General features: G+C 56.3%; 123 protein-coding genes and 1 pseudogene (2 of these 124 cut by a window edge). 33 read left to right on the forward strand and 91 right to left on the reverse strand.

The annotated features are described in order from the left end of the window. Together trkA and mscL are read left to right on the forward strand one after the other, a co-directional pair. Positions 1-597: the 3' portion of a Trk system potassium transporter TrkA gene (gene trkA / locus SPE70_RS23840; protein ID WP_008807055.1), read on the forward strand. The gene continues 780 nt to the left of window position 1, outside the view; the window shows 597 of its 1,377 coding nt (coding positions 781-1,377); the start codon falls outside the window, past its left edge; it ends in the stop codon at positions 595-597. A 140-nt stretch (positions 598-737) separates the two neighbouring features. Then, complete coding sequence (gene mscL / locus SPE70_RS23845; protein WP_004145325.1) at positions 738-1,151, forward strand: large-conductance mechanosensitive channel protein MscL; 414 nt, start codon at positions 738-740, stop codon at positions 1,149-1,151. On the opposite strand, the gene SPE70_RS23850 is transcribed toward mscL, so the two are convergent. The 32 genes from SPE70_RS23850 to SPE70_RS24005 all read right to left on the reverse strand — a co-directional run bounded on the left by SPE70_RS23850 (position 1,087) and on the right by SPE70_RS24005 (position 16,353). Further along, a complete protein-coding gene (locus tag SPE70_RS23850; protein WP_008807054.1) occupies positions 1,087-1,365 on the reverse strand; it encodes an alternative ribosome-rescue factor A in 279 nt (92 codons plus the stop codon). The two genes, mscL and SPE70_RS23850, sit on opposite strands and share 65 nt — an antisense overlap. A 57-nt stretch (positions 1,366-1,422) precedes the next feature. Continuing rightward, positions 1,423-1,848 (reverse strand): Zn(2+)-responsive transcriptional regulator, encoded by a 426-nt coding sequence (zntR, locus tag SPE70_RS23855; RefSeq protein ID WP_008807053.1) that lies wholly within the window; start codon positions 1,846-1,848, stop codon positions 1,423-1,425. 2 nt (positions 1,849-1,850) lie between these two features. After that, positions 1,851-2,219, reverse strand: coding sequence for a DnaJ family domain-containing protein (locus SPE70_RS23860; protein WP_008807052.1), 369 nt, complete (start codon positions 2,217-2,219; stop codon positions 1,851-1,853). A 108-nt stretch (positions 2,220-2,327) separates the two neighbouring features. Beyond that, positions 2,328-2,714, reverse strand: coding sequence for a 50S ribosomal protein L17 (gene rplQ / locus SPE70_RS23865; RefSeq protein ID WP_002919206.1), 387 nt, complete (start codon positions 2,712-2,714; stop codon positions 2,328-2,330). Positions 2,715-2,754: 40 nt separating this feature from the next. Beyond that, positions 2,755-3,744, reverse strand: coding sequence for a DNA-directed RNA polymerase subunit alpha (locus SPE70_RS23870; protein ID WP_002919219.1), 990 nt, complete (start codon positions 3,742-3,744; stop codon positions 2,755-2,757). 25 nt (positions 3,745-3,769) lie between these two features. Beyond that, positions 3,770-4,390: a 30S ribosomal protein S4 gene (gene rpsD / locus SPE70_RS23875; RefSeq protein WP_002919224.1), complete on the reverse strand. Its 621-nt coding sequence runs from the start codon at positions 4,388-4,390 to the stop codon at positions 3,770-3,772. A gap of 33 nt (positions 4,391-4,423) precedes the next feature. Continuing rightward, entirely contained in the window at positions 4,424-4,813 is a 390-nt protein-coding gene (gene rpsK / locus SPE70_RS23880; RefSeq protein WP_004388621.1) for a 30S ribosomal protein S11, read from the reverse strand. Positions 4,814-4,829: 16 nt separating this feature from the next. Further along, the gene (gene rpsM, locus SPE70_RS23885) at positions 4,830-5,186 is read right to left on the reverse strand and encodes a 30S ribosomal protein S13 (protein WP_002919259.1); all 357 of its coding nucleotides are present in this window, start codon (positions 5,184-5,186) and stop codon (positions 4,830-4,832) included. A 146-nt stretch (positions 5,187-5,332) separates the two neighbouring features. Beyond that, positions 5,333-5,449, reverse strand: coding sequence for a 50S ribosomal protein L36 (gene rpmJ / locus SPE70_RS23890; protein ID WP_000868187.1), 117 nt, complete (start codon positions 5,447-5,449; stop codon positions 5,333-5,335). Between the two features lie 33 nt (positions 5,450-5,482). Beyond that, positions 5,483-6,814: a preprotein translocase subunit SecY gene (secY, locus tag SPE70_RS23895; protein ID WP_008807050.1), complete on the reverse strand. Its 1,332-nt coding sequence runs from the start codon at positions 6,812-6,814 to the stop codon at positions 5,483-5,485. Between the two features lie 7 nt (positions 6,815-6,821). Beyond that, on the reverse strand, positions 6,822-7,256 hold the full coding sequence (gene rplO / locus SPE70_RS23900; protein WP_002919516.1) for a 50S ribosomal protein L15: 435 nt from the start codon (positions 7,254-7,256) through the stop codon (positions 6,822-6,824). Between the two features lie 3 nt (positions 7,257-7,259). Beyond that, positions 7,260-7,439: a 50S ribosomal protein L30 gene (gene rpmD, locus SPE70_RS23905; RefSeq protein ID WP_001140434.1), complete on the reverse strand. Its 180-nt coding sequence runs from the start codon at positions 7,437-7,439 to the stop codon at positions 7,260-7,262. A 3-nt stretch (positions 7,440-7,442) separates the two neighbouring features. Next, positions 7,443-7,946, reverse strand: a complete 504-nt coding sequence (rpsE, locus tag SPE70_RS23910) for a 30S ribosomal protein S5 (protein ID WP_000940121.1) — start codon at positions 7,944-7,946, stop codon at positions 7,443-7,445. 14 nt (positions 7,947-7,960) lie between these two features. Next, positions 7,961-8,314, reverse strand: a complete 354-nt coding sequence (rplR, locus tag SPE70_RS23915; protein WP_006817270.1) for a 50S ribosomal protein L18 — start codon at positions 8,312-8,314, stop codon at positions 7,961-7,963. A gap of 9 nt (positions 8,315-8,323) precedes the next feature. After that, positions 8,324-8,857, reverse strand: a complete 534-nt coding sequence (gene rplF / locus SPE70_RS23920) for a 50S ribosomal protein L6 (protein ID WP_008807049.1) — start codon at positions 8,855-8,857, stop codon at positions 8,324-8,326. 12 nt (positions 8,858-8,869) lie between these two features. Next, on the reverse strand, positions 8,870-9,262 hold the full coding sequence (gene rpsH, locus SPE70_RS23925; protein ID WP_008807048.1) for a 30S ribosomal protein S8: 393 nt from the start codon (positions 9,260-9,262) through the stop codon (positions 8,870-8,872). 33 nt (positions 9,263-9,295) lie between these two features. Further along, complete coding sequence (gene rpsN, locus SPE70_RS23930; protein ID WP_002919667.1) at positions 9,296-9,601, reverse strand: 30S ribosomal protein S14; 306 nt, start codon at positions 9,599-9,601, stop codon at positions 9,296-9,298. Positions 9,602-9,615: 14 nt separating this feature from the next. Continuing rightward, positions 9,616-10,155 (reverse strand): 50S ribosomal protein L5, encoded by a 540-nt coding sequence (gene rplE, locus SPE70_RS23935; protein ID WP_003031123.1) that lies wholly within the window; start codon positions 10,153-10,155, stop codon positions 9,616-9,618. Between the two features lie 14 nt (positions 10,156-10,169). Continuing rightward, positions 10,170-10,484 (reverse strand): 50S ribosomal protein L24, encoded by a 315-nt coding sequence (gene rplX / locus SPE70_RS23940; RefSeq protein ID WP_003031122.1) that lies wholly within the window; start codon positions 10,482-10,484, stop codon positions 10,170-10,172. 10 nt (positions 10,485-10,494) lie between these two features. Further along, positions 10,495-10,866, reverse strand: a complete 372-nt coding sequence (gene rplN / locus SPE70_RS23945; protein ID WP_002919748.1) for a 50S ribosomal protein L14 — start codon at positions 10,864-10,866, stop codon at positions 10,495-10,497. 165 nt (positions 10,867-11,031) lie between these two features. Further along, entirely contained in the window at positions 11,032-11,286 is a 255-nt protein-coding gene (rpsQ, locus tag SPE70_RS23950) for a 30S ribosomal protein S17 (RefSeq protein WP_004106347.1), read from the reverse strand. After that, positions 11,286-11,477, reverse strand: coding sequence for a 50S ribosomal protein L29 (gene rpmC, locus SPE70_RS23955; RefSeq protein WP_002919754.1), 192 nt, complete (start codon positions 11,475-11,477; stop codon positions 11,286-11,288). Before rpmC ends, rpsQ begins: the two co-directional genes overlap by 1 nt. After that, positions 11,477-11,887 carry a 50S ribosomal protein L16 gene (rplP, locus tag SPE70_RS23960; protein WP_002919759.1) on the reverse strand — a complete coding sequence of 137 codons (411 nt, stop codon included), beginning with the start codon at positions 11,885-11,887 and terminating at the stop codon, positions 11,477-11,479. The genes rpmC and rplP overlap by 1 nt, the downstream gene beginning before the upstream one ends. Before the next feature lie 12 nt (positions 11,888-11,899). Further along, positions 11,900-12,598 (reverse strand): 30S ribosomal protein S3, encoded by a 699-nt coding sequence (gene rpsC, locus SPE70_RS23965; protein WP_002919766.1) that lies wholly within the window; start codon positions 12,596-12,598, stop codon positions 11,900-11,902. A gap of 17 nt (positions 12,599-12,615) precedes the next feature. Continuing rightward, entirely contained in the window at positions 12,616-12,948 is a 333-nt protein-coding gene (rplV, locus tag SPE70_RS23970) for a 50S ribosomal protein L22 (RefSeq protein WP_002919773.1), read from the reverse strand. A gap of 14 nt (positions 12,949-12,962) precedes the next feature. After that, the gene (gene rpsS / locus SPE70_RS23975; RefSeq protein WP_001138115.1) at positions 12,963-13,241 is read right to left on the reverse strand and encodes a 30S ribosomal protein S19; all 279 of its coding nucleotides are present in this window, start codon (positions 13,239-13,241) and stop codon (positions 12,963-12,965) included. A gap of 16 nt (positions 13,242-13,257) precedes the next feature. Then, positions 13,258-14,079, reverse strand: coding sequence for a 50S ribosomal protein L2 (gene rplB, locus SPE70_RS23980; RefSeq protein ID WP_002919786.1), 822 nt, complete (start codon positions 14,077-14,079; stop codon positions 13,258-13,260). A 17-nt stretch (positions 14,080-14,096) separates the two neighbouring features. Continuing rightward, a complete protein-coding gene (gene rplW / locus SPE70_RS23985) occupies positions 14,097-14,399 on the reverse strand; it encodes a 50S ribosomal protein L23 (RefSeq protein WP_000617546.1) in 303 nt (100 codons plus the stop codon). Further along, complete coding sequence (rplD, locus tag SPE70_RS23990; RefSeq protein ID WP_002919794.1) at positions 14,396-15,001, reverse strand: 50S ribosomal protein L4; 606 nt, start codon at positions 14,999-15,001, stop codon at positions 14,396-14,398. Before rplD ends, rplW begins: the two co-directional genes overlap by 4 nt. A 10-nt stretch (positions 15,002-15,011) precedes the next feature. Next, complete coding sequence (gene rplC, locus SPE70_RS23995; RefSeq protein WP_002919796.1) at positions 15,012-15,641, reverse strand: 50S ribosomal protein L3; 630 nt, start codon at positions 15,639-15,641, stop codon at positions 15,012-15,014. 32 nt (positions 15,642-15,673) lie between these two features. Further along, on the reverse strand, positions 15,674-15,985 hold the full coding sequence (rpsJ, locus tag SPE70_RS24000) for a 30S ribosomal protein S10 (RefSeq protein ID WP_001181005.1): 312 nt from the start codon (positions 15,983-15,985) through the stop codon (positions 15,674-15,676). A gap of 209 nt (positions 15,986-16,194) precedes the next feature. After that, complete coding sequence (locus SPE70_RS24005; RefSeq protein ID WP_153242722.1) at positions 16,195-16,353, reverse strand: hypothetical protein; 159 nt, start codon at positions 16,351-16,353, stop codon at positions 16,195-16,197. Positions 16,354-16,366: 13 nt separating this feature from the next. Between SPE70_RS24005 and SPE70_RS24010 the strand changes: the two genes are divergently transcribed. Next, on the forward strand, positions 16,367-16,852 hold the full coding sequence (locus SPE70_RS24010; RefSeq protein WP_008807047.1) for a prepilin peptidase: 486 nt from the start codon (positions 16,367-16,369) through the stop codon (positions 16,850-16,852). Here the strand turns inward: SPE70_RS24010 and bfr are convergent. From bfr to fkpA, 11 genes are all read right to left on the reverse strand, one after another. Next, entirely contained in the window at positions 16,836-17,312 is a 477-nt protein-coding gene (gene bfr / locus SPE70_RS24015; protein WP_004206792.1) for a bacterioferritin, read from the reverse strand. The genes SPE70_RS24010 and bfr overlap by 17 nt on opposite strands. 73 nt (positions 17,313-17,385) lie before the next feature. Then, a complete protein-coding gene (gene bfd, locus SPE70_RS24020; RefSeq protein ID WP_004152415.1) occupies positions 17,386-17,580 on the reverse strand; it encodes a bacterioferritin-associated ferredoxin in 195 nt (64 codons plus the stop codon). 179 nt (positions 17,581-17,759) lie between these two features. After that, entirely contained in the window at positions 17,760-18,944 is a 1,185-nt protein-coding gene (tuf, locus tag SPE70_RS24025) for an elongation factor Tu (protein ID WP_012540432.1), read from the reverse strand. Positions 18,945-19,013: 69 nt separating this feature from the next. Then, on the reverse strand, positions 19,014-21,128 hold the full coding sequence (gene fusA, locus SPE70_RS24030) for an elongation factor G (protein ID WP_008807045.1): 2,115 nt from the start codon (positions 21,126-21,128) through the stop codon (positions 19,014-19,016). 96 nt (positions 21,129-21,224) lie between these two features. Beyond that, the gene (gene rpsG / locus SPE70_RS24035) at positions 21,225-21,695 is read right to left on the reverse strand and encodes a 30S ribosomal protein S7 (protein ID WP_008807044.1); all 471 of its coding nucleotides are present in this window, start codon (positions 21,693-21,695) and stop codon (positions 21,225-21,227) included. Positions 21,696-21,791: 96 nt separating this feature from the next. Further along, the gene (gene rpsL / locus SPE70_RS24040) at positions 21,792-22,166 is read right to left on the reverse strand and encodes a 30S ribosomal protein S12 (protein ID WP_002920115.1); all 375 of its coding nucleotides are present in this window, start codon (positions 22,164-22,166) and stop codon (positions 21,792-21,794) included. Between the two features lie 124 nt (positions 22,167-22,290). Continuing rightward, entirely contained in the window at positions 22,291-22,578 is a 288-nt protein-coding gene (tusB, locus tag SPE70_RS24045) for a sulfurtransferase complex subunit TusB (protein WP_008807043.1), read from the reverse strand. Between the two features lie 7 nt (positions 22,579-22,585). Beyond that, entirely contained in the window at positions 22,586-22,945 is a 360-nt protein-coding gene (tusC, locus tag SPE70_RS24050; RefSeq protein ID WP_012540431.1) for a sulfurtransferase complex subunit TusC, read from the reverse strand. After that, positions 22,945-23,331, reverse strand: a complete 387-nt coding sequence (tusD, locus tag SPE70_RS24055) for a sulfurtransferase complex subunit TusD (protein ID WP_008807041.1) — start codon at positions 23,329-23,331, stop codon at positions 22,945-22,947. The genes tusC and tusD overlap by 1 nt, the downstream gene beginning before the upstream one ends. After that, positions 23,331-24,053, reverse strand: coding sequence for a helix-turn-helix transcriptional regulator (locus SPE70_RS24060; RefSeq protein WP_002920130.1), 723 nt, complete (start codon positions 24,051-24,053; stop codon positions 23,331-23,333). The genes tusD and SPE70_RS24060 overlap by 1 nt, the downstream gene beginning before the upstream one ends. Before the next feature lie 168 nt (positions 24,054-24,221). Continuing rightward, the gene (gene fkpA / locus SPE70_RS24065) at positions 24,222-25,052 is read right to left on the reverse strand and encodes an FKBP-type peptidyl-prolyl cis-trans isomerase (protein WP_012540430.1); all 831 of its coding nucleotides are present in this window, start codon (positions 25,050-25,052) and stop codon (positions 24,222-24,224) included. A 222-nt stretch (positions 25,053-25,274) separates the two neighbouring features. Between fkpA and SPE70_RS24070 the strand changes: the two genes are divergently transcribed. Continuing rightward, entirely contained in the window at positions 25,275-25,493 is a 219-nt protein-coding gene (locus SPE70_RS24070; RefSeq protein WP_002920136.1) for a protein SlyX, read from the forward strand. Positions 25,494-25,551: 58 nt separating this feature from the next. Here the strand turns inward: SPE70_RS24070 and slyD are convergent, their stop codons facing one another. The 4 genes from slyD to kefG form a co-directional block, all read right to left on the reverse strand. Further along, positions 25,552-26,142 carry a peptidylprolyl isomerase gene (gene slyD / locus SPE70_RS24075; RefSeq protein WP_008807039.1) on the reverse strand — a complete coding sequence of 197 codons (591 nt, stop codon included), beginning with the start codon at positions 26,140-26,142 and terminating at the stop codon, positions 25,552-25,554. A 93-nt stretch (positions 26,143-26,235) separates the two neighbouring features. Beyond that, a complete protein-coding gene (locus SPE70_RS24080; protein ID WP_002920143.1) occupies positions 26,236-26,436 on the reverse strand; it encodes a YheV family putative zinc ribbon protein in 201 nt (66 codons plus the stop codon). Between the two features lie 11 nt (positions 26,437-26,447). Further along, positions 26,448-28,253: a glutathione-regulated potassium-efflux system protein KefB gene (gene kefB / locus SPE70_RS24085; RefSeq protein WP_008807038.1), complete on the reverse strand. Its 1,806-nt coding sequence runs from the start codon at positions 28,251-28,253 to the stop codon at positions 26,448-26,450. Then, positions 28,240-28,803 carry a glutathione-regulated potassium-efflux system ancillary protein KefG gene (gene kefG / locus SPE70_RS24090; RefSeq protein WP_008807037.1) on the reverse strand — a complete coding sequence of 188 codons (564 nt, stop codon included), beginning with the start codon at positions 28,801-28,803 and terminating at the stop codon, positions 28,240-28,242. Before kefG ends, kefB begins: the two co-directional genes overlap by 14 nt. A 173-nt stretch (positions 28,804-28,976) precedes the next feature. Here kefG and SPE70_RS24095 point away from each other — a divergent pair, with 173 nt between their 5' ends. From SPE70_RS24095 to SPE70_RS24110, 4 genes are all read left to right on the forward strand, one after another. Further along, positions 28,977-30,881, forward strand: coding sequence for an ABC transporter ATP-binding protein (locus SPE70_RS24095; RefSeq protein ID WP_008807036.1), 1,905 nt, complete (start codon positions 28,977-28,979; stop codon positions 30,879-30,881). A gap of 264 nt (positions 30,882-31,145) precedes the next feature. Beyond that, a complete protein-coding gene (locus SPE70_RS24100) occupies positions 31,146-32,105 on the forward strand; it encodes a hydrolase (RefSeq protein ID WP_230138755.1) in 960 nt (319 codons plus the stop codon). Next, on the forward strand, positions 32,102-32,320 hold the full coding sequence (locus SPE70_RS24105; RefSeq protein WP_002920151.1) for a YheU family protein: 219 nt from the start codon (positions 32,102-32,104) through the stop codon (positions 32,318-32,320). Before SPE70_RS24100 ends, SPE70_RS24105 begins: the two co-directional genes overlap by 4 nt. Before the next feature lie 36 nt (positions 32,321-32,356). After that, positions 32,357-33,226, forward strand: a complete 870-nt coding sequence (locus SPE70_RS24110) for a phosphoribulokinase (protein ID WP_008807033.1) — start codon at positions 32,357-32,359, stop codon at positions 33,224-33,226. A 55-nt stretch (positions 33,227-33,281) separates the two neighbouring features. Here the strand turns inward: SPE70_RS24110 and SPE70_RS24115 are convergent, their stop codons facing one another. Then, positions 33,282-33,686, reverse strand: coding sequence for an OsmC family protein (locus SPE70_RS24115; protein ID WP_004202200.1), 405 nt, complete (start codon positions 33,684-33,686; stop codon positions 33,282-33,284). 306 nt (positions 33,687-33,992) lie between these two features. On the opposite strand from SPE70_RS24115, the gene crp reads away from it, so the two are divergent. Then, complete coding sequence (gene crp / locus SPE70_RS24120; RefSeq protein ID WP_000242758.1) at positions 33,993-34,625, forward strand: cAMP-activated global transcriptional regulator CRP; 633 nt, start codon at positions 33,993-33,995, stop codon at positions 34,623-34,625. A 51-nt stretch (positions 34,626-34,676) separates the two neighbouring features. Next, a complete protein-coding gene (locus tag SPE70_RS24125) occupies positions 34,677-36,755 on the forward strand; it encodes a YccS/YhfK family putative transporter (protein WP_061153122.1) in 2,079 nt (692 codons plus the stop codon). On the opposite strand, the gene argD is transcribed toward SPE70_RS24125, so the two are convergent. From argD to ppiA, 5 genes are all read right to left on the reverse strand, one after another. Next, a complete protein-coding gene (gene argD / locus SPE70_RS24130) occupies positions 36,745-37,965 on the reverse strand; it encodes a bifunctional acetylornithine/succinyldiaminopimelate transaminase (RefSeq protein WP_008807030.1) in 1,221 nt (406 codons plus the stop codon). The genes SPE70_RS24125 and argD overlap by 11 nt on opposite strands. A gap of 90 nt (positions 37,966-38,055) precedes the next feature. Then, positions 38,056-38,619 (reverse strand): aminodeoxychorismate synthase component 2, encoded by a 564-nt coding sequence (gene pabA / locus SPE70_RS24135; protein WP_032731331.1) that lies wholly within the window; start codon positions 38,617-38,619, stop codon positions 38,056-38,058. A 32-nt stretch (positions 38,620-38,651) separates the two neighbouring features. After that, positions 38,652-39,254, reverse strand: a complete 603-nt coding sequence (locus SPE70_RS24140; protein WP_008807028.1) for a putative adenosine monophosphate-protein transferase Fic — start codon at positions 39,252-39,254, stop codon at positions 38,652-38,654. Continuing rightward, complete coding sequence (locus SPE70_RS24145) at positions 39,244-39,411, reverse strand: YhfG family protein (RefSeq protein ID WP_012540423.1); 168 nt, start codon at positions 39,409-39,411, stop codon at positions 39,244-39,246. Before SPE70_RS24145 ends, SPE70_RS24140 begins: the two co-directional genes overlap by 11 nt. Before the next feature lie 106 nt (positions 39,412-39,517). Continuing rightward, positions 39,518-40,087 carry a peptidylprolyl isomerase A gene (gene ppiA, locus SPE70_RS24150; protein WP_002920238.1) on the reverse strand — a complete coding sequence of 190 codons (570 nt, stop codon included), beginning with the start codon at positions 40,085-40,087 and terminating at the stop codon, positions 39,518-39,520. A gap of 277 nt (positions 40,088-40,364) precedes the next feature. On the opposite strand from ppiA, the gene tsgA reads away from it, so the two are divergent. Next, entirely contained in the window at positions 40,365-41,552 is a 1,188-nt protein-coding gene (tsgA, locus tag SPE70_RS24155) for an MFS transporter TsgA (RefSeq protein ID WP_002920240.1), read from the forward strand. Here tsgA and SPE70_RS24160 read toward each other — a convergent pair. Beyond that, positions 41,549-42,871, reverse strand: coding sequence for a cytosine deaminase (locus SPE70_RS24160; RefSeq protein ID WP_012540421.1), 1,323 nt, complete (start codon positions 42,869-42,871; stop codon positions 41,549-41,551). The genes tsgA and SPE70_RS24160 overlap by 4 nt on opposite strands. A 238-nt stretch (positions 42,872-43,109) precedes the next feature. Here SPE70_RS24160 and nirB point away from each other — a divergent pair, with 238 nt between their 5' ends. From nirB to cysG, 3 genes are all read left to right on the forward strand, one after another. After that, positions 43,110-45,653 (forward strand): nitrite reductase large subunit NirB, encoded by a 2,544-nt coding sequence (gene nirB, locus SPE70_RS24165; protein ID WP_324726417.1) that lies wholly within the window; start codon positions 43,110-43,112, stop codon positions 45,651-45,653. Then, complete coding sequence (gene nirD, locus SPE70_RS24170) at positions 45,650-45,976, forward strand: nitrite reductase small subunit NirD (protein WP_022065526.1); 327 nt, start codon at positions 45,650-45,652, stop codon at positions 45,974-45,976. The genes nirB and nirD overlap by 4 nt, the downstream gene beginning before the upstream one ends. Positions 45,977-46,128: 152 nt before the next feature. Next, a complete protein-coding gene (cysG, locus tag SPE70_RS24175) occupies positions 46,129-47,502 on the forward strand; it encodes a siroheme synthase CysG (RefSeq protein ID WP_012967144.1) in 1,374 nt (457 codons plus the stop codon). A 75-nt stretch (positions 47,503-47,577) separates the two neighbouring features. Here cysG and trpS read toward each other — a convergent pair whose 3' ends face one another. From trpS to SPE70_RS24235, 12 genes are all read right to left on the reverse strand, one after another. Then, on the reverse strand, positions 47,578-48,582 hold the full coding sequence (trpS, locus tag SPE70_RS24180) for a tryptophan--tRNA ligase (protein WP_008807022.1): 1,005 nt from the start codon (positions 48,580-48,582) through the stop codon (positions 47,578-47,580). Then, positions 48,575-49,336 carry a phosphoglycolate phosphatase gene (gene gph, locus SPE70_RS24185; RefSeq protein WP_012540418.1) on the reverse strand — a complete coding sequence of 254 codons (762 nt, stop codon included), beginning with the start codon at positions 49,334-49,336 and terminating at the stop codon, positions 48,575-48,577. Before gph ends, trpS begins: the two co-directional genes overlap by 8 nt. Continuing rightward, positions 49,329-50,006 carry a ribulose-phosphate 3-epimerase gene (gene rpe, locus SPE70_RS24190; RefSeq protein WP_008807020.1) on the reverse strand — a complete coding sequence of 226 codons (678 nt, stop codon included), beginning with the start codon at positions 50,004-50,006 and terminating at the stop codon, positions 49,329-49,331. Before rpe ends, gph begins: the two co-directional genes overlap by 8 nt. A gap of 17 nt (positions 50,007-50,023) precedes the next feature. Further along, positions 50,024-50,851, reverse strand: a complete 828-nt coding sequence (gene dam / locus SPE70_RS24195) for an adenine-specific DNA-methyltransferase (protein ID WP_008807019.1) — start codon at positions 50,849-50,851, stop codon at positions 50,024-50,026. Positions 50,852-50,929: 78 nt separating this feature from the next. After that, positions 50,930-52,219 (reverse strand): cell division protein DamX, encoded by a 1,290-nt coding sequence (gene damX / locus SPE70_RS24200; protein WP_043875344.1) that lies wholly within the window; start codon positions 52,217-52,219, stop codon positions 50,930-50,932. 84 nt (positions 52,220-52,303) lie between these two features. Further along, entirely contained in the window at positions 52,304-53,398 is a 1,095-nt protein-coding gene (aroB, locus tag SPE70_RS24205) for a 3-dehydroquinate synthase (protein ID WP_008807017.1), read from the reverse strand. A 55-nt stretch (positions 53,399-53,453) separates the two neighbouring features. Continuing rightward, entirely contained in the window at positions 53,454-53,975 is a 522-nt protein-coding gene (gene aroK, locus SPE70_RS24210) for a shikimate kinase AroK (protein ID WP_002920267.1), read from the reverse strand. Between the two features lie 270 nt (positions 53,976-54,245). Continuing rightward, positions 54,246-55,487 carry a DNA uptake porin HofQ gene (gene hofQ, locus SPE70_RS24215; protein ID WP_032691266.1) on the reverse strand — a complete coding sequence of 414 codons (1,242 nt, stop codon included), beginning with the start codon at positions 55,485-55,487 and terminating at the stop codon, positions 54,246-54,248. Next, entirely contained in the window at positions 55,423-55,803 is a 381-nt protein-coding gene (locus SPE70_RS24220; protein WP_064170661.1) for a HofP DNA utilization family protein, read from the reverse strand. The genes hofQ and SPE70_RS24220 overlap by 65 nt, the downstream gene beginning before the upstream one ends. Continuing rightward, positions 55,793-56,221 carry a HofO family protein gene (locus tag SPE70_RS24225; RefSeq protein ID WP_038421865.1) on the reverse strand — a complete coding sequence of 143 codons (429 nt, stop codon included), beginning with the start codon at positions 56,219-56,221 and terminating at the stop codon, positions 55,793-55,795. The genes SPE70_RS24220 and SPE70_RS24225 overlap by 11 nt, the downstream gene beginning before the upstream one ends. Continuing rightward, positions 56,211-56,744, reverse strand: a complete 534-nt coding sequence (locus SPE70_RS24230; RefSeq protein WP_012540413.1) for a PilN domain-containing protein — start codon at positions 56,742-56,744, stop codon at positions 56,211-56,213. Before SPE70_RS24230 ends, SPE70_RS24225 begins: the two co-directional genes overlap by 11 nt. Further along, positions 56,728-57,528: a type IV pilus biogenesis protein PilM gene (locus SPE70_RS24235; protein ID WP_038421867.1), complete on the reverse strand. Its 801-nt coding sequence runs from the start codon at positions 57,526-57,528 to the stop codon at positions 56,728-56,730. The genes SPE70_RS24230 and SPE70_RS24235 overlap by 17 nt, the downstream gene beginning before the upstream one ends. A 118-nt stretch (positions 57,529-57,646) precedes the next feature. Between SPE70_RS24235 and mrcA the strand changes: the two genes are divergently transcribed. Further along, complete coding sequence (mrcA, locus tag SPE70_RS24240; protein ID WP_064170660.1) at positions 57,647-60,205, forward strand: peptidoglycan glycosyltransferase/peptidoglycan DD-transpeptidase MrcA; 2,559 nt, start codon at positions 57,647-57,649, stop codon at positions 60,203-60,205. 53 nt (positions 60,206-60,258) lie between these two features. Here mrcA and nudE read toward each other — a convergent pair whose 3' ends face one another. Further along, positions 60,259-60,819 (reverse strand): ADP compounds hydrolase NudE, encoded by a 561-nt coding sequence (gene nudE, locus SPE70_RS24245; RefSeq protein WP_064170659.1) that lies wholly within the window; start codon positions 60,817-60,819, stop codon positions 60,259-60,261. 319 nt (positions 60,820-61,138) lie between these two features. On the opposite strand from nudE, the gene SPE70_RS24250 reads away from it, so the two are divergent. From SPE70_RS24250 to pckA, 5 genes are all read left to right on the forward strand, one after another. Next, on the forward strand, positions 61,139-63,268 hold the full coding sequence (locus SPE70_RS24250) for an intracellular growth attenuator family protein (RefSeq protein ID WP_016161902.1): 2,130 nt from the start codon (positions 61,139-61,141) through the stop codon (positions 63,266-63,268). Positions 63,269-63,328: 60 nt separating this feature from the next. Next, positions 63,329-64,012: a GMP/IMP nucleotidase gene (gene yrfG, locus SPE70_RS24255; RefSeq protein WP_004181456.1), complete on the forward strand. Its 684-nt coding sequence runs from the start codon at positions 63,329-63,331 to the stop codon at positions 64,010-64,012. After that, the gene (gene hslR, locus SPE70_RS24260; protein WP_008807008.1) at positions 64,009-64,410 is read left to right on the forward strand and encodes a ribosome-associated heat shock protein Hsp15; all 402 of its coding nucleotides are present in this window, start codon (positions 64,009-64,011) and stop codon (positions 64,408-64,410) included. Before yrfG ends, hslR begins: the two co-directional genes overlap by 4 nt. An 18-nt stretch (positions 64,411-64,428) precedes the next feature. Next, the gene (hslO, locus tag SPE70_RS24265; protein ID WP_008807007.1) at positions 64,429-65,313 is read left to right on the forward strand and encodes an Hsp33 family molecular chaperone HslO; all 885 of its coding nucleotides are present in this window, start codon (positions 64,429-64,431) and stop codon (positions 65,311-65,313) included. Positions 65,314-65,672: 359 nt separating this feature from the next. Then, positions 65,673-67,295 carry a phosphoenolpyruvate carboxykinase (ATP) gene (pckA, locus tag SPE70_RS24270; protein ID WP_016161903.1) on the forward strand — a complete coding sequence of 541 codons (1,623 nt, stop codon included), beginning with the start codon at positions 65,673-65,675 and terminating at the stop codon, positions 67,293-67,295. A gap of 77 nt (positions 67,296-67,372) precedes the next feature. On the opposite strand, the gene envZ is transcribed toward pckA, so the two are convergent. Both envZ and ompR read right to left on the reverse strand, forming a co-directional pair. Beyond that, positions 67,373-68,728, reverse strand: a complete 1,356-nt coding sequence (gene envZ / locus SPE70_RS24275; protein ID WP_012540408.1) for a two-component system sensor histidine kinase EnvZ — start codon at positions 68,726-68,728, stop codon at positions 67,373-67,375. After that, positions 68,725-69,444 carry an osmolarity response regulator transcription factor OmpR gene (gene ompR, locus SPE70_RS24280; RefSeq protein ID WP_001157751.1) on the reverse strand — a complete coding sequence of 240 codons (720 nt, stop codon included), beginning with the start codon at positions 69,442-69,444 and terminating at the stop codon, positions 68,725-68,727. The genes envZ and ompR overlap by 4 nt, the downstream gene beginning before the upstream one ends. A 227-nt stretch (positions 69,445-69,671) precedes the next feature. Here ompR and greB point away from each other — a divergent pair, with 227 nt between their 5' ends. The 5 genes from greB (at position 69,672) to feoC (ending at position 75,820) form a co-directional block, all read left to right on the forward strand. Further along, complete coding sequence (greB, locus tag SPE70_RS24285; protein WP_008807004.1) at positions 69,672-70,145, forward strand: transcription elongation factor GreB; 474 nt, start codon at positions 69,672-69,674, stop codon at positions 70,143-70,145. 100 nt (positions 70,146-70,245) lie between these two features. Then, positions 70,246-72,576 (forward strand): Tex family protein, encoded by a 2,331-nt coding sequence (locus tag SPE70_RS24290; RefSeq protein WP_064170658.1) that lies wholly within the window; start codon positions 70,246-70,248, stop codon positions 72,574-72,576. Positions 72,577-72,996: 420 nt separating this feature from the next. After that, positions 72,997-73,224 carry a ferrous iron transporter A gene (gene feoA / locus SPE70_RS24295; RefSeq protein ID WP_002920506.1) on the forward strand — a complete coding sequence of 76 codons (228 nt, stop codon included), beginning with the start codon at positions 72,997-72,999 and terminating at the stop codon, positions 73,222-73,224. A gap of 28 nt (positions 73,225-73,252) precedes the next feature. Then, positions 73,253-75,571, forward strand: coding sequence for a Fe(2+) transporter permease subunit FeoB (gene feoB, locus SPE70_RS24300; RefSeq protein ID WP_012540404.1), 2,319 nt, complete (start codon positions 73,253-73,255; stop codon positions 75,569-75,571). 9 nt (positions 75,572-75,580) lie between these two features. Further along, positions 75,581-75,820 carry a [Fe-S]-dependent transcriptional repressor FeoC gene (gene feoC / locus SPE70_RS24305; protein ID WP_004202151.1) on the forward strand — a complete coding sequence of 80 codons (240 nt, stop codon included), beginning with the start codon at positions 75,581-75,583 and terminating at the stop codon, positions 75,818-75,820. Between the two features lie 86 nt (positions 75,821-75,906). Here the strand turns inward: feoC and SPE70_RS24310 are convergent, their stop codons facing one another. Beyond that, positions 75,907-76,176, reverse strand: coding sequence for a YdgH/BhsA/McbA-like domain containing protein (locus SPE70_RS24310; RefSeq protein ID WP_002920510.1), 270 nt, complete (start codon positions 76,174-76,176; stop codon positions 75,907-75,909). 120 nt (positions 76,177-76,296) lie between these two features. Next, on the reverse strand, positions 76,297-77,070 hold the full coding sequence (bioH, locus tag SPE70_RS24315; protein ID WP_022065518.1) for a pimeloyl-ACP methyl ester esterase BioH: 774 nt from the start codon (positions 77,068-77,070) through the stop codon (positions 76,297-76,299). A 39-nt stretch (positions 77,071-77,109) separates the two neighbouring features. On the opposite strand from bioH, the gene gntX reads away from it, so the two are divergent. The 3 genes from gntX (at position 77,110) to gntT (ending at position 80,071) form a co-directional block, all read left to right on the forward strand. Beyond that, complete coding sequence (gene gntX / locus SPE70_RS24320; protein WP_022065517.1) at positions 77,110-77,784, forward strand: DNA utilization protein GntX; 675 nt, start codon at positions 77,110-77,112, stop codon at positions 77,782-77,784. Between the two features lie 58 nt (positions 77,785-77,842). After that, entirely contained in the window at positions 77,843-78,418 is a 576-nt protein-coding gene (nfuA, locus tag SPE70_RS24325; RefSeq protein ID WP_002920540.1) for a Fe-S biogenesis protein NfuA, read from the forward strand. Positions 78,419-78,754: 336 nt separating this feature from the next. Beyond that, complete coding sequence (gene gntT / locus SPE70_RS24330; protein ID WP_008806999.1) at positions 78,755-80,071, forward strand: gluconate transporter; 1,317 nt, start codon at positions 78,755-78,757, stop codon at positions 80,069-80,071. Positions 80,072-80,169: 98 nt separating this feature from the next. Here gntT and malQ read toward each other — a convergent pair whose 3' ends face one another. From malQ to SPE70_RS24345, 3 genes are all read right to left on the reverse strand, one after another. Beyond that, a complete protein-coding gene (gene malQ, locus SPE70_RS24335) occupies positions 80,170-82,266 on the reverse strand; it encodes a 4-alpha-glucanotransferase (protein ID WP_064141767.1) in 2,097 nt (698 codons plus the stop codon). 10 nt (positions 82,267-82,276) lie between these two features. Then, the gene (gene malP / locus SPE70_RS24340; RefSeq protein WP_012540401.1) at positions 82,277-84,667 is read right to left on the reverse strand and encodes a maltodextrin phosphorylase; all 2,391 of its coding nucleotides are present in this window, start codon (positions 84,665-84,667) and stop codon (positions 82,277-82,279) included. Positions 84,668-85,010: 343 nt separating this feature from the next. Next, positions 85,011-85,160: a hypothetical protein gene (locus SPE70_RS24345; protein ID WP_012540400.1), complete on the reverse strand. Its 150-nt coding sequence runs from the start codon at positions 85,158-85,160 to the stop codon at positions 85,011-85,013. 131 nt (positions 85,161-85,291) lie between these two features. On the opposite strand from SPE70_RS24345, the gene malT reads away from it, so the two are divergent. Further along, entirely contained in the window at positions 85,292-87,997 is a 2,706-nt protein-coding gene (gene malT / locus SPE70_RS24350; protein ID WP_008806996.1) for an HTH-type transcriptional regulator MalT, read from the forward strand. A gap of 15 nt (positions 87,998-88,012) precedes the next feature. On the opposite strand, the gene SPE70_RS24355 is transcribed toward malT, so the two are convergent. From SPE70_RS24355 to glpE, 3 genes are read right to left on the reverse strand one after another with little or no spacing between them, the layout of a single operon-like run. Next, positions 88,013-88,771, reverse strand: coding sequence for a DeoR/GlpR family transcriptional regulator (locus tag SPE70_RS24355; RefSeq protein ID WP_008806995.1), 759 nt, complete (start codon positions 88,769-88,771; stop codon positions 88,013-88,015). 49 nt (positions 88,772-88,820) lie between these two features. Further along, entirely contained in the window at positions 88,821-89,651 is an 831-nt protein-coding gene (gene glpG / locus SPE70_RS24360) for a rhomboid family intramembrane serine protease GlpG (RefSeq protein WP_008806994.1), read from the reverse strand. 50 nt (positions 89,652-89,701) lie between these two features. Then, positions 89,702-90,031, reverse strand: coding sequence for a thiosulfate sulfurtransferase GlpE (gene glpE, locus SPE70_RS24365; protein ID WP_004202138.1), 330 nt, complete (start codon positions 90,029-90,031; stop codon positions 89,702-89,704). 204 nt (positions 90,032-90,235) lie between these two features. On the opposite strand from glpE, the gene glpD reads away from it, so the two are divergent. Beyond that, positions 90,236-91,744, forward strand: a complete 1,509-nt coding sequence (gene glpD, locus SPE70_RS24370) for a glycerol-3-phosphate dehydrogenase (RefSeq protein ID WP_008806993.1) — start codon at positions 90,236-90,238, stop codon at positions 91,742-91,744. Positions 91,745-91,806: 62 nt separating this feature from the next. Here the strand turns inward: glpD and SPE70_RS24375 are convergent, their stop codons facing one another. The 8 genes from SPE70_RS24375 to asd form a co-directional block, all read right to left on the reverse strand. Further along, positions 91,807-92,106, reverse strand: coding sequence for a helix-turn-helix domain-containing protein (locus tag SPE70_RS24375; protein ID WP_008806992.1), 300 nt, complete (start codon positions 92,104-92,106; stop codon positions 91,807-91,809). Continuing rightward, entirely contained in the window at positions 92,106-92,453 is a 348-nt protein-coding gene (locus SPE70_RS24380; RefSeq protein ID WP_004174016.1) for a type II toxin-antitoxin system RelE/ParE family toxin, read from the reverse strand. The genes SPE70_RS24375 and SPE70_RS24380 overlap by 1 nt, the downstream gene beginning before the upstream one ends. A gap of 214 nt (positions 92,454-92,667) precedes the next feature. Then, the gene (gene glgP, locus SPE70_RS24385; RefSeq protein WP_008806990.1) at positions 92,668-95,115 is read right to left on the reverse strand and encodes a glycogen phosphorylase; all 2,448 of its coding nucleotides are present in this window, start codon (positions 95,113-95,115) and stop codon (positions 92,668-92,670) included. Between the two features lie 17 nt (positions 95,116-95,132). Beyond that, complete coding sequence (gene glgA, locus SPE70_RS24390) at positions 95,133-96,566, reverse strand: glycogen synthase GlgA (protein WP_004202133.1); 1,434 nt, start codon at positions 96,564-96,566, stop codon at positions 95,133-95,135. After that, on the reverse strand, positions 96,566-97,861 hold the full coding sequence (glgC, locus tag SPE70_RS24395) for a glucose-1-phosphate adenylyltransferase (protein WP_008806989.1): 1,296 nt from the start codon (positions 97,859-97,861) through the stop codon (positions 96,566-96,568). The genes glgA and glgC overlap by 1 nt, the downstream gene beginning before the upstream one ends. Positions 97,862-97,941: 80 nt before the next feature. Continuing rightward, the gene (gene glgX / locus SPE70_RS24400) at positions 97,942-99,918 is read right to left on the reverse strand and encodes a glycogen debranching protein GlgX (RefSeq protein ID WP_022066279.1); all 1,977 of its coding nucleotides are present in this window, start codon (positions 99,916-99,918) and stop codon (positions 97,942-97,944) included. Continuing rightward, positions 99,915-102,101, reverse strand: coding sequence for a 1,4-alpha-glucan branching enzyme (gene glgB / locus SPE70_RS24405; protein ID WP_008806987.1), 2,187 nt, complete (start codon positions 102,099-102,101; stop codon positions 99,915-99,917). Before glgB ends, glgX begins: the two co-directional genes overlap by 4 nt. A gap of 239 nt (positions 102,102-102,340) precedes the next feature. Continuing rightward, the gene (gene asd, locus SPE70_RS24410; RefSeq protein ID WP_012540397.1) at positions 102,341-103,447 is read right to left on the reverse strand and encodes an aspartate-semialdehyde dehydrogenase; all 1,107 of its coding nucleotides are present in this window, start codon (positions 103,445-103,447) and stop codon (positions 102,341-102,343) included. Between the two features lie 103 nt (positions 103,448-103,550). Between asd and SPE70_RS24415 the strand changes: the two are divergent. Continuing rightward, a pseudogene (locus SPE70_RS24415) lies at positions 103,551-103,913 on the forward strand (hypothetical protein). Here SPE70_RS24415 and gntU read toward each other — a convergent pair. The 5 genes from gntU to SPE70_RS24440 form a co-directional block, all read right to left on the reverse strand. Next, positions 103,910-105,250 (reverse strand): gluconate transporter, encoded by a 1,341-nt coding sequence (gene gntU, locus SPE70_RS24420; RefSeq protein WP_064170657.1) that lies wholly within the window; start codon positions 105,248-105,250, stop codon positions 103,910-103,912. The pseudogene SPE70_RS24415 and the gene gntU overlap by 4 nt on opposite strands. Next, positions 105,250-105,780: a gluconokinase gene (gene gntK / locus SPE70_RS24425; RefSeq protein ID WP_012540395.1), complete on the reverse strand. Its 531-nt coding sequence runs from the start codon at positions 105,778-105,780 to the stop codon at positions 105,250-105,252. Before gntK ends, gntU begins: the two co-directional genes overlap by 1 nt. Before the next feature lie 180 nt (positions 105,781-105,960). Then, entirely contained in the window at positions 105,961-106,956 is a 996-nt protein-coding gene (gntR, locus tag SPE70_RS24430; RefSeq protein ID WP_002920777.1) for a gluconate operon transcriptional repressor GntR, read from the reverse strand. Between the two features lie 114 nt (positions 106,957-107,070). Beyond that, complete coding sequence (locus SPE70_RS24435; protein ID WP_002920779.1) at positions 107,071-107,766, reverse strand: pirin family protein; 696 nt, start codon at positions 107,764-107,766, stop codon at positions 107,071-107,073. A gap of 121 nt (positions 107,767-107,887) precedes the next feature. Then, entirely contained in the window at positions 107,888-108,925 is a 1,038-nt protein-coding gene (locus SPE70_RS24440; protein WP_032755938.1) for an oxidoreductase, read from the reverse strand. Between the two features lie 264 nt (positions 108,926-109,189). Here SPE70_RS24440 and SPE70_RS24445 point away from each other — a divergent pair, with 264 nt between their 5' ends. Together SPE70_RS24445 and yhhY are read left to right on the forward strand one after the other, a co-directional pair. Further along, complete coding sequence (locus tag SPE70_RS24445) at positions 109,190-109,843, forward strand: bactofilin family protein (protein WP_136047521.1); 654 nt, start codon at positions 109,190-109,192, stop codon at positions 109,841-109,843. 227 nt (positions 109,844-110,070) lie between these two features. Beyond that, positions 110,071-110,559 carry an N-acetyltransferase gene (gene yhhY, locus SPE70_RS24450; protein WP_012967123.1) on the forward strand — a complete coding sequence of 163 codons (489 nt, stop codon included), beginning with the start codon at positions 110,071-110,073 and terminating at the stop codon, positions 110,557-110,559. Positions 110,560-110,767: 208 nt separating this feature from the next. On the opposite strand, the gene ggt is transcribed toward yhhY, so the two are convergent. Beyond that, positions 110,768-111,851, reverse strand: the 3' portion of a protein-coding gene (gene ggt, locus SPE70_RS24455) for a gamma-glutamyltransferase (protein WP_032740286.1). Its footprint extends 662 nt past the window's final position; 1,084 of the gene's 1,746 nt are visible here — the last part of the coding sequence; the start codon falls outside the window, past its right edge; the stop codon is at positions 110,768-110,770.

Raw genomic sequence — 111,851 nt, forward strand, 5'->3', positions numbered from 1 at the left:
GAACGTAATCAGCAGCGAGCCGCTGAGCTTGCGGAAAAGCTGCAGCATACAATCGTCTTCTACGGTGATGCATCGGACCAGGAGCTGCTGGCTGAAGAGCATATTGATCAGGTGGACCTGTTTATTGCCGTCACTAACGACGATGAAGCAAACATTATGTCGGCGATGCTGGCGAAGCGAATGGGCGCGAAAAAAGTGATGGTGCTGATCCAGCGCAGAGCCTACGTGGATCTGGTCCAGGGCAGTGTCATTGATATCGCGATATCACCTCAACAGGCCACAATTTCCGCACTCCTCAGCCATGTTCGTAAAGCCGATATTGTCGGCGTCTCCTCCCTTCGCCGCGGTGTTGCCGAAGCGATTGAGGCCGTGGCGCACGGTGATGAGAGCACCTCCCGGGTGGTCGGGCGTTCGATCGATGAGATCAAGCTGCCGCCAGGTACGATCATCGGCGCCGTTGTGCGGGGCAACGACGTAATGATCGCGAATAATAATCTGCGGATCGAGCAGGGCGATCATGTGATCATGTTTTTGACCGATAAGAAGTTTATTTCCGATGTAGAAAGGCTGTTCCAGCCAAGTCCTTTCTTCCTGTAATTCCCAGGGCGCCGAACAGGCGCCTTTTTATTATCCCTTATTATTCAAAGGTTAATATTTTGCGGTAACTATCTACTGGGAATGGCAAATGAAAATACATTTGTTAAACTTACAACGTCAGCTGGCACAAGGAGAATAAAATGAGTTTTTTAAAAGAGTTTCGCGAATTCGCGATGCGCGGGAACGTTGTCGATTTGGCAGTGGGTGTGATCATCGGTGCAGCATTCGGTAAAATTGTTTCATCGCTGGTCGCAGATATTATTATGCCACCACTCGGCCTGTTGATTGGCGGGATCGATTTTAAACAGTTTGCCGTCACGCTACGTGATGCCCAGGGCGATGTCCCGGCTGTCGTGATGCATTATGGGGTATTCATTCAGAACGTTTTCGATTTCATCATCGTCGCGTTTGCCATCTTCATGGCGATTAAACTGATGAATAAGTTAAATCGTAAGAAAGAAGAGGCTCCGGCGGCGCCGCCAGCTCCTTCTAAAGAAGAAGTCCTGCTGAGCGAAATTCGCGATCTGCTGAAAGAGCAAAACAACCGTTCTTAATCAGCACCGAAAGCAGAAGGCCAGTGGTAAAAAAGCGATTCGCTTGCTTGCCACTGGCCTCCCGGTCAATCCTTCCTGCATGTTTATCTTTACGTTGATAGCTTCCTTTCCCTTTCTTGTTTTTCTCTACACGCTGCCTGAATAACGGATCGTGGAGAAGTGCCTCAATGGCGTTATCTTTAATTTGCCCTTTAGTATGCTGATAGCGACTCATATAAACTCCAGTGCATGTGTGAATTCCGCGCGAGTGTAGATCCGCGCGATGAAAAAATCAACGTCCCGTACCGCCATTGCTGGCGCCTTGTTCAAGGGCCTCAAGAATCGAACAATAAACACTACTGTGCGCAGTCCCACAGCAGGCATCATTAAGCCGCTGCAAAGAGCGACGCATCGTCTGTAACTCTTTGATCCGCGCCTCGACTTCGCTTAATCGCGCCTGAACGATCCCTTTCGATTCCTGGCAGGTATGGTGCTCCGGATCGATACGGATCGACAATAATTCGCGGATCGCTTCCAGAGTGAAGCCCAGCTGACGGGCATAGCGAATAAAGCGTAGCCGCTGAAGATCGTTATCCGAGTAAAGACGAAATCCCCCCTCGGTGCGCACGTCATGATCCATCATTTGCTGTTTCTCATAATAACGGATGGTATCTGGCGTGACGTCAGCCAGCTTAGCCAGCTCACCAATACGATACATATTTACTCCTGATTCATTCTTTGTAGCAAAGCCTCGGCATACTCACCGCGTAAAAAGTCGGTACTCAGGCCAGCCTGACGAAGCTTCAGTTCGAGCAAGGCAAGCCGTTTGCTCAGTTCAGCATGACGCGGATCGTCCTGGCGGACGCCCTTCAGTAAATCAGCCAGTGCCACCGCTTCTCTTCGCTGCTCCAGCTCCGGGGGAAGGCATCCAGCATTCTTCAGAAGGCGATAACCTGCCCGCAGCTCCGCCGGCACATGCGAATCGTCATCGAGAGTCAGCGGCTCGCCGCTGCCGGGTAAGTTATCGAACTCACCTTTAGTTTGGGCATCGAGGATATGGCGTTCCGCCCACTGATCCAGTAACCACATTCTACGGCTCCGGGGGATGAACAAAAAGAGTACAGATAGTGTAGTGAAGTGGGGATGCGGTAGATATAAAAAAACCCGCCGGGGCGGGTTTTTTTACGTTACTACAGATTACTCTGCAGCAGCTTCTGCTTTCGGCTCAGCACGATCAACCAGCTCGATGTATGCCATCGGCGCGTTGTCGCCTGCACGGAAGCCACACTTCAGAATGCGAGTGTAACCACCGGCGCGGCTCGCGAAACGCGGGCCCAGCTCGTTAAACAGTTTTGCCACGATCTCGTTATCACGAGTGCGGGCGAATGCCAGACGACGATTAGCAACGCTATCAGTCTTGGCAAGAGTAATCAGCGGCTCAACTACGCGACGCAGTTCTTTCGCTTTCGGCAGGGTCGTCTTGATGATTTCATGACGAACCAGCGAACCTGCCATGTTACGGAACATAGCCTGGCGATGGCTGCTGTTGCGGTTCAGTTGACGACCACTCTTACGATGGCGCATGACCTTATCCTTCTCAGTAAAACCTTAACCTGTGATCCGGTTACTCGTCAGCAATGCTTGCTGGTGGCCAGTTTTCCAGGCGCATGCCCAGAGACAGTCCACGGGAAGCCAGCACGTCTTTAATCTCAGTAAGAGATTTTTTACCCAGGTTCGGCGTTTTCAGCAACTCAACCTCGGTACGCTGTACCAGATCACCGATATAGTGGATAGCTTCTGCCTTGAGGCAGTTAGCAGAGCGGACAGTCAATTCCAGATCGTCAACAGGGCGCAGCAGGATCGGATCGAACTCTGGTTTCTCTTCTTTCACTTCTGGCTGACGTACATCACGTAAGTCAACAAAAGCTTCCAGTTGTTCAGCCAGAATGGTTGCCGCACGACGAATCGCCTCTTCAGGATCGATTGTGCCGTTGGTTTCCATTTCGATGACCAGCTTGTCCAGGTCGGTACGCTGTTCTACACGCGCAGCTTCAACATTGTAGGCAATACGCTCTACAGGGCTGTAGCAGGCGTCGACCAGCAGACGGCCGATTGGGCGCTCATCTTCTTCCGAATGAATTCGGGCAGAAGCCGGCACATAACCGCGACCGCGCTGAACTTTGATACGCATGCTAATAGCAGCGTTCTCATCAGTCAGGTGGCAAATCACGTGCTGCGGCTTGACGATTTCGACATCACCGTCGTGGGTAATGTCGGCTGCAGTCACAGGGCCAATGCCAGATTTATTCAAAGTAAGGATGACTTCATCTTTACCCTGAACTCTCACCGCCAGCCCTTTCAGGTTGAGCAGGATTTCAAGGATGTCTTCCTGAACGCCTTCTTTGGTGCTGTACTCGTGCAGTACACCATCAATCTCAACCTCGGTCACCGCGCAACCCGGCATCGATGAGAGCAGAATACGGCGCAGTGCGTTACCCAGAGTATGGCCGAAGCCACGCTCTAAAGGCTCAAGGGTCACCTTGGCGTGCGTCGAACTCACTTGCTCGATATCGACCAGGCGCGGTTTTAGAAACTCTGTCACAGAACCCTGCATTGTGTCCTCTCTTTGGTACTAAGCTTTACTTGGAGTAAAGCTCGACGATCAGGTGTTCGTTAATGTCCGCAGACAGATCAGAACGCTCCGGCTGACGCTTGAACGTACCTTCCATCTTGCCAGCATCAACTTCCAGCCAGGTTGGCTTTTCACGCTGCTCAGCCAGCTCCAGAGCGGCTTTCACGCGAGATTGCTTTTTCGCTTTCTCACGAATGCTGACAACGTCATTCGCTTTAACCTGATAAGAAGCGATGTTAACAACACGACCGTTTACCATAATCGCTTTGTGGCTAACCAGCTGGCGTGCTTCAGCACGAGTGGCGCCGAAGCCCATACGGTATACAACGTTGTCCAGACGACCTTCCAGCAGAGCCAACAGGTTTTCACCGGTGTTGCCTTTCAGACGTGCTGCTTCTTTATAGTAGTTACGGAACTGACGCTCCAGCACACCGTACATACGGCGAACTTTTTGCTTTTCACGCAACTGCACACCATAGTCAGACAGACGCGGTTTACGCGCACCGTGCTGGCCAGGAGCTTGTTCAATTTTACACTTGGTATCGATCGCGCGAACGCCAGACTTAAGGAATAAGTCGGTGCCCTCACGACGGCTCAGCTTGAGCTTAGGACCCAAATATCTTGCCATTTTCTTTCTCCAACTAACCTGGAAAACGTAGCGTTATACGCGACGTTTTTTCGGCGGACGACAACCGTTATGAGGGATCGGAGTCACATCAGTAATATTAGTGATGCGGAAACCAGCGGCGTTCAGTGCACGAATGGTAGATTCGCGACCCGGACCCGGACCTTTGACCATAACTTCCAGATTCTTGATGCCGTATTCTTTTACGGCTTCTGCGCAACGCTCTGCTGCAACCTGAGCTGCAAACGGAGTGGATTTGCGAGAACCACGGAAACCGGAACCACCGGCTGTTGCCCAACCCAGTGCGTTACCCTGACGATCAGTGATAGTAACGATGGTGTTGTTAAAAGAAGCATGGATATGAGCCACGCCATCAGAGACTTGTTTTCTTACACGCTTACGTGCACGAACTGGTGCCTTTGCCATTATTCAATCACCCCGATTATTTCTTGATCGGTTTACGCGGACCCTTACGGGTACGTGCGTTGGTCTTGGTACGCTGACCGCGAACCGGAAGACCACGACGATGGCGTAAACCACGGTAGCAACCAAGGTCCATCAGACGCTTGATGCTCAGGGTGATTTCACGGCGCAGATCACCTTCAACGACAAATTTACCTACTGCTTCACGCAGAATATCAATTTGTTCTTCAGACAGCTCACTGATCTTAACATTTTCAGCGATGCCCGTTTCAGCGCAGATAGCTTTAGAACGGGTTTTGCCGATACCGAAAATAGCGGTTAAAGCGATTACGGTATGTTTGTGATCAGGAATGTTAATGCCTGCTATACGGGCCACTATGCACTCCTACTATTTAATATGTACGTACCATGCTGAAAAGCCCGTTTTCAGGATACTCAAATGGAAACGTACAGACATACAAAAGATTGGCTGGCTAATCTAGCCAGCTCAATCCAACTTTGCAAGAAAAATATGCGAATAAATCAGCCTTGGCGCTGTTTATGCTTCGGCTCGGCACTGCAAATCACACGGATGACGCCATCACGCTTAACGATTTTGCAGTTACGGCATAATTTCTTGACGGAAGCACGAACTTTCATTTTTACTCTCCGTAACTTCTCGGGCGACCAGTTTTAACGGCCGTAGCCTTTCAGGTTCGCCTTCTTCAATGCAGACTCATACTGACTGGACATCATCAGAGTTTGCACTTGAGCCATAAAGTCCATAATCACGACAACAACGATAAGCAGCGATGTCCCACCGAAGTAGAACGGCACTTTCATCGCGTCACGCATGAACTCCGGGATCAGGCAGATAAAAGTAATATACAACGCACCAACCAGAGTCAGGCGAGTCATCACTTTATCGATATACTTCGCCGTTTGCTCTCCCGGACGAATTCCTGGTACAAATGCACCGGACTTCTTCAGGTTATCTGCTGTTTCACGCGGGTTGAAAACCAACGCCGTGTAGAAGAAACAGAAGAAGATGATTGCAGACGCATAGAGTAACACATAAAGCGGTTGCCCAGGCTGCAAATACAGCGAAATTGTTGTCAGCCAGTTCCAACCAGTACCACCCCCGAACCATGACGTGATGGTTGCCGGGAACAGTATAATACTGGAAGCGAAGATTGCCGGGATTACCCCCGCCATATTCACTTTCAGCGGTAAATGTGTGCTCTGTGCAGCATAGACACGACGACCCTGCTGCCGTTTCGCGTAGTTTACCACAATGCGGCGTTGACCACGTTCAACGAATACAACAAAGAAGGTCACTGCAAATACTAATACTGCAACCAACAGCAACAGGAGGAAGTGCAGGTCGCCTTGACGCGCTTGCTCGATAGTATGGGCGATGGCCGGCGGGAGTCCCGCAACGATCCCGGCGAAGATCAGGATCGAGATACCGTTACCGATACCGCGTTCAGTGATCTGTTCGCCGAGCCACATCAGGAACATAGTCCCTGTGACCAGACTTACAACAGCGGTGAAATAGAACGCAAAGCCTGGATTAATCACCAGGCCCTGCATACCAGGCATATTCGGCAGACCGGTAGCAATACCGATCGACTGGAATATCGCCAGCACCAGAGTACCGTAGCGGGTGTACTGGCTGATCTTACGACGACCAGACTCCCCTTCTTTCTTCAGCTCTGCCAGCGGTTGGTAAACCACCGTCAGCAGCTGCACGATGATAGATGCCGAGATATACGGCATAATCCCCAGTGCAAAGATAGAAGCACGGCTGAGAGCACCACCAGAGAACATGTTGAACATTTCAATGATGGTGCCTCGCTGTTGCTCAAGCAGTTTGGCAAGTACAGCGGCATCAATACCAGGGATCGGAATAAAAGAGCCAATACGGAACACTATCAGCGCACCGACCACAAACAGAAGTCTGCGTTTCAGTTCGCCAAGGCCACCTTTGGCACTTTGAAAATCTAATCCCGGTTGTTTAGCCATCTGCTACTTATTCCTCAATTTTACCGCCAGCAGCTTCGATAGCAGCACGAGCACCTTTAGTCACACGCAGGCCACGAACAGTTACCGGACGAGTTACCTCACCAGACAGGATCACTTTCGCGAACTCGATCTGGACACCGATAATGTTTGCCGCTTTCAGCGCGTTCAGGTCTACTACATCGCCTTCTACGTGAGCCAGATCGGAGAGACGGATCTCTGCGGTGATCATCGCTTTACGAGAAGTGAAGCCGAATTTCGGCAGACGACGGTACAGAGGCATCTGACCACCCTCGAAACCGCGACGTACGCCACCGCCAGAACGAGACTTCTGACCTTTGTGACCACGACCACCGGTTTTACCGAGGCCAGAACCGATACCACGACCCAGGCGTTTACCCGCCTTTTTGGAGCCTTCGGCCGGAGACAGAGTATTTAAACGCATCTCTTACTCCTCAACTTTAACCATGAAGGAAACCGCGTTGACCATACCACGAACAGCAGGAGTATCCTCGCGCTCTACGGTGTGACCAATACGACGCAGACCCAGGCCAAGCAGTGTTGCCTTGTGTTTCGGCAGACGACCGATTGCACTGCGGGTTTGAGTAATTTTAATAGTCTTTGCCATGGTTTATTTCCCCAGAATTTCTTCAACGGATTTACCACGCTTGGCAGCGACCATTTCTGGAGAATTCATATTTTCCAGGCCATCAATAGTTGCACGAACCACGTTGATCGGGTTGGTGGAACCGTATGCTTTAGCCAGAACGTTATGAACCCCAGCAACTTCCAGAACGGCGCGCATTGCACCACCGGCGATGATACCGGTACCTTCGGAAGCTGGCTGCATGAATACACGAGAACCCGTGTGAACACCTTTAACCGGGTGTTGCAGGGTGCCGTTGTTCAGCGCGACGTTAATCATGTTGCGACGGGCTTTTTCCATCGCTTTCTGGATCGCTGCTGGAACTTCACGCGCTTTACCGTAACCAAAACCAACGCGACCGTTACCATCACCAACTACAGTCAGAGCTGTGAAGGAGAAAATACGACCACCTTTAACGGTTTTAGATACGCGGTTTACCGCGATCAGCTTTTCCTGCAGTTCGCCAGCTTGTTTTTCGATGTGAGCCATCTTACACCTCTACCTTAGAACTGAAGGCCAGCTTCACGGGCAGCATCTGCCAGTGCCTGGACACGACCATGATATTGGAACCCGGAACGGTCAAAGGAAACATCTTTGATGCCTTTTTCCAGAGCGCGTTCAGCAACAGCTTTACCCACAGCTGCAGCCGCGTCTTTGTTACCGGTGTACTTCAGTTGTTCAGAGATAGCTTTTTCTACAGTAGAAGCAGCTACCAGAACTTCAGAACCATTCGGAGCAATTACCTGTGCGTAAATATGACGCGGGGTACGATGTACCACCAGGCGAGTTGCACCCAGCTCCTGGAGCTTGCGGCGTGCGCGGGTCGCACGACGGATACGAGCAGATTTCTTATCCATAGTGTTACCTTACTTCTTCTTAGCCTCTTTGGTACGCACGACTTCGTCGGCGTAACGAACACCCTTGCCTTTATAAGGCTCAGGACGACGGTAGGCGCGCAGATCTGCTGCAACCTGGCCGATCACCTGCTTATCAGCGCCTTTCAGCACGATTTCAGTTTGAGTCGGACATTCTGCAGTGATACCGGCCGGCAGCTTATGTTCAACAGGATGAGAGAAACCTAAAGCCAGGTTTACTACATCCCCTTTAACCGCTGCACGATAGCCTACACCAACCAGCTGAAGCTTTTTAGTGAAGCCTTCGGTAACACCGATAACCATTGAGTTCAGCAGGGCACGCGCGGTACCAGCCTGAGCCCATCCGTCTACGTAACCATCACGCGGACCGAAGGTCAGAGCATTATCTGCATGTTTAACTTCAACAGCATCGTTGAGAGTACGAGTCAGCTCGCCATTTTTACCTTTGATCGTAATAACCTGACCGTTGACTTTAACATCAACGCCGGCAGGAACAACGACCGGTGCTTTAGCAACACGAGACATTTTTTCCTCCGATTAGGCTACGTAGCAGATAATTTCGCCACCAAGACCAGCCTGGCGCGCTGCACGATCAGTCATAACACCTTTAGAGGTAGAAACAACTGCGATACCCAGACCCGCCATAACTTTCGGCAGCTCATCTTTACGTTTGTAGATGCGCAGACCTGGGCGGCTGACACGCTGAATGCTTTCTACAACAGCTTTACCCTGGAAATACTTAAGAGTCAGTTCCAGTTCCGGCTTGATGTCGCCTTCAACTTTAAAATCTTCAATAAAGCCTTCTTCCTTCAGCACGTTGGCAATTGCCACTTTCAGCTTGGAGGAAGGCATGGTGACCGCAGCTTTATTCGCGGCCTGACCGTTACGGATACGGGTCAGCATATCCGCGATCGGATCTTGCATGCTCATCTGTCTTTACTCCCGTGATTCAATTGGTGACAATTACCAGCTAGCCTTTTTCAGACCCGGGATTTCACCGCGCATAGCGGCTTCACGGACCTTAATACGGCTCAACCCGAACTTCCGCAGGAAACCATGCGGACGACCTGTTTGACGGCAGCGATTACGCTGACGAGACGGGCTGGAATCACGCGGCAGAGTCTGCAGCTTGAGAACAGCGTTCCAACGATCTTCGTCGGTTGCGTTCACATCAGAGATGATAGCTTTCAGTTCAGCGCGTTTAGCGAAGAATTTATCAGCTAAAGCCACGCGCTTTACTTCGCGTGCTTTCATTGATTGCTTAGCCATTAAGTAACCCTACCTTACTTGCGGAACGGGAAGTCAAAGGCAGCCAGCAGAGCGCGGCCTTCTTCATCAGATTTCGCAGTAGTGGTAATGGTAATATCCAAACCACGAACGCGGTCGACTTTATCGTAGTCGATTTCTGGGAAGATGATCTGCTCACGGACACCCATGCTGTAGTTACCACGGCCGTCGAAAGACTTAGCGGACAAGCCACGGAAGTCACGGATACGCGGTACAGCAATAGTGATCAGGCGCTCAAAGAACTCCCACATGCGCTCGCCGCGCAGAGTTACTTTACAGCCGATCGGATAGCCCTGACGGATTTTGAAGCCTGCAACTGATTTGCGTGCTTTGGTGATCAGCGGTTTTTGACCGGAGATTGCTGTCAGGTCAGCTGCTGCGTTATCCAGCAGTTTCTTGTCAGCGATCGCTTCACCAACACCCATGTTCAGGGTGATCTTCTCGACCCGAGGGACTTGCATGACAGAATTGTAGTTAAACTCAGTCATGAGTTTAGCGACTACTTCGTCTTTGTAGTAATCATGCAGTTTCGCCATCGTACTACTCCAAATTACTTGATAGTTTCGCTGTTAGACTTGAAGAAACGGACTTTTTTGCCGTCTTCGAATCTAAAGCCTACACGGTCAGCCTTGCCGGTTGCCGCGTTGAAGATAGCAAGGTTAGAGATCTGAATAGCTGCTTCTTTCTCTACGATGCCGCCTGGTTGGTTCAGGGCCGGAACCGGCTTCTGATGTTTCTTAACCAGGTTGATACCTTCAACAATGACCTTGCCGGAAGACAGGACATTTTTTACTTTACCGCGTTTACCTTTATCTTTACCGGTTAACACGATAACTTCGTCATCACGACGGATTTTAGCTGCCATGATTCGCTCCTTAGAGTACTTCTGGTGCCAGAGAGATAATTTTCATGAACTTCTCGGTACGAAGTTCACGAGTTACCGGCCCAAAAATACGCGTACCGATAGGCTGCTCGCTGTTATTGTTCAGAATAACGCATGCATTACCATCGAAGCGAATGACAGAACCGTCCGGGCGACGAACACCCTTCTTGGTGCGCACCACTACCGCCTTCAGCACATCACCTTTTTTGACCTTACCACGCGGAATTGCTTCCTTGATGGTGATCTTGATGATGTCGCCTACGCCTGCGTAGCGACGGTGCGAGCCACCCAGAACCTTGATACACATTACGCGACGTGCACCGGAGTTGTCGGCGACGTTCAGCATAGTCTGTTCTTGGATCATTTTAGTGCTCCGCTAATGTCAACTACTACTGAGACCCGAAAATTAGGGTCGTTAAAAAGCCCCATATCGAGGGCGCGGCATTATAACACCACAAACCAGATATGGGTAGAAAAAATAAACGGCTCATCGCTGAGCCGTTTATCCGTATCGAGAATGCGTACTCTATTACAGAACCGCTTTCTCTACAACGCGAACCAGCGTCCAGGACTTAGTCTTGGACAGCGGACGGCATTCGCGGATTTCAACCACGTCACCGATACCGCATTCGTTGTTCTCGTCATGTACGTGCAGTTTGGTCGTACGTTTGATGAATTTGCCGTATACCGGGTGTTTCACCATACGTTCGATAGCAACAACAATGGATTTCTCCATTTTGTCGCTAACTACGCGACCTTGCAGAGTACGGATTTTATCGGTCATTACGCACCCGCCTTCTGAGTCAGTAAAGTCTTAACGCGTGCAACATCACGACGCACTTGCTTCAGCAGATGAGTCTGTTGCAGCTGGCCACTTGCAGCCTGCATACGCAGGTTGAACTGCTCACGCAGCAGGTTCAGCAGCTCAGCGTTCAGCTCTTCAACGCTTTTTTCACGCAGCTCTTTTGCTTTCATTACATCACCGTCTTAGTTACAAAGGTGGTTTTGATCGGCAGTTTCGCTGCTGCCAGGCCGAATGCTTCACGGGCCAGCTCTTCCGGTACACCGTCCATTTCATACAGGACTTTACCCGGCTGAATCAAGGCAACCCAGTACTCCACGTTACCTTTACCTTTACCCATACGAACTTCCAGCGGCTTCTCGGTGATCGGTTTGTCCGGGAATACACGGATCCAGATCTTACCTTGACGCTTAACTGCACGGGTCATAGCACGACGTGCTGCTTCGATCTGACGGGCAGTCAGACGACCACGGCCAACAGCTTTCAGACCGAAAGTGCCGAAGCTAACATCCGTACCCTGCGCCAGACCACGGTTGCGGCCTTTGTGCACTTTACGGAATTTTGTACGCTTTGGTTGTAACATCAGCGACGCTCCTTATTTACGGCCTTTACGCTGCTGCTTTTTAGGTTGAGCAGCCGGTTCCGGTTGTTCAACAGCAGCCATACCACCCAGGATCTCACCTTTGAAGATCCATACCTTAACGCCGATTACACCGTAAGTGGTGTGCGCTTCAGAGGTGTTGTAGTCGATGTCAGCACGCAGAGTGTGCAGCGGTACGCGACCTTCACGGTACCATTCGGTACGTGCGATTTCCGCGCCGCCCAGACGGCCGCTAACTTCAACTTTGATACCTTTAGCGCCCAGACGCATTGCGTTCTGTACAGCACGCTTCATCGCACGACGGAACATAACGCGACGTTCCAGCTGAGAAGTGATGCTGTCAGCAACCAATTTAGCGTCCAGTTCAGGCTTACGAACTTCGGCAATATTGATCTGTGCAGGTACGCCAGCGATATCCGCTACGACCTTGCGCAGTTTTTCTACGTCTTCGCCTTTCTTACCGATAACGATACCCGGGCGAGCAGTGTGAATGGTCACACGGATGCTCTTAGCCGGACGCTCGATAACGATGCGAGATACAGACGCTTTAGCCAGTTCTTTTGTCAGGAACTGACGTACTTTAAAATCGCTGTCCAGGTTGTCAGCGAATTCTTTGGTGTTCGCGAACCAGGTAGAGTTCCATGGTTTGACAATACCCAGGCGAATACCATTAGGATGTACTTTCTGACCCATTGCTAGTCTCCAGAGTCTCAGCGATCGGACACAACCACAGTGATGTGGCTGGTGCGCTTCAGGATGCGATCTGCACGACCTTTAGCACGCGGCATAATGCGCTTCATGCTCGGGCCTTCGTCTACGAAAATTTTCGCAACTTTCAGATCATCAATGTCAGCGCCATCGTTGTGTTCAGCGTTAGCAATGGCAGATTCCAGTACCTTCTTGACCAGTACAGCAGCTTTTTTGTTGGTGTAGGTCAGAATATCCAGGGCCTGCGACACTTTCTTACCGCGAATCAGGTCAGCTACGAGGCGAACCTTCTGAGCAGAAGAACGAGCATGGCGATGTTGAGCTAAAGTTTCCATCTCTTCCTCCTACCTTATTTCTTCTTCGCTTTTTTATCAGCAGCGTGGCCGCGATAAGTACGAGTCGGTGCGAATTCACCCAGTTTGTGACCAACCATTTCGTCGGAAACAAAGACTGGAACGTGCTGACGACCATTATGGACAGCGATGGTCAAACCGATCATGTTAGGAAAGATCGTTGAACGACGGGACCAAGTGCGCAGGGGCTTCTTGTCTCCGCTTTCCACCGCTTTCTCTACCTTCTTCAGCAAGTGCAGGTCAATAAAAGGACCTTTCTTGAGAGAACGTGGCATGGCTTATCCTCTAAAATTATTTGCTACGGCGACGTACGATGAATTTATCAGTACGCTTGTTGCTGCGGGTCTTCTTACCTTTGGTCTGCAGGCCCCACGGGGATACCGGGTGCTTACCAAAGTTACGACCTTCACCACCACCATGTGGGTGGTCTACTGGGTTCATCGCAGTACCGCGAACGGTAGGACGAACACCACGCCAGCGTGCAGCACCTGCTTTACCCAGAACGCGCAGCATATGCTCAGCATTGCCAACTTCGCCCAGAGTAGCGCGGCAGTCTGCTTCGACTTTACGCATTTCACCAGAACGCAGACGCAGGGTGACATAAGCACCATCACGAGCAACGATCTGAACGTAAGTACCAGCGGAACGTGCCAGCTGACCGCCTTTACCTGGTTTCATTTCTACGTTATGAACGGTAGAACCAACCGGGATATTGCGCATCGGCAGGGTGTTGCCTGCTTTGATTGCAGCATCAACGCCAGACTGAATCTGGTCACCAGCTTTCAGGCCTTTCGGGGCCAGGATGTAACGGCGCTCGCCGTCTTTGTACAGAACCAGCGCGATGTTCGCGGAGCGGTTCGGATCGTACTCAAGACGTTCAACAACTGCCGGGATACCATCTTTGTTGCGTTTGAAGTCAACAATACGGTAAGCCTGCTTGTGGCCACCACCGATATGACGGGTGGTGATACGGCCATTGTTGTTACGACCACCGGATTTGCTGTTTTTTTCCAGCAACGGAGCAAAAGGTTTGCCCTTGTGCAGCTCTGGGTTAACCACTTTAACGACGTGGCGACGACCCGGAGATGTCGGTTTACATTTAACAACTGCCATTGTATTACTCCTCCGACTTACTCAGCGCCGCCAACGAAGTCCAGATTCTGGCCTTCCTTCAGGGTGACGTAAGCTTTTTTCCAGTCGCTACGACGACCGATACGCTGTCCGTGACGTTTAACTTTCCCTTTAACTACCAGGGTGTTAACGACTTCGACTTCGACTTCAAACAGTTTCTGCACAGCAGCTTTGATTTCTGCTTTGGTCGCGTCTTTAGCAACTTTGAGAACGATGGTGTTTGTTTTTTCCATCGCAGTAGACGCTTTTTCAGAAACGTGCGGTGCGCGCAGCACCTTCAGCAGACGTTCTTCACGAATCATGCCAGCATCTCCTCAACTTGCTTAACAGCATCAGCAGTCATTACGACTTTGTCGAAGGCGATCAGGCTAACCGGGTCGATACCGTTCGCATCACGTACGTCAACCTTGTGCAGGTTACGTGCGGCCAGGAACAGGTTCTCGTCCAGCTCACCGGTGATGATCAGCACATCTTCCAGAGCCATGTCTTTCAGTTTCTGTGCCAGCAGCTTAGTTTTCGGCGCTTCAACAGAGAACTTCTCGACAACGATCAGACGATCCTGACGTACCAGTTCGGACAGAATGCTTTTCAGCGCGCCGCGGTACATCTTCTTGTTAACTTTTTGACTGTGGTCCTGCGGACGAGCAGCGAAGGTCACGCCACCGGAACGCCAGATCGGGCTCTTGATAGAACCAGAACGCGCACGGCCGGTACCTTTCTGGCGCCACGGTTTTTTACCGGAGCCAGTGATTTCAGCACGAGTCTTCTGAGCACGAGTGCCCTGACGCGCACCAGCTGCATAAGCAACAACAACCTGGTGAACCAGCGCTTCGTTGAAATCACGACCGAAGGTAGTTTCGGAAACAGTCAGCGCGCTCTGCGCGTCTTTCAATACTAATTCCATTGCTATCTCCTCACGCCTTCACAGCTGGTTTAACGATCAGGTCGCTACCGGTAGCACCCGGGACAGCACCTTTAACCAGCAGCAGGTTGCGCTCAGCGTCAACACGTACTACGTCCAGGCTCTGAACGGTTACACGCTCATTACCCAGCTGACCTGCCATTTTCTTGCCTTTGAACACTTTGCCCGGAGTCTGGTTCTGACCGATAGAACCCGGAACGCGGTGAGACAAGGAGTTACCGTGAGTAGCGTCCTGGGTACGGAAGTTCCAGCGCTTAACGGTACCAGCAAAACCTTTACCTTTAGAGGTACCGGTTACGTCAACTTTTTTAACGTCAGCAAACAGTTCAACGCTAATGTTCTGACCTACGGTGAATTCTTCGCCGTCAGCAAGACGGAATTCCCACAGACCACGGCCAGCTTCAACGCCAGCTTTAGCGAAGTGACCCGCTTCCGGCTTGGTTACACGGTTAGCTTTTTTAGCACCGGTGGTAACCTGGATTGCGCGGTAGCCATCGTTAGCCAGGTCTTTAACCTGAGTAACGCGGTTTGCTTCAACTTCGATTACGGTTACTGGGATAGATACGCCATCTTCAGTGAAGATGCGGGTCATGCCCACTTTTTTACCGACTAAACCAATCATTGTTTCAACCTCTCAATCGCTCGATGACCTGATTAACCCAGGCTGATCTGCACGTCTACACCGGCAGCCAGATCCAGACGCATCAGAGCATCAACGGTTTTTTCAGTTGGCTCAACGATGTCAACCAGACGCTTGTGAGTGCGAATCTCGTACTGATCACGCGCGTCTTTGTTGACGTGCGGGGAGATCAGAACGGTAAAGCGCTCTTTGCGGGTCGGCAGCGGGATCGGACCACGGACTTGCGCACCAGTGCGCTTAGCAGTCTCGACGATTTCCGCGGTTGATTGATCGATCAGACGATGATCAAACGCTTTAAGGCGGATACGGATTCTTTGGTTCTGCATGAGACCAGAGCTCCAATTATTTTATAGACGAAATGATTACTCCTCATACCCATTACGATTGATGGGAGAGTGTAACCGTTCTTACATAGTCCCCCGATTGGGGACATTGTTTGATAGCAAAAAGCACTATCAGGGTTCATATCGAACCGGCTGTCAACTTTGACAGGCCCGCGCATTATACGCAAATTCTGGCACGACGCAAGCGCTGTTTAGAAAATCATCACCGGGATTTGCGCGTCTTCGCGATAGTGCGCTGTGCAAGCGCCGTAACGCTGCCAATAAATCCGCAAAGCGCCATCCACTCTCGAAAATTGCATTTTGCCCTGCGCCGAGCCGATAAGCATAGTGAGGCCATGTTCATTGCTCATCACGGGGTAACCTATGCTCGCCGCCCTCCCCTTCTTACTGTGCTATAGCGGATTGACGCTAGCATTATGTCAGCAGGACCTGCGTTACGGCTTGCTGCCAGACCGTTTCACCTGTCCCCTGCTATGGAGCGGCTTGCTTTTTTATCTCTGTCTGGCGCCGCATCAGCTCAACGAGGCTGTCTGGGGAGCACTAGCCGGCTATCTCTCGTTTGCCGCCCTTTATTGGCTATACCGCAGGGTCCGTGGGCATGAAGGATTAGGCTATGGCGATATAAAATATCTCGCCGCCCTTGGGGCCTGGCATGGCTGGCGAATGCTGCCGCAGCTGGTGCTGGTAGCGTCATTGCTCGCTGGCATGACGTGGGTGATATTGGGACTGTCCGCCAGGTGCGGCGGCAACAGAAAATGGGAAAAGAATAACCCGCTGCCATTTGGGCCATTTCTGGCGGCAGCAGGTTTCTGGTGCGGGTGGCAAACGCTGGCTAATCTGACACTTTGATCTGCGACTGCAGGTAATTTTGCAGGCCAATTTTGCCAATGAGATCGAGTTCGGTTTCCAGCCAGTCGATATGGCCTTCTTCATCCGCCAGGATCTCAATCATCATATCGCGGCTGACATAGTCATGTACGCTGTCGGCATAGGCGATCGCTTCACGCAGGTTTTGCGCGCCTTCCAGCTCCAGGCGTAAATCTGACTGCAGCATCTCTTCCACATCTTCACCGATGCCAAGTTTGCCGAGATCCTGCAGATTAGGAATGCCTTCGAGGAAAAGAATACGCTCGATGTACTTATCGGCGTGCTTCATTTCATCAATTGATTCGTGGTACTCAATATCGTTGAGGCGCATCAGACCCCAGTTTTTGAACATTCTCGCATGGAGAAAGTACTGATTGATTGCGACCAGCTCATTTCCCAATAATTTATTGAGATAACTTATGATTTTGACATCACCTTTCATTATATAGTCCCTCCGCTTCCACTTATTGAAGCGTAGTCCGGCCTATAGGGATGTCAAAAGAGAAGCGCGGACTTCAGGCGATTTCTTTGAATTCCGGCATGGTGGTTAATTCATCTTCCATCACTTCACGTGCAGCTCGAACACACTTACCGCATTGATTTCCAACGGGAACAAACTTACGTAATTGCTGAAAAGATTGCGGTTGAAACTGGCGAACAACCTGGCGAATTTTTTTATCGCTAACGCCATTGCACAAACAAACGTACATATAAACTCCCGTTCAATTTATGCACAAATATTAAATGAGAATAGTTATGATTACAATAGACCATTTGCGCATTATCCGCCGCAGCGCACGTTATGAATGGTGTGTTGTACACGTTATTTCGCGGAACTGCGCGCAGCAAAAAGGGCGCCGAAGCGCCCTTTTTATTCGAAGCTAACGAATTAGCCCAGAACTTTAGCTACAACGCCCGCGCCAACGGTACGGCCGCCTTCACGGATTGCGAAACGCAGACCGTCGTCCATCGCGATCGGGTGGATCAGGGTAACAACCATTTTGATGTTGTCGCCCGGCATAACCATCTCTACGCCTTCCGGCAGTTCGATGGTGCCAGTCACGTCAGTAGTACGGAAGTAGAACTGCGGACGGTAGCCTTTGAAGAACGGAGTATGACGGCCGCCTTCGTCTTTGGACAGGATGTACACTTCAGATTCGAACTTGGTGTGCGGCTTGATGCTGCCCGGCTTAGCCAGTACCTGACCACGTTCGATTTCTTCACGTTTGATACCACGCAGCAGAACACCAACGTTCTCACCAGCACGGCCTTCGTCCAGCAGTTTGCGGAACATTTCAACGCCAGTACAGGTGGTTTTCGCGGTGTCTTTGATACCAACGATTTCAACTTCTTCACCGACTTTGATGATACCGCGCTCTACACGACCGGTAACAACGGTACCACGACCGGAGATGGAGAATACGTCTTCGATCGGCAGCAGGAACGGCTTGTCAATCGCACGCTCTGGTTCCGGGATATAGGTATCCAGGTGGCCAGCCAGTTCGATGATTTTCGCTTCCCACTCTGCGTCGCCTTCCAGCGCTTTCAGAGCAGAACCACGAACGATCGGAGTGTCGTCGCCCGGGAAATCGTACTGAGACAGCAGTTCACGAACTTCCATCTCAACCAGTTCCAGCAGCTCTTCGTCATCAACCATGTCGCATTTGTTCAGGAACACGATGATGTACGGAACGCCTACCTGACGACCCAGCAGGATGTGCTCACGAGTCTGCGGCATCGGGCCGTCAGTCGCAGCAACAACCAGGATCGCGCCGTCCATCTGCGCAGCACCGGTGATCATGTTTTTAACATAGTCGGCGTGGCCCGGGCAGTCTACGTGCGCGTAGTGGCGAGTCGGGGTGTCATATTCAACGTGAGAGGTGTTGATGGTGATACCACGAGCTTTTTCTTCCGGTGCGTTATCGATCTGGTCGAATGCACGAGCAGAACCACCGTAGGTTTTAGCCAGAACGGTAGTGATGGCAGCAGTCAGGGTAGTTTTACCATGGTCAACGTGGCCGATAGTACCAACGTTGACGTGCGGTTTTGTACGTTCAAATTTTTCTTTAGACACGGCTATATTCCTTACTATAGTGCTCTCCCCTTCGGAGAGAGCACGGGACTTAGGTTTTAATCCTGTGGATTATTTACCACGGGCTTCAATAACGGCCTGAGCAACGTTGTTCGGCGCATCATCATACTTCAGGAATTCCATGGTGTATGATGCACGACCTTTGGTCAGAGAACGCAGCTGAGTTGCATAACCGAACATTTCGGACAGCGGTACTTCAGCGTGGATCTTAACGCCGGTTACTTCGGATTCCTGACCGCGCAGCATACCGCGACGACGGCTCAAGTCACCGATAACATCACCAGTGTTCTCTTCCGGAGTTTCTACTTCAACCTTCATGATCGGCTCAAGCAGAACTGGTTTTGCTTTCTTAAAGCCTTCTTTAAAGGCAATAGACGCAGCCAGTTTAAACGCCAGCTCAGAGGAGTCAACGTCGTGGTAAGAACCGAAGTGCAGACGGATACCCATATCAACTACCGGGTAACCTGCCAGCGGACCAGCTTTCAGCTGTTCCTGGATGCCTTTATCAACGGCCGGGATGTATTCGCCAGGAATTACACCACCTTTGATGTCGTTGATGAACTCGTAACCTTTCGGGTTAGAGCCCGGCTCCAGCGGGTACATGTCGATCACAACGTGACCGTACTGACCACGACCACCAGACTGCTTGGCGTGTTTACCTTCGATATCGGTAACTTTCGCGCGAATCGCTTCACGGTAAGCAACCTGAGGTTTACCGACGTTCGCTTCAACGTTGAATTCACGCTTCATACGGTCAACGATGATGTCGAGGTGCAGCTCACCCATACCGGCGATGATGGTCTGGTTAGACTCTTCGTCAGTCCATACGCGGAATGACGGGTCTTCTTTAGCCAGACGACCCAGAGCCAGACCCATTTTTTCCTGGTCAGCTTTGGTTTTCGGCTCAACGGCGATGGAGATTACCGGCTCAGGGAATTCCATACGCTCCAGAATGATCGGCGCATCCGGGTCACACAGGGTGTCACCAGTGGTTACGTCTTTCAGACCGATAGCAGCAGCGATGTCGCCCGCGCGAACTTCTTTGATCTCTTCACGTTTGTTAGCGTGCATCTGTACGATACGACCGAAACGCTCACGTGCAGCTTTCACGGAGTTCAGTACGGTATCACCAGAGTTAACCACACCGGAGTACACACGGAAGAAGGTCAGGTTACCAACAAACGGGTCGGTAGCGATTTTGAACGCCAGTGCAGAGAACGGCTCTTCGTCACTTGCGTGACGCTCAGCCGGGGTATCTTTACCGTCGTCCAGAATACCGTTGATTGCCGGAACATCAACCGGGGATGGCAGGTAATCAATTACCGCATCCAGCATCGCCTGAACACCTTTGTTCTTGAACGCAGAACCGCAGGTTACCAGGATGATTTCGTTGTTCAGAACACGCTGACGCAGAGCTTTTTTGATCTCTTCTTCAGTCAGTTCTTCACCACCCAGGTATTTCTCCATCAGCTCTTCGGAAGCTTCCGCAGCGGACTCGATCAGGTTCTGGTGCCATTCGTCAGCCAGGTCCTGCATGTCAGCCGGGATATCTTCGTATTCGAAGGTAACGCCCTGGTCTGCATCGTTCCAGTTGATGGCTTTCATTTTCACCAGGTCAACAACACCGGTGAAACCTTCTTCAGCACCAATCGCCAGCTGCAGCGGAACCGGGTTCGCGCCCAGACGGGTTTTGATCTGACCAACAACTTTCAGGAAGTTCGCACCCATGCGGTCCATTTTGTTAACGAACGCAATGCGCGGAACTTTATATTTGTTTGCCTGACGCCATACGGTTTCAGACTGTGGCTGAACACCACCAACTGCGCAGTAAACCATTACCGCACCATCAAGAACACGCATGGAACGTTCTACTTCGATAGTGAAGTCAACGTGCCCCGGGGTGTCGATGATGTTTACACGGTGCGGTTCATACTGCTTAGCCATACCAGACCAGAATGCAGTAGTCGCAGCGGAAGTGATGGTGATACCACGTTCCTGCTCCTGCTCCATCCAGTCCATGGTAGCGGCGCCGTCATGAACTTCACCGATTTTGTGGTTTACACCGGTGTAGAACAGAATACGTTCGGTAGTAGTGGTTTTACCGGCGTCGATGTGCGCACTGATACCGATGTTACGGTAGCGTGCGATGGGTGTTGTACGAGCCATTTGATTCCTCGTTTATTTCTTTAGGCGTTCAGTTAAGTTATCCAGAGCGGGCGACTCATCTGAAGCGCCCGCCTGGTGACTATGACTCCGAAGGGATTACCAACGGTAGTGTGCGAACGCCTTGTTGGCTTCGGCCATACGGTGAACGTCTTCACGTTTCTTAACTGCAGTACCTTTGTTGTCTGCAGCATCAGTGAGTTCGTTCGCCAGGCGCAGAGCCATGGATTTATCACCGCGTTTACGAGCAGCTTCAACGATCCAACGCATTGCCAGAGCATTACGACGAACCGGACGAACTTCAACTGGAACCTGATAAGTAGAACCACCAACGCGGCGAGACTTAACTTCTACAGTCGGGCGCACGTTGTCGAGAGCGACTTCGAAAGCTTCCAGTTCATTTTTACCAGAGCGCTGAGCCAGGGTCTCCAGCGCGCTGTATACGATTGCTTCTGCAGTAGATTTTTTACCATCTACCATCAGGATATTGACAAATTTAGCCAGCAGTTCTGATCCGAACTTCGGATCCGGCAGAATTTTACGCTGACCAATGACGCGACGACGTGGCATGGAAATACTCCGTTGTTAATTCAGGATTGTCCAAAACTCTAAGAGTTTAGTATGACATTAAGGTAAATCAGTTTGGCCTTACTTAACGGAGAACCATTAAGCCTTAGGACGCTTCACGCCGTACTTGGAGCGAGCCTGCTTACGGTCTTTAACGCCGGAGCAGTCAAGCGCACCACGAACGGTGTGGTAACGAACACCCGGAAGGTCTTTAACACGACCGCCACGGATCAGGATCACGGAGTGCTCCTGCAGGTTGTGACCTTCACCACCGATGTAGGAGGTGACTTCGAAACCGTTAGTCAGACGCACACGGCAAACTTTACGCAGTGCGGAGTTCGGTTTCTTAGGAGTGGTGGTATATACGCGAGTACATACGCCACGTTTCTGCGGGCAGGCTTCCAGCGCAGGCACGTTGCTCTTTGCAACTTTGCGTGCGCGTGGTTTGCGTACCAGCTGGTTAATTGTTGCCATTAAATAGCTCCTGGTTTTAGCTTTTGCTTCGTAAACACGTAATAAATCGCCTCATATAATATGAGGACGCAGAATTTTAGGGCGGTGCCGAAAAGGTGTCAAGAAATATACAACGATCCCGCCATCACCAGGCCAGCTGACCGGCATGTTTTACCGTGAGTCTGACGAAATCAGTATAGCTAACCCTACCGACACTGTCCGCAATTTGACCAGCCAGCCCGCGGGCGTCAACGTCGTCTTGCAGCACATAGAGGGTTATGGGGGCGGATTGCAGGATCTCAAGGAAGCGACCGCCGGCGATGGCCGCCGTGACGCCATCAGACAGCAATAACAGATCGTCGCCGTGATCCATCACTCGAAGCATTGCTGCGATATCGGCATGCCAGGGAGAAACACTGAGCGTATGGAGCATGGGGACCTCAGAAACGCAAAATCACATCAAATTCATGCAGACGGGCGCGCAGGGCATCCGGCGCCAGGCATTCGACATCCACCACCCACGGAGTAGCGGGGTCCAGACCGCGCTCCCGCGCGGAGTCGGCACACAGCCAGCACTGATCGATATCATACAGTGACAGCAGTTTAAAGGTGGCTATGTAGTCGCGAGCCAGCACTGCACCCGGCCGTTGATCGGGCAGCAGTTGAAAAACGCCGTCGCCTACAAAGAACACGCCAATCTCGTCGGTGAGCGCGGAGGTTGCTAATAAGGCATCGAGCCCTTCCCTGCCGGCGGCGCTGCCGTGCGGCGCGGAGGAAAAAATAAAAGCCACACGTTTCATCAGAACTGCACCATCCGATCGCAAGTGAGCGCGGCTTCCGCCAGCGCGCCGAGCCCGCTCAGCGTGAAGCCGGGTTGCAAATTGTGGCTGGCCAGCGCGAGCTGTTGCGCTTCACGTTCGTCCGTTACGCCTCGACGTAAGGCTGCCGCCACGCAGATGTGCAATGCCACACCTTGTTCATCGTGCAGTGACTGCCATGCGCGCACCAGATCGAACTCATCGCTGGCGGGCGCCGTCAGCTGATTAGCGTTGAGTACGCCTTCGCGATAGAAAAAAACACATGCCAGTTCATGACCTTCCTGCAATACGGCCTGGGCAAACTGCCAGGCGCTGCTCGCCTGCTGGGTCCCATAGGCAGGGCCAGTCACCGTGAGGGCAAAACGCATTACTTATCCAGCCCCTGGAAATCGCCGCTCTTGAACTGGCGGATATAGAGGTAGACGGTATGCTTGGAGATATTCAGACGATCGGCCACCTGGTTAATGGCGTCTTTGATATCGAAGATCCCTTTTTCGTAGAGATTCAGCACGATTTGGCGGTTTTTCGCATTATTAGACACGCTGCGATCGGCGTTCACCTCTTCAATGGTGAATTCCAGCGTCTGCGCGACCAGATCGTCAACCGAGGAAGCAAAGTTCACCGGTGAGTTGACCTCCGGCGTTTCTGGCGGAATAAAGGTGCTCATGATCTGTGAAAAAGGCACATCCAGATTCATGTTGATGCACAGCAGACCGATCACCCGATGATCGCGATTGCGAATGGCTATCGTCACCGACTTCATCAGTACGCCGCTTTTGGCACGGGTGAAGTAGCATTTGGAAACGCTGCTATCGGCGCCCGTCATATCGTGCAGCATGCGCAGCGCAAGATCGGTAATCGGTGAACCGATTTGGCGGCCGGTATGTTCACCATTGGCGATACGGATGGCAGAGCATTTAAGATCCTGCAAAGAATGCAGCACGATTTCACAGTGCGAACCGATGAGCATCGCTAACCCGTCCACCACCGCTTCATAAGATTTAAGAATATCGAAATCGGTCTGGTCAAAGGGACGTTGATCCAGCAGGTCAAGCTCGCTGGTTTCGTTGGTTAAAAGCGACCTGGACATGAAAAAAAGCACTCCTTTTCAGGAGCCTGTCGTTATTGTCAGGGCAGGCTCATCATCATTATTAAGCTATCTAAAGTAATACAGCGCCTGAGGATCTTTCCAGTTTTAATTATATCTGCGCTCAATAAAAAAGCCGCCGCCTCTGACGAGACGGCGGCCTGAACCCGATTACTTCTTAGCGTCAGCGTTCGCGTCTGCGGCTTTCGCGTCGCCAGCGGCTTCCGGCTGTGCATCCGCCTTCGGCGCCGGTTTGATATCCAGCAGTTCTACGTCAAAGACCAGCGTAGAGTTGGCCGGGATCCCCGGAACGCCGGTTTTGCCGTAAGCCAGATCCGGTGGAATGACCAGCTTGATTTTACCGCCTTTCTTGATGTTCTTCAGGCCTTCCGTCCAGCCCGGGATCACGCCGTCCAGGCGGAAAGAGAGCGGCTCACCGCGGGTATAAGAGTTATCAAACTCTTTACCGTCGATCAGGGTGCCTTTGTAGTTAACCACCACGGTGTCGCTGTCTTTCGGCGCATCACCAGTGCCTTCTTTCTCGACTTTATACAGCAGGCCAGTTTTCGATGTTTTCACGCCCTTCTCTTTAGCAAAGCTATCGCGGAAGGTTTTGCCTTTGGCTTCGTTCTCAGTCGCGTCTTTTTCCATTTTCTGCTGAGCCGCGGTCTTCACGCGCGTTTCAAAGGCCTGCAGAGTCTGTTCGATCTCCTGGTCGGACAGCTTGCTCTTATCGGCAAACGCGTCCTGTACGCCGGCGATCAACTGGGCTTTGTCCAGCTTAATGCCCAGCTTTTCTTGTTCTTTCAGGGAGTTTTCCATGTAACGCCCGAGAGACGCGCCCAGTGCATAGGCGGATTTCTGATCGTCATTTTTAAATGCCGATTTACTCTCAGCCGCTGGGGCTGCCTTCGCCGCCGCATCTGCAGCAAAGGTCAGCGGTGCATTCAGGGCGACGGCCATTGTGGTCGCCAGCAGCGTTACTTTAAACAGTGATTTCATCCATTTCTCCAGGGCCGGGGCCTCTCACCCCAGGGTTATCGTAAAAAGCAAAAAACGTACTATAGAACGTTGCCGTTAAAATCTACATACGGACGTTCCTGAATATCGCCTCTTTTAGGACTATTTTTGTATGAATAAGTTTCCTGTCAGACGCAGTGATGCTGCGCGAAAAGAGAAACTTAAGTAGAATCCGCTCGCAGGATCAGACTAAAGAGGTTACCCATGCACGATAGCACATTAGAAACGCGCCTTGCAGAGCTGGAAAGCCGGCTGGCGTTTCAGGAAATCACCATCGAAGACCTCAATAAAACCGTGACCGCCCACGAGATAGAGATGGCGAAGATGCGGGAGCATATGCGTCTGATGATCGAGAAACTGAAGGCGACCCAACCGTCCCATATCGCCTCTCAGGCAGAAGAGACGCCGCCTCCCCATTATTGAGACGTAAAAAAAGCGGGTTTCCCCGCTTTTTTTGGCTATCCGCGCGAACGCGACGCCATTAGTGGCAACCGCAACCGCCGTTACCGCAACCACCTTTGCCGTGTTCATGGTCGTGACCATGATCGTGGCCGTGGCCGCCGCAGCAACCGTCATGACCATGGTCATGATCGTGATCGTGGCCATGAGCGCCATGCACGTGACCATGCTCCAGCTCTTCAGCCGTTGCTTCACGAATAGCGACAACTTCCACATTGAACTTCAGGTTCTGGCCAGCCAGCATGTGGTTGCCATCAACCACAACGTGGTCGTCTTCAACTTCAGTGATTTCTACCGGTACTGGACCCTGATCGGTTTCCGCCAGGAAGCGCATACCAACCTGCAGTTCATCAACGCCCATAAAGACGTCTTTCGGTACACGCTGCACCAAGTTTTCGTCATACTGGCCGTAAGCGTCGTTAGCGCCGACAGCTACGTCAAATTTGTCGCCCACTTCGTGGCCATCCAGCGCGTTTTCCAGGCCGGAAATCAGGGAGCCGTGACCGTGCAGGTAATCCAGCGGCGCGCTTACCGGAGACTCATCAACCAACACACCGTCTTCTGTACGTACCTGATAGGCCAGGCTGACCACCAGGTCTTTTGCTACTTTCATGATATCTCCTGAGATGGGAAGAATAGTGGCGCAGATTGTAGCGGAATTCTGCAGCCGTGTACCCTCTAGCTTAAAAAAAGCCGACGGATAACGCTAGTCGGGATGAAAAATGCCAATCACCTGCTCCTCTTTGCGTACATGCTCACGGGCCTCTTTATCCGCCTCACGCATCTGATGACCGCACTTAACGCATTCAACGACATCGACATTATTCTCACGCCACATCGCCAGCGAATCCTGCGCCTGGCACGCCGGACATTTCGCCCCGGCAATAAAACGTTTACGCACTGCCATATGATTTACCTTTATTCAAACTCGTCCCAGCCGTCCAGCTGCCGGCTTTCTTTCTGCATTTCACGCTGAAAAATCTCTTCCAGTTCGCGTCGGGCTTCCCGCACGCGAGATACCTGTACCGTATCAGTATGCACTGGCATTAACTCGCGCAGCATTCGCATATCGAGCCGTCGGAAGTGCAGTTGCGCGCGCTGGGCCTGGTGAGGATGCATCCCCAGGGTGATGAGCGCTTTGCGCCCCAGTTCCAGTGCACTGGAAAAGGTTTCACGAGAAAACTGCGTCACACCGGCCTGCAGCAGCTCATGCGCCTCAACGCGACCGCGAGCGCGGGCCAGAATATGCAGATGTGGAAAGTGTTGTTGACACATTTCCACCAGCCGCATGGTGTCTTCTGGCTCATTACAGGTGATGACGATCGACTGCGCCTCTTCCGCTCCCGCCGAGCGCAGCAGCTCCAGCTGGGTGGCATCGCCAAAATAGACTTTATAGCCATAGTTACGCATCAGATTCACCGCGCTGATGTCCCGCTCCAGCACCGTAATACGCATCTTATTGGCCATCAGCAGGCGACCGATAACCTGACCAAAGCGACCAAACCCGACAATAATCACCTGCGGCTTGTCATCCTCCACCCACGGCGCCTCATCGGTATCATCTGCCGGATTCAGCCGTCGCGACAATAGCTTATCTATCCCCTTCATCAGCAGCGGCGTCGTCATCATCGACAACGTCACCGCCACCAGCAGCAGCGCCATCTGGTCATGCTGGAACAACCGCTGAGAGGCGGGCAGCGAAAAGAGGACAAAGGCGAACTCACCGCCCTGGCTTAATACGCCCGCAAACTGCATCCGCTCTGAACTTCGCAGGCCATAGAGACGGGCCAGCAGATAGAGCACCAGCATTTTTACCGCCACCAGCACCGCCACACTCACCGCCACCCACAGCAGATGGGTATACAGCACGCCAAGGTTCAGCGCCATGCCGACGGAGATAAAGAACAGCCCAAGCAGCAGCCCCTTGAACGGATCGATAGCGATTTCCAGTTCGTGGCGATACTCGCTTTCCGCCAGCAGCACGCCGGCGATAAAGGTACCCAGCGCCATCGACAACCCCAGCGCCTCCATAAACAGCGCCGACCCAAGGACCAGCAGTAGCGTGGCGGCAGTAAACACTTCCCTGACCCCTGAGCTGGCGATGAAACGGAACACCGGCCGCAGCAGATAGCGTCCGCCAATCAGCATCCCGGCAAAGGCCAGGACCTTCATACCGACCGTCAGCCAGTTAACATGCTCATCCGCGGAACCGGCCAGCAGGGGAACCAGCGCCAGCGCCGGGATCACCGCCAGATCCTGAAACAGCAGGACCGAAAAGCCTAACTGCCCCGATTCGCTGCGGCTCATTCCCTTCTCACGCATCAGCTGCAGCGCCATGGCGGTGGAAGACATCGCCAGGCCGATCCCGCCGACCACCGCCGCCTGCCATGAAAACCCGGTCGTCATCAGCAGACCGCCAAGGATCGCCGCGCTGAGCATCACCTGCGCCGCGCCGACGCCGAAGATGGAGCTCCGCAGCCGCCATAGCTTGGCCGGATTAAGCTCCAGGCCGATGATAAACATCAGAAACACTACGCCGAGCTCAGAGAAATGGAGAATTTCATCCACATCGCTGATAAACCCAAGTCCCCACGGGCCAATCGCAATCCCGGCCAGCAGATAGCCCAGCACCGCGCCAATACCCAATCTTGAGGCCAGAGGTACGGCAATAACGGCGGCGAACAAAAAAAGAACGCCCGCCAGCAGCAAATCAGATCCCGCCATGTATACCTCCGGCGGTAAGGGGATTGGCCAGCCAGTCCCGGTAGGCCCGAGCGCGGCTACGCAATTCCTCTGGCTGTTGCCGCCGTGCCCAGTAGACAATAATGGGGCTCATCCAGTGCATACGGCACATGCCGGCGGTCAGTTCAAAAGGACGTAAAATATCGTTCATCGGATAGCGATTGGCATCGCGACGGTAGGCGCTCTCAGGTTCGCCGGTGGTGATCACACTACGCCAGTACTTTCCCGCCAGTTCGTTTCCTCCGGCACCGCTGGCGAAGCCGCGGCTTAACACACGATCCAGCCACTCCTTGAGCAGCGCCGGACAGCTCCAGGTATATAAAGGATGCTGGAAAACAATCACCTCATGCTGGCGCAGCAGGTCCTGTTCATGAGCGATATCGATAAAAAAATCCGGATAGTGCGCGTAAAGATCGTGCACGGTGACGTTCGGCAACTGTAAGGCCGGCTCTAATAAAACCCGGTTGGCCACGGAATCATGAGATTCTGGGTGGGCATACAGCAGCAACACTTTCGCTGTCTGAGACATCATTCCCCTCCCGTAGGTCTTCTGGCGGCCTGCGCAGCCCCGGTGTTCTGACACCGCCAGAATGACTTTGTGTATCGTCTTCGTTTTGGGCTACCATGGCGGCCCGGTGAAGCGATTCGCTTCCACACTACATTATCATAATGACAAATTAACATAGTCTGAACATACGGCGCCTTATGATTGTTTTCTCCTCGTTACAAATTCGTCGCGGCGTACGCGTCCTGCTGGACAACGCCACCGCTACCATCAACCCTGGCCAAAAGGTCGGTCTGGTGGGGAAAAACGGCTGCGGGAAATCGACGCTGCTATCGCTTTTGAAAAACGAGATAAGCGCTGACGGCGGCAGTATGACCTTTCCAGGCAGCTGGCAGCTGGCATGGGTGAATCAGGAAACCCCGGCGCTGCCTCAGCCGGCTATCGATTATGTTATTGATGGCGATCGTGAATACCGCCAGCTGGAAGCCGCGCTCCAGCAGGCAAATGAGCGCAACGACGGCCATGCCATCGCCACGGTCCACGGCAAGCTGGACGCCATCGACGCCTGGACCATCCGTTCGCGCGCTGCCAGCCTGCTGCACGGTCTGGGATTCAGCAACGAACAGCTGGAGCGGCCAGTCAGCGATTTTTCCGGCGGCTGGCGTATGCGCCTTAACCTCGCCCAGGCGCTGATTTGCCGCTCCGATCTGCTGCTGCTCGATGAACCGACTAACCACCTCGACCTCGATGCCGTCATCTGGCTCGAAAAATGGCTTAAGGGTTACACAGGTACGCTGATCCTGATCTCCCACGATCGCGATTTTCTCGATCCTATCGTCGACAAAATTATCCATATCGAACAGCAGACGATGTTTGAGTACACCGGTAACTACAGCTCGTTCGAAGTGCAGCGCGCTACCCGTCTCTCTCAGCAGCAGGCGATGTACGAAAGCCAGCAGCAGCGCGTTGCGCATCTACAAAGTTATATCGACCGCTTCCGCGCGAAGGCCACCAAGGCCAAGCAGGCGCAAAGCCGTATCAAAATGCTCGAACGGATGGAGCTTATCGCCCCGGCGCACGTGGATAACCCGTTCCACTTCAGCTTCCGCCAGCCGGAGAGTCTGCCTAACCCGTTACTGAAAATGGAGAAAGTCAGCGCCGGTTACGGCGAGCGTATTATCCTCGACTCCATCAAGCTCAATCTGGTGCCGGGCTCGCGCATCGGCCTGCTGGGCCGCAACGGCGCCGGGAAGTCGACTCTGATTAAGCTGCTGGCGGGTGAACTCCAGCCGGTGAGCGGCGAGATCGGTCTCGCAAAAGGTATCAAGCTCGGCTACTTCGCCCAGCATCAACTGGAGTTCCTGCGTGCCGATGAGTCGCCGCTGCAGCACCTGGCGCGCCTGGCCCCGCAGGAACTGGAGCAGAAACTGCGTGATTATCTGGGCGGCTTTGGTTTCCAGGGCGATAAGGTCAGCGAAGAGACCCGCCGCTTCTCTGGTGGAGAAAAAGCGCGACTGGTACTGGCCCTGATCGTCTGGCAGCGCCCTAACCTGCTGCTGCTCGATGAACCGACCAACCACCTTGACCTCGATATGCGTCAGGCCTTAACCGAAGCGCTGATCGACTTTGAAGGGGCGCTGGTTGTCGTGTCGCACGATCGTCACCTGATCCGCTCCACCACCGACGATCTGTACCTCGTCCATGACGGTAAAGTCGAGCCGTTCGACGGCGATCTGGAAGATTATCAGCAGTGGCTCAGCGACTCGCAAAAACAGGAATCACAGAGCAGCGACGCGCCAAAAGAGAGCGGCAACAGCGCCCAGGCGCGCAAGGACCAGAAGCGTCGGGAAGCGGAACTGCGCAGCCAGACCCAACCGCTGCGCAAAGAGATCGCCCGTCTGGAAAAAGAGATGGACAAGCTCAACGCGCAGTTGGCCAGTGCGGAAGAAAAACTTGGCGACAGTGAGCTTTATGACGCCTCACGTAAAGCCGAACTGACCGAATGCCTGCAGCAGCAGGCCAGCGCGAAGTCCGGGCTGGAGGAGTGTGAAATGGCCTGGCTGGAGGCCCAGGAGCAGCTGGAGCAGATGCTTCAGGAAGGCTAATATTGACTTCCTCATCCTGCCTGCGCGTACGATGCCGCTGGCAGGGTGGGTTTCTGCCCTCTCCATGGCCTGCCATCAGTGACATCAATGATTTGTTTTTGCTGTAACCTGGCGTCGCTGGCCACAAGACCACATATTGGCTAACCCCTGTGCGCCCTGCGCGGTATAGTCATCATCACGTTTATTAATTGTTCTGGTGCTATGGTTGAAATCATCCCCACAGACATGACGCCCCCCGAAAACGATTCGCGTGAGTTCCATCCGATGCGCGGCGTGGGCAATCGTCATCTGCAAACCATGCTGCCGCGGCTGATCCGCCGTAAATTGCGCTTTACCCCGCACTGGCAGCGCCTTGAGCTGCCGGACGGCGATTTTGTCGATCTGGCCTGGAGCGAAGACCCGCATCAGGCGCGCCATAAGCCGCGCCTCGTCGTCTTTCATGGTCTCGAAGGAAGCCTGCACAGCCCGTACGCCCATGGTCTGATCCATGCGGCGATGCAACGCGGCTGGCTGGGCGTGGTTATGCATTTCCGCGGCTGCAGCGGCGAACCTAACCGCAATAACCGCATCTATCACTCCGGCGAAACAGAAGATGGCACCTGGTTTCTGCACTGGCTACAGCGCGAGTTTGGTCCCGCGCCGACTGCGGCCGTCGGCTATTCACTGGGCGGCAATATGCTGGGCTGCCTGCTGGCAGAAGAAGGCGACCGCTGCCCGCTGGATGCGGCGGTGATCGTCTCCGCGCCTTTCATGCTCGAAGCCTGCAGCTATCATATGGATAAGGGCTTCTCGCGGGTTTATCAGCGCTATCTGCTCAATCTGTTAAAAGCCAATGCCTCACGCAAGCTGAAAGCGTATCCTGGCTCACTGCCTGTCGATTTACGCCAGCTTAAAGGGATGCGCCGCATCCGGGAATTTGACGATATGATCACCGCCAAAATCCATGGTTTCGCCGATGCGCTGGATTATTACCGGCAATGCAGCGCCATGCCGCGGCTCAGCGATATCACTAAGCCAACGCTCATCATTCACGCGAAAGACGATCCATTTATGGATCACCACTCCATACCACCGCAGGAGCAACTGCCGGCGAACGTTGAGTATCAATTAACTGAGCAAGGCGGCCACGTTGGTTTCGTCGGCGGCACCCTGCGTAAGCCGGAGATGTGGCTGGAAAGACGCATCCCGGACTGGTTAAACCGTTGGCTGGAGGCCCCCGTATGATTATTCCCTGGCAGGATCTGGATCCCGAAACGCTGGATAACCTGATTGAAAGCTTTGTGTTACGTGAAGGCACCGATTATGGTGAACATGAACGTTCACTTGCCGATAAAGTCGCCGATGTAAAACAGCAGTTGAAACGCGGAGAGGCGGTTCTTGTGTGGTCGGAACTGCATGAGACGGTCAATATTATGCCGCGTGCGCTGTTTAACGGCTAAGGCGACGCCACTACATCGTTTAACCAGGGAGTTGTTATGTCTGCCAAACATCCGGTGATCGCCGTCACGGGCTCCAGCGGCGCGGGCACTACCACCACCAGCCTTGCCTTTCGCAAAATCTTCGCGCAGCTAAACCTGCACGCCGCGGAGGTGGAAGGCGATAGCTTTCATCGCTACACCCGCCCGGAAATGGACATGGCGATCCGCAAGGCGCGGGATCAGGGCAAACATATCAGCTACTTTGGCCCGGAGGCGAACGACTTTGGCCTGCTGGAGCAGACCTTTGTCGACTATGGCCGCCACGGAAAAGGCCAGTCGCGGAAATACCTGCACACCTATGACGAAGCCGTACCGTGGAATCAGGTGCCAGGGACTTTCACCCCCTGGCAGCCGCTGCCGGAGCCGACAGACGTACTGTTCTATGAGGGGCTGCACGGCGGGGTTGTCACGCCGCATCATGATGTCGCCAGCCATGTCGACCTGCTGGTCGGCGTAGTGCCTATCGTTAACCTCGAGTGGATCCAAAAGCTTATTCGCGACACCAGCGAGCGCGGCCACTCCCGGGAGGCGGTGATGGACTCAGTCGTCCGCTCGATGGAAGACTACATCAACTTCATTACCCCGCAATTTTCCCGCACCCATATCAACTTTCAGCGCGTGCCGACGGTAGACACTTCCAACCCGTTTGCCGCGAAAACTATTCCCTCGCTGGACGAGAGCTTTGTGGTGATCCATTTCCGTAACCTGCAGAATATCGACTTCCCCTGGCTGCTGGCGATGCTGCAGGGGTCGTTTATCTCGCACATGAACACGCTGGTGGTGCCGGGCGGTAAAATGGGGCTGGCGATGGAGCTTATCATGACGCCGCTGGTCGAGCGCCTGATGGAAGGCCGCAAGATCGGCTAACAGAAAAAACCCCGGCCAGGCCGGGGTTGAGATGCTTCACAACGGCAGGCGAAGACTACGCCTCGATCACTTCATAGGAGTGGGTGATCTTCACCGCTTTTTCCAGCATCAGCGCCACCGAGCAGTATTTCTCTGCCGACAGATCCACCGCCCGGGAGACCGCGGCATCTTTCAGCGCCTTACCGGTGACGATAAAGTGCAGATTAATATGCGTAAACAGACGCGGCGCCTCTTCGCGGCGCTCCGACGTCAGCTTCACTTCGCAGTTGGTCACCTCATGGCGACCTTTTTGCAGAATAGAAACCACATCGATCGCACTGCAACCGCCCGCCGCCATCAGCACCATCTCCATCGGGCTGGGTGCCTTATCCCCGGAGTTGCCATCCATCAGAATCTGGTGTCCTGACGCGGACTCCCCGATAAAGGTTAACCCTTCAACCCATTTCACACGCGCTTGCATAAAATTTAACTCCAGTATCGCAATTTTCCTGTCAGATTACGCGCACATAACAATTCTCGCAACGGAAGGCGACCTGCGTCATGCTGAAGCGAGACACCAGGAGACATGCGGCGAAAGCTATGCTAAAACAGTCTGGATGCTACAGTATTACATTGATGTACTGCATGTATGCAGAGGAGTTCACATTACGGGCTGTCGAAAAATCATCAGCCAGCTTCCCAGGTATAGGGAAACAATACGATTGCATGCCCGGACGCCGTGTAGTGTCGGCGCCCGGAGATAGCTTATAACAGAGGATAACCGCGCATGGTGCTTGGCAAACCGCAAACAGACCCTACCCTTGAATGGTTCTTGTCTCATTGCCACATTCATAAGTACCCATCAAAGAGCACGCTGATCCACCAGGGTGAAAAAGCAGAAACGCTGTACTACATCGTTAAAGGCTCCGTGGCTGTACTCATCAAGGATGAAGAAGGTAAAGAGATGATCCTCTCCTACCTCAACCAGGGCGATTTCATCGGTGAATTAGGCCTGTTTGAAGAGGGTCAGGAGCGTAGCGCCTGGGTACGGGCGAAAACCGCATGTGAAGTGGCCGAAATCTCTTATAAGAAATTCCGTCAGCTGATCCAGGTTAACCCGGACATTCTGATGCGTCTCTCTTCGCAAATGGCTCGCCGTCTGCAGGTCACGTCTGAGAAAGTGGGCAACCTCGCCTTCCTCGACGTGACGGGCCGTATCGCCCAGACGCTGCTGAACCTGGCGAAGCAACCTGATGCCATGACCCACCCGGACGGTATGCAAATTAAAATTACCCGTCAGGAAATTGGTCAGATCGTCGGCTGCTCTCGTGAAACGGTTGGCCGTATTTTGAAAATGCTGGAAGATCAGAACTTGATTTCCGCACACGGTAAAACTATCGTCGTCTACGGCACCCGTTAAGTTGCTAAGCGGCGTATTGCTCCTGCAGTACGCCGTTTTTGTTTTTCCCTCATGTGGCGCAGGCTGATTTACCACCCGGAAGTCAACTATGCACTGCGGCAAACGCTGGTGCTGTGTCTGCCTGTGGCCATCGGTCTTCTGCTCGGCCATCTCCAGCAGGGGCTGTTGTTTTCCTTAGTGCCCGCCTGCTGCAACATTGCCGGTCTTGATACCCCACATAAGCGCTTTTTCAAACGTCTGATTATCGGCGGCTGTCTGTTTGCCGGATGCAGTCTGGTGGTGCAGTTGCTGCTCGCTCAGGCCATTCCCCTGCCGCTTATTCTCAGCGGCCTGGCGCTATTGCTCGGCGTCACCGCGGAGATCAGTTCGCTGCACGCGCGCCTGCTGCCCGCGTCGCTGATCGCCGCTATCTTTACCCTGAGCCTGGCGGGCAATATGCCCATCTGGGAACCACTGCTGATCTACGCTTTCGGTACGCTGTGGTACGGCGTGTTTAACTGGCTCTGGTTCTGGCTGTGGCGCGAACAGCCGCTGCGGGAGTCGCTCAGCCTGCTTTACCGGGAACTGGCTGACTATTGTGAAGCCAAATACAGTCTGTTGACCCAGCATACCGATCCGTCGACCGCCCTGCCGCCGCTGCTCACCCGCCAGCAGAAGGTAGTCGACCTGATTACCCAGTGCTATCAGCAGATGCATATGCTGGCCGCCAACCAACGCAACGACCACAAGCGTCTGCTGCGGGCGTTCCAGGTTGGGCTGGATCTACAGGAACATATTTCGGTTAGCCTGCATCAACCAGAAGAGGTACAAAAGCTGGTGGAACGCAGCCATGCCGAAGCGGTGATCCGCTGGAATGCGCAAACCGTCGCTGCCCGCCTGCGCGTGCTGGCGGATGATATTCTCTATCATCGCTTTCCGCAGCGTTTTCAGATGGATAAACAGATTGAGGCTCTGGAAAAGATCGCCCGCCAGCATCCGGACAACCCGGTCGGTCAGTTCTGCGCCTGGCACTTTAGCCGTATCGCCCGGGTGCTGCATACCCAGCGCCCCCTGTATGCCCGGGATCTGATGGCCGACAAAGAGCGTCGTTTACCGCTGTTTCCCGCGCTAAAGAACTATCTGTCGCTGAAATCACCCGCACTGCGCAATGCCGCGCGCATCAGCGTGATGCTGAGCTTCGCCAGCCTGATGGGTAACGCCCTGCATTTGCCGAAGCCCTACTGGATCCTGATGACGGTACTCTTCGTCACGCAAAATGGCTACGGCGCCACGCGGGTGCGAATTGTTCACCGGGCGGCGGGAACGCTCGCCGGTCTGGTCATCGCCGGGCTAACCTTGCACTTTCACGTTCCGGAGAGCTATACCCTGAGTGGAATGCTGCTGATTACCCTGCTCAGCTATCTGATCATCCGTAAACACTATGGCTGGGCGATGGTAGGCTTTACGGTGACGGCGGTGTATACCCTGCAACTGCTGACGCTCAACGGCGAACAGTTTATTGTCGCCCGGCTTATCGACACGCTTATCGGCTGCCTGATCGCCTTCGGCGGGATGGTCTGGCTGTGGCCGCAGTGGCAGAGCGGCCTGCTGAAAAAAAACGCCCACGATGCGCTGGAGGCCGACCAGCAGGCGATTCGCCTGATCCTCAGCGCCGATCCAAAAGCCCCCGCGCTGGCCTATCAACGCATGCGCGTCAACCAGGCGCATAACGCGCTCTACAACTCCCTGAATCAGGCGATGCAGGAGCCCGGTTTTAATACCCACTACCTGGAAGATATGAAGCTGTGGGTGACGCACAGTCAGTTTATCGTCGAACACATCAACGCTATGACCACCCTGGCCCGGGAGCATACGATGCTCACCCCGGATCTTGCCCAGCGCTATCTCGAATCTTGTGAGATTGCCTTGCAACGCTGCCAGCAGCGGCTGGACAGCGATGGTCCCGGCAGCGCAGGGGATGCCAATATTCTGGAGTCGCCGGAAACAGAGGTGCCGAACGGTCCGTTAAGTACCCTGGAGCAGCACCTGCAACGCATTCTGGGCCATCTGAACACCATGCATACCATATCGTCAGTAGCATGGCGTCAGCGGCCGCATCATGGCATCTGGCTGCGGAAAATCAGCCGTTAATCACCTTTGCCACTGCCTGGGCAAAACGCGCCATCCCCTCGGCAATATCCTGCTCGTCGATGATCAGCGAGGGAACAAAACGCATCACGTCCGGCCCGGCGTTGAGCACCATGACGCCGGCTTGCGCAGCGGCATAGAGGAAATCACGCGCGCGGCCCTTGTGCTGCGGCTTGAGTTCGGCGCCAATCAGCAGGCCCATCCCGCGAATATCACTGAACAGATCAAATTCAGCATCCAGCTGCTGCAGGTGTTTGACGAACAGTTCGCGCTTCGCGCTCACGCCATCCAGCACCGCCGGGGTATTGATTAGATCGAAGGCGGCGTTGGCGACCGCGCAGGCCAGCGGGTTGCCGCCGTAGGTTGAGCCATGGGAACCCGCATGGAAGGCGCTGGCGATCTCATGGGTGGTCAGCATGGCGCTGACCGGGAAGCCGCCGCCGAGCGCTTTGGCGCTGGTCAGAATATCCGGCGTCACACCGTAATGCATATAGGCGAACAGCGATCCGGTACGTCCCATACCGCACTGCACTTCATCAAAGACTAACAACGCCTGGTGCTGATCGCACAGCTCACGCAGCCCCTGCAGGAAGGCCGGCGTCGCTGCCGTCACGCCGCCTTCGCCCTGAATCGGCTCCACCACCACTGCGCAAGTGTGGTCATCCATCACCGCTTTTACCGCCTGCAGGTCGTTGAAGGGAACATGGACAATATCCGCCGGTTTCGGGCCGAAACCATCGGAGTACTTCGGCTGCCCACCGACGGAAACGGTAAACAGGGAGCGGCCATGGAAGGCATTATGGAAGGCAATGATTTTGGTTTTATACGGGCTATGGCGGGTCACCGCATAGTGACGCGCCAGCTTAAAGGCCGTTTCATTGGCTTCCGTACCGGAGTTCATAAACACCACGCGCTCGGCGAAGGTGGCCTCGACAAGTTTACGTCCCAGACGCAGCGCTGGCTCATTGGTAAAGACGTTGCTGGTGTGCCACAGCGTTTCGCCCTGCTCGTGGAGCGCCGCCACCAGCGCCGGGTGGCAATGGCCGAGCGCCGTCACCGCGATACCGCCGGCAAAATCAACATACTCTTTGCCCTGCTGATCCCAGACGCGGCTGCCTTTCCCTTTCACCGGGATGAATTCTGCTGGTGCATAAATCGGCAAAATAACTTCATCGAATGTGGCGCGGGTGATTGCCGGTTGTTCAGTTGCCATGTCTTGCCCATCCCTCTTCGTTATGCAGATGCAATCATGAAAATATAATCACAAAATATGCATAAAAAATCAGTCAATGGCAACTGAAAATCACCGCTTCAGAAAGTTTTCCAGCAATTGATGGCCCTGCTCGCTGAGGATGCTTTCCGGATGAAACTGCATGCCCTCAAGATCCCAGTCGCGGTGGCGGATCCCCATAATCTCAGCGCTGGCGCTGCGGGCGGTGACGATAAACTCGGGCGGGAGCGTCGGCGGGTCAATCACCAGCGAGTGATAACGGGTCACCGTCAGGGGATTATTCAGCCCCTGAAACACCCCTTCGCCGTTATGCTCAATAAGCGAGGTTTTACCATGCATCACCTGTGCCGCCCGTACGATGGTCGCGCCAAACGCCTGGGCTATCGCCTGGTGCCCGAGACAGACGCCCAGTAGCGGCGTTTTCCCCGCATAGTGGCGGATAACCGCGAGGGAAATCCCCGCCTCATTCGGCGTGCAGGGGCCTGGCGAGATCACGATTTTCTCCGGCGCCAGCGCCGCTATCTCCTCCAGCGTCAACGCATCATTGCGCCTGACCAGTACTTCCGCACCCAGTTCGCAGAAGTACTGATACAGATTCCAGGTGAAAGAGTCATAATTATCGATAAGCAGGATCATAGCGGCTCCGGAACAATCAAAACCGGGCTATTCTACTCAGATTCCCGCGCTTCGCTTACCACTTTGCGAAAGATCGCCACCAGCGGAGCCGGATCGCCCATCGCGCTCTGCTGGCAGGCCGCGCTCCAGCCGGCGGGGTCGACGTCACGCCAGTCAAGCAGGTAGCCGGCATGTATCGCCAGCTGTTCAAAGAAAATGCGCTGGGTCAGGCCATTGCCAAGACGAAAAGGATGCAGCACATTAATTTCGCCATAGAACCAGCTCAGGCGTTCGATAAAGGTCTCGCGCGGCAGGCCATTGAGATAATCCTCCTGCTCAAGGGCCTGCATCAGGGCGTTCCCCTCCTCCTCGATCCGGGCAAAGTGGCAGAACGGCGTATCGCCCAGATAGAGGTTCACTTCACGCAACCGGCCGGCCCAGTCAAACAGATCCTGATACAGCTGATGATGAATCGCGCATAGATAGGGTAAGCCGCGCACCCGCGGCCCCAGCGGCAAGGTTGCCGCCCGCAACGCCGTCATCTCAAAGGCGGCCTGTTGCAGATTTTTAGCCTGCCGGATGCCGAGGCGGTTGCGCAGGACATTCAGCGCCGGGTAGAGGTAAGGATCGCGTTCATCGCCGAATTTATCGCTCATACTCCCTCCGCAGCGTCGCCAGACGCGCCAGCGCCTCTTCGGCAGTCAACGTAACCAGCGGCACCGTCACGCCTTCAAGGCGACGACTGGCCTGAAAATTGGTATTGCGTGTCTGTTCCCAGAGTCGGGATTTTTGCTTTTCGGTGAGTGGACGCATCGTCGCCCCCCTTATCGTCCCCTGTGTGCCACAAGTATAAGCAGCAATTTCAGGTTATGCCGGGAGGCAACCGGGCGCGGCGATAGCACACCGCGCCGTGGAAGGATTAGGGCAGCACTTTCGCAGAGAGGATAACGACCGGTTTGGTCGGCACATTCTGGTATGGGCCGACGTTATGGGTCTGGACCTGGGAGATCTTATCCGCGACGTCCATACCTTTCACTACCTTGCCAAACACCGCATAGCCAAAGTCGCGCTGACCATGGTCAAGGAAGGCGTTATCCGCCACGTTGATGAAGAACTGGCTGGTGGCGCTATCCTGGTCGGCGGTACGCGCCATCGCGATGGTCCCGCGGGTGTTGCGCAGGCCGTTGTCTGCTTCATTCTTGATCGGCGGGTTAGGCTGTTTCTGCTGCATCTGCTCGTTAAAGCCGCCGCCCTGCACCATGAAACCCGGGATCACGCGGTGGAAGGTGGTGTTGTTGTAGAAGCCGCTGTTGACGTACTTCAGGAAGTTATCCACGGAAATCGGGGCTTTCTGACTGTTTAACTCAAGCTCAATGTTCCCTGCCGAGGTGGTCAGCAGCACATGCGGATCGCCCTTTGCCGCCATGGCCGGGGAGAACGCTGAAATGGCGAAAACGGCAGCCATCGCCGCCAGTGTTGATTTGAGCATGGAAATTCCTTAACGGAGCAGAATAAAAGCGAGTGCCTTGATTCTAAAGAGCCTTTGCATCCTGGGCCAGCCTTTTACCAAATTTTACTTAGCTGTAATAATTGTAACCGCGCAAACGTTCTCCTGTGCGGCGAATAAAGTGTGATGCATGTCACATTAAACCATGCAAAAGATAACCACTTTCACAATAAACATTTGATTACATCACCTGAACGAATAAAATCTGTCCGCCCGGCGCAGCGTCAACGCGCTTTACCTTTCTATTCACAGGCCAGTCATGACTAACAGCAACCGTATTAAGCTCACATGGATCAGCTTCTTCTCCTACGCCCTGACCGGCGCGTTGGTGATCGTCACCGGGATGGTGATGGGTAACATTGCGGATTATTTCCATCTGCCCGTTTCCAGTATGAGCAACACCTTTACCTTTCTGAACGCCGGTATTCTGATCTCTATCTTCCTCAATGCCTGGCTGATGGAAATCGTGCCGCTGAAAACTCAGCTGCGCTTTGGCTTTATTCTGATGGTGCTGGCGGTGGCCGGCCTGATGCTCAGCCACAGCCTGGCGCTGTTTTCCGCGTCGATGTTCGTTCTCGGCCTGGTGAGCGGGATCACCATGTCGATCGGGACCTTCCTGATCACCCATATGTATGAAGGCCGTCAGCGCGGAGCGCGTCTGCTGTTTACCGACTCCTTCTTTAGCATGGCGGGAATGATTTTCCCGATGGTCGCCGCCGTCCTGCTGGCGCGCAGCATCGAGTGGTACTGGGTCTACGCCTGTATTGGTCTGGTGTATGTCGCCATTTTCGTCCTGACTTTCGGCTGTGATTTTCCGGTGTTGGGCAAAAAAGCGCAGAGCGAAAACAGCCAGCCGGTAGTGAAAGAGAAGTGGGGCATCGGCGTGCTGTTCCTCTCCGTTGCGGCGCTGTGCTACATCCTCGGTCAGCTGGGCTTTATCTCCTGGGTACCGGAATATGCGAAGAGCCTGGGCATGAGCCTCGGGGATGCCGGTAAACTGGTGAGCGATTTCTGGATGTCCTACATGATCGGCATGTGGTCATTCAGCTTCATCCTGCGCTTCTTCGACCTGCAGCGTATCTTAACCGTCCTCGCCGGGCTCGCGACGGTGCTGATGTACCTGTTTATCAATGGTTCCCCGGAGCATATGCCGTGGTTTATTCTGACCCTGGGCTTCTTCTCCAGCGCCATCTACACCTCGATCATTACGCTCGGCTCGCAGCAGACGCGGGTCGCTTCGCCGAAGCTGGTGAACTTTATCCTCACCTGCGGCACCATCGGCACCATGCTCACTTTCGTGGTCACCGGCCCGATTGTGGCTGCCAGCGGTCCACTGGCAGCGCTGCACACCGCTAACGGCCTCTATGCCGTGGTATTCGTGATGTGCTTTATCCTCGGCTTCGTCTCCCGTCACCGCCAGAACAACGCTCAGGCGGCGTCTCACTAAGCCTTCGGCCCCTTTGCGTCCGCAAGGGGGCTGTTCCTCATAAAAGAGAGCTCCTCGCCACCGCGGTCGGTCTGGATCCAGGTTTGCGCCAGCTGGGTGGTCGCGATCACCCTTCCCTGACGAATTGACCAGCGCACAGGCACCTGGCAGCGGACGGCCTCAAAGCCATTCTCCGCCGGGAGAATGATCAGGTTAGCCGGGTTGCCGCTGACAATGCCGTAATCCTCCAGGCCAAACGTGCGGGCGCTGTTGGCGGTGATAAGCTTCAGACCGTCGTTGATCTGCTGGTAGCCCATCAGCTGGCAGACGTGCAGGCCCATATGCAGGACCTGCAGCATATTGCCGGTCCCCAGCGGGTACCACGGGTCAAAGACGTCATCATGACCAAAGCACACGTTGATCCCCGCCGCCATCAGCTCCTTCACCCGGGTAATCCCCCGTCGCTTAGGGTAGTCATCAAACCGGCCCTGCAGATGAATATTCACCAGCGGATTGGCGACAAAGTTGATACCGGAGAGCTTAAGCAGGCGGAACAGGCGCGAGGTATAAGCGCCATTATAGGAGTGCATGGCGGTGGTATGGCTGGCCGTCACCCGCGCCCCTATCCCCGCCTTTAACGCCAGCGCGGCAACGGTTTCAACAAAGCGCGACTGTTCATCGTCAATTTCATCGCAGTGAATATCCAGCGGGCGATCATATTTTTGCGCCAGCCGGAAGGCGATATGCAGCGACTCCACCCCATATTCACGGGTGAACTCAAAATGCGGGATGGCCCCAACAACATCCGCCCCCAGCTTGAGGGCCTCCTCCAGCAGCGCTTCGCCATTGGGGTAAGAGAGGATCCCCTCCTGTGGAAAAGCAACTATCTGCAACTCGACCCATGGCGCGACCTCCCGTTTGACCTCCAGCATCGCCTTCAGCGCCGTTAATGTGGGATCGGAGACGTCGACATGAGTGCGGACAAACTGCACGCCATTGGCGATCTGCCACTTCAGGGTTTTCCACGCCCGGGCTTTGACGTCCTCATGGCTGAGCAGCGCTTTTCGCTCCGCCCAGCGCTCAATCCCCTCGAACAGGGTGCCGGACTGGTTCCAGTGCGGCTCGCCGGCCGTCTGGGTGGTATCCAGGTGGATATGCGGCTCAATAAAAGGCGGGATCGCCAGCCCGCCGCGAGCGTTCAACACCTCGTAGCTTTCGTCGCGCGCCTCGCCCATCGGCGTGATCTCGCCAAAGCGGCCCTTATCAATCGCTATTTGCCACAGGCCGTCGCGGTCTGCCAGGCGTACGTTCTGAATTAACCAAAGCGGCGCTGCTGTCATATCACCTTCTCCATTCAATATGGCTAGTTTTCTGCCCAACCCCAATCGCGGCCCATCCAATTCTTGTACACAAAATCAGCAAAAAGGAAAAGCCAGCGTTTTCCATAACTTAGAAAAATACAGACAAATCAATTATATACCCATTAATTGGTAGGTGAAGTTGTCATTGATTTGCATCAATAAGCCTGATGGCTGAATCGTTAAGGTAGGCGGTAATAGAAAAGAAATCGAGGCAAAAATGAGCAAAGTCAGAATCGCTATCATCGGTAACGGCATGGTTGGCCATCGCTTTATCGAAGAGCTTCTCGATAAGGCGCCTGCCGGACAGTTCGACATTACCGTGTTCTGTGAAGAACCGCGTATCGCCTACGACCGTGTCCACCTGTCGTCTTATTTCTCCCACCATACCGCAGAAGAGCTGTCGCTGGTGCGCGAAGGTTTCTATGAGAAACACGGCGTCAAGGTGCTGGTCGGCGAACGGGCGATCACCATCAACCGCCAGGAGAAGGTGATCCACTCCAGCGCCGGGCGCACCGTGTTCTACGACAAGCTGATTATGGCGACCGGCTCATACCCCTGGATCCCGCCGATTAAAGGCGCGGAAACTCAGGATTGCTTCGTTTATCGCACCATTGAAGATCTTAACGCGATTGAATCCTGCGCCCGTCGCAGCAAACGCGGCGCGGTGGTCGGCGGTGGCCTGCTAGGCCTGGAAGCCGCAGGCGCCCTGAAAAACCTCGGCGTGGAAACCCACGTGATCGAGTTCGCGCCGATGCTGATGGCCGAGCAGCTCGACCAGATGGGCGGCGAGCAGCTGCGGCGCAAAATTGAAAGCATGGGCGTGAAAGTTCACACCAGTAAAAATACCAAAGAGATCGTCCAGCAGGGCACCGAGGCTCGTAAAACCATGCACTTCGCCGACGGTAGCGAGCTGCAGGTCGATTTCATCGTCTTCTCAACCGGGATCCGCCCGCGCGATAAGCTGGCCACCCAGTGCGGGCTGGCAGTCGCCCAGCGCGGCGGCATCATGGTCAACGATAGTTGCCAGACTTCCGACCCGGACATCTACGCCATCGGGGAATGCGCCAGCTGGAACAACCGCGTGTATGGCCTCGTCGCGCCGGGCTACAAAATGGCCCAGGTGGCCGTCGACCATCTCCTCGGCAGTGAAAACAGCTTCACCGGCGCCGACCTCAGCGCCAAGCTGAAGCTGCTGGGCGTGGATGTGGGCGGGATCGGCGATGCCCACGGCCGTACGCCGGGCGCCCTCAGCTACGTCTATCTCGACGAAAGCAAAGAAGTCTACAAACGTCTTATCGTCAGCAAAGACAACAAGACCCTGCTCGGCGCGGTACTGGTCGGCGACACCAGCGATTACGGCAACCTGCTGCAGCTGGTGCTCAACGCTATTGAGTTGCCGGAAAATCCGGATTCGCTGATCCTCCCGGCCCACGCCGGCAGCGGCAAGCCGTCGATCGGCGTCGATAAACTGCCGGACAGCGCGCAGATTTGTTCCTGCTTTGACGTCAGCAAAGGCGACCTGATCGCCGCCATCAACAAAGGCTGCCACACCGTCGCGGCGCTGAAAGCGGAAACCAAAGCCGGTACCGGCTGCGGGGGGTGTATTCCGCTGGTCACCCAGGTGCTCAACGCCGAGCTGGCGAAACAGGGCATCGAGGTCAACAACAACCTGTGTGAACACTTCGCTTACTCCCGCCAGGAGCTGTTCCACCTGATCCGCGTGGAAGGCATTAAAACCTTCGACGAACTGCTGGAAAAACACGGTCAGGGTTATGGCTGCGAGATCTGTAAGCCGACCGTCGGCTCTCTGCTGGCCTCCTGCTGGAATGAGTACATCCTCAAACCGCAGCACACGCCGCTGCAGGACACCAACGACAACTTCCTTGCCAACATTCAGAAAGATGGCACCTACTCGGTGATCCCGCGCTCCGCTGGCGGCGAAATCACGCCGGAAGGGCTGGTCGCCGTGGGCCGCATCGCGCGTGAATTCAATCTGTACACCAAAATCACCGGCTCCCAGCGCATCGGCCTGTTTGGCGCGCAGAAAGACGACCTGCCGGAGATCTGGCGTCAGCTGATTGAAGCGGGCTTCGAAACCGGCCACGCCTACGCCAAAGCGCTGCGGATGGCGAAAACCTGCGTCGGTAGCACCTGGTGCCGCTACGGGGTCGGCGACAGCGTCGGCTTCGGCGTGGAACTGGAAAACCGCTACAAAGGCATCCGCACCCCGCACAAAATGAAGTTCGGCGTCTCCGGCTGCACCCGCGAATGTGCGGAGGCCCAGGGCAAAGACGTGGGGATCATCGCCACCGAGAAAGGCTGGAACCTGTACGTGTGCGGTAATGGCGGGATGAAGCCGCGCCACGCCGATCTGCTGGCCGCGGACCTTGATCGCGAGACGCTGATTAAGTATCTCGACCGCTTTATGATGTTCTACATCCGCACCGCCGATAAGCTGACCCGCACCGCGCCGTGGCTGGACAACATGGAAGGCGGCATCGACTATCTGCGCAGCGTCATCATCGATGACAAGCTGGGCCTGAACGACCATCTGGAAGAGGAGCTGGCTCGCCTGCGCGCCGCCTTCGCCTGCGAGTGGACCGAAACCGTCAACAACCCGGCGGCGCAGACCCGCTTCAAACACTTTATCAACAGCGACCAGCGCGACCCGAACGTACAGGTGGTGCCGGAACGTGACCAGCACCGCCCGGCCACGCCCTATGAGCGCATCCCGGTCACGCTGGTGGAGGAAAACGTATGAGCCAGTGGGTAAACATCTGCAAAATTGACGACATCCTGCCGGCCACCGGCGTCTGCGCGCTGCTCGGCCAGCAGCAGGTGGCGATCTTCCGTCCCTACCAGGACGACAGGGTATTCGCCATCAGCAACATTGACCCGTTCTTCAACGCCAGCGTGCTGTCTCGCGGGATTATCGGCGAACATGACGGCGCGCTATGGGTTGCCAGCCCGCTGAAAAAGCAGCGCTTCCGCCTGAGCGACGGCCTGTGCATGGAAGATGCCAGCCACTCCATCGCCCGCTTCGACGCCCGGGTGAAAGACGGCCAGGTGCAGCTTAAAGCGTAAGTCCTCTTCCTCCCCCCGGCTACGGGGGGAGACATAAGCAACACTTCTGACCGACAACGCATGAGTGCGGGATAAGTCGCATGTTTTGTATTACCTTTGCTGCTATTCTACGACCACGCATTTTCTACCCCTTATTTTCATGAGGTTATTCTGTGGATCACTTACCCATATTCTGCCAGTTGCGCCAGCGGGATTGTTTACTGGTTGGCGGCGGGGATGTCGCCGAACGCAAGGCCCGTCTGCTACTGGATGCTGGCGCAAACGTCACGGTCAATGCGCTCGACTTCACCCCGCAGTTTCAGGTGTGGGCCGATTCACAGATGCTAACCCTGGTGCAGGGTGAGTTTATCCCCTCGCTGCTGGACACCTGCTGGCTGGCCATTGCCGCTACCGATAATGAGACGGTGAACCAGCAGGTCAGCGATGCAGCCGAAGCGCGGCGTATCTTCTGTAACGTGGTGGATGCCCCGCGTCAGGCCAGCTTTATTATGCCATCCATCATCGACCGCTCGCCGCTGATGGTCGCCGTCTCTTCGGGCGGGACATCGCCGGTACTGGCGCGCCTGCTGCGCGAGAAGCTGGAGTCAGTCTTACCCCTGCATCTCGGCCAGCTGGCCCGCTATGCCGGCCATCTGCGCGCGCGCGTTAAGCAGCAGTTTGCCAGCGTGGGCGAACGCCGCCGCTTCTGGGAGAAGCTGTTTGTGAACGACCGGCTGGCGCAGTCGCTGGCCAATGACGATCGGCAGGCGGTGGCGGATACCACCGAGCAGCTGCTGACGGAGCCGTTGGAGCATCGCGGCGAGGTGGTGCTGGTTGGCGCCGGCCCCGGCGACGCCGGGCTGCTCACGCTCAAAGGCCTGCAGCAGATCCAGCAGGCCGACGTGGTGGTTTATGACCGGCTGGTTTCCGACGACATCATGAATCTGGTGCGTCGCGATGCCGACCGGGTGTTCGTCGGCAAACGTTCTGGCTACCACTGCGTCCCGCAGGAGGAGATCAACCAGATCCTGCTGCGTGAAGCGCAAAAAGGAAAACGCGTGGTCCGGCTGAAAGGCGGCGATCCCTTTATCTTTGGCCGCGGAGGGGAAGAGCTGGAAACCCTCTGTGAGGCAGGCATCCCCTTCTCCGTTGTTCCAGGCATCACCGCCGCCTCCGGCTGCTCCGCCTACTCGGGGATCCCGTTAACACACCGCGATTTCGCCCAGGGCGTCCGCCTGGTCACCGGCCACCTGAAAACCGGCGGCGAGCTGGATTGGGCGAACCTGGCGGTGGAGAAGCAAACCCTGGTGTTCTACATGGGCCTGAACCAGGCGCCGGCGATCCGCGAGAAGCTCATTGCTCACGGCATGGCGGAAGATATGCCCGCCGCCATCGTCGAGAACGGCACCGCCGTGTCGCAAAAAGTGGTCAGCGGCACCTTAGGGCAACTGGATATCCTGGCGCAGCAGATGGCTAGTCCGGCGCTGATCATCGTCGGCCGCGTGGTCGGCCTGCGGGATAAACTGAACTGGTTCTCGAACCACTAATCTTCGCCTCCCCCGCGTGGACGACAGACATAAAAAAGGCGGGATAATATCCCGCCTTTTTAGCTGTTGCGTCGCTTACGGCCTGGCGACAAAACCAATCGCTTCGTATACCGCTTTCAGGGTCTGAGATGCGCGCGCGCTGGCTTTCTCTGCGCCGTCTTTCATTACCTGGTTGAGAAACGCTTCGTCGTTACGGAAACGGTGATAGCGCTCCTGCAGCTCAGTCAGCATGCCCGACACCGCTTCAGCGACTTCGCCTTTCAGGTGGCCATACATTTTGCCTTCAAAATGCTGCTCCAGCTCAGGAATGGTTTTCCCGGTGACCGCGGAGAGGATATCCAGCAGGTTGGAGACACCCGCTTTTTCTTTCAGGTCGTAGCGTACCACCGGCGGCTCGTCGGAGTCGGTCACCGCGCGTTTGATCTTCTTGACCACCGATTTCGGATCTTCCAGCAGGCCGATGACGTTGTTGCGGTTGTCGTCGGACTTGGACATCTTCCTGGTCGGCTCCAGCAGCGACATCACGCGTGCGCCGGACTTCGGAATAAACGGCTCAGGCACTTTAAAGACATCGCCATAGATGGCGTTAAAACGCTGGGCGATATCGCGGCTCAGTTCCAGGTGCTGTTTCTGATCTTCCCCTACCGGAACCTGGTTGGTCTGATACAGCAGAATGTCAGCGGCCATCAGTACCGGGTAATCAAACAGACCGGCGTTGATGTTTTCCGCGTAGCGTGCGGACTTGTCTTTAAACTGGGTCATGCGGCTCAGTTCGCCGAAATAGGTGTAGCAGTTCAGCGCCCAGCCTAACTGGGCGTGTTCCGGCACGTGCGACTGAACGAAGATGGTGCTTTTTTGCGGATCGATGCCGCAGGCCAGATACAGCGCCAGGGTATCCAGGGTCGCCTTGCGCAGCTGCTGCGGATCCTGGCGCACGGTAATGGCGTGTTGGTCCACGATGCAATAGATGCAGTGGTAATCGTCCTGCATGTTTACCCACTGACGCAGCGCACCCATGTAGTTGCCAATGGTCAGTTCACCTGAGGGCTGTGCGCCACTAAAAACGATGGGCTTAGTCATGTTTCAATTCCTGAGTTTCACTGTGCGGTAACCCGAGAGCGGGTAAGAGTTCATTAAACTGGTCGAAGAGATAGTCCGGCTCGCTCAGCGCAAGCGGTTCGCCATAGTTATAACCGTAGGTCAGGCCGACAGAGCAGCAGCCTGCCGCTTTGGCCGCCTGAATATCATTGCGCGAATCGCCGACGAACAGCAGCTCGGCAGGAGCCAGAGAGAGCTTTTCCGCCACCAGCAGCAGCGGTTCCGGATGCGGCTTTTTGTTCTGCACGTCATCGCCGCCAATCACCACGGTAAAATATTTCGCGATATCGAGCGCGTCCAGCAGCGGGGCGACAAACGGCGTCGGCTTATTGGTGACCAGCGCCAGCGGCAGGCCTTTGGCATGCAGCGCGCCGAGCGTATCGGCCACCGCCGGGAACAGGAAGCTACCCTCTTCCGCCGTTTCGGCGTAATAGCGGTCAAACAGTTTACGCAAAATGCGCAGCTGTTCGTCTTGCGGAATATCATGATCGTCGACGGAAGGCTTACCCATCGCCGCCCGTAACGTCGCACGCTCCTGACGAGCCCAGGTCAGCGCCCGCTCCATCAGGACATCGGCGCCGTTGCCGATCCAGGTGACAACGCGTTCTTCTCCCGCCACCGGCAACTCCAGGGCGTAGAGGGCGTTATCAACCGCCGAGGTTAGACCCGGCGCACTGTCCACCAGCGTGCCGTCGAGATCAAACGCGATGCCGCGGATCGCCTGTAATTTATCCATGACTCACCTTCGCTAATTCACTACGCATTTGATCAATCACTTTCTTGTAGTCCGGCTGACCGAAGATCGCCGAACCGGCAACAAACATATCCGCACCCGCCGCGGCGATTTCGCCAATATTGCTGGCTTTCACGCCGCCATCCACTTCCAGGCGAATATCGTAGCCAGAAGCATCGATGCGCTGGCGTACTTCACGCAGTTTATCCAGCGTCTGGGGAATAAAGGACTGGCCGCCAAAGCCCGGGTTAACCGACATCAGCAGGATCACGTCCAGCTTATCCATCACGTAATCGAGGTAGCTCAGGGACGTCGCCGGGTTAAACACCAGGCCCGCTTTACAGCCGTGCTCTTTAATCAGCTGCAGGCTGCGATCGACGTGTTCGGAGGCTTCAGGATGGAAGGTGATGATGCTGGCGCCGGCTTCGGCAAAATCAGGAATGATGCGGTCGACCGGCTTTACCATCAGGTGGACGTCGATTGGCGCGGTAATACCGTAATTGCGCAGCGACTTCAGCACCATCGGGCCAATCGTCAGATTCGGCACGTAGTGGTTGTCCATGACGTCGAAGTGCACGACATCCGCACCCGCCGCCAGCGCCTTCGCGGTATCCTCACCCAGACGGGCAAAATCAGCTGACAGAATCGAAGGGGCAATCAAATACTGCTTCATCCGCATCTCCTTGAAATTTATTTGGTCTTAGGCGGACGGTAGAGCGCTAACAGCTCATCCACCTTTTTACGCGTACCACCGTTGCTGCTGATGCTGCGCCGAACCTTCACAATATGTGTTTCTGCCGCGTTTTTATACCATTCCTGCGTCAACGGTGTGCGGTGGTTGGAAATCAGCACCGGGATCCGCTTTTTCATCAGCGATTCCGCCTTTTGCGCCAGCAGTACCTGTTGTTCCAGATTGAAGCTGTTGGTGTGGTAGGCGGTAAAGTTCGCCGTCGCCGTCAGCGGCGCATAGGGTGGATCGCAATATACCACCGCGCGGCTATCTGCACGTTGCATGCACTCTTCATACGATTCGCAGTAAAACTCGGCGTTTTGTGCTTTCTCGGCGAAATGATAGAGCTCTGCCTCGGGGAAATAGGGCTTTTTATAGCGGCCAAACGGCACATTAAACTCGCCGCGCAGATTGTAGCGACACAGGCCGTTGTAGCCGTGGCGATTCAGATACAGGAACAGCACCGCGCGACGCAGCGGATCCTGGCTTTGGTTGAATTCATCACGATACTGGTAGTAGCGCTCAGCGACGTTGTTTTCCGGGACAAACATCTCACGCGCAGCGGCGACGTATTCGTCGGTACGCAATTTAACGATGTTGTACAGGCCAATTAAGTCACTGTTGATATCCGCGAGGATATAACGAGAAAAGTCGGTATTGAGAAATACCGACCCGGCGCCCACAAAGGGCTCGATTAAGCACTCGCCTTCCGGCAAATGCTTTTTAATATCGTCAAGCAGGGGGTACTTCCCCCCTGCCCACTTCAGAAAAGCGCGATTCTTTTTCATGCTGCCTAACTAATTACACGTTCTCCGGCTGTGGAGAAAGCTCCGACAGCATCCTGCGCTTAAGACTACCCCACGGCATTATTTCAGGTCAGCCTGTACCTGATGCAGTGGTTTTGCCCATGGATTTTTCGCCTGCACGTCCGCCGGCAGCGAGGTGACAGCGCGTTTCGCTTCTTCTTTCGAAGCATAGATACCGCTCACCAGCACGTACCACGGTTGGCCGTTACGCGACGTTTCATAGACAACATATCTATCCAGCTTCTCTTTCTTCGCCCAGTTGTTCAGGTTGTCGTAGTTAGAGGAGCTGCTGAGCTGCAGGGTATAGTTACCCGACGGCGCAGATTTCATTGAGCTCACGTCACCTGCCGTTTTACCGCTCTTCGCGGCTGGCGCTGCCGTTGCGGCTGGCGCGGCAGTGGTGGTGGACGCTGTTGCTACCGGTTTGCTCTGCGCTGTTGCCACCGGTTTGCTTTCGGTTACGGTGGTTTTCGCCGGGGCGGTAGTCGCCGCGCTTTCAACATGCTTCGGCTGAACCGGCTTCGTTTCTACCGGCGCTTTTGCCACGGCCTGAGGCTTCGTCTGCGGCTTCGCTTCGATAACGGTGTGCTTACGCTCTGCCGGACGCGGCGTTGCAGCCGTCTGACGCTCGGTCGCCTGGCGCGGCGCCGCAGTGCTATTGGCGCCATTACGGATCGGCGCGACGGTTGCCGGTTCAGTTGGCAGCGTCGAGTTAGCCACGGCGCCGTCCAGCTGGCCCTGCTGCTGGGTCAGCGCATTGTTCAGATCGCCCTGAACTTCAATACGCTGCTGGCCCTGCGGCTCTGATACTGCCTGGCCCTGCGTCGGGTTCGCGGCAATAGGCGGAACCGTTACGTCCTGCTGTGGGGTGGTGTTGGCCGCAGCAGTCTGATCCTGACCGGCAGCAGGCGTGCTGGTGGACTGATCGTCAGACAGATTAATGCTCTTCTCGCCGGTAGCGGTCTGCTGGCTGGACGAGGATGGCGATTTCAGCGCAGAACCAATACCCACGATTAACAGCAGCAGCACCAGAATCCCCACGCCCATCATGATGTATTGACGGGAGGCAGGTTTGGCCGGCGCTTTTTTACGCTTGCGCGGACGACGCTCTACAGGCTGCTCTTCGAGCAGTTCCTCGTCTTCCGCATCCAGTTCTTCTTCGAACTCTTCCTCTTCACGCTCGCGACGGGCCTTACCGGCGCGCGTCGGACGGCCTTCATCGGCATCAAGATCGACGTCGTCAAAATTGATCTGCGGATCGGCATCACGCTCGGAAGACTGACGGGAACGACCAGCACGACGATCGTTGCGATCGGCTTTCATATCGTCTTCTGGTTTGAAATCATCCATTTAACACCCCACTAAAAGGCTTATGCTCACGATTATTGCACATCACCCGAAATGATAACGCCGCGCGAACGCGGCCAGACCTTCTTATTGTTGCGCCTGCTGAGTATCAGCAATCGCGCCAAGAACCACATCGTGCGGCACTCCGCCGCGCAGCTCGCTGCTTCCTATTGCGAGCGGGAGCACCAGCCGCATGTCGCCCGCCAGTACTTTTTTATCGCGCATCATATGGGGCAAATACGCCTGCGCACTCATCTCCTGCGGGCCGCGTACCGGTAAGCCTGCACGCTTGAGCAGATCGATAATGCGCTGTGTATCCTGCGCGCGGAACTGCCCCAGCCGTTCGGACGTATGCGCCGCCATCACCATACCTGCCGCCACCGCTTCGCCGTGCAGCCAGTTACCGTAGCCCATTTCCGCCTCGATAGCATGGCCGAAGGTATGTCCAAGATTGAGTAAAGCACGTAACCCGGTTTCACGCTCGTCGGCAGCCACAACTTCCGCTTTCAGCTCACAGCAACGGCGAATACAGTACGCCATCGCTTTTTCATCCAGCGCCAGCAGCGCATCAATGTTGTTTTCCAGCCAGCTGAAGAATTCGCCGTCGAGGATCACACCGTACTTGATGACCTCAGCCAGTCCGGAAGCGAGTTCACGCGCCGGGAGGGTCTTCAGACAGTTAAGATCAACCACCACCGAAACCGGCTGCCAGAAGGCGCCAATCATATTTTTGCCGAGAGGATGGTTCACTGCGGTTTTGCCGCCGACCGACGAATCGACCTGTGACAGCAGAGTGGTAGGGACCTGGATAAAACGCACCCCGCGCTGATAGCTTGCCGCGGCGAAACCGGTTAAATCACCGATTACGCCACCGCCAAGCGCCACCAGCGTGGTGTCGCGGCCATGCGGTTTTTGCAACAGCGCGGTAAAAACAGTATCCATCACCGCCAGGCTTTTATACTGCTCGCCATCGGGCAGGATCACGCTGTCAACGTTGACCCCTGCCTGCTCCAGCACAGAGCGGACGGTATCCAGATAAAGCGGCGCCAGCGTTTCGTTGGTGACCAGCATAGCCTGGTCGCCCGACTTGAGTGGCAGGAAGGAAGCTGGATCGTTAAACAAACCAGCCGCGATGGTAATCGGGTAACTACGTTCCCCGAGGGTAACAGTAAGCCTCTCCATAACGCGACGTCCACCTCAGTGACTTTTACTCTGACGCACTTTTATTAAGCCAGAATCAATTGCTTTCCAGCATATGAATAATCTGGTTCGCGACGACTTTCGCACTCTGATCGTCTGTGCGGATAGTCACATCGGCGATCTCTTCATACAGCGGGTTACGCTCGTCAGCCAGCGCTTCCAGCACTTCACGAGGCGGCGCATCGACTTGTAGCAAAGGACGCTTTTTATCGCGCTGCGTACGGGCCAACTGCTTCTCGATTGTCGTTTCCAGGTAGACCACCACGCCGCGGGCGGAGAGACGGTTACGCGTTTCACGGGATTTTACAGAGCCGCCGCCAGTCGCCAGCACAATCCCCTGTTTTTCCGTCAACTCATTGATAATTTTTTCTTCACGGTCGCGGAAGCCTTCTTCGCCTTCAACATCGAAGACCCAGCCCACATCAGCGCCAGTGCGTTTCTCAATTTCTTGATCGGAATCGTAAAATTCCATGTTGAGCTGTTGGGCTAACTGGCGCCCAATAGTGCTTTTGCCGGCACCCATAGGCCCAACCAGAAAGATATTGCGTTTCTCTGCCATTTTTTCGGTACTACTAAGACTATTCGTTAATGATAAACCCGCTTCGCAGACACCCAGCGCCGCAGGGCATGAACTGAAACCTCATATGCAATAGAGCGAGAGTCAGACTAAAAATTATCTCAATACTCCGGCTGGTTTGGCAACTGAATAAAATCGCCGGACAATAAAGGGAGGATTGATGTCGTACCCGACTCTCAAATCGGTACCCCTTGTATGCTAAATCCGTCCTCACGTCAAACACCTGAAACGTGTTTAGCATGAAAAACCTGCTTAACGTACCGCCAGAATCCGTGGCGTAATAAAGACAACCAGTTCACGGCGTTCATTATCTTTCCCGTCGCGACGAAACAGACGCCCCAGCACCGGGATATCGCCAAGCAGCGGGACGCTGTCGCGGGCGGTTTTGTTTTTCTGCGAAAAGATGCCGCCCAACGCTAACGTCTCGCCGCTGCGAACTTCCACCAGGGTTTCTATCTCCTGTTTATCGATGGCCAGCGCCTCGCCATTATCCTGCTTCAGCACCTGACCCGGCGTATTTTCGCTGATCCTCAGCTTCAGCCGCACTCTTCCCTGCTGCAGCACCGTCGGCGTCACCTCCATGCCCAGCACGGCCTCTTTAAACTCCACCGACGTGGCGCCGCTTTCACCGCTGGAAACCTGATAGGGGATCTCGCTCCCCTGCTTGATGCTGGCGGGCTGCATATGCGAGGCCAGCAAACGAGGGCTGGCGATAATATCGACCTGCTGCTTGCGCTCCAGCGCGGAAAGTTCCAGTTCGAGTAAGCGACCGTTAATCTTGCCGATGTTAAACCCCGCACGGGTGCTGGCATCGTTCACCGACATATCGCTGCTCAGGGTGGTAATTTGTCCTGATCCCGGCGAGCCTCCGGCCTCCGCCAGCCGCCACTTCACCCCCAGCTCGCGAAGGCTGGTTTCGCTCATCGACACGATATGAGCGGCCAGCTCCACCTGTCCGACGGGCAAATCCATCTCCTGCGCCCAGGCTTTCAATGCCGGCAGATGCCGGGCATCATCGCGGATCAGCAGCCGGTTGGTCCGTTTGTCCGCCATCAGGTGCCCCCTGGCGCTCAGCAACTTACCGCCCGTTTTAGCCAGCTCCTCGGCATCGGCATAGTGCAGGGTCACGTTCTCGGCCTGCAGGGGCAGGTTCTGCAGGCGTTTCTCCTGTTCCGCTTCACGCTGCGCCTGATTCGCCTTTTGCCAGGCCTGGGTATGCGCGTAGATGACCGTCCCCTGCTGTTGCAAAGAGAGGCCTGCGCTATCCGCCACCGCCCGCAGCGCCTGGGTCCAGGGGACCGTTTGCAGATGCAGGGAGAGCGTACCGCTAACGTCCGGCGCCACAACAAGGTTCTTGTGGTTCATTTCGGCCAGCGCTTGCAGCACATGAGCCACCGGCGCGTCATCAACCACTAGCGAAATTGTCTTTTCATTTCGGGCGGCGCCCGCCGCCAGCGGCAGCAGCAGAAGCAGTAGGCTTATCCATCGCATCATATTGTTTCCCTTCACGTTGCCAGCGCCACGCTGGCGGTTCACACCCCGCAGGCGTGGCGATCTCCAACTCACCGGTCGTCAGCCGGCTCACCCGCCAGCCCGTGGGCAATTGATCATCCATGCGCACCCGCCGCCATTTGCCGCTCCCGTCCTGCAGAAACCCCGCCCAGCCTGCGCCATCCCCGGCCGCGCCGCCATAGCGCCATTGTGATAACTGCGCCGTGCGGCAGGGATCCTCTACCGGCTGAAAAGGATCGCGCTCGGCCGCCAGCAGCGACAGCGGCAGCCACAGTAAAGCCCAGCGTTTACGTCCCATCTTCCGCCTCCAGTTGCAAACGCAGGCGGAGCACCTGCGCCTCACGCTCCAGCGAGAACGATCGCGGGTTCATCCCGCAGCGCGCCAGCCAGGAAAAAAACGCGGGCAGCGTCTGCCAGGGCAGGGTCAGCTCCATCTCGCCCCCGCTTCCCTGAGGTCGCCAGGCGATAAGCTTCACCCCGGCAAGCGGAATGGCTATCGGCGAAAACGGCTGCTTGTCGATGCGCCCTCCGGGTGTTTCACCGGCAGGCATGCGCAATGCCATCACCCGGCGCCACTGCGTTTGCAGGACGGGGTCGCGGGACACTGCCGCCAGCGGCGGCCCGGCAGCGCACCAGAGCGTAACGCCGAAGCCCAGCCCCCCCATCGCGAGCAGGGCCAGCAGCACCGCCTGGCTGCGCCGGATGCTAATCCACATCGGCACGCTCTTCTGCGAGGGTAAAACTGAACTGCCAGCGTCCCTCGGCGTCGCGCTGCGTTCCGCCCGCTTTTGCCGGCGCGAATCCCGCCACATTGGTCAGAATGCGCTCCAGTCCGGCCAGCGCCTGCAGGTTGAGGGCCAGGCCGTTCACGGTCAGAACCGCGCCCTGGTAATCCAGCCGCGTCAGCCACGCCTGCGCGGGCAGATCTGCCGCCAGCGCCAGCAGCCTGGGTTGCCAGGCGGCGATCGCCGCTCTACGCCGTTGCTGTTGACGATGACGCTGGTGCTGCTGCCACGCCTCGCGCATTGGAAGCTCGCGCTGTTTAAGCGAGGCGAGCAACTGCGCGTCGGCCGTCGCGTGGAGTGTCGCCAGGGCGAGATGCTGCAGACGGACCGTGCGACATACCTGCAGGATCATCAATCCCAGCAGCATAATGCCGGTAGCAATCAGCAGGATGAAGCGCAGGCGCTGGCGCCGCCGCAGGTCGCGCCAGGGGAGAAGATTAACGGCATGCGTCATGGTGTTCACTCCCCAGCGCCAGCCCAAGGGCGATAGCGTAGCGATCGCCATCGACCGGCAGAGGAGGCTGCCGGCGGTGAATGACCTGCCAGACATCTAAGTTGCTGGCCTCGTCGCCAGCGTCAGCGCACAGACGCAAAGGAACCTGAAGCTGCTCCGCCAGCTGGCTTAACGACTTCACCTCATCGCAGGTGACACAACCCCAGGCCTCCTGCGTCGCCCATAGCCAGTGATTTTCATCCCGCCACGCGAGGCCCTGCGACTGCGGGTTCAGCAAGGGGACAAACGCGCCGAGCGCGCTGGCATCCGGCACGATGGCCGCTACCCGCAGTCGTAGCCGTCCTGCCAGCGCCCGCAGGACATTGATGTCCAGCCGCTGCGCCGCCGTGACCTGCCAACCGCCATCCCGCGAGGTGGGAGCATAATCAATGCTTAAGGAGGCGGCGGGCATCGCCAGTTGCTGGGTCATCGCGCTGGCTATCCACGTCGCCTGTTCACGATCCCGCAGGGCGAACTGGGGATAAGGCAGGCGCTTTTGCAGCGTGCGAACGGCGGGGAAAGCGATACTGACCTGATGCTGCACCGGTAGCTCCCGCCGCCAGGCGCTAAGCTGTGCGCCAAGGGCGCTGACGTCCACCACCATCCCCTGCCGTACCAGGCCTGGCGGCAGCGGAATACGCCACCAGCGGCGCAGCGCCCAGTGTGAGCGTTCATGCAATAGCGCGACAATGGCGATGCTATCCTGCTGGATATGCATCCCGATCCGCCAGTTTCTGAAAGCCATGCTTACGATCTCCTTATCCGGCAAAACTGTCCGGCTATATCAATGCACCTGGCTTGCCTTTATACTACCGCGCGTTTGTTTATAAACTGCCCAAATAAAACTAAATGGGAAAACACCGGTGAAGTTCGTAAAGTATCTATTGATCCTTGCAGTCTGTTGCGTACTGCTGGGAGCAGGCTCGATTTTTGGCCTCTACAAATACATAGAGCCGCAACTCCCCGACGTCGCAACCCTGAAGGATGTGCGTTTGCAGATCCCGATGCAGGTCTATAGCGCCGACGGTGAGCTTATTGCGCAATATGGCGAAAAACGCCGTATCCCTGTGACGCTGCAGCAAATTCCCCCCGAGCTGGTGAAAGCGTTTATCGCCACTGAAGACAGCCGTTTCTATGAGCACCACGGCGTCGATCCGGTGGGTATTTTCCGCGCCGCCAGCGTGGCGATGTTTTCAGGCCACGCCTCCCAGGGCGCCAGCACCATCACCCAGCAGTTAGCACGTAACTTCTTCCTCAGCCCCGAGAAGACGTTGATGCGTAAGATTAAAGAGGCCTTTCTGGCTATCCGCATCGAGCAGTTGCTGAACAAAGATGAAATCCTTGAGCTGTATCTGAACAAGATCTACCTCGGCTACCGCGCCTATGGCGTCGGCGCCGCGGCGCAGGTCTATTTTGGCAAACCTATCGACCAGTTGACCCTGAGTGAGATGGCGGTGATTGCCGGTCTGCCGAAAGCGCCTTCTACCTTTAACCCGCTCTATTCCATGGATCGCGCGACCGCCCGTCGCAACGTGGTGCTGTCGCGTATGTTGAGCGAGGGGTACATCACCCAGGCGCAATATGATGAGGCGCGCAGCGAAGCGATCGACGCAAGCTATCACGCGCCGAAAATCGCTTTCTCCGCCCCTTACCTGAGCGAAATGGTGCGCCAGGAGATGGTGAATCGCTACGGCGAGCAGGCCTATGAAGATGGCTACCGGGTTTACACCACCATTACTCGCAAGAATCAGCAGGCAGCCCAGCAGGCGGTACGCAATAACGTGCTGGATTACGATATGCGTCACGGCTACCGCGGCCCGGCCAGCGTGCTGTGGAAAGTCGGTGAAACGCCGTGGGAGACGAAGAAAATCATCGACTCGCTGAAGCGTCAGTCTGGCTACGGCCCGCTTTTCCCGGCGGTGGTCACTTCCGCGAATGCCCAGGAGGCCGTCGCGCTGTTGGCTAACGGCGACTCGGTTTCTCTGACGATGGACGGCGTGCGCTGGGCCCGGCGCTTTATCTCGGATACGCAGCAGGGGGCGACCCCGCGTAAAGTCAACGACGTCCTGCAGGCCGGGCAGCAGATCTGGGTTCGTAAAGTGGCTGACGGCTGGTGGCTGTCACAGGTCCCGGACGTCAACTCAGCGCTGGTCTCCATTAATCCGCAAAACGGCGCGATTATTGCTCTCGTCGGCGGGTTTGACTTTAACCAGAGCAAGTTCAACCGCGCCACTCAGGCGCTGCGTCAGGTCGGCTCCAACATTAAGCCGTTCCTCTATACCGCCGCGATGGATAAAGGCTTAACGCTGGCCAGTATGCTCAACGATGTGCCGATCTCGCGCTGGGACGCAGGCGCAGGATCCGACTGGCGGCCGAAGAACTCGCCGCCGCAGTATGCCGGTCCGATTCGTTTACGCCAGGGGCTTGGACAGTCGAAAAACGTGGTGATGGTGCGCGCTATGCGCGCCATGGGCGTTGACTATGCCGCCGAGTATCTGCAGCGCTTTGGCTTCCCGGCGCAAAACATTGTCCACACAGAATCGCTGGCCCTGGGCTCCGCCTCCTTTACGCCCCTGCAGGTTGCCCGCGGATATTCGGTGATGGCCAACGGCGGCTTCCTGATCAACCCGTTCTTTATCAGTAAGATTGAGAATGATCAGGGCGGCGTTCTCTTCGAAGAACGTCCGAAAATCGCCTGCCCGCAGTGTGATTTACCGGTCATTTACGGTGATACGCCAAAATCCAACGTGCTGGAAAATAAAGATGTGGAAGATGTCGCCACCTCGACGGAACCGCAGAACGGCAACGTGCCGCCACAGCCGCAGCTGGAGCAGGCCAACCAGTCGCTGGTTGCACAGAGCGGCGCCCAGGAATACGCGCCGCATGTGATTAATACGCCCCTGTCGTTCCTGATAAAAAGCGCACTGAACAGCAACATCTTTGGCGAACCGGGCTGGATGGGAACCGGCTGGCGCGCCGGACGCGATCTGCAGCGGCATGACATCGGCGGGAAAACCGGGACCACCAACAGCTCGAAGGATGCCTGGTTCTCAGGCTACGGCCCAGGTGTAGTGACTTCGGTATGGATCGGCTTTGACGATCATCGTCGCGATCTTGGCCGCACCACCGCCTCCGGGGCGATTAAAGATCAGATCTCCGGTTATGAGGGGGGTGCTAAAAGTGCCCAGCCGGCCTGGGACAGCTTTATGAAGAGCGTGCTGGAAGGAGTGCCGGAAGAGCCGTTAACCCCGCCGCCGGGGATCGTCACGGTGAATATCGACCGCAGCACTGGTCAGTTGGCTAACGGGGGCAACAGCCGCGCAGAATACTTCATTGAAGGAACCCAGCCCACGCAGCAGGCGGTCCATGAGGTGGGCACCACCCTGACTGACGGCGGTGGTGAAACCCACGAACTGTTCTGACAAAAAAAGCGCCTGCGGGCGCTTTTTTATTGCTGCTAACGGCGCGCTTTCTCTCAGAGTCGGCCCTGAGCCAGCAGCCACTCGCGCACTAAAAACAGCGCGCTGACGTTACGGGCTTCGTTAAAATCTTCTTCATCCAGCAGCGACATCAGCTGCGCCAGCGGCCAGCGCACCTGCGGCAGCGGCTCAGGTTCATCGCCCGGCAGTGACTCAGGATAGAGGTCTTCCGCCACCAGGATATTCATTTTGCTGGAGAAGTAAGAGGGGGCCATACTGAGCTTCTTCAGAAACGTCAGCTTATTGGCGCCAAAGCCAACCTCTTCTTTCAGCTCGCGATTCGCTGCTTCATCCACGGTTTCACCCGGGTCAATCAGCCCTTTGGAGAAACCCAGCTCGTAGGATTCCGTGCCGACGGCATACTCGCGAATCAAAATAATGTGATCATTAACAATCGGCACAATCATCACCGCTTCACGGGTGGATGGCCGCATACGTTCATAAACGCGACGCACACCGTTGCTGAATTCCAGATCGACGCTTTCGACATTAAAGAGGCGCGAACGGGCGACAGTTTCAACATTGAGAATGGTGGGTTTTTGTAATGATTTGCTCATTGTCATCGGTCTATGCTGTGATTAAGCAGTCATTGTGCGATACGCAACACGCTTTCGGCAATCCAAATCGCTACTTATTTACAGAGTTGTAACCTTTTACCGGCAAAGGGGAAAGTAATAAAGATAAAAAAGTCAATAGCTTGAATTCTGTTTGAGAATTTACCGATTTCTGCGCATTAACGTTTTTGGTAAGCTTATGCGTTGCTGCAAGACATATTCATTACCCTGTAACCAGGTGCGCCACTAACACTGCAGCTTGACGTTAGTCTTCACGTTCACCGACGATATCGTAAGAAAAAATAACTATGATGGGATGGGCATGGGCACCTTTCTGATTTTCCTTACAGCTCTGCTAATCTGCGTATTGCTCATCGGATGGTGGTACCGCGCTCACGCCAGACGCCGACGCCTTCCTCTACTGCACGCCTTTAGCGACGCCACTACGCGGCCGCTTCCTGCCGATGAGCGTCAGGCTATCGAAAAGTATCTTGCGGAGCTCAGTCGCACCCTGCAGGTCCCGGCGTCCGGCGCAACGACCGCACCCGTCGCTTTGGCGCTGAATGAACAGAGTGATACGGTCTACGCGGTGACGCGAGCCATCACTCGCTACGGGATCACTACCGACGCGCCGAATAAATGGCGCTACTTTCTCGATTCGGTGGAAGTCCATCTGCCGCCGTTCTGGGAACAGCATATCAACGACGAAAACAGCGTTGAGCTGATCCCCACCGACAGCCTGCCGCTGGTTATCACCCTTAACGGACATAGCCTGAGCGACTATCGTCAGGAGGCGCAAAGCTACGCCCTGGAACGCGCATCGGCCACCCAGGCCTCCATTCGCGGCGAAGAGAGCGAACAGGTAGAGCTACGGCAGATCCGTCGGGAAAGTCGGGAAGAACACGCCCTCAACCGGCCGGATGGGCTGCGCGAAGCGATCCTGATCGTCGCCTCCTTTCTGTTCTTTTATTTCAGCCTGATTGGGCCAGCCGTTTTTACCCCCTGGCTGGTGGCCGCGGGGGTACTGCTTCTCGCCGCTGGCGTGGGGGGGATCTATGCCCCGCCGCGCCGCGCCGCGTTGCGCGAAATTCACTGCCTGCGGGGCGTTCCCAAACGCTGGGGTCTGTTTGGCGAAAACGATCAGGAACATATCAATAACATCTCGCTGGGTATTATCGATCTCATCTATCCGCGCCACTGGCAGCCATGGATCGCCCAGGACCTGGGACAGCAGACCGATATTGATATCTATCTCAACCGTCACGTGGCCCGCCAGGGACGCTACCTGTCGCTCCATGATGAAGTGAAAAACTTCCCGCTACAGTACTGGCTGCGCAGCGCGATTATCGCCGCCGGCGCGCTGGTAGTGGTGATCATGCTGTGGGTCAGCGTACCGCTAAATATGCCGTTTAAGTTCACCCTGTCGTGGTTGAAGGGCGCCCAGACGATTGAAGCGACAACCGTCGACCAGCTGGCAAAAGCCCATGTGCGCATTGGCGATACGCTGCGCCTGACAGGCACCGGGATGTGTAATATCCGTACGCCGGGTAGCTGGTCGGCCAAAGAGGATTCGCCGTTCCTGCCTTTCGATTGTTCACAGATTGTATGGAACGACGCCCCTCCTCTGCCGCTGCCGGAGTCTGATATTGTCAGCAAAGCGACCGCCCTGATGCAGTCCGTCCAGCGCCAGCTGCACCCGGAAACCGACGATGATTCCCGCGTCAGCCCGGCGCTGCGCTCCGCGATTCAGAAATCAGGCATGGTGCTGCTGGATGATTTCGGCGATATCGTCCTGAAAACCAACGATCTCTGCTCGGCAAAGGATGACTGCCTGCGCCTGAAAAACGCGCTGGTCAATCTCGGGAATACGCGTAACTGGGAGGCGCTGACCAAGCGCGCCACCGCCGGAAAACTGGACGGCGTGAACGTGCTGCTGCGCCCGGTCAGCGCGGAGTCGCTGGAGAATCTGGTGACCACTTCCACCGCCCCCTTTGTAATGCGTGAAACTTCGCGAGCCGCGCAGGCGCTAAACAGCCCGGCGCCCGGCGGTTTCTTGATCGCCAGCGATGAAGGCAGCGTGCTGGTCAATCAGCCGTGGCCGGCGGTGAGCCTGTATGATTATCCGGCACATGAGCAGTGGAGCGAGCTGCGGCGACTGGCCGGTATGCTCATGCATACCCCTTTCCACGCCGAAGGGATCGTCACCAATCTGTTTACCGACGCCAACGGCACCCAGCATATCAATCTGCACCGCATCCCCGACCGCAGCGGACTGTGGCGCTATCTGGGCATTACGCTGCTGCTGTTGTCGATGCTGGGATGCATGGCTTACCACGGCGTACAGGCGCTGCGTCGTTATCAACGCCATCGCCAGCGTATGGAAGAGATTCAGAAATATTACGAAAGCTGCCTGAACCCGGTACTGCTCCCCGCGTCTGACCCGCAAGATTAATTTTCCCGGCGACAGGGTATGATACCCTGTCGCCCATTTTCTGCTCGCTGGAGAGTCATCATGCATTTTGATATCGCCTGGCAGGAGGTCGATACCGTTCTGCTGGATATGGACGGCACGCTCCTGGACCTCGCTTTCGACAACTATTTCTGGCAAACGCTGGTGCCTGAAACCTGGGGAGCCGCCCGCGGCCTCAATCTGCAGGAGGCGAAAGACGCCATGCGCCAGGAGTATCACGCCGTGCAGCATACGCTAAACTGGTACTGTCTGGATTACTGGAGCGAGCGCCTGGGTTTGGATATTTGTGCGATGACCAGCGAACAGGGTCCGCGCGCCACGCTGCGCGAGGATACGGTGCCGTTCCTTGATGCGCTCAAGGCCTGCGGTAAGCGACGCATTCTGTTGACCAATGCCCATCCCCACAATCTGGCGGTGAAGCTCAAACACACCGGCCTGGATGCGCACCTTGATTTATTACTTTCCACCCACACATTTGGTTATCCGAAAGAGGATCAGCGCCTGTGGCGCGCCGTGGCGGAGGAGACTGGCCTTGAGGCCCATAAAACGCTGTTTGTCGACGACAGCGAGGCGATTCTGGATGCCGCGAGGGAATTTGGCATTCGTTACTGCCTGGGCATTACCAATCCCGACTCCGGGCTGGCGGAAAAGCAGTATCTGCGCCACCCAGGATTGAATGATTACCGGCGACTGATCCCTTCGCTTACCCCGAAGGAGAGGCGATGAAAGAGAAGCCCAGCGAAACCGTCAGACTGGACAAATGGCTTTGGGCCGCCCGCTTTTACAAGACCCGCGCGCTGGCGCGGGAGATGATTGAAGGCGGCAAGGTGCATTACAACGGACAACGCAGCAAACCCGGGAAAATTGTCGAGCTGGACGCCATGCTGACGCTGCGCCAGGGCAATGACGAGCGTACGGTACGGATTGTCGGTATTACCGAACAGCGCCGCCCGGCAAGTGAAGCCGTCGCCCTGTATGAAGAGACGGCGGAAAGTATCGAGAAGCGTGAAAAAGTGGCCCTGGCGCGCAAAATGAACGCCCTGACCATGCCGCACCCTGACAGACGTCCGGACAAGAAAGAGCGCCGCGACCTGATGAGATTTAAACACGGCGAGAGTGAGTAACTCGCGCCAGAAAGAGAGATGATTATGACTCAACACGATCAATTACATCGTTATCTGTTTGAAAACTATGCCGTACGCGGCGAGCTGGTGACGGTGTCGGAAACCCTGGAACAGATTCTGGCCAATCACACCTATCCACAGCCGGTGAAAACGGTGCTGGCGGAGCTGCTGGTCGCCACCAGCCTGCTGACCGCGACGCTGAAGTTTGCTGGTGATATTACCGTTCAGCTGCAGGGCGATGGCCCTTTACAGCTGGCGGTGATCAACGGCAATAACCAGCAGCAGTTGCGTGGCGTCGCGCGCGTGCAGGGCGATATTGCGGACGATGCGGATCTGAAAACGATGGTCGGCAACGGCTATCTGGTCATTACCATCTCCCCGAAAGAGGGTGAACGTTATCAGGGTGTGGTCGGTCTGGAAGGCGATACGCTGGCCGCCTGCCTGGAAGATTACTTCCAGCGTTCAGAGCAGTTGCCGACGCGCCTCATCATTCGCACCGGGGAACATGAAGGTCAGCCGATGGCCGGTGGGATGCTGCTGCAGGTGATGCCGGCGCAGGATACCCAGACGACCGACTTCGAGCACCTGGCGACGCTCACCGAGACCATCAAGGCGGAAGAGCTGTTCACCCTGCCGGCGAACGATGTGCTGTGGCGCCTGTACCATGAGGAAGAGGTCACGGTCTACGAGCCGCAGAGCGTCGAGTTCAAATGTACGTGTTCTCGTGAACGCTGCGCTGGCGCGCTGAAGACCCTGCCGGATGAAGAGATAGATAGCATCCTCGCCGATGAAGGCGAGATTGATATGCACTGCGACTACTGCGGTAACCACTATATCTTCAATGCCATGGATATTGCCGAGATCCGTAATAACGCCTCTCCGGCCGACCCACAGGTCCATTAATCCCCGCGTCTTCCACAGGTACAGGGTGGCGATGTTGTTCGTCGCCTTGTGCCTGACTTTTATTTATTCACGAGTTGAATCGATTTTCCCTGAAAGAGTTACGTAATTTTATTCCAGGAAAGCGATTACATTCACAATTCAGTAGTTTTTTTAATTACTTTTTAACCATTAATAAACATCTACCCCCAACATCCGTCCATTTCCTGAGATAATCCACTTCACTTCGTGACAGGAGTCACCGTTTTTTTCGTCATTCTGAGGAATGTCGAGATACGTAAATCTATGAGCCTGGTCGCGGTCAATACCCGGTAAGAAACCCTACAATTTACAGCAGTACATCTTGGCTAAGGAGCAGTGACATGCGCGTTAATCATGGTTTAACCCCGCAGGATCTCAAGGCTTATGGTATCAATGACGTTCAGGATATCGTCCACAACCCCAGCTACGATATGTTGTTTCAGGAAGAGCTCGACCCCAGCCTGGAAGGTTACGAACGTGGCGTATTAACCAGTCTGGGTGCTATCGCCGTCGACACGGGCATTTTTACCGGCCGTTCTCCGAAAGATAAGTATCTCGTTCGCGACGACACCACCCGCGATACCGTCTGGTGGTCCGATAAAGGCAAAGGTAAAAACGACAACAAGCCGCTTTCACAGGAAACCTGGCAGCATCTGAAAGGGCTGGTGACCCAGCAGTTGTCCGGTAAACGGCTGTTTATCGTCGACGCCTTCTGCGGCGCCAACGCCGATACCCGTCTCAGCGTGCGCTTTATTACCGAAGTGGCCTGGCAGGCGCACTTCGTTAAAAACATGTTCATCCGCCCGAGCGATGAAGAGCTGGCGGACTTCGAGCCCGACTTCATCGTGATGAACGGCGCGAAGTGCACCAACCCGCAGTGGAAAGAGCAAGGTCTGAACTCGGAAAACTTCATCGCCTTCAACCTCACCGAGCGCATCCAGCTGATCGGCGGCACCTGGTACGGTGGCGAAATGAAGAAAGGGATGTTCTCGATCATGAACTACCTGCTGCCGCTGAAGGGCATCGCCTCCATGCACTGCTCAGCCAACGTCGGCGAAAAAGGCGATGTCGCTATTTTCTTCGGCCTCTCAGGCACCGGCAAAACCACCCTCTCCACCGATCCAAAACGCCGCCTGATTGGCGATGATGAACATGGCTGGGATGACGACGGCGTGTTTAACTTCGAAGGGGGCTGCTACGCCAAGACCATCAAGCTCTCTGAAGCGGCCGAGCCGGATATCTATCACGCCATTCGCCGCAATGCTCTGCTGGAAAACGTGGTGGTGCGCGCCGATGGCACGATCGATTTCGATGACGGTTCGAAGACTGAAAACACCCGCGTCTCCTACCCCATCGACCATATCGACAACATTGTTAAACCGGTTTCCAAAGCGGGTCACGCCACCAAAGTGATCTTCCTGACGGCCGATGCGTTCGGCGTCCTGCCGCCGGTCTCCCGCCTGACCGCCGATCAGACCCAGTACCATTTCCTGTCCGGGTTTACCGCCAAACTGGCCGGCACCGAACGCGGCGTGACCGAGCCCACGCCAACCTTCTCCGCCTGCTTTGGCGCCGCCTTCCTGTCGCTGCATCCGACACAGTACGCCGAAGTGCTGGTTAAACGTATGCAGGCGGCCGGCGCGCAGGCTTATCTGGTCAATACCGGCTGGAACGGCACCGGCAAGCGTATCTCGATTAAAGATACCCGCGCCATCATCGACGCCATCCTCAATGGCTCGCTGGACAACGCGGAGACCTTTACCCTGCCGATGTTTAACCTGCAGATCCCAACGGCGCTCCCGGGTGTGGATACCCAGATCCTCGATCCGCGCAGCACCTATGGTTCCCCGGAGCAGTGGCAGGAAAAAGCCGATCAGCTGGCGAAGCTGTTTATCGAGAACTTTGAGAAGTATACCGATACGCCAGCGGGCGCCGCGCTGGTGGCGGCAGGGCCGCAGCGCTAACGGGCGCAGAGGTGAAAAAGCCGGGCTTGCCCGGCTTTTTGTTGTGCAACGTCCTGATCGGCCAATCGCGGTCGCGATCAGCTCTCTTTGGCGGGTTTCATCGGCGCCAGCATCCGGTGCACCGGTAGCCAGGCGCGGATCAGTAATCCGCCGCGTTCGCTGGAGCCAATCTCCAGCCGGCCGTTGTGATTGTCGATAATACGCTGAACAATCGCCAGCCCCAGCCCGGTGCCGCTGGTACTGCGGGCGCTATCGCCGCGTACAAACGGCTGGAACAGATGTTCGCGCTGCTCAGGTTTGATCCCCGGCCCGTCATCTTCCACCTGGAACCAGGCCCGGCTCGCTTCGCTGCCGCTGCTGACCTTGATCCAGCCATTGCCGTAGCGGGCCGCATTCACCACCATATTCGCCAGCGCACGCTTGATAGACAGGGGATGCATGCGTACCGGGATTTCACCGGCCTGCAGGGCAGTGGCGATCTCACGTTCATAGCCGCTCTCTGCGGCGATCACTTCCCCCAGCACCGCATTGAGGTCCGCCAGCTCCATCGGCATCTCCTGCCCGGTGCGCAGATAGTCGATAAACTGCTCGATGATGGCGTTGCACTCTTCGATATCTTTGTTAATCGACTCCGCGAGATACCCGTCCTGCTCGCCCATCATCTCGGTGGCCAGACGAATGCGCGTCAGCGGAGTACGTAAATCGTGGCTGACCCCGGCCATCAGCAACGTACGGTCGTCAGCCAGCTGCTTCACGCCCGCGGCCATATGGTTAAAGGCGCGGGTCACCGAGCGCACCTCAGAGGCGCCGTACTCTCGCAGCGGCGGCGGGATAATACCGCGCCCGACCTGCAGCGCCGCGTGTTCGAGATCTACCAGCGGACGGTTCTGAATACGGATAAACAGCCAGGCGCCGCCTATCGCCAACAGCATGATCGCCAGGGTATAGCGGAACAGCGGCGAGAAGTCGCCCTGATGAATTTCGGTCAGCGGTACCCGCACCCAGATATTGGGCGACAGCCAGGTCTTCAGCCACACCACGGGGGAGCTTTTATTGACCTCCACCCGCACCTCAGTGGGGCCGCCGAGCTGATGCGCCATCTGCTGGCTTAAGAATTCATAATGCTGCGCCCAGCGCAGCCCTGCGTCTTCCGCCGCTTCATTGGAATAGAGCGAAATCCCCAGCTCACGATAAATTTCACGACGAAACGCCGGGGGCACCACCAGCTGGGTGCCATCCTCCAGCTGCAGTTTGTCGGTCATCAGCATACGGACTTCGTAGGCCAATACTTTATTAAACTGCTGGAGACTCGGCAGGATCGCGAAATTCAGTACCACCAGATAGGTCGTCACCAGGCTGACGAACAGCAAGGTGACGATCAGGAGCAGCGTGCGAGCAAAGGAGCTGCGCGGCGAAAAGCGCACGCGTTTCATGCCTTAGAGCCGTCCGGGACGAAGACGTAGCCCAGACCCCAGACGGTCTGGATATAGCGCGGATGCGCCGGATCCTCTTCCACCATGCGGCGCAGGCGGGAGATCTGAACGTCGATGGAGCGCTCCATCGCAGAATATTCGCGCCCGCGGGCGAGGTTCATCAGCTTATCGCGCGACAGCGGTTCGCGAGGATGACTCACCAGCGCCTTCAGGACCGCAAATTCGCCGCTGGTCAACGGCATCGGCTCGTCTTCACGGAACATCTCGCGGGTGCCCAGGTTCAGTTTGAATTTACCAAAGGCGATAACCGCCTCTTCCTGCGATGGCGCGCCCGGCAGTTCATTCGCCTGACGACGCAGCACCGCCCGAATACGGGCCAGCAGTTCACGCGGGTTAAACGGCTTCGGAATGTAGTCGTCAGCCCCGATTTCCAGGCCAACGATCCGGTCAACCTCTTCACCTTTCGCCGTCACCATAATGATCGGCATCGGGTTGCTCTGACTGCGCAGACGACGGCAAATCGAGAGACCATCTTCCCCAGGCAGCATCAGATCCAGCACCATCAGGTGGAAGGATTCACGGGTTAACAGACGATCCATCTGTTCGGCGTTCGCCACGCTACGAACCTGGAAGCCCTGCTCGGTCAGATAACGTTCGAGCAGCGCACGCAGGCGCATGTCGTCATCCACAACCAGAATCTTATAATTCTCTTGCATTGTTTGTACTCCCAAAGGTTCACTGCAATAGTCAGTGCGTATTCTCAAAAAAGCCCGGCGCGCTCACCAGCTAAATCTGGTATATATTCCAGGCTAAATTGTTACAAAGCATATTTAACAGCAGGTTAAGTATACATTTAATCATAAGACACAGTATTTATCCTGTCGGTATTATTACGCGCTACAAATTGTGCGCAACGACAGACTGTCAGAAGGTTGAACTCACGATGAAAACGCCGCTGATCACCCGCGAGGGATATGAAAAACTGAAGCAGGAAATGGACTACCTGTGGCGCCAGGAGCGCCCGGAAGTGACCAAAAAGGTCACCTGGGCCGCCAGCCTTGGCGACCGCAGCGAGAACGCGGACTACCAGTACAACAAAAAGCGCCTGCGGGAGATCGATCGCCGGGTCCGCTATCTGACCAAATGTCTGGAACAGTTAAAGATCGTCGATTATTCCCCGCAGCAGGAAGGCAAAGTCTTCTTCGGCGCCTGGGTAGAGATCGAAAACGACGAGGGTGACACCAAACGCTTTCGCATCGTCGGCTACGATGAGATTTTTGGCCGCAAAGACTACATCTCCATCGACTCGCCAATGGCGCGCGCCTTATTGAAAAAAGAGGTCGGCGATCTGGCTATCGTTAACACGCCGGCGGGCGAAGCCAGCTGGTATGTCAACGAGATCGAATACGTAAAATAGACAAGAACTTTCCGAGAGACACCGGGCGCGACTGGCATTTTCAGCCGTCAGTCCGTATAACTAGTCCCTGATTTTTGACCCTAAAGATGAATTAAAAGCCATGATGAATGATTCGCTCTGCCGCATTATTGCGGGTGAACTTCAGGCCAGAGCCGAACAGGTAGAAGCTGCCGTTCGCCTGCTTGATGAAGGGAACACCGTGCCGTTTATTGCACGTTATCGTAAAGAAGTCACCGGCGGTCTGGATGACACGCAGCTGCGTAATCTGGAAACCCGCCTTGGCTATCTGCGCGAACTGGAAGACCGTCGTCAGGCGATCCTCAAATCCATCGCTGAACAGGGCAAACTGACCGACGCGCTGGAAAAAGCCATCACCTCCACGCTGAGCAAAACCGAACTGGAAGACCTCTACCTGCCGTACAAGCCGAAGCGCCGTACCCGCGGGCAGATCGCCATCGAAGCCGGGCTGGAGCCGCTGGCTGACCTGCTGTGGAACGAACCGGCCCACGATCCGGAAGCGGAAGCCGCAAAATATATTAACGCTGACAACGGCATCGCCGACAGCAAAGCGGCCCTGGACGGCGCGCGCTATATTCTGATGGAGCGGTTTGCCGAAGACGCCGCGCTGCTGGCGAAGGTCCGTGACTATCTGTGGAAAAACGCCCACCTGGTCTCCACCGTCGTCAGCGGCAAAGAAGAGGAAGGCGCCAAATTCCGCGACTACTTCGATCACCATGAACCGATCGCCACCGTGCCGTCGCATCGCGCGCTGGCGATGTTCCGCGGTCGCAACGAAGGCGTGCTGCAGCTCTCTTTAAACGCCGATCCGCAGTTTGACGAGCCGCCGAAAGAGAGCCACGGCGAGCAAATTATTATCGACCACCTTGGCCTGCGCCTGAATAACGCCCCGGCGGACAGCTGGCGTAAAGGTGTCGTCAGCTGGACCTGGCGTATCAAAGTGCTGATGCACCTCGAAACCGAGCTGATGGGCACCGTGCGCGAGCGCGCGGAGGACGAAGCCATCAACGTCTTCGCCCGTAACCTGCACGACCTCCTGATGGCCGCGCCCGCCGGGCTGCGCGCCACCATGGGACTCGATCCGGGCCTGCGCACCGGGGTGAAAGTGGCCGTCGTCGACGCCACCGGTAAACTGGTCGCCACCGATACCATCTATCCCCATACCGGCCAGGCCGCCAAAGCGGCCGTCGTCGTCGCCGCGCTGTGTGAAAAGTACAATGTTGAGCTGGTGGCCATCGGCAATGGTACCGCCTCGCGTGAAACCGAGCGTTTCTTCCTCGACGTGCAGAAGCAGTTCCCGAAAGTCACCGCCCAGAAGGTGATCGTCAGCGAAGCCGGGGCTTCCGTTTACTCCGCCTCCGAGCTGGCGGCCCAGGAGTTCCCGGACCTCGACGTGTCGCTGCGCGGCGCGGTCTCCATCGCCCGCCGTCTGCAGGATCCCCTGGCCGAGCTGGTGAAAATCGACCCGAAATCGATTGGCGTCGGCCAGTATCAGCACGATGTCAGCCAGACCCAACTGGCGCGTAAGCTGGACGCAGTGGTGGAAGACTGCGTGAACGCCGTCGGCGTTGACCTGAACACCGCCTCCGTTCCGCTGCTGACCCGCGTCGCCGGCCTGACCCGCATGATGGCGCAGAACATCGTTGCCTGGCGCGACGAGAACGGCCAGTTCCAGAATCGCCAGCAGTTGCTGAAGGTCAGCCGTCTGGGGCCGAAAGCCTTTGAACAGTGCGCCGGCTTCCTGCGTATCAACCACGGCGACAACCCGCTGGATGCCTCCACCGTGCACCCGGAAGCCTATCCGGTGGTCGAGCGCATTCTGGCCGCCACCCAACAGGCGCTGAAAGATCTGATGGGCAACAGCAGCGAACTGCGTCATCTGAAGGCTGCGGATTTCACCGATGAGAAGTTCGGCGTTCCGACCGTCACCGACATTATCAAAGAGCTGGAAAAACCGGGCCGCGATCCGCGTCCGGAGTTTAAGACGGCGAAGTTCACCGACGGCGTAGAGACCATGAACGATCTACTGCCGGGGATGATCCTGGAAGGCGCCGTCACCAACGTCACCAATTTCGGCGCGTTTGTCGATATCGGCGTCCATCAGGATGGACTGGTACACATTTCGTCGCTTTCTGACCGGTTTGTTGAAGATCCGCACACCGTGGTGAAAGCGGGCGACATCGTGAAGGTCAAAGTCATGGAAGTCGATCTGCCGCGTAAACGTATCGCTCTGACCATGCGTCTCGACGAGCAGCCAGGCGACAGCAACGCCCGCCGCGGCGGCGGTCAGGATCGCCCCCAGGGTAACCGCCCGGCCGCGAAGGCCGCCAAACCCCGCGGTCGCGAGGCACAGCCTGCCGGTAACAGCGCAATGATGGATGCCCTCGCTGCGGCGATGGGTAAAAAACGCTAATCTCTCCCTGCCCCTTTTCAGGGGCAGTTTTCATTTTTCATCCCCTGGCGATACGGCCGCCATTACGCGCAAAACGGGTTCAGTCATTTCTGATAACCTGCATTAATTCCGTTAAGGAAAGGTCGCGAAATTATTATTTTCATTTCGTTAACTTAAGAAACCTTAATTAAACATTAGATCGCCGAAATAATATTTTGCGCCTATTTGATCACCGACTGGATTTTGCGGCATATCAATAAAAAGGTGATTTTCGCTATAAAAATAGCGCGAAGCGCATCATATGTATTGATGATAAAAACCATTCTCATTATCATCACTTTCAGAACGTTTTTTCCTTTTTCGTTGGCTACGGTCCCCGGCGCAGCTGCCTCCAGGCGTCCGGAAAATTCTTCTTCGGTTAGCGATAGACAAGTAGGCCCTATGCAATTCACACCTGATAGTGCGTGGAAAATTACCGGATTCTCCCGCGATATTAGCCCAGCATACCGTCAGAAATTACTCTCCCTCGGCATGCTGCCCGGTTCCTCATTTCATGTGGTTCGCGTAGCGCCACTCGGCGATCCTGTTCATATTGAAACCCGACGCGTCAGTCTGGTATTACGCAAAAAAGATCTCGCCTTAATCGAACTGGAAGCGGTTGCACAATAACGGCTGGCCCGGCACAAGAGTCTGAAATATGAAAAAATTAACCGTTGGTTTAATTGGTAATCCTAATTCTGGCAAGACCACCTTATTTAATCAGCTGACCGGTGCCCGCCAGCGCGTAGGCAACTGGGCCGGGGTCACCGTTGAGCGTAAAGAGGGCGTTTTCGCCACCACTGACCATCAGGTCACGCTGGTCGACCTCCCGGGGACCTACTCCCTGACCACCATCTCTTCGCAGACCTCGCTGGACGAGCAGATTGCCTGCCACTACATCCTGAGCGGCGACGCCGACATGCTGATTAACGTGGTTGATGCCTCCAACCTTGAGCGAAACCTCTATCTGACGCTGCAGCTGCTCGAGCTGGGGATCCCCTGCGTCGTCGCGCTGAACATGCTGGATATCGCCGAAAAGCAGCAGGTGCGTATCGATATCGACGCCCTCGCCGCCCGTCTCGGCTGCCCGGTCATTCCGCTGGTCTCAACCCGCGGACGCGGAATCGAAGCGCTGAAGATTGCCCTCGACCGTCATCAGGCGAACAGCGATATTGAGCTGGTTCACTATCCGCAGCCGCTGCTGCGCGAAGCTGACCTGCTGGCGCAGCAAATGTCAGCGCAGATCCCGACCCGGCAGCGGCGCTGGCTGGGTCTGCAGATGCTGGAGGGCGATATCTACAGCCGGGCCTATGCCGGCGACGCCGCCGATAAACTGGATATTGCTCTGGCGAATCTCAGCGACGAGATCGACGACCCGGCGTTGCATATCGCAGACGCGCGCTATCAGACCATCGCCGCCGTTTGCGACGCCGTCAGCAACACCCTGACCGCCGAGCCAAGCCGCTTCACCGCGGCAATGGACAAAGTGATCCTTAACCGCTTCCTCGGGTTACCGATTTTTCTCTTTGTCATGTACCTGATGTTCCTGCTGGCGATCAACATCGGCGGCGCGCTGCAGCCGATTTTTGATGCCGGCTCGGTCGCGGTCTTTATTCACGGTATTCAATGGCTGGGCTACACCCTGCACTTCCCGGACTGGCTGACCGTGTTCCTCGCCCAGGGGATCGGCGGCGGTATCAACACCGTGCTGCCGCTGGTGCCGCAGATCGGCATGATGTATCTGTTCCTCTCCTTCCTCGAGGACTCCGGCTACATGGCGCGCGCCGCCTTTGTCATGGACCGCCTGATGCAAGCCCTCGGCCTGCCGGGGAAATCCTTTGTCCCGTTGATTGTCGGTTTCGGCTGCAACGTGCCGTCGGTGATGGGCGCCCGCACCCTTGACGCACCGCGCGAGCGTCTGATGACCATTATGATGGCGCCGTTTATGTCCTGCGGCGCGCGGCTGGCGATCTTCGCCGTCTTCGCAGCCGCGTTCTTTGGTCAGAACGGTGCGCTGGCGGTCTTCTCGCTCTACGTGCTGGGCATTGTGATGGCCATTCTCACCGGCCTGATGCTGAAGCACACCATTATGCGTGGCGAAGCCTCGCCGTTCGTGATGGAGCTGCCGGTGTACCACGTCCCGCACATCAAGAGCCTGATTATCCAGACCTGGCAGCGCCTGAAAGGCTTTGTGCTGCGCGCCGGGAAGGTGATCGTTATTGTCAGCATCTTCCTCAGCGCGCTGAACAGCTTCTCGCTGAGCGGTAAGGTCGTCGACAACATCAACGACTCCGCGCTGGCCTCGGTGAGCCGGGTCATTACGCCGGTGTTTAAACCGATCGGCGTGCATGAAGATAACTGGCAGGCCACCGTCGGACTGTTTACCGGCGCGATGGCGAAGGAGGTGGTGGTCGGTACGCTGAACACCCTCTATACCGCCGAAGATATCCAGAATGAGGAGTTCAATCCGCAGACCTTCAGCCTCGGCGAAGAACTGCTGGCCGCTGTCGACGAGACATGGCAGGGACTGAAAGACACCTTCAGCCTCAGCGTCCTGGCCAACCCCATCGAAGCCAGCAAAGGCGATGGCGAGATGGCCACCGGCGCCATGGGCGTGATGGGCAGTAAATTTGGCAGCGCGGCGGCGGCATACAGCTACCTGATCTTCGTCCTGCTCTATATCCCCTGCATCTCGGTGATGGGCGCCATCGCCCGCGAATCGAGCCGTGGCTGGATGACCTTCTCCATCCTGTGGGGGCTGAATATCGCCTATTCGCTCTCGACGCTTTATTACCAGACCGTCAGCTTTAGCGACCATCCGCGCTACAGCCTGGTGTGTATCCTGGCAGTGGTGTTGTTCAACGTGGTGCTCTTCGGCCTGCTGCGCCGGGCGCGCAGCCGGGTGGACGTCTCGCTGCTGGCCACCCGAAAAACGCCGGCCTCCTGCTGTTCCAGCCCGGCTGGCGATTGCCACTAAGGAGGGTCTGTGGCGTCGTTAATGGAAGTCCGCGATATGCTGGCCCTGCAGGGCCGCATGGAGGCGAAACAGCTCAGCGCCCGCCTGCGGACGCCTCAGCCGCTGATTGACGCGATGCTGGAACGGATGGAAGCCATGGGTAAGGTGGTACGGATCAGCGAAACGAGCGAGGGCTGTCTCTCAGGCAGCTGTAAAAGCTGTCCTGAAGGGAAAGCGGCGTGCCAGCAGGAGTGGTGGGCGCTGCGATGAAAGGAGTCAGGCCTGGTCGTGCAACGGGTAAAACGAGTAAGTCAGCAGTGAAAAACGGGCCAGCAGGCCCGTTTTTTATGACTGGATTATTTATAAACGTCAGCGTTAGCGTGTACGGTTTTTTCGTTTTTCTGCCCGGCAATCACCACAAAGTATTTCCCACCCAGCTCATCGGCTTTTTTCGACAGATCGCGTCGGGCGTCCATCGGCGACGTCGTCCTGGAGGTCGTGATGCTGCCGACCTTGGTCAAATTCATCTTCGCCACGTCTTCTTTTTGGATCTCTTTCGCGGCAAATGCGCCAAAAGACAGGGTGCCAATCACCAGAGATGCAACCATTCCTGTAACAAGTTTCATAGCCTCTACTCTCCATAAGGTTGTTATTGTAGGTCACGGTGGCGGAATGAAATAATCAACCACCGTAACAACCTAAGTATTGCTAGGAATGGCCCTTTTACCATGGCGCGGCAAAAAAAATTACCCCAGCCGCGTTTTCAACGCCAGCAGCGGCTCGCAGAAGGCCGCGGGATGGGAAACAAACGGCGCATGCGCCGCCTTATCGAAGAGGATTGACTCGCTTTCCGGCCACAGCTCATCCAGCAGCGGGACAATCTTGCGCGGCACCAGTCCGTCCAGCCGGCCATACAGCCGCAGAAGCGGTATCGGCAACCCAACCAGCGCCTGGCGCAGATCGACGGTTCTGAGGATCTCCAGTCCGCCGTTCAGCGCCTCGGCGGAAGGCATCGGCAGCGAGAGCACGGCCTGCTTTAACGCCCGCGCATCCTGACGCGCGCTCTCTGTGCCCATGGTTTGCAGGGCGAGGAATCGCTCGACGGTGCGCTGGAAATCGTCGCTCAGCTGCTGCTGAAACCCGGCCAGCACCTCGGGCTTGATGCCGGGCCAGTCGTCACGAGCCGCGAAACAGGGGGAAGAGGCAACCGTCACCAGCGCCTGCACGCGTTCCGGGTGCATCATCGCCACCTGGCTGGCGACCAGCCCACCCAGACTCCAGCCCAGCCACACCGCCTGAGGAGGAGCCTGCTCCAGCACCCGCTGCGCCATCGCCTCGAGCGACATCGCCCCATACCCGCCGCTGCGGCCATAGCCCGGCAGGTCCACCAGGTGGAGGGTAAAATGCGAAGCCAGCTGCGGCGTGATGCAATCCCATACCTGAGCGTTCAGCCCCCAGCCGTGCAGCAGCACAAGATGACAATCACCTTCGCCGATTGTTTGCCACCAGATGTCGTTCATCCGTTACCGTTCTCTTTTTTACTGGACAGAAGGCCAAATATGCTAACAGCACACAGCTTATGCTGGCTATGCCAAATGCCGCTGGCGGTCGCCTGCTGGGGGATCTGCTCCCGCTGCAGCCGCGCCCTGCTCGCCTGCCCCCCGCTCTGCCCCCAGTGTGGCCTGCCGGCGGCGACATCCCATCACCCCTGCGGCCGCTGCCTGCAAAAACCACCTCCCTGGCATTGGCTGGTGGCAGTCAATGACTATCGCCCGCCGCTGAGCGGTCTGGTCCAGCAGTTGAAGTTTCACCATCGTCCGGAGCTGGGGCCCGCCCTCGCGCGCCTGCTGCTGCTGCGTCTTCTGCAGTGTGACGATTTGCCGCCGGTGGACGGTATGGTCGGCGTACCGCTGTGGCATCGCCGCCGCTGGCGCCGGGGTTATAATCAGTGTGACGAACTGTGCCGACCGTTAGCCCGCTGGCGAGGTTGCGTCTGGCATCGGGAAGGCCTGACGCGCCAGCGAGCCGGCGCCGTCCAACATTCGCTCAATGCCCGCCAGCGCAGGCAGAACCTGAAAAATGCCTTTCAGCTTGAATTTGCCGTGGAGGGACTCCATATCGCTATCGTGGATGATGTCGTCACGACCGGCAGCACCGTCGCCGAGATATCCCGCCTGCTTTTGCGAAACGGCGCCGCGACGGTTCAGGTATGGTGTTTGTGCCGTACCTTGTAGACCCCCGCTGATGGGCGTATTATAACCCAGTAAAATAGTCAACTATTAGGCCAACGCTATGATCCGTATTTCCGATGCTGCACAAGCGCACTTTGCCAAACTGCTGGCAAATCAGGAAGAAGGGACGCAAATTCGCGTATTTGTGATTAATCCCGGCACCCCAAACGCTGAGTGCGGCGTATCTTACTGCCCACCGGATGCGGTGGAAGACACCGACACGGCGCTGAAATTTGAACAGCTGACCGCCTATGTCGATGAGCTCAGCGCGCCCTATCTGGAAGACGCTGAAATTGATTTCGTCACCGACCAGCTTGGCTCGCAGCTGACGCTGAAAGCGCCGAACGCCAAGATGCGCAAAGTCTCTGACGATGCCCCGCTGATGGAGCGCGTCGAGTACCTGCTGCAGTCGCAGATTAACCCGCAGCTGGCGGGCCACGGCGGCCGCGTGTCGCTGATGGAGATCACCGACGACGGTCTGGCTATTCTGCAGTTCGGCGGCGGATGCAACGGCTGTTCGATGGTTGACGTGACCCTGAAAGAAGGCATTGAAAAGCAGCTGCTGAACGAGTTTCCGGAGCTGAAAGGGGTTCGCGATCTGACCGAGCATCAGCGCGGCGAGCACTCCTACTACTAAGCCCTTCCTCCGGCGGCACCCTGCCGCCGGTCCTCCCTGGCCCTTTCTGTGTTACCGCGCAACATCTCCCGCTAAATGACCGGCAAAAACCGGGGAAAGAGTATGACTTAAGTCTCATATTTAACATTTTCCCCCGTCAGGTGATTCTCAACCCTCACATGTTACCCGTATCATCCCCTTCAGGCACCACCGGCAAAAAAATAGCCAGCTATCCTTTCTCTGGGTAAGGATAATGCAAGTATTTACGGTGCCAGACTATTTTGCTCCCACATGGGGCAGATGTCTTACAGGTTGAATCTTTGACGTTACCCATAACAAATTAAGGCCAGGTAAATCATGCCATTAATCATCGTTGCTATCGGGGTTGCCCTGTTATTGCTGTTAATGATCCGTTTCAAAATGAACGGCTTCATTGCGCTGGTTCTGGTGGCGCTCGCCGTCGGATTAATGCAGGGTATGCCGCTGGATAAAGTGATCGTCTCTATCAAGAACGGCGTTGGCGGCACCCTTGGCAGCCTCGCGCTGATCATGGGCTTCGGCGCTATGCTCGGTAAACTGCTGGCAGACTGCGGCGGCGCCCAGCGTATCGCCACTACCCTTATCAATAAGTTCGGTAAGAAGCATATTCAGTGGGCCGTGGTCCTGACCGGCTTCACCGTCGGCTTCGCGCTGTTCTATGAAGTGGGCTTCGTGCTGATGCTGCCGCTGGTGTTTACCATCGCCGCCTCGGCCCGCATCCCGCTGCTGTACGTCGGTGTCCCGATGGCCGCCGCGCTCTCTGTCACCCACGGCTTCCTGCCGCCGCATCCGGGTCCGACCGCGATTGCCACCATCTTCCATGCCGATATGGGCAAAACGCTGCTCTACGGCACCATTCTGGCTATCCCGACGGTTATCCTGGCAGGGCCGGTGTTTGCGCGCTTCCTGAAAGGCATTGATAAGCCGATCCCGGAAGGCCTGCATAACCCGAAAGTATTCACTGAAGAAGAGATGCCTGGCTTTGGCGTCAGCGTCTGGACCTCGCTGGTACCGGTGATCCTGATGGCGATGCGCGCCGTGGCCGAGATGATCCTGCCGAAGGGCCACGCCTTCCTGCCGATTGCTGAGTTCTTCGGCGACCCGGTGATGGCCACCCTGATTGCGGTACTGATCGCCCTGTTCACCTTCGGTTTGAACCGCGGCCGCTCCATGGAGCAGATCAACGATACCCTGACTTCTTCTATTAAAATCATCGCGATGATGCTGTTGATCATCGGCGGCGGCGGCGCCTTCAAACAGGTGCTGGTGGATAGCGGCATGGATAAATACATCGCCTCTATCATGCACGAATCGAACATGTCTCCGCTGTTTATGGCGTGGTCAATCGCCGCAGTGCTGCGTATCGCGCTGGGTTCGGCGACCGTTGCCGCCATCACCGCAGGCGGGATTGCAGCGCCGCTGATCGCCACCACCGGCGTCAGCCCGGAACTGATGGTTATCGCCGTTGGCTCCGGCAGCGTTATCTTCTCTCACGTCAACGATCCGGGTTTCTGGCTGTTCAAAGAGTACTTTAACCTGACCATCGGCGAGACCATCAGGTCCTGGTCGGTGCTGGAAACCATTATCTCAGTATGCGGCCTGGTAGGCTGTCTGCTGCTGGGGATGGTGGTGTAAGGAGACTCCCGCACAGAAAAAGGCCGGTCCGCATAATGCGGACCGGCCTTTTTTATCGGACATGCTCATCGCCGCGCAGCAAACGACGCGGCGGGAAGTCATCTGGCGGCGGCTTTCTTGCTCGCCGCCTTGCGCCGTTTATCCAGATCCTTAATCAGCTTATTGACCTGTTCATCGGCAAACATCTGCTCCAGGGTGACGGACAGCTTCCGGCGCCAGTTCGGGTACTCAGTGCTGGTGCCCGGAATGTTAACCGGCGACGCCATCTCCAGCCAGTCTTCCGGCTGCAGGCCCAGTAGCGCACTGTTACTGTCGGCAATGTAACGCTGCATCCCCCGGTTGAGGATCCCGGTCATGCTCATCAGAGAGGCCTTATGCCCGGCACGTTTGGGCAGACAGCCGTACTTATGCAACGCATCCAGCAGCCCTTGCTTCGCCAGCTCGCGGTCCTGGTACAGCCCGCGCAGCACCACCTCATCAGGATAGAGCCCCAGCGCTTTACCTAGCGTCAGATCGCCGCTTTCCCAGTAGCCGCGGAGGGTGGGCAGGTCGTGCGTCGTCGCCACAGCCATTGATTGCTCCGGGTACAGCGCCGGCGCGCGGAACGTTTTCTCTGCATCACTCTCAAAATAGAGCACCTTATAAGAATAGACGCCGCTGTTGCGTAACTTGCTGACAATCTCCACCGGTACCGTGCCCAGGTCTTCGCCGATCACCATGCAGCGATGACGCTGGCTTTCCAGCGCCAGAAGCGACAGCAGATCGTCGACGGGATACTGAACGTAAGCGCCATGGTCGGCGGTTTCACCATAGGGGATCCACCACAAACGCAGCACCGACATCACGTGATCGATGCGCAGCGCGCCGCAGTTCTGCATATTGGCGCGCAGCAGATCAATAAACGGCTCATAGGCGCGAGCGGCAATAATATGCGGATCCATCGGCGGCAGGCCCCAGTTCTGGCCCAGCGGGCCCAGAATATCCGGCGGCGCGCCCACGGACGCTTTCAGGCAGTACAGCTCACGGTCGCACCAGGTCTCCGACCCGCCTTCGGCGACGCCCACCGCCAGATCGCGGTAGAGGCCAATCGGCATCCCGTCACGCTGGCTGGTTTCCCAGCAGGCGGCAAACTGGCTCCAGGCCAGCCACTGCAGCCAGAGATAGAAACTGACGTCGTCCTCATGCTCAATGCAGAAGGCTTTCACCTCCGGGCTGTCGATATCCTGAAAGGCCTTCGGCCAGGCCGGCCAGCCCCAGCGCAGCGGGTCCTGTTGTACCTGCCAGGCGTGAAGCGCATCGAAAGCGGCCTGCCAGTAGAGGCTTTCCCCTTCGCGCAGAACAAACTCGCGGAACGCTGTCATCTGCTCATCTTCACGACGAGAGAATCGTTTCCACGCCATTCGCAGCGCGGTCATTTTCAGCGTGGTGACCGCGGTATAGTCGACATCATCCGTTTGCCGCGCCGCCTGCAAGGCCTGCTGGGTCGCTGCGGACTGCCACCACGCCTGCGCCTCTTCGCTACGCTGGAAATCTTCAACCGCATTAACGTCGATGTAGATGACGTTCAGCCAGCGACGTGAAGACGGGCTATACGGACTGGCGCTCTCCGGGTTCGCCGGATAGAGAGCATGTATCGGGTTAAGGCCAATAAACGACCCGCCGCGGCGGGCGATTTCCGGCAACATGGCCCGCAGATCGCCAAAATCGCCGATCCCCCAGTTTTTCTCCGAGCGCAGGGTATAAAGCTGCACGCAGGTGCCCCACAGCTTTTTCCCCTCTTTCAGCGGCTGCGGTTCGTAGCAGCGCGCCGGCGCGACAATGGTCCGGCAGTGCCAACGCTCTCCCTCTTGGGTGAGCGTCAGGGAGTGGTACCCCTCCGGCAGTTTAGCCGGCAGCGGCAGCGTCTCGCCGCCGCGGGTTTTCCCTTGATACTGCTTACCGTCCTCAGTGGTCAGGATCCACTGATACTCACCGCGTCCTGCCACCAGCAGCGACATTTTTTTGCCGTGGGTGAAAATTTTCACGTTCGGCAGCGGGTTAACCGCCACTTTCGTGGCGGCGGTAGAGCGATGCATCGCATCCAGCAGGCGCTGTTTGGTGACAGCCGCGATAGACTGCGGCTTACCGTGCGCGTTGATATAGCTGGGGCTGATGCCCGCCGCCAGCGCGGCATTATCGAGGCGTTTACTCTCCATAGGCCTTCCTTTAGCGTTTCGCCTGCCAGATACGTTGCTGATAATCGCGGATCGAGCGGTCGGAGCTGAACATGCCGCAGCGCGCGGTGTTGAGGATAGCCGCGCGGGTCCAGGCCTCCTGGTCGCGATACAGCTCATCTACCCGTTTTTGCGCCGCTACGTAGGCTTCGAAATCGGCCAGCACCAGGTACGGATCGCCGCCCTGCAGCAGGCTGTGCAGCATCTGATCGAAGGCATGCTTGTCGCCGTTGCTATAGGTGCCGTTCTCCAGCTCCTTAAGTACCGCATCGAGCAGCTTGTCTTTTTTACGCCATTTCAGCGGATCGTAGCCTTTCGCTTTCAGGGCTTTCACCTCTTCAACCGTGTGGCCGAAGATAAAGATGTTTTCCTCGCCCACCTGCTCAGCGATTTCCACGTTAGCGCCATCCAGCGTCCCGACGGTCAGCGCGCCGTTCAGCGCCAGCTTCATGTTGCCGGTGCCAGAGGCTTCTTTACCCGCGGTGGAGATCTGCTCGGAGATATCCGCCGCCGGGATCAGTTTTTCCGCTGCCGATACACAATAGTCCGGCAGGAAGACCACCTTCAGCTTATCGCCGACTTTCGGGTCATTGTTGATCGCTTCCGCTACCTTATTGATGGCAAAAATAATGTTTTTCGCCAGATAGTAGCCCGGCGCCGCTTTCGCGCCGAACAGGAAGACGCGCGGCACGCGGTCCGCCTGCGGGTTTTCGCGGATCTCTTTGTACAGCGCAAGAATATGCAGCAGGTTAAGGTGCTGACGCTTGTACTCGTGCAGGCGTTTGATCTGAATATCGAAAATCGCCTGCGGGTTGATCTCAATCCCGGTACGCTGCTTCACAAACTCGGCCAGATGAACTTTGTTGGCCTGCTTGATATCGCGATAGGTCTGACGGAATGCCGCATCGTCAGCGTATTTTTCCAGATTGATCAGCTGGTCAAGGTCATTGGCCCACTCTTTTTTCAGCGTCTCATCCAGCAGCGAGGCCAGCGCCGGGTTGCACTGCTTGATCCAGCGGCGCGGCGTGATGCCGTTGGTCACGTTATGGAATTTGTTCGGCCACAGCTGGTTATATTCCGGGAACAGATCTTTTACCACCAGGTCCGAGTGCAGCGCCGCCACGCCGTTGACAGCAAAGCCGCCCACCACGCACATGTTGGCCATCCGAACCTGCTTGTCATGCACCACCGCCAGCTTCGCCCAGACCTGCTTATCGCCCGGCCAGGTTTTGTCCACCAGCTGTTTAAAGCGGTCGTTGATCTCTTTAATGATCTGCATATGGCGCGGCAGCAGCGCTTTCACCAGCTTCTCATCCCAGCACTCCAGCGCTTCCGGCATCAGGGTGTGGTTGGTGTAAGCAAAGGTTTTGCTGGTGATCGCCCAGGCGTCGTCCCAGCTCAGCTGGTGCTCGTCGATCAGCACGCGCAGCAGCTCCGGAATGGCGATGGTCGGGTGCGTATCGTTCAGCTGGATCACTTCGTAATCCGCCAGCTCGGCCAGCTTGCGGCCTGCCAGATGATGACGACGCAGGATATCGGCCACTGAGCAGGCGCACTGGAAGTACTGCTGCATCAGGCGCAGTTTTTTACCGGCCTGATGGTTGTCGTTCGGGTACAGCACCTTGGTCAGTTTTTCCGCGTCGATGCCCTGCTGCTCGGCGCGCAGGAAATCGCCATCGTTGAATTTGGTCAGGTTGAACGGATGAGCGTGTTTGGCCTGCCACAGACGCAGTGGCTGGGCGACGTTGTTGCGATAGCCAAGTACCGGCAGGTCCCAGGCTTCGCCGGTAATGACGAACGCCGGCTGCCATTCGCCGTTTTTGCTGACTTTCCCGCCGATGCCGACCTGGACATCCAGCGCCTCGTTATGGCGGAACCACGGGTAGCTGTTACGCCCCCAGTCGTCCGGGGCTTCCATCTGCTGGCCATCGTCAAAGGACTGGCGGAACAGACCATACTGATAGTTGAGGCCGTAACCGGTCGCCGACTGCCCCACCGTCGCCATGGAGTCGAGGAAGCAGGCTGCCAGACGTCCCAGGCCGCCGTTACCCAGCGCCGGGTCTGTCTCTTCTTCCAGCAGATCGGTGAGGTTGACGTCGTAGCCTTTCAGTGCGTCGCTGACGCCCTCGTACCAGCCCAGGTTGAGCAGGTTGTTGCCGGTCAGGCGACCAATCAGAAACTCCATCGAGATGTAGTTAACGTGACGCTGTCCTTGCGCCGGTTTCGCTACCGGCTGCGCCGCCAGAAGTTCCGCCAGCGCTCCGCTGACCGCGCGCCACCATTGACGCTGTGTCATCTCGGAAGCGGACTGTAAACCAAAATGCTGCCACTGACGCGTCAGTGCAGCCTGAAACTGAGCTTTGTTAAATGAAGTCTGTGACATAATGAGATCCGGGTCCTTTACTAAAACGATGGCGCTAGTGTGCCGACCTCCCGATTCATCGTCCTCATCCCGACGGGGATTAGACAGGGAGGAGTGGCGGGGATGAGCGAAAAGTGTGATCCTGGACACTATAGTGTGGGTGAGAAGGCAAAAATATGCTGTAAAAATCACCGCGATATGACAATCGAGAGGTTACGTCCGCAGGGAAAAAATTTGTTACAGGCCAATACGCGCTAAAAATCTTTCCGCCTCTCGCCAGGTTATTAAAAAAATAAATAGAGAGCTCTGGAGAAATAAGCACATTTCATCACATTGATCCGCAAAAAAGATTACTTCTAAGAAATCACTGACAATAATTTAATAAAAACAAACAACTACTCTTCACATAAAATAAATCTCTCCCCGCTCCGCCAGCCGCCGCCTGAAAACCGCTGGCGGCGAGTTCTGCCTGCGATTTTTCCCCATTCTCAACCAATGTCAAAATTTGTGACATAGAGCAAATTCAAGAGCATAAAGTTCGGACATAACTTGCAATAAATTTCATAATCACCGACCTTATTAGATATTAATTACGAAGCGCAAAAAAAATCGCAACCTCTCTCTTGCACAGCGAAATGTAGAACTATGTTGATTCCGTCCAAATTAAGTCGTCCGGTCCGCCTTGAACACACTGTGGTTCGTGAGCGTTTACTGGCGAAACTTTCCGGCGCGAACAATTATCGTCTCGTGCTGATCACCAGCCCTGCCGGGTACGGTAAAACAACGCTCATTTCTCAGTGGGCCGCGGGTAAAAACGATCTCGGGTGGTTTTCGCTGGACGAAGGCGACAATCAGCAGGAGCGTTTTGCCAGCTATCTGATCGCGGCGATCCAGCAGGCTACCGGCAACCACTGCGCGGCCAGTGAAGCGATGGTGCAAAAGCGCCAGTACGCCAGCCTCTCCTCTCTTTTTGCGCAGCTGTTTATTGAACTCGCCGACTGGCAGCGCCCGCTGTACCTCGTCATTGATGATTATCACTTGATCAATAATCCGGTGATCCATGACGCGATGCGCTTTTTCCTGCGCCATCAGCCGGAGAATATGACCCTGGTGGTGCTGTCGCGTAACCTGCCGCAGTTGGGCATTGCCAACCTGCGCGTCCGCGATCAGCTTCTGGAGATTGGCAGCCAGCAGCTGGCCTTTACCCACCAGGAAGCGAAACAATTTTTCGACTGCCGTCTGACGTCGCCAATCGAAGCCGACGACAGCAGCCGGCTGTGCGACGATGTCGCCGGGTGGGCCACCGCGCTGCAGCTCATCGCCCTCTCCGCCCGCCAGAATAACTCTTCCGCCCAACACTCCGCCCGCCGCCTCGCCGGGATTAACGCCAGCCATCTGTCGGATTATCTGGTGGATGAAGTACTGGATAACGTCGACGCCCGCACGCGTAACTTTTTGCTGAAGAGTTCTCTGCTACGCTCGATGAACGACGCGTTAATCGTGCGCGTCACCGGCGAAGAGAATGGCCAGATGCAGCTGGAGGAGATCGAACGCCAGGGGCTGTTCCTGCAGCGGATGGATGATTCCGGTGAATGGTTCCGCTATCACCCGCTGTTTGGCAGCTTCCTGCGCCAGCGTTGTCAGTGGGAGCTGGCGGTTGAACTGCCGGAGATCCACCGCGCTGCGGCGGAAAGCTGGATGGCGCAAGGGTTCCCCAGCGAGGCCATTCATCATGCTCTGGCCGCTGGCGATGCCAAAATGCTGCGCGATATCTTACTCAACCACGCCTGGGGCATGTTTAACCATAGCGAACTGGGGCTGCTGGAGCAGTCGCTGTCGGCGCTGCCCTGGTCAAATCTGCTGGAAAATCCGCGCCTGATCCTGCTGCAGGCCTGGCTGATGCAGAGCCAGCATCGTTACAGCGAAGTCAACACCCTGCTGGCGCGCGCCGAGCAGGAGATGAGTGTGGAAATGGACACCGCGATGCATGGCGATTTCAACGCGCTGCGCGCACAGGTAGCGATTAACGACGGCGACCAGGACGAAGCGGAACGTCTGTCGATGGTGGCCCTGGAAGAGTTGCCGCTGGCCAACTATTACAGCCGCATCGTCGCCACCTCGGTGCATGGCGAAGTCCTCCATTGCAAGGGGAAACTGACCAAATCCCTCGCCGTGATGCAGCAGACCGAACAGATGGCCCGCCGTCACGACGTGTGGCATTACGCGCTGTGGAGCATTATTCAGCAAAGTGAAATTCTCTTTGCCCAGGGCTTCCTGCAGGCTGCCTGGGAGAGCCAGGAGAAAGCCTTCCAGCTGGTGCGTGAACAGCACCTTGAGCAGTTGCCGATGCATGAGTTCCTGCTGCGCATCCGTTCTCAGCTGCTGTGGGCATGGGCGCGCCTCGACGAAGCTGAAGCCTGCGCCCGCCAGGGAATGGACGTTCTCTCAACTTATCAGCCGCAGCAGCAGCTGCAGTGTCTGGCGCTGATGGTCCAGTGCTCGCTGGCGCGCGGCGATCTCGATAATGCCCGCAGCCACCTGAACCGGCTGGAAAACCTGCTCGGTAACGGTCATTATCACAGCGACTGGGTCTCCAACGCCGATAAGGTGCGGGTGATCTACTGGCAGATGACCGGCGATAAAACCGCGGCGGCCAACTGGCTGCGCCAGACGCCGAAGCCGGAATTCGCCAACAACCACTTCCTGCAGAGCCAGTGGCGCAACATTGCCCGGGCGCAGATCCTGCTGGGCGATTTCGAACCGGCGGAAATGGTGCTGGAAGAGCTGAACGAAAATGCGCGTTCGCTGCGTTTGATGAGCGATCTCAACCGCAACCTGCTGCTGCTCAATCAACTGTACTGGCAGGCGGGACGCAAGAGCGAAGCGCAGAAAGCCTTGCTCGAAGCCCTGACGCTCGCCAACCGCACCGGCTTTATCAACCACTTTGTGATTGAAGGCGAGGCGATGGCTCAGCAGCTGCGCCAGCTGATCCAGCTGAACACTCTGCCGGAGCTGGAGCAACACCGCGCCCAGCGTATTCTGCGCGACATCAACCAGCATCATCGCCACAAATTCGCCCACTTTGACGAAGGGTTCGTCGAGCGGCTGCTGAATCACCCGGAGGTGCCGGAGCTTATCCGCACCAGCCCGCTGACCCAGCGCGAATGGCAGGTGCTTGGCTTAATCTATTCCGGTTACAGCAACGAGCAGATTGCCGGCGAGCTTGACGTGGCGGCTACCACCATCAAGACCCACATTCGCAACCTGTATCAGAAACTGGGCGTCGCCCACCGGCAAGACGCGGTGCAGCATGCTCAGCAGTTACTCAAGATGATGGGATACGGCGTCTGACGACGCCGTTGCCGTTTAGCACAGCTCCAGCTGGAGGTTGTTATCGGTGATGACCTTCAGCACGCCCGCCGGCGGCAGCACGTCGGTATAGACCGCATCGACCATACTGATACTACCCATATTGACCATCGCATTGCGGCCAAACTTGGTATGATCCACCACCAGCATCACGTGGCGTGAATTCTCAATGATCGCGCGCTTGGTGCGCACTTCATGATAATCAAACTCCAGCAGCGAGCCATCGCTGTCGACGCCGCTGATGCCAAGAATGCCGAAGTCGAGACGGAACTGCGAGATAAAATCCAGGGTCGCTTCCCCAATGATCCCGCCGTCGCGACTACGCAGTTCACCACCGGCGAGAATAATGCGGAAGTCCTCTTTCACCATCAGCGTGTTGGCCACGTTCAGGTTATTGGTGACAATGCGCAAATCGTGGTGATCGAGCAGGGCGTGCGCCACCGCTTCCGGCGTGGTGCCGATATCAATAAACAGCGTCGCCCCGTCGGGGATCTCGCTGGCTACCCGCCGGGCGATACGCTCTTTTTCCGCCGTCTGGGTCGCTTTGCGATCGTGCCAGGAGGTGTTCACCGAGCTGGAGGGCAGCGCCGCGCCGCCGTGATGGCGGAGGATCATTTTCTGTTCGGCTAAATCATTCAGGTCGCGGCGGATGGTCTGCGGGCTGACCGCGAACTGCTCAACCAGCTCTTCCGTGCTGACGTAACCCTGTTTTTTTACCAGCTCGATAATCGCGTCATGACGTTGTGTTTGTTTCATGAAATATCCCTGGAAAAATGTCGCCTACCCGACCCCTGTCGGTAAGTCTTTATGCGCGTTTTCGCCCATGTAAGGTATCAACAAACGCCATCGCCAGGCCGGTCGCCAGACCAGCCACATGCGCGCCGTTAGCGATCGCCATGCCGAAAACGTCAAACCAGCCAGCAATTAACCACACTAAAGAAAAGAGTATCAACCCGCGCTGCAGATAAATACCGCTCTGCGGATCGCGCTCGCCCCGCAGCCAGACGTAGCCCATCAGCGCATAGACCACGCCCGATAAGCCGCCAAACCACGGGCCGCTAAACTGATGCTGCACGAAGCCGCTCAACAGGGCGCTGATAACGGTGATCACCACCAGTTTGCCGCTGCCGATGCGTTTTTCCACCGCGCCGCCGAGATACCACCACCATAGCAGGTTGAAGAGAATATGCATCAGCGAGAAATGCATGAAAGCATGGCTGAAATAGCGCCAGGCTTCGAACTGCAGCGAAGGATCGTAGGGCCAGGCCAGCCAAATCATCACCGGCTGATCGCCCAGCAGATTTTGCAGGATAAACACCGCGATGCAGATGAGCAGAATCGCCCAGGTGAACGGGCCGGCGTTATGCCGCAGCGTGGCAAAAAAAGGAAAGCGCTGATAGCGCAACCCGCTATTGGTCTGTCCGGACTGCCAGCTCGCCGCCAGATAACGCGGATCCGCCGGGTTCTCAAGGAAGCGGGCCAGCTCAGCCCTGACACGCCCGGCCTGACTCTCATCAGCCAGCCAGACGTCGCTCTGGGCGTGCTGCTGAATGGTCAGGATAATCCCCTGCGTCGCCATATAATCGACAAACGCCTGGGCCACCCGTGGATTGGCAAAAGAGGTAATCATTAACATGCAGCGAATCGCTTATTCCACACAAAGGGGGATAGTATACCTGCCAGCCGTTAAAACGTCCCGTGCGCCACTTCCGCCGGGAAATGGCGATGCCAGGCGTCGAACCCGCCATCAACGCTGTAGACCTTATCAAACCCCTGCTGTAGCAGATACTGCGCGGCGCCCTTGCTGCTGTTGCCGTGATAGCACATCACCATCACCGCCGTGTCAAAGTCGTGGTCACGCATAAACGCGCCCAGCGTATCGTTGGTCAGATGAAACGCGCCCGGCGTATGGCCCATCGCATAGCTTTGCGGATCGCGGATATCCACCAGCACCGCCGTCTGCTGATGCAGCTTCTGGTGCGCTTCTTCAACGTTGATACATTCAAACTGTTCCATGATTCTCTTCTCTTTCTCGTCATGACGGGCGATGGCCGGCCCAATTTTACCCTGTAGTGTACCGTCAGGCGGTAAAGAAACGCCAATATGTTACACCCATCACTCCAAAATGTTTTTTTGATGTTACCAAAAGCGCGTTTGTTTGCTATAGTGAGCGATATCGAGCATTTGTGAGCTTAAACGAAAGTGTGAGAGGGTAAGAACGTGGAAACCAAAGATCTGATTGTGATAGGCGGAGGCATCAACGGTGCCGGTATCGCGGCAGATGCCGCCGGGCGGGGTTTATCCGTACTGATGCTGGAAGCGCGCGATCTCGCCTGCGCTACCTCCAGCGCCAGTTCCAAACTTATCCACGGCGGGCTACGCTACCTCGAACACTATGAGTTCCGCCTGGTCAGCGAAGCGCTGGCCGAGCGTGAAGTGCTGTTAAAAATGGCTCCGCATATCGCCTTCCCGATGCGCTTTCGTCTCCCGCATCGTCCGCATCTGCGTCCGGCATGGATGATCCGTATCGGCTTGTTTATGTACGATCATCTGGGCAAACGCACCAGCCTGCCGGGCTCCACCGGCTTGCGTTTTGGCGCAGAATCGGTACTTAAGCCGGAAATTGTGCGCGGTTTCGAATATTCCGACTGCTGGGTCGACGATGCCCGCCTGGTGCTGGCCAACGCGCAGATGGTTGTCCGCAAAGGCGGCGAAGTGCGGACCCGCACTCGCGCCATCTCGGCAAAACGAGAGAATGGCCTGTGGGTGGTGGAAGCGGAAGATATCGATAGCGGCGAGAAGTTTACCTGGAAGGCGCGCGGTCTGGTCAATGCCACCGGTCCATGGGTCAAACAGTTCTTCGACGAAGGGATGCATCTGCGCTCGCCTTACGGTATCCGCCTGATCAAGGGCAGCCACATCGTGGTGCCGCGAGTGCATACTCAGAAGCAGGCCTATATTCTGCAAAACGAAGATAAACGTATTGTGTTTGTTATCCCGTGGATGGATGAGTTCTCCATCATCGGCACGACGGACGTCGAGTATAAGGGCGATCCGAAAGCGGTAGCCATTGATGATAAAGAGATTAATTACCTGCTGAACGTCTATAACGCGCACTTTAAAAAGACTCTCAGCCGGGACGATATCGTCTGGACCTACTCCGGCGTCCGTCCGCTGTGTGATGACGAGTCGGATTCGCCGCAGGCGATCACCCGCGACTACACGCTGGATATTCACGATGAGAACGGCCAGGCGCCGCTGCTCTCCGTCTTCGGCGGGAAGCTGACCACCTATCGCAAGCTGGCCGAGCATGCGCTGGAAAAACTGACTCCCTATTACAAAGGAATCGGCCCGGCATGGACCAAAACCGCGGTGCTCCCCGGCGGCGATATCGGCGGCGACCGCGACGACTATGCAGCAAAACTACGCCGTCGCTTCCCGTTCATCAGCGAATCACTGGCCCGCCATTATGCCCGCACCTACGGGAGCAACAGCGAGTGGATCCTGAAGGAAGCCAGCGCCCTGAGCGATCTGGGGGAAGATTTCGGCCATGAGTTTTATGAAGCCGAGCTGAAATATCTGGTTGAGCACGAATGGGTGCGCAGCCTGGATGACGCCATCTGGCGTCGTACCAAACAGGGCATGTGGCTGAATGCCGAGCAGCAAGCGCGCATCAGCGAATGGCTGGCGCAGCATGCGGGAAAGTCTGAACTGTCGTTAGCGTCCTGACATCGCGTGGCGCCAGGAGAGAAATACCCGGGCTATGGCTTGCGCTTGGCCCGGATACCTGTTCACAAATTAAACGAGACTTTTTTTCCAGTCGGCAACGTGACATTTATACTGAGTTCTCCCCCCAATGCCGCAATGTAGCGTTTTAGGGTCGAAAGCCGCGGATCGTTATCAGCCTGTTCCATTTTAGCGATCGTTGGCTGCTTTACCCCCATAGCCGCAGCCATCTCTGTTTGCGACATTTGCAACTCTTCTCGAAGCAAGTTTAAAGCGACAGACTGGCGTATCTCTGCCGCTTTCGCTGCAATACGCTGCTGGCTTTCAGGACTCTGTTTCGCCATGAGTTCTTTTAGCGTGGCCATTATCGCTCCTTAGTCAGGTGTTGGCTGAATTCTCTGTCAGCCAGAGTAATCATCTCTTTGTAAAAACGTTTCTCATTCATGCCATCCTTATTGCCCGCACATAAAACGATAGCTTTCCGCAGAGGATCAAAAGCAAAAAAGGCGCGGATGGGGAGCCCATGATGCTGAACCCGGAGTTCTTTCATATTCTGAAACGTTGAATCTTTCACCGTATCAACATACGGGCGCCCAAGCTGCGGAGCAAACTCAGACAAGATGAGCATCGTGGCCAACATATCCTCTTTTAAAGCTCTACTTTGTAATTCGAACCAGGCATCAAACGTATCCGTCGTTTCTACATCCCACATAGGCGATCCCTCATAGCCTAAAGGCTATCATCCATATTATAGCCATTAGGCTATGAACGTAAACTTATTGAGCATTTATCGTACTGCTGGCGAATTCACGTCAATAGTATATTCCCGCAATAGCCTGAATCCTCCCCGGCACTTTTCCGAATAAAACGTTCTCCGCACAGACAGAAACGGGGCCAAATGGCCCCGTTGAGTTGCATTGACTGGCTTACAGCCTTACCGGGTCGATATGCCAGATATATTTCGCGTACTCCTGGATCGTCCGGTCAGAGGAGAAGTAGCCCATGTTGGCAATATTCAGCATCGCTTTATAGGCCCACTCTTCCGGATGTTGATACAGCTCGTCGACGCGATCCTGACAGTCCACATAGCTGCGATAGTCCGCCAGCACCTGGTAGTGGTCGCCAAAGTTAATCAGCGAATCCAGCAGGTCGCGGTAGCGCCCCGGTTCCGCCGGGCTGAACACGCCGGTACCGATCTGCGTCAGCGCCTGGTGAAGCTCTTCATCCTGCTCGTAGTATTCGCGTGGTTTATAGCCGCTGCGACGTAGCTCCTCCACCTCTTCCGCGGTGTTGCCGAAGATAAAGATATTCTCTTCGCCCACGTGCTCCTGCATCTCCACGTTCGCCCCGTCGAGGGTGCCGATAGTCAGCGCTCCGTTAAGGGCAAACTTCATATTGCTGGTGCCGGAAGCTTCAGTGCCTGCGAGGGAGATCTGTTCCGACAGGTCTGCCGCCGGAATAATCAGCTGCGCCAGGCTGACGCTGTAGTTGGGGATAAAGACCACCTTCAGCTTGTCGCCAATCTGCGGATCGTTATTGATCACCGCGGCCACATCGTTGATCAGGTGAATAATATGCTTGGCCATGTAGTAAGCCGAGGCCGCCTTACCGGCGAAAATGTTCACTCGCGGCACCCACTCCGCCTGCGGATCGGCTTTGATCCGGTTATAGCGGGTAATGACGTGCAGCACATTCATCAGCTGGCGTTTGTACTCGTGGATGCGTTTGATCTGCACATCAAACAGTGCCTTCGGATTCACCACCACATTAAGCTGCTGCGCAATATAGCTGGCCAGCCGCTGTTTGTTTTCCAGTTTAGCCTGACGCACCGCCTGATTGACCGTCGGATAGTCGATATGCTGCTTCAGCTCGTCAAGCTGGCTCAGATCGGTCCGCCAGGTGCGGCCGATATGCTCATCCAACACTTTCGACAACGGCGGGTTGGCCAGCGCCAGCCAGCGGCGCGGCGTGACGCCGTTGGTGACGTTGGTAAAGCGCATCGGGAAGATTTTAGCGAATTCGGCAAACAGCGACTCCACCATCAGCCGCGAATGCAGCTCCGACACGCCGTTGACCTTGTGGCTGACCACCACCGCCAGCCAGGCCATCCGCACGCGACGGCCGTTGGACTCGTCGATAATCGAGGTTCGGCTGAGCAGCGCGGTATCATTGGGATACTGCTCCTGCAGGGTCTTGAGGAAGTAATCGTTAATCTCGAAGATAATCTGCAGATGGCGCGGCAGAATTTTGCCCAGCATATCCACCGGCCAGGTCTCAAGCGCCTCGCTCATCAGCGTATGGTTGGTATAGGAGAAGACCTGACAGGTCACCTCGAACGCCTCGTCCCAGCTGAATTTATGTTCGTCGATAAGCAGGCGCATCAGCTCCGGTATTGACAGCACCGGGTGGGTGTCATTGAGGTGAATGGCAATCTTGTCCGCCAGGTTGTCAAAGGTCTTATGCAACATGTAATGGCGGCTCAAAATATCCTGTACCGTCGCCGACACGAGGAAATACTCCTGGCGCAGACGCAGCTCGCGTCCGGAGTAGGTCGAGTCATCCGGATAGAGCACGCGGGAGACGTTTTCGGAGTGGTTTTTATCCTCTACCGCAGCGAAGTAGTCGCCCTGGTTGAATTTACCAAGGTTAATTTCGCTACTGGCCTGCGCGCTCCACAGACGCAGCGTGTTGGTGGCGTCGGTGTCAAAGCCGGGGATGATCTGGTCGTAGGCTTCCGCAATAATCTCTTCCGTCTCAATCCAGCGGGTTTTCTTTCCTTCCTGCTGAATGCGGCCGCCGAAACGCACTTTGTAGCGGGTGTTGTGGCGCTCAAACTCCCACGGGTTACCGTACTCCAGCCAGTAGTCAGGGGACTCTTTTTGTCGGCCATCGACGATATTCTGTTTAAACATCCCGTAGTCGTAGCGGATCCCGTAACCGCGTCCCGGCAGACCCAGCGCCGCCAGGGAATCCAGGAAGCAGGCCGCCAGACGGCCCAGACCGCCGTTGCCAAGACCGGGGTCATTCTCTTCATCGATCAGCTCTTCCAGATCGAGCCCCATCTCCGCCAGTGCGCTGCTCACATCGTCATAAATGCCTAGCGACAGCAGCGCGTTAGAGAGGGTACGGCCAATCAGGAACTCCATCGACAGATAGTAAACCTGGCGCACTTCCTGCGAAAGCTGCGCGCGGTTGGAGCGCAGCCAGCGCTCCACCATGCGATCGCGAACGGCAAACAGCGTGGCGTTAAGCCATTCATGCTTGTTGGCGATGGCCGGATCTTTACCGATGATAAACATCAGCTTATAGGCAATAGAGTGCTTTAACGCCTCAACGCTCAGCGTCGGTGATGCATAGCTAAAGGGTACATTCATAACAATGACTCCAGTGGTTACATCAAGCGTTGATAAAGTTCGCGATAGGAGTTCGCGGCAACCTGCCAGCTAAAATCCATATTCATCGCCTGACGCTGCACATAGCGCCAGAGCGACGGGCGCGACCAGAGAACAAAGGCGCGACGGATAGCGCGCAGCAATGACAGCGCATTGCTGTCCTCAAAGACAAACCCTGTCGCCAGACCATCGGCAAGGTTCTCCAGCGAACTGTCAGAGACCGTGTCCGCCAGCCCCCCGGTGCGGCGCACCAGCGGCAGCGTGCCGTACTTCAGACCATACAGCTGAGTTAAGCCGCACGGTTCAAAGCGGCTCGGCACCAGAATGACGTCGGCGCCGCCCATAATGCGATGGGAGAAGGCCTCATGGTAGCCAATCTGCACCCCCACTTTGCCCGGATGTTCGGCGGCGGCGGCGAGGAAACCTTCCTGCAGCACCGGATCGCCGGCGCCCAGCAGCGCCAGCTGGCCGCCCTGCTCAAGCAGACCCGGCAGCGCTTCGAGCACCAGATCCAGCCCTTTCTGGCTGGTCAGGCGGCTGACCACGGCAAACAGCGGCGCTTTGTCATCGACCTTCAGGCCCATCGCAATCTGCAGCTGACGCTTGTTCTCCGCCTTCTCCTCCAGCGTGTCGCGATCGTAGCGCATCGGCAGCAGCAGATCGTTTTGCGGACTCCAGATACCGTCGTCAACGCCGTTGAGGATCCCCGACAGCCGTCCTTCATGATGGCGCTGGCGCAGCAGCCCTTCCATGCCGTAGGCGTATTGCGGTTCGGTGATCTCGCGCGCGTAGGTCGGGCTTACCGCCGTAATATGGTCGGCGTAGTAAAGACCGGCCTTCAGAAACGAGATCTGACCGTTAAACTCGAGGCCATGCATGTTGTAAAACGACCACGGCAGCTCGATATCATTCATATGCCAGGAGTAAAACATCCCCTGGTAGGCCAGGTTGTGCACGGTAAAGACCGATTTAGCCGGGCGTCCGCGCGCCGCCAGGTAGGCCGGCGTCAGGCCGGCGTGCCAGTCATGGGCATGCACCACATCCGGGCGCCAGAACGGATCCAGTCCGCTAGCCATTTCGCTTCCCACCCAGCCCAGCAGCGCAAAGCGCAGGACGTTGTCGGTATAAGCGTGCTGGTTGGTATCGTGGTATGGGCTCCCCGGCCGGTCATAGAGATGCGGGGCATCTATCAGGTAGATCCCCACGCCGTTAAAGTGGCCGTACAGCAGCGTGATCCGCCCGGCGAAGGTATCGCGGCGGGTTACCACCTGGGCATCCACCACGCCGCGGCGGATATCGGGAAACGCCGGCAACAGCACGCGGGTGTCGATACCCTCCGCAATTTGCGCCGCCGGCAGTGCGCCGATGACGTCCGCCAGACCGCCCGTCTTTAACAGCGGGAACATCTCAGAACATACATGTAAGACCTGCATTAGCGCTCCTGTTTGTGCCCCAATTTCCGCAGCATGTCGCGGGTCACCAGCACGATACCTTCCTCTGAGCGATAGAAGCGGCGTGCATCCTCTTCCGCGTTCTCACCAATCACCATACCTTCCGGGATGACGCAGGCGCGGTCAATCACGCAGCGACGCAGGCGGCATGAGCGCCCCACCCAGACATCTGGCAACAAGACTGCCGAATCAATGTTACAGAATGAGTTCACCCGCACGCGCGGGAACAGCACCGACTGCACCACCACCGACCCGGAGATAATGCAGCCGCCGGAAACCAGCGAGTTCAGGGTCATGCCGTGGCTACCGGAGCGGTCCTGGACGAACTTCGCCGGCGGCAGCGATTCCATATGGGTGCGGATCGGCCAGTTCTGGTCGTACATATCCAGTTCCGGCGTGACTGACGCCAGATCGAGGTTGGCCTTCCAGTAGGCCTCCAGCGTTCCCACATCGCGCCAGTACGGCTCAGCGTTCGGGTCAGACTGCACGCAGGAGAGCGGGAAAGGATGTGCATAAGCCATGCCAGCTTCGGTGATCTTCGGAATGATATCTTTGCCGAAATCGTGGCTGGAGTTTTCGTTGCGATCGTCTTCTTCCAGCAGCTCATAAAGATAGGCGGCGTCAAAGATATAAATGCCCATACTGGCCAGTGATTTGGTCGGGTCGGTTGGCATCGCCGGCGGGTTAGCGGGTTTCTCGACGAATTCAATGATTTTTTCGTTTTCATCGACCGCCATGACGCCGAAGGCGGATGCCTCTTCAATGGGCACCGGCATGCAGGCCACGGTGCAACGCGCCCCTTTTTCGACATGGTCAATCAGCATGCGCGAGTAATCCTGCTTATAAATATGATCGCCCGCGAGGATCACCACGTACTCCGCTTTGTAGCGGCGGATGATGTCCAGGTTCTGCGTCACTGCGTCCGCCGTGCCGCGATACCAGTTTTCGCCGTGCACGCGCTGCTGGGCTGGCAGCAGATCGACAAACTCATTCATCTCTTCGCTGAAGAACGACCAGCCGCGCTGGATATGCTGCACCAGCGTGTGCGACTGATACTGGGTGATGACGCCGATACGGCGGATCCCTGAGTTAATGCAGTTAGATAATGCGAAATCGATAATACGGAACTTGCCGCCGAAGTGAACGGCAGGTTTCGCACGCTTAATGGTGAGATCCTTGAGCCGGGTGCCACGCCCGCCCGCGAGGATCAACGCCACGGATTTGATGGGTAATTGACGCGCCAGCATCAGCGGATCGTTTTTTTCAAGCCTAACCATGATTAACTCCTTTTTACACCCCAGCTTTCCTTCTCATCCCGCCGCGCCGCCGCCACGAGTTCAACCGGAAGCTTCAGGGATTACGACCTTTGAAATACGCACACTCCGTGCGCGGGCCCATGCCAGACAGCCATGATGACCGGATTATCCTCTCCGGCGAAGGGAGGAACGGCGCGCCATTCCCCCTCAGGTAAAACCATATCGACCACCTCTGCGGTGGCGTTCAGCGTGAGCAGCCAGCGATCAGACAACTGGATCTGCATACACGCTGCGCCCTGCTGCCACTCCCCGGCAGTCAGCGGCTGGGCGTTGCGATTAAGCCAGCGGACATTGCCATCGCCCTCCTGCCACCAGCGGTTGCGGGTGAGCGCTGGAATGCGACGGCGCAGGTGGATCAGCGCCGCGGTAAACGCGGTTAATCCCGGGTTCGCCTGACGCCAGTCCAGCCAGGTCAACGCGTTATCCTGGCAGTAGGCATTATTGTTGCCGTGCTGGCTGTGGCCCTGCTCATCGCCCGCCAGCAGCATTGGCGTCCCCTGAGCCAGCAGCAGCGTCGTCAATAGCGCATGCACGCTGGCGCGCCGCCGTTCAATCACCGCAAGATTGGCGTCTAATCCCTCTATACCATGATTGTTGCTGTAGTTATTGTTAGTCCCATCGCGATTCTCCTCCCCGTTTGCCTCATTGTGTTTCTGATTGAAACAGACGCAGTCGCGGAGCGTGAAGCCATCGTGGGCCGTCACCAGGTTCACCGTCGCCGATGGCCGTTTGCCATCGCGAGCAAAGAGATCGCTGGAGGCCGCGAAGCGTTGCGCAAAGTCACCGAGGGAGACGTTTTGCTGCAGCCAGAAACGACGGGAAATATCGCGAAAATGGTCATTCCATTCGGCGAACAGCGGTGGGAAATTAGCCACCTGATAGCCGCCCGGGCCGATATCCCAGGGTTCCGCAATCAGTTTCACCTGCGACAGCACGCTGTCGCGGCGGATAGCCTCGAACAGCGGCGCATCCTGGCGGAATTCCGGCGTCCGCCCCATCACTGAGGCGAGGTCGAAGCGAAAGCCGTCGACATGGCACTCATCCACCCAGAAGCGCAAACACTGGCGCGCCCATTCCACCACCCCGGGGTGGCTGAGATTGAGCGTATTACCGCAGCCGGTCCAGTTGTGATAATCGCCATCCTCCCTTACCCAATAATAGCTACGGTTGTCGATTCCGCGCAGGGAGACGGTGGGCCCTTCGAGATCAATTTCCGCGCTATGGTTGAGCACGATATCCAGAATCACCTCGATGCCGGCGGCATGAAGCGCCTTAACCGCATCACGAAACTCATCGAGGGCACGCGCGGGATCGCTGGCATAGCGCGGATCCAGCGCGAACCATGCCAGCGGGTTGTAGCCCCAGTAGTTGCTCAAGCCCATCCGCTGCAGTCGCGGCTCGCTGGCGAACTGCGCTACCGGCAACAGCTCGAGGGCGCTGATGCCCAGCGATTTGAAGTAAGCGATCATCACCGGGTGGCCCAGCGCCTTATAAGTTCCGCGAATGGCTTCCGGCAGCTGCGGGTGCAGCAGGGTGAGTCCTTTCACGTGCGCTTCATAAATCACCGTTTCCCCCCACGGGGTACGCGGCGGCTTATCGCCCCGCCAGTCGTAATGCAGATCCACCACTTGCGATTTTGGCGCGATTGCGGCGCTGTCGCGATGATCCGGCTCCCACATTCCACCATGCAGGCGTTCGTCATCCGGCAGATCGCCCTCGACCCGATACGCGCAGGGATCGAGCAGCAGCTTCGCCGGGTTAAAGCGGTGCCCCTGCGCCGGGTCCCAGGGACCATGCACCCGATAGCCGTAGCGCAGGCCCGGCCCGGCAGCGTCCAGCCAGCCGTGCCAGATGTCGCCGCTGCGCGCCGGGAGATCGACGCGTTGCTCGTTACCCTGCTCGTCGAATACGCACAGCTCCACCCGCTCCGCATGGGCGGAGAAGAGGGCGAAATTCACGCCCTTGCCGTCATAGCTGGCGCCCAACGGCGCAGGTTTGCCTGCCGCAAGTGAGGTCATTGCGCCTCCCGGACCAGCCAGATCGTCGCCAGCGGAGGCAGGGTCAACGATAGCGAATGTTCGCGGCCATGGCTGGCGATCGCGTCGCTCTCCACCACACCGCCGTTACCCTGGTTGCTGCCGTGATAGTGCATGGAGTCGGTATTCAACGCCTCGCGCCAGCGTCCCGGCTGGTTAATGCCGAAGCGGTAGTCATGGCGCGGCACCGGCGTGAAGTTGCTGGCGACGATAATCTCATTCCCGGCCCGGTCGCGGCGCACAAAGACAAACACCGAACGCTCATGGTCGTCGACCACCAGCCATTCGAAACCGTAGGGGTCAAAATCCAGCTCGTGCAGCGCTTTATGGTGACGGTAGGTATGGTTCAGGTCACGCACCAGTCGCTGGACGCCATGGTGCCAGTTGTCGCCGCCCTCCAGCAGATGCCAGTCGAGGCTGCCGTCGTGGTTCCACTCGCGGCCTTGAGCGAACTCATTGCCCATAAACAGCAGTTTTTTACCCGGGAAGGCGAACAGCCAGCCGTAGTAGGCGCGCAGGTTGGCAAACTTCTGCCAGGCATCCCCCGGCATGCGGTCGAGAATCGATTTTTTGCCGTGCACCACTTCATCGTGGGAGAGCGGCAGCACAAAATTTTCGGTGTAGTTGTAGAGCATGCCGAAGGTCATTTTGTCATGATGGTAGCGGCGATGCACCGGATCGAGCTTCATGTAATCCAGGGTGTCGTGCATCCAGCCGAGGTTCCATTTGAACCAGAAACCGAGGCCGCCGCCGGCTGGCGGACGGGTCACCCCGGCAAAATCGGTGGACTCTTCCGCCATCGTCACCGCGCCCGGCGTCTGTTCGCCGAGGATGCGGTTGGTGCTGCGCAGAAACTCAATAGCTTCCAGATTTTCCCGGCCGCCGTATTCGTTGGGGATCCACTCACCTGCCTTGCGGCTGTAATCGCGATAGATCATTGAGGCCACCGCGTCGACCCGCAGGGCATCAATACCGAAGCGCTCGATCCAGTACAGCGCGTTACCGACGAGGAAGTTGCTGACTTCGCGGCGACCATAGTTGTAGATCAGGGTATTCCAGTCCTGGTGATACCCCTCGCGTGGATCGCTGTGCTCATACAGCGAAGTACCGTCAAACGAGGCAAGGGCAAAATCATCCGCCGGGAAGTGGCCGGGCACCCAGTCAAGAATGACGTTCAGCCCGGCGGCGTGCGCGGCGTTGATAAAGTAACGGAAATCGTCGCGGGTGCCGAAACGGCGGGTCGGCGCATAGAGCCCGGTGGGTTGATAGCCCCAGCTGCCGTCGAACGGGTGCTCGTTAACCGGCAATAGTTCGAGATGGGTGAAGCCCATCCATTTCGCGTAGGGCACCAGCTGGTCGGCCAGCTCGCGGTAGCTCAGCCAGAAATTATTATCGGTATGACGGCGCCAGGAGCCGAGATGCACTTCATAGATAGAGATCGGGGCATCAAACTGGTTCGCCGCTTTGCGGTCCGCCGGCTGTTCCACTTTGGGCGGCAGGTCGCAGATAAGCGAGGCGCTTTCCGGACGCATTTGCGACTCAAAGGCGTAAGGGTCGGCTTTGACCCGCAGATGGCCGTGGGCGTCAATCAGTTCGAATTTATACAGCTGGCCATTATGCGCGCCGGGAACGAACAGCTCCCAGATCCCGGACTCTTTGCGGAATCGCATCGGGTGGCGTCTGCCATCCCAGTAGTTAAACTGCCCCACCACCGACACGCGGCGGGCATTCGGCGCCCACACCGAGAAACGGGTACCAGTGACGCCGTCCATGGTGGCAGCGTGCGCGCCCAGCGTTTCGTAAGGGCGCAGGTGGGTCCCTTCGGACAGCAGCCAGACGTCAAGATCCTGCAACAGCGGACCAAAGCGATAAGGGTCATCAATCAGATTCTGCTGCCCGTGCCAGGTGACGGCCAGCTGATAGCGAAAGGCGTTTTTGCGACGTGGCAGGACGCCGCTGAAGAAACCACGCGAGTCGAGGCATTCGAGCTTGCCGACTTTGCGTCCGGTTTTCGGTTCAATAACCCACACGTCGGTGGCATCGGGTAATAATGCGCGCACTTCCAGCCCGGCGTCAGTTCGGTGCATGCCGAGCACGGAAAAGGGATCCGCGAAATGACCGGCGATTAGCGCATTAATCACGTCTCTATCAATATGATTAGACATGCTTTCATCCTGTTGTAAGTGTCGCTCATTCCTGTAACTGGCGACTTTTTTTGACCTGAACGGCGCAGTGCTCTCAGCATCCTCCTGCTCCGTCCCACCTTCAGGTAAGGAATTCCTTACTTAAAGCATAGCCAAGGCTGAGTTACCTCCGTGGGGAAAAATCTAACATCCGCGTTTACTCCTTGTATTACGCAAAAAAAAAAGGGGGCTTGAAGACCCCCTTTATGTTCATCCTGCGCTTACGCCAGCTGGCGAAGCATCCGGCGCAGCGGCTCCGCAGCGCCCCACAACAGCTGGTCGCCAACGGTAAAGGCCGACAGATACTCCGGCCCCATATTCAGTTTACGCAGGCGCCCTACCGGGGTGGTCAGGGTGCCCGTCACCGCGGCTGGGGTCAGCTCGCGCATGGTAATCTCACGATCGTTCGGTACCACTTTGGCCCACGGGTTGTGCGCGGCCAGCAGCTCCTCAACGGTCGGGATAGACACATCTTTCTTCAGCTTGATGGTGAACGCCTGGCTGTGGCAGCGCAGCGCGCCAACGCGGACGCACAGGCCGTCTACCGGGATAACGGACGAGGTGGCGAGGATCTTGTTGGTCTCCGCCTGGCCTTTCCACTCTTCGCGGCTCTGGCCGTTATCCAGCTGTTTGTCGATCCACGGGATCAGGCTGCCCGCCAGCGGTACGCCGAAGTTATCTACCGGCAGCTCGCCGCTGCGGGTCAGCGACGTCACTTTGCGCTCGATATCCAGAATGGCGGAAGCCGGATTCGCCAGCTCTGCCGCAACATGGTTGTGCAGCTGACCCATCTGGCTCAGCAGCTCGCGCATATGACGCGCGCCGCCGCCGGAAGCCGCCTGGTACGTTGCCACGCTGACCCACTCCACCAGATCCTGGGCAAACAGGCCGCCGAGGGACATCAGCATCAGGCTAACGGTACAGTTGCCGCCGACAAAGGTTTTGACGCCATTATTCAGGCCGGCGGTGATCACGTCCTGGTTAACCGGGTCGAGGATAATGATCGCATCATCCTTCATGCGCAGCGAAGAGGCGGCGTCAATCCAGTAACCCTGCCAGCCGCTTTCGCGCAGCTTCGGGTAAATCTCGTTGGTGTAATCGCCGCCCTGGCACGTGACAATAATGTCCAGTGCCTTCAGCGCGTCCAGATCGAACGCATCCTGAAGCGTGCCACCGGTGCTACCGCCGAATGACGGCGCTGGCTGTCCCAGCTGGGAGGTAGAGAAGAACACCGGGCGAATGGCGTCGAAATCGCGCTCTTCAACCATGCGTTGCATGAGAACAGAGCCGACCATTCCGCGCCAGCCGATAAAACCAACATTTTTCATAACGTATTCCTGCGAGGTGTGTGCTGTTTGTGCCTGGCCAGTTTCCAACTGGATTATCCCTCACCTTACAAAATGCAGCTAAAGTCGCAAGTGAAATTAATCAATGATTGCTGAACAATCAGAAAAGCAACTTATCCTGCACATTGTCCACCGTCGCTGGTCGTCGTCAAAAACGCAACGATTATCGGGGAAATCCCCTGCGCAATGGAATATTTTCCGTTGCTATTTTATTGATCCTGATTATGGATTGAGCGCGAAATCAGGTGATTTACCGCTTGCCAAATAAACGCATCAAACCCAGGCACAGCAAGGGCTGACGAGGGATACGAGTATCGTCGTAGCGCTAATAAGGGCGAATAGCAGGCAAGGAAAAGGGGGAAAAAGGGCGGCTTATTACAAAGAAGCCAGGGTAAGCAGCGTTACCCTGGCTTTTTATACCCCGCGAGCGGGAGGTGAGCGGGCTTAGCTCAGCAGCTGGAAAGCGATCATACCGACAATCGCCCCGGTGGTACCCAGGATGGTTTCCATCATGGTCCAGGTTTTCAGCGTCTGGGCTTCCGTCGCACCGGTAAATTTACCGAACAGCCAGAAGCCGGCATCGTTCACGTGGCTCACCACAATCGAGCCGCCGGCGATACAGATAGACAACGCTGCCATCTGCGCGCCGCTGTAGTTCAGCTGCTCAATCACCGGCATCACCAGGCCAACCGCCGTCAGACAAGCAACGGTCGCGGACCCCTGAATGATACGGACGGCAGCCGCCAACACGAAGCAGGTAATCGCAATCGGCAGACCCAGGCCTGTCAGCGCTTCGCCGAGCGCCGGGCCGACGCCGGAGTCAACCAGCACCTGCTTGAAGACGCCGCCGGCGCCGATCACCAGCAGGATAATCCCCGCCGGCTGCAGCGCGTGGCCACAGATCTCCATCACGCGGTCTTTCGCCATCCCCAGGCGCATCGCCAGGCCGTAGATCGCGACCAGGCAGGCAACCAGGATCGCGGTGAACGGATGGCCGATAAACTCGAACCATTCGTAGGCAGTGGAACCCACCGGCACAAAGCGCGCGGCGATGGTTTTTAGACCCACCAGCACCAGCGGCAGCAGGATCAGCGACAGGCTAAAGCCGAAGGAGGGCATTTTTCCTTCGCCGAGATGCGGTTCGCTGATATCGTCAGGAATATGCAGCTCAACGTAGCGGCTAATGAAGTTACCCCACAACGGACCGGCGATAATCATCCCCGGGATCGCGGCGCACAGGCCAATCAGGATCATCCAGCCAAAGTCGGCGTGCATTTGCGACGCCAGCAGCATCGGCGCCGGCCCGGGAAGCAGGAACGCGGCGGCGGCGGCCACCCCGGCAAACAGCGGGATCACCAGCTTCACGAGGTTAGTGCCGGTATGGCGCGCCATCGAGAAAGCGACGCTGATCAGCAGGACAATGGCCACTTCGAAGAACAGCGGCAGCGCGCAGATAAGACCGGCAAGACCAATCGCATAGTGCGCGCGGTTGTGGCCGAAGGATTTGAGCATCTTGACGGCAATCTGATCGACCGCCCCCGTTTCATGCAGGATCTTACCGAACATCGCGCCGAGCGCGACGACGATCGCCAGGAAGCCCAGCGTACCGCCCATCCCTTTCTCCATCGTCGCCGCGATTTTATCCAGCGGCATGCCGGAGAAAAGACCTGCACCAATAGAAACCACCATCAAAGCCACGAAGGCGTGCATCCGCGCTTTCATGACTAAAAACAGCAGCAGCAATACCGAGCCGACTGCTGTTAAAACAAGCGTTAAAGTACTCACTAGTGACTGCCTTTGTTGATCACCTCGATGGTGCTGGCCACCACGCCTTCCAGCGGCTGGTCGATATCGACGATAAGCACATCGCTCTCGTCGGCGCCTGGTTCCTGCAGCGTTTCAAACTGCGTCACCAACATTTGGGTTTTGAAGAAGTGTCCTTTGCGTGCCTTCAGACGGTTTTCGATCACGTCGAAATCGCCTTTCAGATAGATGAAGGAGAGGTTCGGGTTGCCCTTACGCAGAATGTCGCGGTAGCTCTTCTTCAGCGCCGAGCAGACGATCAGCGACACCTTGTTGGTACGCTGCATAGCAAACGCGGCGTCATTCAGCGCCTGCAGCCACGGCGTGCGGTCATCATCGTTCAGCGGCTCACCGGAGGCCATCTTGGTGATGTTGCTGCGCGGATGCAGAAAGTCGCCGTCGAGAAACGCAGCATGCAGTTGATGCGCCACTTCGCTGGCGACAGCGGATTTCCCGCTGCCGGAAACGCCCATCAGAACATAGACGTGGTGATCATGATTAGTCGTGCTCAAAGCATCCTCCCACCGGACAGGTACGCCGCGCCATGGCTGACTCATCCAGCGCGAAGGCGGCGTATCGGTTAATTGTTACGGGTAACTGTTATCGGTAACATTGTCATGCCGGACCTGTGGAGAAGCAATATCCATTCGTGCCAGATGTGAATATGTGTGATCTACTTCAAACTTGTCAGTTTAAATTGATCCGCCCGGTGACAATGTGAAACCTAAATCTAACATCTTAGGGGTAATCGCTTCACCACGAATGCGCGCCAGCAGCCGTTCGGCGCCGATGCGTCCCATCCGCTCGCGCGGGGTCAGGACGCTGGCCAGCCGCGGCTCCATCACCTGGCCGATATCATGGCCGTGGAACCCGGCGATCGCCATATCATCGGGGATCTTCAGCCCCAGGCGCTGGCATTCAAACGCCGCGCCGACCGCAAGGTCATCGTTGGTACAGAAGATACCGTCAAGCTGCGGATATTCGCGACGCGCCTGACGCATCAGCTCAATACCCGACGAGTAGGACGAAGACTGCTCCACCATCACGCTATAGGGCGTCATCCCGGCGTCGAGCATCGCCTGCTCGTACCCCTTCTGTTTGATGATAGTTCGTTCATCGAGACGCGCCCCCAGATAGGCGACGTGGCGGTGGCCGCGGGCGATAATCGCTGCGGTCATCTGCCGGGCGGCTTCAAAGTTATCAAACCCGACAGCGATATCGAGGCACGGCGACCGGCTGTCCATCAGCTCCACCACCGGAATGCCGGCGACTTCAATCATCTTCAGGGTGCGAGGCGTATGAGTGCGTTCGGTGAGGATCAGGCCGTCAATGTTCCAGGAGAGCATCGATTCGAGGCGTTTCTCTTCCATTTCCGGCTTATAGCCGTAGTGCGCCAGCATGGTTTGATAGCCGAAGGCGTCGGTGACGCTTTCGATACCGCGCAGCACTTCCGAGAAGACCTGGTTAGTTAACGACGGTAGCAGCACGCCGATGGCGCGGCTGGTCGCGTTGGAGAGAATGTCAGGGGCGCGATTGGGAATATAACCCAGTTCATCGAGGGCAACGGCAATCTTGCCACGCAGCGCTTCGGAGACCTGCTCCGGGTTGCGTAAATAGCGACTGACCGTCATTTTGGTCACGCCGACAAGATCGGCTACATCCTGAAGTACGGGTCTTTTCTTTTTCATCGTCCTGACTGTGATCAACGGGGAAACATTTTCTCAGTTTATCACGGACAAAGCGCAACCTTCGCCGATGTTGGAGAAGGTTGCGCAATTTATTTAACCTGGCTCAGATAACTATCAAACCGGCGGCAGATCGAACAGCAGGATCTCGCTATCGCTGTCGGCATGAACCGAAATAGCCTGCTCGTCCCAGATGGCCAAACCGTCGCTGGTGGTGGCTTTGGTACCGTTGATGGTCACTTCGCCTTTGACCACCTGGATCCACACGCGGCGTTCCGCGGCAATCTGGTGAACCGACTGCTCATCTTTCAGCAGCGCCCAGCGATAGAGTTCCATATCCTGGTACACCTTCAGCGAGCCATCTCGCGCATCTGGCGACAACACCAGCTGTTTGCCCTGGGCGGCGTCGAAGCGGCGCTGCTCGTAGCGCGGGGTAATGCCGGTTTCTTCCGGAATAATCCAGATCTGATACAGACGCAGACGATCGGTTTTGCTCGGGTTGTACTCAGAGTGGCGCACCCCGGTACCCGCACTCATGATCTGGAACTCGCCTGCCGGCACCTGCTCTTTGTTGCCCATACTGTCCTGGTGCTCCACCGCCCCTTCCAGCACATAAGTCAGGATTTCCATGTCTTTGTGTGGATGGGTACCGAAGCCCTGACCAGCGTCGATGACGTCGTCGTTAATCACCCGCAGGGCAGAGAAGCCCATAAAATTCGGGTCATAATAGTTGGCGAAAGAGAAAGTATGCCAGGAATCCAGCCAACCATGGTTAGCGTGGCCACGTTCGTTCGCTTTGCGTAAGTAGATCATGTTGCACCCCCGTATGTTTTCGATGGAGTCAGTGTGGACCCATTTCGCCGTCGATCATAGAGGGTGAAAATTGACTCCTCTGTTCAAAAAATATGAACAAGCGTCGAGGAGCCCGTTTTGCTTATTTTGCCAAGGTGATGGTGGCCGGAGAAGGCTGTTCAAAGCCGCGCTCCAGGATCTCCATATTGGTGAGAACGTCAGATTCCTTGACGTAATTCGGCTGGCCGTTGACGAGAGTTTCATACAGCGCGTCGTACACCCGACCGTAGTCGCCGGTCTCCAGCGGCACCGCTTCACGCACCGTCTCCCCCGCCTCGTTGACGTACACCAGCTCGCCGACGCTGTCGTCCGCGCCAAAACCCGGCTCGCCCGGCATGATATTGGCCTTCAGGCTGGTCTCCTGCTGGTCAATGCCGTATTTCACAAACGAACCTTTATGGCCGTGAACGATGAATTTCGGGTAGTCGATCTGCACCAGGTGGCTGGTTTTGACGATGGCCTTCAGATCGCCGTAGAACAGTTGGGCCTCAAAGGTGTCATCCGGGTTGGCTTTATTGCGCAGCGAGCGCAGATCGTAAGAGACATGGTCCGGACGGCCGAACAGCGAAATGATCTGATCCAGGGTATGCACGCCGAGACCATAGAACTCGCCGTTTTGCGGGCCGCCGGGGTTGGTCTCCGCCACCGGGCGGTAGTTATCGAAATGGCTTTCGATCTCCACCAGTTCGCCGAGTTTCCCGCTCTCAATCACCTTTTTGGTGGTCAGGAAGCAGGAGTCGAAGCGACGATTCTGGTAGGGCGTCACCGTGAGACCTTTGCTGTTTGCCAGGGCAAACAGGGTTTTTGCTTCCTCAAGCGTCGGGGTGAACGGCTTTTCCACCAGCACGTTTTTCCCCGCCTCCAGCGCCTTTTTCGCATATTCGAAATGGCTGTCGGCGTGGGTGCAGACCACCACCAGATTGACCTGTGGGTCGTTTAACACGTCATCAAGATCGCTGGTGAAATGGATATGGGAATACTGCGGCGCCTGCTCCTCGGGCTTCGCCCGGCGGCGGTAGATATGCGCCACATGCCAACGGTCTTTGCGGTGCAAAACGTAAGGAAGATGGTAGCGGGTGGTACTTTTGCCGAAGCCAATAAATGCGCAGTGCAGAGTCATAACGCTGTCCTTAGTTGATGAGCTACCTTCAACCATAGCGCAAGCCGGGCCATCACTTCATCCTCTCTGTCCGCTTTCCTGGAAGATTCGCCAGCAAAATAGTTCAAGCATCACTTATACGAAAATATTAATAACTAATTGATTAACCAGTGATTAATTCGCCATTTTCCAGCTAAAAAACTTGATCCTAACGGCGAAACTACGGATAAGTGGAGGGCAAACCAGGACGTTGCTGATGACTAACGGAGTAGCCAGCCGCTGCTAATGGACAAACAGTATTTCGCCATAAACGGCACCCTTTTTTTCTGGCTTCTTGGACTGATCGCCTGGTCTGTCGATGCCATCGCGCTGGCGCGCCTGGCGGCCGCCTGCGCGCTTGTCGCTTTCCTCCTCCATAGCCAACGGAACAAGATTAACGCGATGTTTATTAAGAAAAATAAAACGGAACCTCAAGCGTCAGAAGCAGCCACACTTCCGGCAATAAACCCAGAACCCGAAGCGGTCGCCAGCAAAAAACACGAGACCACGATCATCGCCAGCGGGGTACATTTCGTCGGCAATGTCGTCGCCAGCGGCCATGTCTATATTCACGGCCAGTTGACCGGCAACATTGAGGCCAAAGAGCATCTGATTAAGGTAATGCGTGAAGGCCAGGTGGAGGGCAACATCAACTGCCGGGAGCTGATTATTGACGGCAAGGTGCAGGGCCAGTGTCATGGCGATAGCATCACCATCGAGGAGCACGGCCATCTGGATGGTACCCTCGCCTATCGCGCGCTGGCGATCAAGAAAGGCGGGGTTTTTAGCGGTCGCGCTGAAATGCTGGCCGCAGCGGAGAACAAAAGTCATATTCTCGGTCTGGTAGCAGACACGCCATCCAAAGCCGACGCGGAGCCCGCCAGGCCGCAGAGCGCCTGAAATAGCGGCAAAAAAAAAGCCAGCACCCGGCTGGCTAAAGTAATACTGGAAGCAATGTGAGCAATGTCGTGCTTTCAGGCTTTCCGCAAGGGTCTCCCTGAATGCAGGACAATAATAATCATTCTCATTCGCACTTGTCTACTTTTTTTTGCAAATAATGCGTGTTGACTCGAACGCCGTAGTCAGTGATGTTTAAAGGGACTTTTCACCTGAATGAGGAACAAGGAATGAGTGACATCGTGATACGCCATGCTGAACCGAAAGATATTGACGCGATTCGTCAAATTCACGCCCAGCCGGAGGTGTATCACAACACGCTACAGGTCCCTCATCCATCCGAACATATGTGGCGGGAGCGGCTAGCCGATACGCCCGGCGTGAAGCAGCTGGTGGCCTGTATCGATGAGCAAGTCGTCGGCCATTTAAGCATTGCCGTCGTCCAACGTCCTCGCCGTAGCCACGTCGCCGATTTTGGTGTCAGCGTGGATTCGCGCTGGCACAACCGCGGCGTCGCCAGCGCGCTGATGCGTACCATGATTGATATGTGCGACAACTGGCTGCGGGTCGAACGTATTGAGCTGACGGTGTTCGCCGATAATGCTCCGGCGATTGCGGTGTATAAGAAGTACGGCTTTGAGATCGAAGGCACCGGCAGGCGTTACGCGCTGCGCAACGGTGAGTATGTGGATGCGTATTATATGGCCAGAATGAAGTAGCGTGTTGCCGGGTGGCGGCGACTGGCCGCCCTCTGTGCGCTCCCTGCGCCATGAGAGTCATAACGCAGAAGAAATATCGGGAGCGCAATGTGCTCTGAATTAACACAAAGCACATATTTTTCCCGGACCAAAAAAGTTGCAAACCGATAACAGTATCTACGTTCGCACAGTTGTAGGCCCGGTAAGCGCAGCGCCACCGGGCAACACATCAATACCCCGCCGTTAAATCATCCGGCGAACGCGGATCGGAGGCGCCATACAGCATGCCGTCCGGCCCTACCATGATGCTCTGGGTACTGCCCATCGCCTCTTTCAGCGCCACTTTCTGCCCCTTCGCCTCGAGCAGCTTCAGGGTATCCGGGCTAAAGCCTTTCTCCACCCGCAGCTCATCCGGCAGCCATTGATGGTGGAAACGCGGCGCATTGGTGGCTTCCGCGACGTTCATCCCGAAATCGATGGTATTGACCACCATCTGCAGTACGGTGGTGATGATCCGACTGCCGCCCGGGCTGCCGGTCACCAGCCAGGTTTTGCCGTCTTTCACCACAATGGTCGGCGACATCGACGACAGCGGGCGTTTTTTCGGCTCCACCGCATTGGCGTCGCCGCCCACCAGACCATAGACGTTAGGCACGCCGGGCTTCGCCGAGAAATCATCCATCTGGTTATTGAGTAAAATACCGGAATCGCCGGCCACAATGCCGGTACCGAAGGTGGTATTCAGCGTATAGGTCACCGCCACCGCATTACCCTCTTTATCGACCACCGAGAAGTGGGTGGTCTGGTTGCTTTCATACGGCGCCAGCTTGCCCGGGCGGATCTGACTGGAAGGCTTCGCCTTGTTGACGTCGATCTCGGCGGCAATTTCTTTGGCATAGGCTTTGCTGGTCAGCGCCTGCCACGGCACTTTGACGAAGTCAGGATCGCCGAGATATTCAGAGCGGTCGGCATAGGCGTGTTTCTCCGCCTCCGCCATCACCTGCATAGCATCGGCGCTGCCAAAGCCATATTTCTGCATATCGAAGTTTTCGAGGATATTGAGGATCTGCACGATGTGGATCCCGCCGGAAGACGGCGGCGGCATGGAATAAACCTCATACCCGCGATATTCGCCGCTAACCGGCGTACGCTCCACGGCCTTATAGCTGGCAAGATCGGCTTTGGTGATTAGCCCGCCGTGCTTTTTCATCTCGTCAGCGATCTGGTCGGCGATGGCCCCTTTATAGAAAGCCTCCGGGCCGTGCTCGGCAATCAGCTCCAGGCTCTTACCGAGATTCTTTTGCACCAGCCGG

This window comes from Klebsiella sp. ZJOU C1 (assembly GCF_035620215.1).
Lineage (GTDB): Bacteria > Pseudomonadota > Gammaproteobacteria > Enterobacterales > Enterobacteriaceae > Klebsiella > Klebsiella variicola.

Coding starts and splice junctions, on each gene's coding strand:
- mscL (WP_004145325.1), top strand. CDS start 738: ATGAGTTTTTTAAAAGAGTTTCGCGAATTCGCGATGCGCGGGAACGTT.
- SPE70_RS23850 (WP_008807054.1), bottom strand. CDS start 1,365: ATGAGTCGCTATCAGCATACTAAAGGGCAAATTAAAGATAACGCCATT.
- zntR (WP_008807053.1), bottom strand. CDS start 1,848: ATGTATCGTATTGGTGAGCTGGCTAAGCTGGCTGACGTCACGCCAGAT.
- SPE70_RS23860 (WP_008807052.1), bottom strand. CDS start 2,219: ATGTGGTTACTGGATCAGTGGGCGGAACGCCATATCCTCGATGCCCAA.
- rplQ (WP_002919206.1), bottom strand. CDS start 2,714: ATGCGCCATCGTAAGAGTGGTCGTCAACTGAACCGCAACAGCAGCCAT.
- SPE70_RS23870 (WP_002919219.1), bottom strand. CDS start 3,744: ATGCAGGGTTCTGTGACAGAGTTTCTAAAACCGCGCCTGGTCGATATC.
- rpsD (WP_002919224.1), bottom strand. CDS start 4,390: ATGGCAAGATATTTGGGTCCTAAGCTCAAGCTGAGCCGTCGTGAGGGC.
- rpsK (WP_004388621.1), bottom strand. CDS start 4,813: ATGGCAAAGGCACCAGTTCGTGCACGTAAGCGTGTAAGAAAACAAGTC.
- rpmJ (WP_000868187.1), bottom strand. CDS start 5,449: ATGAAAGTTCGTGCTTCCGTCAAGAAATTATGCCGTAACTGCAAAATC.
- secY (WP_008807050.1), bottom strand. CDS start 6,814: ATGGCTAAACAACCGGGATTAGATTTTCAAAGTGCCAAAGGTGGCCTT.
- rplO (WP_002919516.1), bottom strand. CDS start 7,256: ATGCGTTTAAATACTCTGTCTCCGGCCGAAGGCTCCAAAAAGGCGGGT.
- rpmD (WP_001140434.1), bottom strand. CDS start 7,439: ATGGCAAAGACTATTAAAATTACTCAAACCCGCAGTGCAATCGGTCGT.
- rpsE (WP_000940121.1), bottom strand. CDS start 7,946: ATGGCTCACATCGAAAAACAAGCTGGCGAACTGCAGGAAAAGCTGATC.
- rplR (WP_006817270.1), bottom strand. CDS start 8,314: ATGGATAAGAAATCTGCTCGTATCCGTCGTGCGACCCGCGCACGCCGC.
- rplF (WP_008807049.1), bottom strand. CDS start 8,857: ATGTCTCGTGTTGCTAAAGCACCGGTCGTTGTTCCTGCCGGCGTTGAT.
- rpsH (WP_008807048.1), bottom strand. CDS start 9,262: ATGAGCATGCAAGATCCGATCGCGGATATGCTGACCCGTATCCGTAAC.
- rpsN (WP_002919667.1), bottom strand. CDS start 9,601: ATGGCTAAGCAATCAATGAAAGCACGCGAAGTAAAGCGCGTGGCTTTA.
- rplE (WP_003031123.1), bottom strand. CDS start 10,155: ATGGCGAAACTGCATGATTACTACAAAGACGAAGTAGTCGCTAAACTC.
- rplX (WP_003031122.1), bottom strand. CDS start 10,484: ATGGCAGCTAAAATCCGTCGTGATGACGAAGTTATCGTGTTAACCGGT.
- rplN (WP_002919748.1), bottom strand. CDS start 10,866: ATGATCCAAGAACAGACTATGCTGAACGTCGCCGACAACTCCGGTGCA.
- rpsQ (WP_004106347.1), bottom strand. CDS start 11,286: ATGACCGATAAAATCCGTACTCTGCAAGGTCGCGTAGTTAGCGACAAA.
- rpmC (WP_002919754.1), bottom strand. CDS start 11,477: ATGAAAGCAAAAGAGCTGCGTGAAAAAAGCGTTGAAGAGCTGAACGCT.
- rplP (WP_002919759.1), bottom strand. CDS start 11,887: ATGTTACAACCAAAGCGTACAAAATTCCGTAAAGTGCACAAAGGCCGC.
- rpsC (WP_002919766.1), bottom strand. CDS start 12,598: ATGGGTCAGAAAGTACATCCTAATGGTATTCGCCTGGGTATTGTCAAA.
- rplV (WP_002919773.1), bottom strand. CDS start 12,948: ATGGAAACTTTAGCTCAACATCGCCATGCTCGTTCTTCTGCTCAGAAG.
- rpsS (WP_001138115.1), bottom strand. CDS start 13,241: ATGCCACGTTCTCTCAAGAAAGGTCCTTTTATTGACCTGCACTTGCTG.
- rplB (WP_002919786.1), bottom strand. CDS start 14,079: ATGGCAGTTGTTAAATGTAAACCGACATCTCCGGGTCGTCGCCACGTC.
- rplW (WP_000617546.1), bottom strand. CDS start 14,399: ATGATTCGTGAAGAACGTCTGCTGAAGGTGCTGCGCGCACCGCACGTT.
- rplD (WP_002919794.1), bottom strand. CDS start 15,001: ATGGAATTAGTATTGAAAGACGCGCAGAGCGCGCTGACTGTTTCCGAA.
- rplC (WP_002919796.1), bottom strand. CDS start 15,641: ATGATTGGTTTAGTCGGTAAAAAAGTGGGCATGACCCGCATCTTCACT.
- rpsJ (WP_001181005.1), bottom strand. CDS start 15,985: ATGCAGAACCAAAGAATCCGTATCCGCCTTAAAGCGTTTGATCATCGT.
- SPE70_RS24005 (WP_153242722.1), bottom strand. CDS start 16,353: ATGAGCAATGAACATGGCCTCACTATGCTTATCGGCTCGGCGCAGGGC.
- SPE70_RS24010 (WP_008807047.1), top strand. CDS start 16,367: ATGCTCGCCGCCCTCCCCTTCTTACTGTGCTATAGCGGATTGACGCTA.
- bfr (WP_004206792.1), bottom strand. CDS start 17,312: ATGAAAGGTGATGTCAAAATCATAAGTTATCTCAATAAATTATTGGGA.
- bfd (WP_004152415.1), bottom strand. CDS start 17,580: ATGTACGTTTGTTTGTGCAATGGCGTTAGCGATAAAAAAATTCGCCAG.
- fusA (WP_008807045.1), bottom strand. CDS start 21,128: ATGGCTCGTACAACACCCATCGCACGCTACCGTAACATCGGTATCAGT.
- rpsG (WP_008807044.1), bottom strand. CDS start 21,695: ATGCCACGTCGTCGCGTCATTGGTCAGCGTAAAATTCTGCCGGATCCG.
- rpsL (WP_002920115.1), bottom strand. CDS start 22,166: ATGGCAACAATTAACCAGCTGGTACGCAAACCACGCGCACGCAAAGTT.
- tusB (WP_008807043.1), bottom strand. CDS start 22,578: ATGCTCCATACGCTCAGTGTTTCTCCCTGGCATGCCGATATCGCAGCA.
- tusC (WP_012540431.1), bottom strand. CDS start 22,945: ATGAAACGTGTGGCTTTTATTTTTTCCTCCGCGCCGCACGGCAGCGCC.
- tusD (WP_008807041.1), bottom strand. CDS start 23,331: ATGCGTTTTGCCCTCACGGTGACTGGCCCTGCCTATGGGACCCAGCAG.
- SPE70_RS24060 (WP_002920130.1), bottom strand. CDS start 24,053: ATGTCCAGGTCGCTTTTAACCAACGAAACCAGCGAGCTTGACCTGCTG.
- fkpA (WP_012540430.1), bottom strand. CDS start 25,052: ATGAAATCACTGTTTAAAGTAACGCTGCTGGCGACCACAATGGCCGTC.
- SPE70_RS24070 (WP_002920136.1), top strand. CDS start 25,275: ATGCACGATAGCACATTAGAAACGCGCCTTGCAGAGCTGGAAAGCCGG.
- slyD (WP_008807039.1), bottom strand. CDS start 26,142: ATGAAAGTAGCAAAAGACCTGGTGGTCAGCCTGGCCTATCAGGTACGT.
- SPE70_RS24080 (WP_002920143.1), bottom strand. CDS start 26,436: ATGGCAGTGCGTAAACGTTTTATTGCCGGGGCGAAATGTCCGGCGTGC.
- kefB (WP_008807038.1), bottom strand. CDS start 28,253: ATGGCGGGATCTGATTTGCTGCTGGCGGGCGTTCTTTTTTTGTTCGCC.
- kefG (WP_008807037.1), bottom strand. CDS start 28,803: ATGATGTCTCAGACAGCGAAAGTGTTGCTGCTGTATGCCCACCCAGAA.
- SPE70_RS24095 (WP_008807036.1), top strand. CDS start 28,977: ATGATTGTTTTCTCCTCGTTACAAATTCGTCGCGGCGTACGCGTCCTG.
- SPE70_RS24100 (WP_230138755.1), top strand. CDS start 31,146: ATGCGCGGCGTGGGCAATCGTCATCTGCAAACCATGCTGCCGCGGCTG.
- SPE70_RS24105 (WP_002920151.1), top strand. CDS start 32,102: ATGATTATTCCCTGGCAGGATCTGGATCCCGAAACGCTGGATAACCTG.
- SPE70_RS24110 (WP_008807033.1), top strand. CDS start 32,357: ATGTCTGCCAAACATCCGGTGATCGCCGTCACGGGCTCCAGCGGCGCG.
- SPE70_RS24115 (WP_004202200.1), bottom strand. CDS start 33,686: ATGCAAGCGCGTGTGAAATGGGTTGAAGGGTTAACCTTTATCGGGGAG.
- crp (WP_000242758.1), top strand. CDS start 33,993: ATGGTGCTTGGCAAACCGCAAACAGACCCTACCCTTGAATGGTTCTTG.
- SPE70_RS24125 (WP_061153122.1), top strand. CDS start 34,677: ATGTGGCGCAGGCTGATTTACCACCCGGAAGTCAACTATGCACTGCGG.
- argD (WP_008807030.1), bottom strand. CDS start 37,965: ATGGCAACTGAACAACCGGCAATCACCCGCGCCACATTCGATGAAGTT.
- pabA (WP_032731331.1), bottom strand. CDS start 38,619: ATGATCCTGCTTATCGATAATTATGACTCTTTCACCTGGAATCTGTAT.
- SPE70_RS24140 (WP_008807028.1), bottom strand. CDS start 39,254: ATGAGCGATAAATTCGGCGATGAACGCGATCCTTACCTCTACCCGGCG.
- SPE70_RS24145 (WP_012540423.1), bottom strand. CDS start 39,411: ATGCGTCCACTCACCGAAAAGCAAAAATCCCGACTCTGGGAACAGACA.
- ppiA (WP_002920238.1), bottom strand. CDS start 40,087: ATGCTCAAATCAACACTGGCGGCGATGGCTGCCGTTTTCGCCATTTCA.
- tsgA (WP_002920240.1), top strand. CDS start 40,365: ATGACTAACAGCAACCGTATTAAGCTCACATGGATCAGCTTCTTCTCC.
- SPE70_RS24160 (WP_012540421.1), bottom strand. CDS start 42,871: ATGACAGCAGCGCCGCTTTGGTTAATTCAGAACGTACGCCTGGCAGAC.
- nirB (WP_324726417.1), top strand. CDS start 43,110: ATGAGCAAAGTCAGAATCGCTATCATCGGTAACGGCATGGTTGGCCAT.
- nirD (WP_022065526.1), top strand. CDS start 45,650: ATGAGCCAGTGGGTAAACATCTGCAAAATTGACGACATCCTGCCGGCC.
- trpS (WP_008807022.1), bottom strand. CDS start 48,582: ATGACTAAGCCCATCGTTTTTAGTGGCGCACAGCCCTCAGGTGAACTG.
- gph (WP_012540418.1), bottom strand. CDS start 49,336: ATGGATAAATTACAGGCGATCCGCGGCATCGCGTTTGATCTCGACGGC.
- rpe (WP_008807020.1), bottom strand. CDS start 50,006: ATGAAGCAGTATTTGATTGCCCCTTCGATTCTGTCAGCTGATTTTGCC.
- dam (WP_008807019.1), bottom strand. CDS start 50,851: ATGAAAAAGAATCGCGCTTTTCTGAAGTGGGCAGGGGGGAAGTACCCC.
- damX (WP_043875344.1), bottom strand. CDS start 52,219: ATGGATGATTTCAAACCAGAAGACGATATGAAAGCCGATCGCAACGAT.
- aroB (WP_008807017.1), bottom strand. CDS start 53,398: ATGGAGAGGCTTACTGTTACCCTCGGGGAACGTAGTTACCCGATTACC.
- aroK (WP_002920267.1), bottom strand. CDS start 53,975: ATGGCAGAGAAACGCAATATCTTTCTGGTTGGGCCTATGGGTGCCGGC.
- hofQ (WP_032691266.1), bottom strand. CDS start 55,487: ATGATGCGATGGATAAGCCTACTGCTTCTGCTGCTGCCGCTGGCGGCG.
- SPE70_RS24220 (WP_064170661.1), bottom strand. CDS start 55,803: ATGGGACGTAAACGCTGGGCTTTACTGTGGCTGCCGCTGTCGCTGCTG.
- SPE70_RS24225 (WP_038421865.1), bottom strand. CDS start 56,221: ATGTGGATTAGCATCCGGCGCAGCCAGGCGGTGCTGCTGGCCCTGCTC.
- SPE70_RS24230 (WP_012540413.1), bottom strand. CDS start 56,744: ATGACGCATGCCGTTAATCTTCTCCCCTGGCGCGACCTGCGGCGGCGC.
- SPE70_RS24235 (WP_038421867.1), bottom strand. CDS start 57,528: ATGGCTTTCAGAAACTGGCGGATCGGGATGCATATCCAGCAGGATAGC.
- nudE (WP_064170659.1), bottom strand. CDS start 60,819: ATGAGCAAATCATTACAAAAACCCACCATTCTCAATGTTGAAACTGTC.
- SPE70_RS24250 (WP_016161902.1), top strand. CDS start 61,139: ATGGGCACCTTTCTGATTTTCCTTACAGCTCTGCTAATCTGCGTATTG.
- yrfG (WP_004181456.1), top strand. CDS start 63,329: ATGCATTTTGATATCGCCTGGCAGGAGGTCGATACCGTTCTGCTGGAT.
- hslR (WP_008807008.1), top strand. CDS start 64,009: ATGAAAGAGAAGCCCAGCGAAACCGTCAGACTGGACAAATGGCTTTGG.
- hslO (WP_008807007.1), top strand. CDS start 64,429: ATGATTATGACTCAACACGATCAATTACATCGTTATCTGTTTGAAAAC.
- pckA (WP_016161903.1), top strand. CDS start 65,673: ATGCGCGTTAATCATGGTTTAACCCCGCAGGATCTCAAGGCTTATGGT.
- envZ (WP_012540408.1), bottom strand. CDS start 68,728: ATGAAACGCGTGCGCTTTTCGCCGCGCAGCTCCTTTGCTCGCACGCTG.
- ompR (WP_001157751.1), bottom strand. CDS start 69,444: ATGCAAGAGAATTATAAGATTCTGGTTGTGGATGACGACATGCGCCTG.
- greB (WP_008807004.1), top strand. CDS start 69,672: ATGAAAACGCCGCTGATCACCCGCGAGGGATATGAAAAACTGAAGCAG.
- SPE70_RS24290 (WP_064170658.1), top strand. CDS start 70,246: ATGATGAATGATTCGCTCTGCCGCATTATTGCGGGTGAACTTCAGGCC.
- feoA (WP_002920506.1), top strand. CDS start 72,997: ATGCAATTCACACCTGATAGTGCGTGGAAAATTACCGGATTCTCCCGC.
- feoB (WP_012540404.1), top strand. CDS start 73,253: ATGAAAAAATTAACCGTTGGTTTAATTGGTAATCCTAATTCTGGCAAG.
- SPE70_RS24310 (WP_002920510.1), bottom strand. CDS start 76,176: ATGAAACTTGTTACAGGAATGGTTGCATCTCTGGTGATTGGCACCCTG.
- bioH (WP_022065518.1), bottom strand. CDS start 77,070: ATGAACGACATCTGGTGGCAAACAATCGGCGAAGGTGATTGTCATCTT.
- gntX (WP_022065517.1), top strand. CDS start 77,110: ATGCTAACAGCACACAGCTTATGCTGGCTATGCCAAATGCCGCTGGCG.
- nfuA (WP_002920540.1), top strand. CDS start 77,843: ATGATCCGTATTTCCGATGCTGCACAAGCGCACTTTGCCAAACTGCTG.
- gntT (WP_008806999.1), top strand. CDS start 78,755: ATGCCATTAATCATCGTTGCTATCGGGGTTGCCCTGTTATTGCTGTTA.
- malQ (WP_064141767.1), bottom strand. CDS start 82,266: ATGGAGAGTAAACGCCTCGATAATGCCGCGCTGGCGGCGGGCATCAGC.
- malP (WP_012540401.1), bottom strand. CDS start 84,667: ATGTCACAGACTTCATTTAACAAAGCTCAGTTTCAGGCTGCACTGACG.
- SPE70_RS24345 (WP_012540400.1), bottom strand. CDS start 85,160: ATGTCACAAATTTTGACATTGGTTGAGAATGGGGAAAAATCGCAGGCA.
- malT (WP_008806996.1), top strand. CDS start 85,292: ATGTTGATTCCGTCCAAATTAAGTCGTCCGGTCCGCCTTGAACACACT.
- SPE70_RS24355 (WP_008806995.1), bottom strand. CDS start 88,771: ATGAAACAAACACAACGTCATGACGCGATTATCGAGCTGGTAAAAAAA.
- glpG (WP_008806994.1), bottom strand. CDS start 89,651: ATGTTAATGATTACCTCTTTTGCCAATCCACGGGTGGCCCAGGCGTTT.
- glpE (WP_004202138.1), bottom strand. CDS start 90,031: ATGGAACAGTTTGAATGTATCAACGTTGAAGAAGCGCACCAGAAGCTG.
- SPE70_RS24375 (WP_008806992.1), bottom strand. CDS start 92,106: ATGGCCACGCTAAAAGAACTCATGGCGAAACAGAGTCCTGAAAGCCAG.
- SPE70_RS24380 (WP_004174016.1), bottom strand. CDS start 92,453: ATGTGGGATGTAGAAACGACGGATACGTTTGATGCCTGGTTCGAATTA.
- glgP (WP_008806990.1), bottom strand. CDS start 95,115: ATGAATGTACCCTTTAGCTATGCATCACCGACGCTGAGCGTTGAGGCG.
- glgA (WP_004202133.1), bottom strand. CDS start 96,566: ATGCAGGTCTTACATGTATGTTCTGAGATGTTCCCGCTGTTAAAGACG.
- glgC (WP_008806989.1), bottom strand. CDS start 97,861: ATGGTTAGGCTTGAAAAAAACGATCCGCTGATGCTGGCGCGTCAATTA.
- glgX (WP_022066279.1), bottom strand. CDS start 99,918: ATGACCTCACTTGCGGCAGGCAAACCTGCGCCGTTGGGCGCCAGCTAT.
- glgB (WP_008806987.1), bottom strand. CDS start 102,101: ATGTCTAATCATATTGATAGAGACGTGATTAATGCGCTAATCGCCGGT.
- asd (WP_012540397.1), bottom strand. CDS start 103,447: ATGAAAAATGTTGGTTTTATCGGCTGGCGCGGAATGGTCGGCTCTGTT.
- gntR (WP_002920777.1), bottom strand. CDS start 106,956: ATGAAAAAGAAAAGACCCGTACTTCAGGATGTAGCCGATCTTGTCGGC.
- SPE70_RS24435 (WP_002920779.1), bottom strand. CDS start 107,766: ATGATCTACTTACGCAAAGCGAACGAACGTGGCCACGCTAACCATGGT.
- SPE70_RS24440 (WP_032755938.1), bottom strand. CDS start 108,925: ATGACTCTGCACTGCGCATTTATTGGCTTCGGCAAAAGTACCACCCGC.
- SPE70_RS24445 (WP_136047521.1), top strand. CDS start 109,190: ATGGACAAACAGTATTTCGCCATAAACGGCACCCTTTTTTTCTGGCTT.
- yhhY (WP_012967123.1), top strand. CDS start 110,071: ATGAGTGACATCGTGATACGCCATGCTGAACCGAAAGATATTGACGCG.